This window comes from Streptococcus sp. LYSM12, assembly GCF_004569635.1.
GTDB lineage: Bacteria > Bacillota > Bacilli > Lactobacillales > Streptococcaceae > Streptococcus.
Window position 1 is genome coordinate 1 of the sequence record NZ_SPOZ01000007.1, and the last position, 84,510, is coordinate 84,510.

Here is an 84,510-nt window from a genome sequence, read left to right on the forward strand (position 1 = left end):
CGTCGCTTTCATATCGCTTCATCCAGTGTCTGATAGTATAATCAGACACTTGGTAGGTTTTCGTTAATTGACTGAGGGACTGCTTATGGCTCAGATACAACTGAAGGATTTCACATTTTTCTTCTACTGATTTTGGACTTCTTTTAGACATACGAAAACTCCCCTTATAGTGTCTAGTGAATTTTTGTTTTTTCACTGTCTACTATAAGGGGAGTATATCAATATGCCCAGCCTTTTTCAATCAACTAGAACCCATTCTCTAATTCCTTTCACACCACGATATCATATTAGATGTATGGCATATCCTCTGTACTATCGTCATTTCGTTTATCGTTTATTCCCTCGTTCACTCGCTTTGCCCGTCCTCTAGTACAGCCTGCAGCTCGTTGCCTAGTGCTAAAAGACTACATAAAAAAGACCGAAACCATTCGATCTTTTCCGTATCTAGTACCAGCCATTTGCCAACCAGAATTGCTGTGCAGCCAACCATGAACCATAACGATTAGCAACATACGCATCCGCCACCCGTTCTTGGTTTTCTGCTGAATAATCACCGTTCAAATAACTATTTGTTAATTGATAACGACCATAATAGATGCCATTTTGAGCAGTGTAACTACCACCCGATTCTTTTTGAGCAATCCATTCCTTAGCTGCAGCTTCATCACCGGCGATTGTAGAAGTATCGGCAACTGGAGCCTCATTGGTTGCTGCTACCTGTATTTGAACTGGTACCTCTTGAGCTACTACCTTAGAAGATTCTGATAACGATACATTCGCCATTCCCTCTGGTAGTTTATGGAGTTCTAGTACTTGATTCACATAAATCAAATTTGGATTTTTAATCTGATTCAATGCAACCAAGTTTTCAACAGTCGTTTGGTTAGTAAGAGCAATTTGAGATAAGGTGTCCCCAGATTTTACCTTGTAAGTATCTGCACTTACGACACCGGCAACCAATAGCAAACTCATTGTGATAAGCCCTGCCATCGTTAATTTTAGTTTGTTACTTGCAAACATCATACGATATACATACTCCTTTCTTTCAATTATCTTTACATCATACAATCAAAATGTTACTCTTGTTTTGTAAAAAGATTACGAATGTTACAAATGGATTTAGTTTCAACAATAAAAGCGCTATTTCAGCGCTTTTATTGCCGTTTCGTTTATTTTTAGTACTAGGCAAGGAGTCGCAGGTAGTTGAAATAGTTGATAACTATTTCAAGTGACAGATAAGAAAAGTGTAACTTTTCTCAATGGTACAGCAAGACGAGTGAACGAAGTAATAAAAATATAAACGAAATGACTATACTGTTTTTTCACTAATTTTTCAGATAGTAAAGAAGAAGCCCTAAAATCAACATGACCCCCAAAACCAAGCTATCTGCTAGCTTCCACTCTAATATACGATACTTGGTCCGTCCGTTACCACCTTGATAACCACGTGCTTCCATGGCTGTCGCCAAGGCATCTGCCCGTTTAAAACTCGACGCAAAGAGCGGTATTAAAATAGGAATAACCGATTTTACTTTTTGAATGAGACTACCCTCTCCAAAATCAACTCCACGCGCCCGCTGCGCATTCATAATCCGTATCGTGTCATCCATCAAGGTTGGCACAAAGCGCAAGCTCATCGATAGCATCAAGCCAATTTCATGCACTGGCACCTTCAAGTAAGTCAGGGGAGCAAGTCCCGCTTCAATACCATCTGCCAAGCTGAGTGGCATGGTGGTCAAGGTCAAAAGCGTTGATAAGAAAATAATCAAGACAAAGCGAACAAAAATGATTCCTGCCTGCTGAAGCCCTTCCTCCGTCACTTTCAAAATCCAGAATTGCCATAAAATCTCACGACCACCTGTAAAAAAGACTTGGAAAAAGGTTGTAAACAAAATAATACCAATCATCGGCTTAACACCATTGATGAAAAAACTTAATTTTATCTTGGACAAATAGATAACGATTAAAACAAAGGTAAATACTAGAAGATTGGTCACCAAATTATTAGCCCAAAAGATAATCAATAAAAAAATCATCATTGCAAGGAGTTTGCTGCGTGGATCCAAGCGATGAATCACCGAATCCCCTGGAATATAACGGCCTAAAATCAACTTATCCATGCACTACTACCTCAACAAATTCGTCTATGGTAATCGGCAAGCGCTCAAAGACAAATCCTCGCCGTTCCAAATTCGCTGCAAATTTTGTGATTTTCGGGACTCCTAGCTGGATACTTTCCATAAAGTCAACTTCTTGAAATACATCTCTAGGACACCCTGAACTGACCATTTTGCCATTGGACATAATAAATACATGGTCTGCAAAATTCGCCACATCATCCATTAAATGAGTTACTAGAACAATCGTCATGCCTGATTGATGGAGTTGTTTAAAAATAGACATCAACTCTTTACGACCTGCCGGATCAAGTCCTGCTGTCGGTTCATCAAGAACTAAAACTGTCGGTTCCATAGCTAAAATACCTGCAATGGCAACCCGTCGCATTTGCCCACCAGACAATTCAAAGGGACTGCGTTCAAACAAGTCTTCTGAGATACCAACCAAGGCTAGTTTTTCACGAGCAATCGCCTCAGCCTCTTCCTTTGACACACCAAAATTCTGCGGTCCAAAAGCAACATCTTTCAAAACCGTTTCTTCAAAGACCTGACTTTCTGGAAACTGGAAAACGAGCCCAACTTTTTTACGTATCTGCTTAATATCTTTATTGATAGAGGTCGGAGTAATGCAAAAATCATCAATCAAAACTGTCCCTGATGTTGGGATATTAAGACCATTTAACAACTGTAAAATCGTTGATTTTCCTGACCCAGTATGACCAATAAGAGCCGTATACGAGCCGTCTAGAATCTCCAAATCAACACCAAAAAGCGCTCGCCCTTCAAAAGGTGTGTTCGCTTGATATGTATAGTCTACTTGTTGGAGAGTAATGCCCATAGTGTTTCTTCCAATTCCCCTTCTGTAAAATAACGTACCGGCACATCAAGCCCCTTTTCACGCAATTGCTGAACCAAGCCTACTGTAAATGGTTGATCTAACCCTAAAGTCTGCAAATCTTCACGCATAAACAATTCTGCTGGACTACTAATTGATTCAATTCGCCCTTTTTTCATGACCATCACTCGGTCACTCAAGGCTACCTCAGCCAAATCATGCGTAATGGAGATAACCGTAATCTGATACTTTTCCTTGATGTCTTTGACAATCCGAATCAACTCCAAACGCCCTGCAGGATCTAGCATGCTTGTCGCTTCATCAAGGATAATAATCTTTGGTCGCAGGGCAACCACTCCTGCAATCGCAACACGCTGTTTCTGGCCACCAGACAATCTCGCTGGTTCACGCTTTTTAAAATCCGTCATCCCGACTAATTCCAAGGCTTCTTGCACACGTTTCTCCATTTCTTCTAGGAGAATACCTTGGTTTTCTAAGCCGAAAGCAACATCATCTTCGACCGTTGCTCCAACAAACTGATTATCTGGATTTTGAAAAACCATACCAATCTGACGGCGCTTTTCCCATACATTTGCTGGTGTTAAGGCATCGCCTGTTATGATAATCTCTCCAGATTCTGCCTCCAAAAGACCATCAATCAGACGAACCGTAGTTGATTTCCCTGAACCATTATGACCGATAATGGAGAGCCATTCTCCTTGTTTCACGTGAAACGATACATCCTTTAAGGTATAGTGCTCATCTTCTTGGTCATATTTATAGCTTACATGTTTTAGTTCAATGATATTTGTCATTACGTAAAGGTATCCTTAAATAAATAAGAGGCACCCTTAAAATAATCATAACCTGAATAAAGGGTGAAAAACAGAGCAACATAGAGGGTAATTGTTCCTAACAACTGCAAGTGGAGTAAGAGAAAGATAATGGCAAACATCTGAGAAAATGTTTTGATTTTACCAGGCAAGGCCGCCGCAAGTACTGTTCCACCGTTTTCAACCAAGAGCAGACGCAGGCCAGTTACAGCCAACTCTCGGCAAATAATAATCGCCACAATCCAAGCTGGAGCAAACCCCATCTCTACTAGCATGATAAAAGCTGTCATCACCAAAATCTTATCTGCCATTGGATCGGCAAATTTTCCGAAATTGGTCACCACCCGCCATTTACGCGCCAAGTAGCCATCGAGATAATCTGTCAAGCTAGCTAAGGCAAACAGTAATGCCGCTAATATATGACTGGCTAGACTATCCCACACACTCAAAACAAGTATGAAGATAGGGATCACCAAAATACGACCGAGCGTTAAGGCGTTGGGAATATGTTCTTTTTTCATTGTAATCCTCATTGTTCAATTGTCAGAATGACGTTTCCTGACTGATTTGTCAAAGCAGTTGTATCCAACTTTTGGCCTGCAATCGTAATATCAACCCCACGAACAACACCTAGTACCAGAGTTGCTGTAGTTGTTCCTGGAGGAAGCGTTGCTGACACTGTGGGTGATTCTGGAGATAAAGTGAAACCACCTGCAATTTCTGTACCAGTTAGGCTCACCCAACTTGTTACACTTGATACGGAAAGAGCAACTGTTACGGGTTCCTTAGCCCCTTTGACTGTTACTGCTAAATCGTTCCCACCACCAGATGTTAAAAGACTTGTATCAGATACTTGACTGCTGGACGATGGGAGCGAAGAAGACGATGAGCTAGAGCTACTAGAAGATTGACTTTCTGCTTCACTCGTTGTAGTAGATTGAGAAATGACACTATACGAAGTACTTGTTTCACTAGTTCGTGCCTGATTTTGCACACGACTGTAGATGATATATGTCACAAAACATAAAATAAAAGTTGACGCAAGTAATAAATAAATGAGTGGCAAATAAGACGGGGCTTTCTTTTTCACCTTGTAACTTCTTCGCAGTTCAGACTGTAGCTCCGCCTCTTCTCCTACCTCGTAGTACATCACTAAACTATTTCGATCATAAGCATCGAGCAATACAGGGGCATCCAACTCCAACACCTCAGCATAGCGCTGCAAAAACGAACGAGTATAGGTTTTATCTGGAATATAGTCAAAATCATTGTATTCTAAAGCCTGTAAATATTTTGCCTGAATCTTCGTCATTCTCTGTAAATCAGCAAAATTCCAACCACGACTTTCCCTGGCTGCTCGCAATACCTCTCCTATACTTTTTTGTCTCATAAGTTCCTCTCTCTATCCATTAGTTTTCAATACCATATTGTACCAAAAATTTAGGGAAATTTCGATGCTAATTCACTTTTATTTTGGAAAAATGATAAAATCTGCCACATCGCATTGGCTCATAAACTGCCGTCCAATGTCTAACACTTCCTCCAGTTTCAGGCTAATCAAAAGCTCAGGAATGTCAAAAATCGATTCAGTTTCTGAAAAATGGTTCACAAAATAGCCAACTGTAAACTCTGAAGAATTGAGACCATTGATAAATTCGCCATACATCTCATTTTTGAGGATTTGGAAATGCTCCTGCGTCACATCCTCATCTCCATCAAAATTCAAAAAGGCCTTGCGTAACTGACTGGAAACAGTGATTGGCTCTGCCGTATCCCCCGTCACCACTACAAAATGGTAGCCCTGCTGAACCTCAATGTGAACGCTCAAGGAATGGTCAATTTTATTCGTTTCATAAAGGGTCTGATAGCGTTTAGAGGTTCTGCCAATTAACATGGACAGTAAAAAGGATAGACAGATCTGATAATACTGCTCTTTTCCTTTCGGAATAACATCATTTCCCCGCAAACCGATGGCCAGTTTGGGGAGACCCACCTCCCAATACTCCTTTCCATGCTCACTAACTGCCCCTTTCACGACCTGAGTAGCAATTTGCCTTTCTTCTTGTATCCCCTGATTTTCCGCTTGATCGTCACAAATCCAGCCAAAAACCTCATGAATGTCTATATCTCCCGTAACAACTAATGTCATGGCATTTGGTCGATAAAACTGCTGGAAGTTCTCCCGTAAAGTCGTAGCCGAAATCTCCTGAATGGAGTCCCTTGTCCCTGCGATGTCCTCAGCCAAAGAGGTATTGGGATAGAGGCCCTTTAAAATCCCAAGATAGAGGCGATGATCAGAATCATCTGCGTACATTTCAATTTCTTGGACAATAATTTCTTTTTCCCTCTCTACACTCTCCTCAGTAAAATGCACTTCTCTTACCATTTTCTGGAGTAATTCGAGCGGTCGACGAAGCTCCCCAGTTGTTGAAAAAAGGTAGCTTGTCTGATTAAAACTAGTATAAGCATTGGCGTTTGCACCATATACTGCAAATTCATGCAGCATGTCACCACTATCTGCTGTTTCAAATAATTTATGTTCTAAAAAATGTGCAACTCCTACTGGATAAATCCTCTTACGGTTGTCACTAGTTGTCAACTCATTGTCAACCGATCCGAACTCAACTGTCATAATAGCATACGTTTCATGGAAGTCTTTTTTAGGAATCAAAACAATTCTCAACCCATTTTCTAACCTACCTTGATAAATAGGAGTATTCAAGTAAGGATAGGTCTTTTCAATCAATTTCATCTTTACTATAGAACTCCTTCCATAAAATAAATCGCTTGTAATCGGACTAACTTTGCAGCACGACTAACATCCTCCCTTGATACTTTATTGACAGCATCTATCCATTCTGGTAAATCAAGTTGATCGTCACCAAAGATAATTTTATTGTAGGTTTGCTCAATCAGTTGACCTTGCTTATCCTGGGAAAGGATTGCAGAATGAATCAGCATCTTTTTTGTTTGCTCTAATCTTTCATCTGTAAAGTAGCCCCTTTTCATATCTAACAATTGTTTACTAATCAAGCGCATGGTCTTTTTCCGATTCTCTTTATCAATACCCGCATAAACTTTCAAAAGACCTGTAAAGATGTTTAACTGACTACCAATCGTATAAGCAAGTCCTTCCTTTTCACGAACATCTGTAAACAATTTAGAATGCGCAAATGCCCCAAAAAGACCATTAAAGACAATCAAAGGAATATGATTGACATCATTGTAAGAAATCTGTAAATGATAGGCTAACTCTAGGATTGACTGAACTGCTTCCTTGCGTTCCATTTTTTCTCTGACAATATTTGAATAAGGCGGCTGATAGGTAAATTCTAGCTTTGGGTTGCGGTAAGAAAACCGAAATTCTTTCAGACGCTTGATGACCATTTTTTTGTCAACTTCTCCTGAAATGAAGAAATCAATCCGATCCAAATGAATCATACTCTGTAAAGCCTTGTAAACTGTCTGAGCCGTTTCTTTTTCTACTAGGTCACGCTTCCCAATGCGGGGAATTTTCAAGTGCTCATCTTCAAAAAATAAGGCTGCCAATTCTACATCTGCATGATAAAAATGATCCTCAATTTCAGCATCCAAATCATTCAATAAATTGGTCTTTTCTACCTCAAACAATTTCGGATCAAATCCGTTTTTGGTTCTCAAGGGTTGAAAGATACTCGCATAAAGAAAATCAAGTAGAGGTAGGGTCAAATCTAGCCCGTCTGGCAAATAGTTGGACTTGACATAAGAGATTTTTAAATCAATAGAGTGTACTTTTCCTCTTCTTGACACACTGGTTGAAAACTGCGCTCCGTATAAGTCCGCCAAGCGTTGATGAAATAAATGAGAAGTTGGGTAGACTTGATTAGCTGTATCTAGGATATTAGAAACTAGCACCCGTCCAGCAACTGTTTTTGCATCCATTGGTGCAGTAAAACGAACCAATATCTGATTGGTCGTAAACTTCTCTGCAGGAATAAAATGAAGCTGAACACCTTCTTGTAATTTCATGTATAACCTCTCTAAAACATTCTAGCTTCAATTATACCATTTTATGATATAATTAACTGAAACGAGGTAATTTATGGACTACAAACTATATGAAGAACACATTATTTTACAAGCATTATTAAAAGAAGTGGGACTTATCCAAAGTGGAGGAGCCATTAAGAAGTTTTTGCAAGAATGTCCCGTCTTTTTTAATGGAGAGAAAGAAGAGCGTAGGCGCAAAAAGATTCGTATTGGAGATGTCATCAGCATTCCAAGCCACAATGTGACTATCACAATGATTGCACCGACTGAAGCTGAACGAAAAGAATATGAGGAAGATAAGGCTGAAAAAGAGCGCGTCACCCAGATCGTCAAACGGCTAAATGCTCAACATAAAAACAGCAAAAAGACTCCCTCTACTGCTGCCAACAAGAACAGACCAAAAAAAGTCCCTGTTCGCTTCCCTGGTACCTAAGTATGTGGCTAGAATCATTACGTTTACAACATTTCCGTAATTACCAAGAATTGGACATCAGCTTTCAGAATGGTCTAAATGTCTTTCTGGGACAAAATGCACAAGGAAAGACCAACATCCTTGAAAGTATTTATTTCCTAGCCCTAACACGCAGTCACCGGACACGTGTTGACAGGGATTTGATGCAGTTCCAACAGAAAAATCTTTCAATTAGCGGTTTACTACATCGTCAAATCGGTAAAGTTCCACTTGACATTGAGTTGACAGAAAAAGGACGAATTACCAAGGTCAATCATCTGAAACAATCTAAATTATCAGATTATATCGGTCATATGAATGTCGTTCTTTTTGCTCCCGAAGATTTACAACTGATTAAAGGTGCACCTGCTCTTAGAAGAAAATTTATCGATGTCGAATTGGGACAAATCAAGCCGATTTATTTATCGGATTTGTCCAACTACAATCATATCCTCAAACAGCGCAATACCTATCTAAAATCTGTAGATAAAATTGATGAAACCTTTCTCTCTGTCCTAGACCAACAACTGGCCGAATACGGTAGCAAGGTCATTTTACAGCGCTTAGATTTTCTCAAAAAGTTAGAATTTTTTGGGAATGCAAAAGTCAGAGAACTTTCAGAAGAGCGTGAAGAATTGACCATCCAATACCAATCTTCTATTAAGTTGACAGAAACGGACAATCTAGTTGACACTTTCTTGACGGAGTTGTCAAAATGTCGTAAACGTGATCTATTTAAAAAAAATACAGGTATCGGACCTCATCGCGATGATATTGTCTTTTTCTTAAACAGTATCAATGCTCACTACGGAAGTCAGGGACAACATCGCAGCCTTGTCCTAGCACTCAAACTAGCTGAGATTGAATTGATGAAAGAAGTTACACGTGAATCCCCTATTTTACTGCTTGACGATGTCATGAGTGAGCTTGACAACAACCGTCAAGTTAAATTACTTGAAACGATTTCACTCAATATTCAAACCTTTATTACCACAACCAGTCTTGAACACTTAGCAAAACTACCAGAAAAAGTCAAAATCTTTACTGTCAGACAAGGGAAAATTGAAGAACAATAAAAAGCTGGCTTGACCAGCTTTTTATTGTTTCATTACAAACATTTAGTGAAGACCCAAAATAGCTACCCGCTAATGATTTAGAAAGAGGCTATTGGATGTTGACTCTATTTTAAGAAAAAACTACCCACTACTACACGATTGAGGAGATTTTACAGGAAAAAATCGTAATAATGAGTACAGGCTTGCTATTTCTGATGCCGGTTGCATATTAGTAAGATTTTACAACACCCAATAAGACGGCTCCAATCACAAAACAGGCAATCCCAATGGTTAACCAGCGTATCTCCTTATGCGTCTTAGTTTCACCTAAAAAGAGAATTCCCCCAATGATAGAGATGATAACACCAAGTTGTGAGAAACTAAAGGCAATGGCAAGCCCTGCCTTAGCAGCTGCCAAGAGCATGAAGATATTTCCAATTCCCCACATAAGACCGACTAGAGCATTTCTGATGACTACAGCTTCAAACTGAATTTGGAATTTCATGAAAATAATCGCCCCTAAGACCATACCAACAGCCATAGGAAGAATGACCGCTAATGCATCAAAATGCATGATATTATTGAATAAAATCGCATAGGATAGGTAACCTGCGGTCGAGTAAGCAAGGGCGCGAAAACCTTTTCCAAACTCATGGTTCTTATTGATATGAGCCTTCTCAGTATCCTGCCTACTAGTAAAGTAAAATCCTACTACAAGGAGTAACAAGGCCAAAATTCCGAGTAAAAATTGAGCTGGTTTCGTCCATTCTCCAAAGATGATTGCACCAATCAAACTCCCAAGCACTAATTGAGCACCGCTTGATAAAGGATTGGCAACTGATACTCCCATGTATTGCATTGACCGGAACTGACCATATTGCCCCATAGACCAAAGCATGCCACCAATGATTCCAAAGACCCATAAAATGAGTGACATCTCTGGTCTAACAATCATCCAAATAATCAGCGCAAACAGGAGCGCTCCCAGTGTCATTCCAAATGTTTGTTGGTTGGGCTTACCACCAATTTTATTGCTGACAAAACCAATACTACCCCAAGCTACCATGGGGACGAGTGCATATATAATACCTTGCATCTCTTCTCCTTTACAAATATATTTACAACTTGTAAAGTAAGTTTACAAGTTGTAAAGTGTTTTACTTACTAAAATCAATGTCTAACTAGAACCGAAACCATAAATGGTTAAAACAAATCGATAACTGGTTCAAACTATAAAATCTAAAGAGGAACACATCAACCACAAATCCCTCACTAGGAGGATATACCTAATGAGGGATTGCTACTAGCTTTCATTATTTTGTGGATGAGAACACAGCCTCACAGTAGTTGGTTCCAAACTTGTTTATCATTTATTATTGAACAGAGTAGTTTGGTGCTTCATTGGTAATCTGAACATCATGTGGATGACTTTCTTTCAGACCTGCACCACTCATTTCGATGAATTGAGCATTATCATGCAATTCTTGGATAGTAGCTGCACCAACATATCCCATACCTGAACGGATACCTCCAAGCATTTGAAATACAATATCAGCTGCTGCACCTTTATAAGCCACACGACCCTCAATTCCTTCTGGAACCAACTTATTGGCTTCATTGACAGAACCTTGGAAATAGCGATCGCTTGAGCCTTTTTTCATCGCTGCAATCGAACCCATTCCACGGTAGGTTTTGAATTTACGCCCTTGGAAAATTTCCGTTTCTCCTGGGGCCTCATCTGTTCCTGCAAACATAGACCCAAGCATCACTGCATGTCCACCTGCTGCAAGTGCCTTGATAATGTCACCAGAGTACTTAATCCCACCATCTGCAATAATCGTTTTACCGTACTCACGTGCAACTTGTGCTGCATCATAAATAGCTGTTATTTGCGGTACCCCAACACCGGCGATGACACGAGTTGTACAAATCGAACCTGGTCCAATTCCAACTTTGACTACGTCAACTCCTGCATCATAGAGCGCACGAGCACCTGCTGCTGTCGCAATATTTCCTGCAATCAAGGTGCGATCTGGAAAATGAGCCCGAATTTCTGCAATCTTGCGAAGAACACCCGCCGAATGTCCGTGAGCTGTATCAATGACAATCGCATCTGCTCCTGCTTTAAAGAGGGCTTCTGCACGTTCAAAAGTATCAGAAGTCACTCCCACTGCACCAGCTACAAGGAGACGTCCAAATTCGTCCTTGGCAGCATTTGGAAATTCAATAACTTTTTCAATGTCTTTAATCGTAATTAAACCAGACAAACGACCACTTTCATCCACAAGTGGAAGCTTTTCAATACGGTGTTCTTGTAAGATACTTTCAGCTGTTTCTAAGTCAGTCCCAACAGGAGCTGTCACAAGATTTTCGCTGGTCATATTCGTTGAAATGGGTTGATTATAGTCCGAGATAAAACGCATATCACGATTTGTGATAATACCTACTAATTTGCGATTTTCCATGGTTTCAACGATTGGCACACCACTGATGCGGTAACGCCCCATTAACTCATCTGCCTCTTTAATGGTATGGTTTGGCGTAAGGAAAAATGGATCAATGATAACACCATTTTCAGAGCGTTTTACCTTGCGCACTTCATCAGCCTGTTGTTCAATTGACATGTTCTTGTGGATGACACCGAGACCACCTGCACGCGCAATCGCAATGGCCATTTTGCTTTCTGTTACAGTATCCATGGCCGCCGTAATGATTGGGATATTAAGAGTTAAATTCTTAGCCAATTTTGTTTGAAGATTGGCATCGTTTGGCAAAACATGACTTTCTGCTGGAATAAGCAATACATCATCAAAGGTAAAACCTTTTTTCAAAAATTTCGTGTCCCAATTAGACATCCACAAATTCCTCATTTCTTTTAGGTTTATGTTTCTAGCTAAACTAGCTGATTTACATTTTAAATATCATACCATTTTGAAATCATTTGTCAAATATTATTCGCCTTAAATTATAATTTTTCTTCTAAATAGGATATTAGAGGAATGGTATTCTTTTAAAAACGAACCTTTTATATTTTATATGATTGTTTTGTTCAGAAAAAGAATAAAAATCTTCTTCTTGATTTAAAGAACATCTGGGTTAATTAAAATAATTCAACCCCATGGCTGCTTTGACTTCTGACAGAGTTAGAGCAGCTACTTGACGAGCTTTTTCACTGCCTTTTTGCAACATGTTATAGACTTCGCCCATATCCTTAGCAAACTCCAAACGACGTTCCCGAATTGGACCCAATTCCCGTTCTAGAATGTCTAATAAATAGCGTTTTGTCTTGACATCTCCCAGACCACCACGCTGATAATGCTCTTTCATAGCTTCAATTTCAGCCCTATCTTCCTTGCGACCAAAAACATCTAAGTAATGGAAGACCATATTGCCCTCAATCTTACCTGGATCTTCGACCTTGATATGGTCCGGGTCTGTATACATACTCATGACTTTCTTCTTGAGTGTATCCATGTCATCTGCCAGATAAATTCCGTTATTGAGCGATTTAGACATCTTGGCATTACCATCTAGCCCAGGAAGCCGTCCAGCCCCCTCATGTGTAGGATAAATACCGTCTGGCTCTACTAGAACATCTGTTTGATAGGCATGATTAAAACTACGGACAATTTCACGTGTCTGCTCAATCATCGGTTTTTGATCAACCCCAACCGGTACATAGTTTGCCTTAAAGGCTGTAATATCCGCCGCTTGTGCAATAGGATAGACTAAAAAACCAGTCGGAATACTTTCTCCAAAACCTTTTTGAGCAATCTCAGTCTTAACGGTCGGGTTACGTTCTAAACGTCCCAATGATACCAAATTCATATAGTACATGGACAACTCAGCCAATTCTGGAATTTGACTCTGAATGAAAATGGTGGATTTTTCAGGATCTAATCCTGTAGCCAGATAATCTAATGCCACATGACCGATTGATTCTACAATCTTTTGTGGCTCTTTGGCATGGTCTGTCAAGGCCTGTTGATCGGCTAAAAAGACAAACATATCGTACGTACCTTCGTTTTGCAAACGAACACGGTTCTGCAAGCTCCCGACATAATGCCCAATATGTAATTTTCCAGTCGGACGATCTCCTGTTAAAATAACTGGTTTTATCATCATATTCTCCTTTTTCATAAATAAAGCCCACACATAGCAAAAAGCCATGCGAGGGCGTCAAAGACACGGTGCCACCTCACTTATGAGTCATCTCATCTCATTTGCATATAAGCCTAAAGCCGAATCTTTATGATTTCAGATTCCTAATCCATCAGCCCATTCATCAACCGCTATTACCTGCTTTCACCCATCACAAGCTCTCTACAAATAGCCAATTCACTACTCTTCTGATTCTTTACAATTATATACCCTAAAAAATAGAAAGTCAAGCTATTCAATAACTTGGTATGTGGTAGAATTTTTTAGAATGGGCAATTCTGTATGAAAAGGAGAACTTGTCCCCGAGTTGTAATCAAAAAACTGAACAATTTCTTGCTCAGCCCTTGACATAGATACGTTTATCCTGTATCATGAATTAAAGACTGAGTAAGAAGAGCGGTTTCTTACTCGGTAAGGCGAAAGGTGTTGACGCACCCTTCGTCTTTTTTATTCGATTAAGTTAATAAAATTATAACACACACCTACACACGGCGCAAGTATTTTCTGTCAAAAAGACAGCACAAAAAGACCTTTTTCAAAAAGGTTATTGTTGTATAACTTTATATATATCTTTTTATCTATAAATTGCGATGTTTGCCATATTTCAATCGACCAACGGATGGAATATCGTAGCTCTTATCAATCCTGTTCTGATTTTTTTTGATTTTTGTAGCACTAAGGGACTCTAAATCAAGGTACTGTTGGTAATCCTCACGCCAAGAACCAAAGAAGAGCTCTCTTAACTGTCCTTCGTAAGCCAAGACAATCATTTGACTCATTGTCTCAGCCCCCCATATTGTCCAATACATACCCCGCTTCTTCATCCGATAGGTAATTTTTCTGTGCTGGCTTTCCATCACACCAATCCCTGCATGATGGAGGCCTCTCAATTCAGCTGGTTTAGTATATTGAAAATTATTAAACAACTTTCTTTTAAAGGTTTCAAAGACTTCGAATTCCTCTTCCGTTAAAACCAATGCTTCTGTCGTATCTAAAACAGTTCGTAGCTTTCCTTTATCATGTTGCTTAATGGCTTGAAAAGCACTATCCAGAAGCTCTTCTGAATAAAGTTTGAAAAAGGACTTTAACTTTTGATTGACATGATATTTGTCCCAAAAATGCTCGTGCCGCTTCACTTTGAGCGCCTTAGCAATCTCTTTAAAAACATAAGGGGTATAGCCATGACCTCCATCTGAATTTGTAATAAGTAGAGTATACTCATCAATCTCAAAGTGATTGTAAAGATAGTCCAATACTTTTTCACGAATCAAGCGATTGTCAAGCGACACAAATTCTTTTTTATCCTGTAACTCAAAACGATTGCTCCCTACTTTCTGACTACCTGTATGTACTACAAAATGAGATAAATCGACATTTTGATTATCTAGTTCTTCTCCTCGAGCTTTGACCATCACCCCATCTCCTTCAATATAAATAACATCAACGTGCTTTTTATCAACAGGAATCTCTTCCTCAAAAAATCGATACTCTTCCCGGTCCTTGAGTAAATGATGACAAAGTTTAACCGCTTTAACGACGGTCGGTTTTGTAATCACAATATGATAAACCATCTGAATAGTCTTGACAACTTTATCATAAGGCATCATTGTAGAAAGACAGGCAATTTGATACATAAATTCCCAGGAGAACCGAACATTCTTTTTCAACCCTAATTTTTCGTCGACAGGTACAACCCACTGATTTCCCTTTTTCCATCGACGACGGCGAAAAGTAAATTCTCCAAAGGTAAAAGCAACTGTGCGCTCCATAGAATGGATACAAGTGTAACCTCTAGCCTTCATAACTGAAACCATCTGATCATCATATTTAGAGACAAACTCATAGAAATTTGTCGCATTTTGTGCAATTAGTTGTTCTTTTAAGTCTCGTTCATCAAAGATTGTCATCACATATCTCCTCTAAATTAGCTTAACGAGAACTATTTTAAAGATTTATTGACAGCTTTTCAAAATTTTTTTGATTTTGCACCAAAAAAGACCTTATCCTAAGGATAACGCCTCTAATGCTATTTGCTTTCCTGCCTCTTTCGCTCAATGGAAGTACGGACACTCTCCACAAAACCAAAACAAATAGGTAATGAAACAAGACACCCAAATCCCCAGACAATACTGTCTGCAATGAAAGAAAAGCCACCTGAGAAATGGACACCTATAGCAACCAGCAAAATAGGTAAGAATAATGCAGGGAAAAACTTTAACGCTAATAATCCAAGAACAAGCAAGAAAAACATGCTTAATCCAATAGATTGGTAAAGAATATATAGTATTATTGCTGCAATCAACCACCAAAACGTCTGAACCAATTTTTTAATGGAAACAAAAATAATCATCGTATCTCCTTTACTTTTCCCTCATAGTCTATCTTTATTTAGATTTTAATTTTCGCTGCATCTTCTCCCATTCTTGAAGAATCAATCTCTCCAGATAATCTGATGCAGACTTTGCTCTATGATAGGCCACTAATTCTTCTAGTTTCTCATAGCGGACATCATAATGTAACGAAAAGGGATAACGGCCCTTTTTATCGTAGCTATCAGGTGACTTTTGAGCCGCCTCTTTTCGTGGCTTTCTTGGACGTTGTTTAGGTGACTCCTTGTCAAAGGTTTCTTTTAGTTGGGCAAAGCGATTCTCTGTCATTAGGCTGCCCCTCCTTCCAGTACTGTTAAGATATTTTGATAGACGTACTCTATATTATCATAAAACTTCTGATGATCTTGTTTTTGTTTGTCTGTCATATAGTCACGTTGCTCAAAAACACTTTGGTTAATCACCAAACTCTTAGCCACCAGTTCTTTCTTCTGAATAGAACCTAGGTAAGCATCATCTTCCTGAACAACATCCAAAAACTGCTTACAGGTTTCTGTCACGTTGTTACCGTAATACTCAATCTTATTGCCAATAAGATAAGCTTCAGCTTTCACATAACTTTTCTTTGTGATGACCTCAACCGCTTCACTCTTAATATAGTCCACAAACTTTTTAAGAGCTAACCAGGCACGAAAGCCATTCGTTGAGGCGTCTGTAACGCCCAGCACAATATCTGAAACGGCAATAAAGTTAGCCGTTACTAAACTCTCGTCATTGTGCGTATCAATCAAGATAATGTCGAACTGTTCGGCTAACTCTTCATAATGCTCACTGAACCACATAAAAAGCTGAAGATACTTATTATTTCGACTGGATAAATCGAGTTGCTCATCAGTTAATCGCTCATCACCACGAATTAAACCAAGGTTATCGTTGATACGGCAGATTTCATACTCACCTGTTGTAAAAATATCATAGATAGTTTTATCACTCGTCACATCAAAAGAATGCGTTAAATTACATTCTCTAGCCCCATCAATCAACAAGACACGTTTCCCCATAACTCTGGACAACCAGTCTGCTTCATTGTAGGTTTGGCTACTTTTTCCGCCACCACCCTTATCCAAATTTGTTGTTTGAATCTTCATAGGCTCCTCCCTCAACCATCATTTATTAGATAAATAGTTATATAACTTTTTATATCTCTATTCTATCTTAAATAATAATGATTGTCAATAAAAAATACATAAATAGTTATATAACTTTTTGTGTATCTGTTTCTTATTAACTATCCAAAAGTGCCACCGATATTACTTCCAACATAGCTTTTCAGCTGAATTTGATTAACCGTCGTATTGAAGTTTCCGATAAAATAACAATTATCCTCTCCGTCCTTCGTTAAAACAATCAGAAATTGGACAACATCATCATTATCTGACGTCGTCACCTCTAGTTTAGAAGATTGATAATGATACTGATTCACTAGAATGACCATTGCTAATGTTTGAATCATCCCGTCTTGACTCATGGATAAGTGATTATCTAACGTCCCTTTGACCTCTGTCAGATGGTTAGCATGATGAATGGCCTTGATGGCCTCCTCAAAGGCTTTGACCACTTGTTGTTTCTGCTCCTCACTGCTTTCTGTATAAGGATGTTCCAACTTCAATTTGGCCGTTCGATAGTTCTTCTCGTCAGCCGTCTCAGGCTCAGCTACTGAAGAAGATTTAGACTCTGAAGGTCTTGTGTGTTCTGTCTGAGCATTTTCAGAGTTGTTACTGGTGAAATTTCTGTAAACAGCTATTCCTGAAAAAAGAAGTAATAAGCCAACCACTATCACAAAGATCATATTTTCTTTCATCCATTCTTTCATTGATGTATTCCTTTTTATTTTCCGAGTTTAGGCTCTTTACCGTCTGGATAAGCAAAGGTCGTGATTTCTGCTTTTTGTTGTTCTGGTGTCCAAATACGGTAATTCCATGTATAAGATTTTTTGAAATAATCTGCACCTGATAACGGCGTATTTTGTTCCACAATGAGGATAGAGCCATTTTCAAAGACATGACAGACAATTCCTGTATGGCCATAGCCACCGCCGCCATTCTGAGTCGAGAAGATAGCGCCTTTCTTAGGTGTCGTTTTAACACCATTCCCAAAGATATTAGCCCATGCAGCCGCTTGGTCTTTCCCATTTCCACTAACAGATCCTGAATGCCCCCAGAGGTGATTTCCGAGACTAATGGTTAGGTTCACACATTGACCAGCTAGATAATCATTCCCTGGATGATACCATCCAGAGGAACTGGCATAAGCCATACCAAGCGTTTTGGGATCAATAATGTATTGTTTCAAACTCTCTGGAAGATTATCTGGTCCGTAGCCCCAGGCAGTCGCATCAGATGGCACTTGACCTGTTCCATCAGTAGCACCATTTGAAGATGAATCACTACATTCTTTACTCTGATGACTGGTAAAGGTATCAGATGGACCACTATCTCCAGGTGAAGCTGTTTCGGCCTGATAGGGCTTTTCTCCATGAACACTAATCGCTTCTTTATCCAGCCACTCATATTTCTTCCCAAGTGTCTGATACATCGCCGTCAACTTCGCTTTATAATCACCAGCAGTTGCCCAGCCGCCATCCGCAATGGCTGAGAGGGTGGCTACGCCATCAGTATTATTGATAGCTTTAGTATAAAGGGTTTGGTGAGCCATAAACTCAGCCTTCCCCACAATCCCTGCATCATAGCTTGAGAACCAGGTATAGGCGCCACCTGTCCCATCGCCAACATTGGCTCCTGGTTTGGTTCCTGATAAGTCAACACTTTCTTCCCCATAGGTCGCAATCGTGACAGGAAAGTTACTCTTGCTGGAGGTTTTAACCCCTCCCATATTATGGGCTTGCCAAAACGAGGTGCCATTAGGATTGGAGAAATTAAAACCATTTTCAATCATGGTCTGTGTTATGGAGACAGACGGTAAGAAGCCGCCTGCTTTCCAAGAGAGAATATAGGCTTCTTTGTGTTCCTTGACAAAGGAATCAATGGATCCATCATCTGAAGAAATAGAGGGATTTGTTGAAGTTGAGCTGGAGACCTCTGTCATACAATTCGTTTGTGAACTACGAACAGCTCCTAGAATACCCGCTAGAATGGTAACACCCACACTCATCAGAAAGACAACAGAGACGAGTGGCAGTATTATTTTCAAAAAAACAACTTTTTTCACTTCAGCCCTCTTTCTACCATAAACCTAAAATCGTTCGGATAAGGGCATAGAAGATTAAGAAAATAATAAAGCCAACCCCTACCTTCCTCAGACTTTCTAAAAACTCTTGATCACGTGCCTTTTGAGCAGCTAAACGCTTTGAATCAGATTCCCCTTCCGAAGCAAAATAATCCCGTTCTGCTTTCATCTTAGCCTTCGTGACCAACACATACTCATCAAACGCCTGTTTTTTACGGCCAAAATAACCGAGTTGCTTGTTCTTTTGTGACATAAAACGTTCCTTTCTTTCTACTGGATACCACCATAGCGTTGTACTTCTGGAGTTAATAATTGCTGGTTAAAGACGAGATTTCCAACTCCTGCAATGTTCATAAACAACTGCCCCTTAATTAAACGTGGTAAAGTCTCTAGTTCAGATTGATTCATGGAACCTGCTAGAGCATTGGCAAGTAAGGGAATACTTGTCTCGTCTGTCTGCGCAAACACACGGTACTGCATGAGTCCAAAGATACGCTGCACCGCTGTGACGTAAGGGTCCTTATGATTTCCTGCTCCTGACTCGAATAGAATCCCTCTCAGTGAGTTAACAGATAACACAACCCCCGCAAAGTTTTCCCCCATGGAATCAATCATATCTGCTAGTAACGCCACACTGCTTTCATACTTTGGATTAATAAGAGTCTGCGCTTCACTGATATTCACAATATAATGTTCCATGTCCATCTCCGTTAGATTTGGATTCGCTTTGAGGAGTTGTTTGCAGCGCTTGCCGTTGTTGACAATATCTGCTGAGACCAAGGAGAGGACGGAAAAGATTTGGGCATTTAGCAGGTGAGGTGTCCCTTTTAGACCTGAAAAGTCAAAGGTTACCACCTGCTCCGACGAAATATCCTGAAACTCAGTCGTCCCCTCAAACATTTCGGCATTTGTGGTTAATAGTTCATTGAAAGTTTTATAAATACGATTGACCGATTTAATTTCAAGATCATCAGGATTACTCTGCGACATCAGACTACGCTTATAGTCATCCGCAAACAGAATAAAATCTGACAAAATTGGATACTCCTCATTCACCAAATCTGTCGCTTTTAACTTTTCTGGGTTCAATTTAGGGTTGCGTGCCCATAGACCTTCTTCAATATAAAACTCATTCAGCATATCCCCGAAGGTCGTTAAATCATCCCCTGTTACTTCATGATTGAGTAATTTGAAAATACTCTTGAGTTTCTGGATATGCAGGTTATACGATTTCTTCTTGTCTATTTCGCTTCCTTCTTCATTGGTTACCGTTGGGAAGACCTGGAAAATGTTGATCCGATTAGCTTCTCCTGATAAGTCTAAAATGAGCCCATATTGTTGCCTAGTTTGATCAAGGAATGTCCCGTTGGCATCAAAGTTACGAATATAGTTCCCCTTGGCATAGAGTCCGTCAGTGTGTTTTAAAAGAAAAGAGCGTTGCCCCATTTTGGGATTGCCCGAAAGAATCATAAAGGAACGCGTCCTACGATCATCCCGTTCTAGAAAGTTAAAATTAACTGCACCTTTAGTTGGGGTCCAGCCCATATAGACTCCTCGCTGGTCTTCTAGCTTGGTATGATTAAAGAAGTAGCCACCTGCTAGGTCATGCGCTCGAATGGGAATCCCACGTCTACGATTAGGCAAATCAATTTGATACTGAGCTGGTATGAATGGTGCATGGTATTCAAAATCCAACTCTCCTGAGAGAATCGTTGACTTGAAGTTAGACGTCTTATCTTTAATATCCTCTACCTTCTTAAAAAGGGCTTCTTTTGTCGAGGCTGACGAATAGTTGCGCACATACATTCCTAACATGGCGATGTTCTTCTTGGTGATCTCTCGATCCAGCTGAGTCAGATCCTTGATTTCATCTAATTCTTGTTGGTTATCAACGATTTTACTATTGCCTGTAATCCGTGTTGATTTTTCCTCAATCGCATCCTTAATTTCCTGCTTCAGCTCTTTATTATTGGCACGATACAAGGATAAGAACGAACGGGTTCCTGGAATCAACATCAGATCCGACAGCCAAAAGCAATCTAAATCTTCTGAAGGGTATTCGTAAAAATGAAGAACCGTATGATGACCATCACCACTCATCCAGGAGCGGTCGTCTTTCTTGAAATCAATATTCCCTTGTGGTTGAATATGACTGAGAAAAGCCAAATCATAACCTTGTGCTTTTAGCTGTCTCTGTCTGCGTTTTGATAATTCTGGCATGACGCTCCTCCTTACACTTTTTCATTCATATTGTTAAATTGCTTCAGGATTTGTTCCTTCTTGATTCGGGTAATGTCTTGAGGGACAAAATCATTATTGCCATAAGACTTGGCTTTACGAACCAGATCGTCTAACTCGCTTGTCGTTGGCGCAAAGAGCCATAGAATAAACTCAGTATTATAGATTTCTTGTTGGATGCTCTCTTCCACCTGAAGCTCCTGTCTGAGAATCCTCTCACGATCCAGCAATTGCAAGTAGCGACGTGAGTCAGGCAATAGCTTTGCTTTTTCTTGACGAACCAGACTCAAATGGTGACGGAGATCCATTATCTGAGTATCCGTATTGGTTGGTAGGGTCGTTGTTTCAATCTGAATATCGGTATTAAAGTCCGTTAACCATTTTTCAAAGTTATCAATAGTCCGTCTGATTTCATTGTAAGAGAGTGACCCTAAATCCTTTCCTGGAATCTCCATCAGCTGAAGATAACCATAATCGACTAATTGAATATAGGCTTGGCGATTATCAATGATGGATTTGACATCCAGTAATTCTACGCAAGAATGGAGGTCAAAATAGGCCTGATTGTCTTTCTTACTCTCTTGTTTTCGTCCTAATGATCGTCTTTCACTTGGCTTAGTTTGTGTTTGTTTAATGGCCATTAACCCTTCTCCCTTCTCTGGTAATTCAAGCTGACATAACGTTTGCGTCGTCTTCTAAAAAAGAGAAACATGCTCTGCCAATTCTTCTTCCCACCATTGGTTGGTAAAACTAAGTACAGACACACTAACGGTGTGAGCACCACAAAAGCCAGTAATTGCGGCCACTGACTGGTTGGAAAAATCCTCGTTCCAACGGATACAGCGGCTACAGCTGACCCGCCTACAAATACAATATCAGCCATTACTAATCCTATGATTTTGACTTTAGCGTAGATGTCCCGTGGGACACCGTATTTTTCATCCATTCTAATCAACTCCTTTTCATTGATACTTCCATCATAAGAGATAATGACATTGTCTGCAGTAAGCGGACAAATCAATTCCAGCTGATGGTTAAAAATCTCATTTTATATAAAAAGTTATCTATCTTTATGTACAAAAAAGCCTCAAGATTAGCCTGAGACTTGTTTCTATTAACATAGTATATACCATGTTAATACTTTGCCTTTCTTTGAAAAAACGTAAATATCAATACTGCCTATCACACTTGAGAGCTTTTTACCATATTAAAAAATGCTTCTTCTGACAAAATCATGATTGGCTGACCTGTTGATATTCGGGATAGAGTTGCTTCATACTTCTTAGAACGTTTATCTGGTTCAAAGAGATCTAATTGCTTATGACCTGCCAATAAAATATCCGTTTGGCTAGAAACATAGCCTTGAACAACAGCTCCCTGATTTTCTAAGAAGACAATCACTTCTTGCCTTGTCATCGGACGTAAACTTCCTGTAATCACAATAACCTTACCTGCCAAATCTATCATAGGGCTTACTCATCGCTTTCATCCACTTCAGCCCCTCTGATATGGGATTGGCCTTGCATCCGCTGAGCTGACTGCTGCATTTGTTGGTTCATATAGTTCATTTGGTGCATGGAGTGTTGGAGGTTTCGTTTCGCTGAAGAATCTGTTTTCGGTTTTTTAGGAGCATCCTGACTTACATTGGAAAGAGGCGTTTCTCCTGAAAGCTCTGTCGGATTACTAACACCAGAGAACGCTTCTCCTGAAGGCTCTGTAGAAGATACCGTAGGGTCTGTAATCCCGCCACCAGAGGAACCAGTTTCATCTGAGATTGTTCCAGAATTATCAAATCCTGCCGAAGCATCTGGATCATAAGGCGAAACAGGTTGAGGATAATCCTTAAAACTATGATCTTTCAATCCGCGATACACCGCATCATGGCCAGCTTGTTCTTTCTGATCAATATGATTAGCGATGCCTCCTGCAAAATCTTTGACTTTCCCAATAGCTTCTTTCCCCATCAGGTCGGCAGCACTGTACATGTTACTGAGGCCACCTTTAGCAGTATTGGCTAATCCTTGATCTCTCGTTGCATTCCAAGCCCCTCGGATACCGCCTCCAGTTACAGCTAAGCTATTGCCGAGTACCTTACTTCCTCCTGCGACCATTCCTGGCGCTTTCTTAGCCATATTCATACCAAATTGTCCTGCCCCTATGGCCAGATTTCCAGCAGCTCCAGCTCCAGTCGCAAAAGCTTGACCAGCCATCATGGCACCAATTAACTGTTGGGCCGTATCACTGTGACCTGTTGATACACCAAGCCAACGCTCAATCATCGAAACGCCTTGCATGGCCGCAAAGAAAAGACCAATATAAACGAGACAAGCCGCCAAACACTGTTCCCACATGCTTAAGCCATCAAAGAAACCACCTGAGAGCTTGGTTACTGCCGATACCGATAGGGTTGGCAAATCTCGACAAATTTCAAGAGTCACTCGCATAATCACCACTTCAAAGAAAATACCTGCCAAAGCGCCACCCATGGTTCGTAATAGCTCTTTATACTTCTTAGAGTTGGATAAGGAAGAATAGCCTTGTAGCGGTGAAATCATCGCTTGAATCACAATATCAAAGACGGATTTCACCAGTTTAATTGACATAGAAATCAACAAGACAATCAAGATGATATACTGCATAAACATCCCAATCCAATTGACCTTGTAACGCATATAAACAGGTTCAAAAGCGTTTAATTCGCCAACAACTCGATGCTCCTTAATTGTTTCAACCCCAGTCTGATTGGCGTTCAATCGATGAAGAAATAAACCTTTTAATCCTGTTTGTTGATTATCTTCTAGTTCTTGCAATAAGTCTGTATTGGATGCACCATAGGTTGCTCCAAAATCAATCCGTGTCGCAAAATCAGTAGTATCCCGCTTATCGGCACTATCCGTAATCTTATTAACAGGTGTTGAGCCTTCTTTGGGTGGTTTGATATAGCCAAAGTTATCCAGTGGAAAGAGTTCCGTTGAAAAGTCATTGTCAATCAAGACTTTAAGATCCACAATGTTGTTCTTCATCGGCTGGATGGCTAAAGAGGAATAGTGCTTACTGCCTTCTGGCGCTTCACTAGAGACCGTTTGAATGTTCATGGCATCCTGAGCAACGACAGAAGAAATGGTTGTTAGGGCCAATGGTAAGGCGGCGGTTACCATGGTGACCAGCAAGAAGTTGGTAATCACGCCTTTATACTTGACCGGTTTCGTGAAAACACCCGTGATAGCACTGACCACCAAAATCAAGGTAAATAGAGTCGTCCCAATCACCTGAAACCAGTAAAAGAATTGACCAATGACGGTGTTACTATCCCCTAAGTAGCCAAAAAGTCCAAAAAGTTTGAACATGTTATTAAAAACATGTTCCAGACTAACGGTGATGGAGTATAAGGCTTTAGCAATACTGCCTGGAATATAAGCCAAGAAAGAGAGAAAGGCTGGGGTCGAATCCAGGTAGTTGCTCCAATATTTGTAAAAAGAAGCCATCTTCTCCGCATTCTCTCCTGTAATATTCCCGTTGGTCTTGCCATTAATATCTAGAAATCCTTTTTCTAGGGCATTGACCAAATCTGAATAAGTGTCGTATGTCAACTGAAGGTACCTACTTTCTGTTTATGATACCTTCATCATAAGGGATAATGACATTCTCTGCAGTAAGCGGACAAGTCACAGGAAAACATCAAAAAAGCCTCACATATGAGACTTTTTCATTTATTTAGCTTCACCTGAGAAATCATAGAATCCACCTTCAGCAAAATGATTGCGACGTAATTCAATTATTCTAATTTTTTTACCGCCATCCGAAAGAGAAATTTGAAAATAAGCATCCGAAGTATCTAATTTTTCTTTCTTACTGCTAATTGCTATTGTAAAGTTCTCTGAGTTCTTAACTTCATCTTCCAAAGAGGTCAAAGCTCCCGAGGCAGATGATGGTAAATCTGCTTTAGAAACCATTTTAAAATATACTTTTTCACCATTCGAATTAGTAATACTACTATCTTTTTTATCAAAAGAAAGTGTATCTCCGCCACTATTAAAAAAACTTTCGTAAGCCCTTAGTTCTGCACTTCCTGTATAAGAGTTTTGAAGATCATTTTTTACAATATCTTCCGTTGACTTTTGCCCACAAGCCACAAGCATAATAAGGGCTAGTCCGAGGGTTAGGAAACCAAACCACTTTTTCATGTTCATCATCCATTCTCCTTGAGTTTTCTTGTTTTCATTATATCAGAAAACTGATTTTCAGGCAATCGTTTATACATGTTATTATATAACTTTTTGGTCATCTCGTTAGATAACATCGTCCACGAAGAAACCATCGTCATCGTCTTCCTCGTCAAAGACTGCTGCTATCGCAGCATGAGTTAAATCAGCTGAAGAAGTAAACTGAGATTGAGCGAGAGGCTTCGATTGTTGCTTTCTCGTCGCCAATTGAGGCGTTTCTCCATTTGTCCTCATACGGTCAGTCAGGGCTTGTCGCCAGTCAATAATCTTTGTAAAGGTACTTTGTGCCCCTACAGCTATATCCTGAAGATCAAGTTCTCTATGGTCGCTCTCTACTGGAATATCCGCTAAAGTCATAGAGTGATCGAACTCGTCTTGAAGGAACATGTAGCGATAAGGGAAAGCTGTCTTTTCATGTAAAAAGATTGGATCTGTCGTCACCTTGCGACCTGCATTGTCTCGATCTTTCACCCCACGTAGAATAACCGCTTCTCCTCCTTGCAATTTGGCCAACTGTGTCGGTGCCAGTAGTTCCTGCCTAGGATTTTCAATGGATACATTTGGATTGGCTTCATCTAATATATTACTTGAACGTCGCCGACGTGTAATGGTTCGTGAACCTAAATCCTTGCTAAAGCGACTATTGGTCTTATCAGAAGTAGATTTCACGTAGATTTTAAGCGAACAGTTGTCTTGAATAGTTGCAGCAGTGTTCTCACCATACTTATCAACCAGTTGTTCCAAGTTTTGAATCCAAAGGTAGTAAAGAATATTTTGGCCAAGACCAATTGAAATCTTGGTATCCATATGTGGAACGGCAGGAATATTGGTAAACTCATCAAGGATATGAAGAATCCTATTAACACACTTGCGACCATTTGAAAGAGCTAGCTCAAAATTAGCATTAAATAACTGATCCAGGAACAGCGAAACGATACTGTTATATTCTGTCCGATTGGGTGGTGTCACCAAGTAAATGATTTTGGGATTGTCTGAATAAACTAAATCAATATCTTCTTCTTGAAGAAGGTTATCCTCTTGTTTATTTAAAACCGTAACCTTGATATGATCCAGTACAGGTTTTCTCGTATACTCATCAAGTTTAATCACCTTACCACGTTTCTGATAGATTTTTTCAGCTGAGAATTGGAAAACCTTGTGACGAATACTTGAATCACCATTGTTTTTATGATCAAAATCAATAGTTACGAAGAATTGATCAGGAAGTTTTGGTGCAATCACATAATTCAGATAGCCGTCCCCATCGATAAGAACTGTCGCTGCATCCACGTGAGTAACTTGTCTTGTCATTTTACCCCAAGCTGTCTGGCTAGTGATACTGATTTTAGCCGTCTTATAAGCAAACTCATTGCGCATGGCAACGCTGGAACTTGAACGGAACTTAATTGACAGGCGACGTGGGAAACCAACCGATTCCAAATCAATAGAATTTTTAGATGTGAGTTTGGCGATATTGTCTTGCAAAAAGAGGTTAATCCCACTCATCATGCTAGAGAAGACGTTTCCTTTAGTTTCTTCTGAAGCAAAGTCAGATGACCTGAAGTTGAGGTCAGCCATATCTCTAAATTTAGAAAACTTCTCCTGATTAATCTTCCGAAGATTATCAAAGTAAACCGTGATTTTCGATTTTTTCTTAACTTGCTGATCACGGTCTGGATTCTCAACGATTTCACCAAAGTCATTAACAAAGACTTCTTCAGATCCTAAATCTGTTAGGAATTTAGCAATATTACGAACCGTTACTGTGTCCCAGGCATCCGTTTCACCATTCTTGAATGTTTCATTAGATCGGTCAATCAAAGCCATAGCAATTGCATTAAAGAGAGAAATGGAGGTATCTTCCCAGTATTTAGCATTTCCGTTACCGACACCAGGTTTCGTTTTACGATAAATAGCTTCAGCTACCGCATTAACCCTTGTCTGGGTCATCTCATAATAGCCTTTTTTAGCTGCCGCAATCGCAAGAGCTAGGGGATTGTAAGACATGGACCAGTCCATGTTTTGGAAGGAAAGGACATTGACGTCATAACCACGTCGACGCATGGTTTTATAAGATGACTGATAATGCTCACCCTTCGGATCAGCTAGAACCATAGAGGGCTGAATTTCAGCACGGCTATTGATGTCTATTGTCGTTGTGATATGTCCTTCACCTTTACCAGAGCGGATCATCCCGATACCAAGCACATTGGTAGTACTGTCATCAATGTAGTAGTCTCCTGAAGCGCTAGCATAGATACCTAATATTTTTTCTGCATTGGTCATATAGCGACTAAAGGTTCGATTTTGCCAAAGCATCTGGGATCCAAGAGTCAATCCTGCTAGATTATTTCTAGTCTCGTGCAGAACGGGTACTCCTCCCTCTCCTGGATAAATCTCTGTCTTATTTGGAATCTTCTTATACTGCCGATGAATTTCCTTAACGGTCGCAAAACGATCATCCCCTTCCTCGTTGTGATTATAATCACGATATTGTTCAAAGTTTACCCAGGCTGATCTCCAAGCAATCACTAGACCAAACAGAAAGATTGGTATTGCTAGAATGGGGGCTATTACAAACACCCTAGCATTTAATAAATTCTGAATTAACAAGCTATCTACATTGAAGGTAGCAATCTGACTACTATCCCTCAAGCTCACTACTGAAAAATAAAGGAAACGAATAGCTGCCCTCAAAACTGTTACTAAATAATTTGTTAGAATAAAGGCAATGAAATTGAATCCTATTCCCATAAAAATAAAGCTACGATAGTTTTTAAAGTAAAGCAAGGGTCTCATCTCTTTATCAAACCGTTTCCTATCTCGCTTTACAAAGGGAATCTTATAGATGAGACGAAAGATAAGATTCCCAAATAAAAGGAATACGAATGCCGGAGAAATAATCATAAGGTGCTTGATAAGATTCCATACTTGCTTACCTTTTTCTTTAATGCTTGCTTTCCAGTCAAAGTTATGACGATATTTCCAAAAATAAACTAGCTCCTCTCTCTTATCCTTGATATATTCCTTCATCACTTTTCTACCCTCGATAAGACCTTTTATCGTCTGAAAAAGATGAGACAGAGGTTTCCTAATCAATCTTATTCCCTGATAACAAAGATAGCTCAAGAAGGCAAGCAATAGAAAAGCATTGAGACGGTTAACTTTCGCTAGTTGAATCAGTGTGTAATAAATGATTTCTAACCAACTAAACATACTGTTCACCTCGCATTTCTTCTAAAAAATGGTTAATCTTCTTTCCATAGAAACTAGAAAAAAGAAAGATCTTAAATTGTAGCTGAGGGGAAGCAAGTTGATAGCGTTCCAAATAAGAACAAACGCCCTGCTCTATTCCTAGGTGAGTCGTCCATCGATGACAGCTTCGACCTTGTTTCAAATAGTTTTCAACCTGAAGTGAGTCAGCCATCAAATCATCAGACTGGTCATCTATTTGTTTTCTTGTCATAAATAATGTTCCTTTCCAATTTTGTTATGAATATACTACTAGTGTAAGAGATAATTGATTTTTCTGCGTTAAGGGGACAAGTCAAAATTAAAGATTCCCAATTCATACAATTACTGCAGATAAAAGACAGAACCTAATTTACAGATTCTGTCTTTCTTATCTTCAGTAAAATACCTCATTATCCTCTGTCTTCAGTAGCATTTTTAAAAAAACAATATTTCCTAATAGAATCAACTGGATATTTCCAATAGGAAACTAATAAAGATATAGGAACCGCTAATAGTAAGTATACGATCTTCCCCATAGGGCTTGATTGGAATAAGGCGTAAAATCCTAGATATTTACCACATAAAATATATACTGTTGAATGCCAAAAATAGACATTAATGGAATATCGTCCTATCCTTGTCAGAACTATTTTTCTTGTTGGAACAATCAATAATATCGCTAACCCTAAAATAGACGATATAAGGTACGTCAATATCCTTAAATATAGACCAGATAATGCCATAGTATCTAAAAAGGGATTTCTTCCTGTGAACAGCGGTCGTAAAAAATAAATAGCATCTAACCAAACATAACAAGATAGCAACCATCCTATGAATACCAGCCAACCGCCTGCCACGAATAATCTATTTTTCTTTAACTCCAAAAAATTCTGCCCATTAAACAATGCACCAGCTATATAGAATGGAGAAAACACAATAGCTCGAGAAAGGTATAGAAAATCACCAATATTCTTATCATAACCTGTAAAGCAAGCCAAAACAATCGTTGCAACCAGTAAATATCTCTTATTTTGATTACGCAAAATATAAAATATACCTGTGTAAATTGCTAATACAAACATGAACCACGGTAGATCTGCATCTCCCAAAATATCAAACGTTGGTTGTGAATTACCAAGGAAAACGCTAAGGAATAAGTTCAAAATTTTGAGTAAAAATCCAATACTACAATAAAACACGATCTTTTGAATTGGATTTTTGTTACTCTGAAATAGACCGGAGATAAAAATAAATAAAGGCATATGCCACGAATAAACAAATATAAACAACGTTTTTGCAACATCTGAAAAGTCTACAGCCCCTTGAATCATATGCCCTGCAACAACTGAGATAATCAAAAACATTTTTACATTATCCCAAAAAACAACCCGCTCTGTTTTCAAAATCATACCTCGTTTTTCAATAAATATTAAAAATTATTAAGCTACTATATTATATCATAAAAATACTGTCATCTATCAACATTTTTTAATATAATCTAACCTAATAAATGCCATATTACACAACAAAACCAGCAAATGATACAAAATCAAATACTGGTTTTATTTGTTTTAAGTGATTACTCTCATTCTAAAAGGGTTCATCCGCATCTATTGGTTCTGGATACTTTGAAGCTGATGAAGAAAATGCTGGCTGAAAAGGAAGCTCTTGTGCTTGTTTCCGTTTAGTAGCAGCCTCCTTGCTTTCAAGGAAAGTAATCCCATTGAACTGGTCTGGTGCAATATACTGAAACGTTCGACGTTGACCTTCTTTATTCATATACACTCGTTGAATAATTTCTCCTTTTATTAGGATAGGTGATCCTTTTGACAGACTTTGACTCATAACATCAGCTTGTTTTCCATACACTTGCACATGGAAAAAACTAGGAACTGGTTTTTTATCCTGATCAAGTTGACTTGAGTCACAAACAAAATCAAATTTGAAACTTGTATAACCATTTGTTGTTTTTCCAAGGGCATCTGCTGGAATATCCGAAACTCGCCCATAAGCAATAAATTCTTGCATAACAATGTCCTTCCAATAATCATGTACTTAGTTCGCTTTACGTTTACAAATACCCGCAAGCCCCAGTCCAGAAATCAACATTCCCCCAATGATACCAAGAATACTTCCTACATCGCCTGTCTCTGGGAGAACAGCCGATGATTGAACTGGGATATTAGAAATTGGACTTGGGCTCTCAGGAGCTTTTGGAGCTTCTGGTACCTCTGGTTCTTCTAGCGTATGAGTGATGACTTCATTTGATAAAACTGGTACTTCTGTCACATTGCCCTCTGTATCCTCAAAGGCTAAGTAATTATTAAAAGTATTAGTTACATCGCCTGTTTTGATACGTTCAAACAAAATGTCGACAGCCGCTTGAAAATCACTATCTTTTGAAACTCTTGCTAAAAAGTCTGAATTAAGGGAGACGTAGAAACGACCTGTCGCTTTATCGTAGGTTTGTTTAGCAAAGTCTTTCAAATCAGCCATACTTTCAAGAATTGTGCCGTCCGTGAGTGTGATAAGTGTGAAAGCGTAGATTTTGTAATCAAGATACTTGTCATGCTCAATATCTAAATTGTCCTCAAAATCATACTTGACAAGTTTGTCCTTGCCATTCGCAAAGACTTTTGCCCCCTGAAGAGTATAGATTGCTTTCTCCCCAATTTTCAAATCTCCACCATTGATAGAGACCCCACTAAGATTGACTACATCTTTTGAGACGGTTAAGGGACGAACATAAGTATTCAAATGGTAGTTAGTCGCTAGATTTTCTTTCAGAATAGCTTTAGGAGGGTTAGTCACTGTCTTTAAAACCAACTGTGGATTATCTAAATACTTAAACTCCTCGACTTCTACAAACGAACTTGTTCCAAATAAAGCAAATTCAACATAGGCTCCAACTTTCCCATCAACTAAGGCATACGAATCTGTCGTGTGGACATAATCAACCGTAGAAGAAGAACCTGCCATTAGGAATGTCCCTAGAGGTGCATGTTGATAGCCCTCGACAACTAAAGAACTGTCTGAACTTAAACTCTTATCAGCATTCGGCGTTAATCCTGAGCCTTCTGGATTAATATAGTGTAAGCTATTCCCTTTAAAAGAGATAGAAGCAGTTTGTCCATAGTCGACATCACCAATAACAGAAGCTAGCACTAATTTTAATGGTTCATTATCGTCTCCGAAATAGTCAAACGATAACCCTAAGCGATCGTAATTCCAATAATTGACTGCTACCCCTCCGTCAATAGTCTTCCCAATTTTAAAATGAGACTTGGAAGTATCTGTCAAGGCACTTGCACGAGTTAAAGTCACTTTAGCATTGATATTCTTTCCATCTACCGTTTTACCAACATTGCGTAAGATAAAGGAATCTCCAACTGTTGTATCTTCCACTTTGTAATAAAGTTTTACAAGACCCCGATTTTCTTCGCCTAACTTTGTCACAGTCAAACCAATAGGAGACTCCAATGCAGTGTTATCCTGCCAACCTAAAGACTGAACTGCGTGTGATTCTTTATCAAGGCTAGTTACCTTAATATTTTTATAGTAATCTAGCCCTTTGGCATTTGTGTCAAATTCACCCGTCACATATAACTTACTTCCTTCATCAGAAGCAAGATTCTTTTGTTTAAGTTCCTCTTCCTTTGCTTTTGTTTCTGCATTCTTCCTATCTACTTCTGCCTTCTCTGCCAAATAAGTAGCTACTGCCTGCTTATTTTCTGCACTAGTTGCCTCTGCTTCTGCTTTACCTGCTTGATAAGCAGCTACACTTGTACCATTCCCAAAATCAACCTGCTTCTCTTCCACTTTAGCATTTGGATAAGTTTTTGTCAGCTCTTCTACTTCTTTATTGACAGTTGAGACTGTTTTATCTGCTTCATCATGCGCTGTCTGTAAATCCTTATTCTCTGCATTGATTGCTTCTTGTTTCGCTGTCACAGCTTCAATCTCTTTTGCTTGTGTAGCATAGTCAGCATGCGCCTCTTCAGCACTTGCGACTGATTGTGGTGCTTCTTCTGTGACCGTCACTCCTGCTGTTTTAGCTGTATCAATAGCAGATGTCAACTCTTTGCTTGCAGGTTCAAGAACCGTTTGACTAGCTACCTGCCCAGTGTTAGGAGTAATTGATTCTGTAGTAACTTCGTCAGCCAATGCTAAGCTCGAGGAAAAGATTGCCATTCCTGCAATCGCAATACCCGATACAAGACCTTTTGCCCATTTTTTCTTACGGAAAAATCCGTGTCCGTTTACAGTTTGTTTTGATTGTTTAAACATAGTTCAATATCCTTTTCTTTTTATGATTTTAGTTTAACGACATTACGGTCTAAATAACTAATGAGTTTCCTTTAGAAGATTTTCTTTTTCTTTAGGAATCCTAAACCTATCAGCATGATAGTTCCAAGTAAATTTAGGAGACCACCTGCTTCTTCTCCTGTTTCAGGTAAGGTCTTCATTTCACCTGAGGCTGAAGTTAGGGTAACTGTCCCATCTGCATTTGTTGTGCCACTTATAGATTCGGCTGAGACTAGTTGAGTTGTGCCATCAGCTTGTTGTACGACTACCTGACTATTTTGAGTACCGACAACGGTTTGACCACCGTTCGTTTCAAACGGATCAAAGGTCTGATTGGGTTCTGGCATGGGAGCTGGATTCTTCGGCTCTTCGCTTGGTGATGTAGGGGTAGTCCCTCCATTTCCATTAGTTGACGGATTGGTTGCTCCAGGCGTTGTTGGATGACTATTGTTTCCGTTGTTATCAGATGGTTCTGTAGAAGTTCCTGAAGTAGAGGGATTGGTTGGCACTACTGGATCTGTTGGAGCACTGGGATTCGGTGTACTCGGGTCTGTGGGAGTGCTAGGTTCTGTCGGTGTGCTTGGTGTAGATGGATCTACTGGAACTGTCGGTTGTGTTGTCCCAGCATCAGAAGAACCAGTATCTGTAGCTGGAGGGGTCATATCCGTTGGGGGTGTGACCACTTCCGTAGATGGTGCGCTTGGATCCACCGAAGACACTTCATCAGCTGAGACTAAGCCAGCCTGAGCTAAAGCAAGTGTTGACAATGTCAGTGCAGATAAGAGTTGTTTCTTTTTCATGTTCATGTTTCCTTTTCTATTCTTTAGTTTTGAGATAGTCAGATTCTTTAGGTTCTGTCGTGATAACATAGCCATATTTAGAAGACTTAGACGTCTTAACTGAAAAACGTAATCGAATACTGGAAGCCTTGTCTCCTTCTTTTACGGATAGGACATAGGTCACTGTGTATTCTTTTGTTTTTGAGTCATAGGTCAGTTTCTCAAGAATCACTGACTGCAAGGTACCTTCTTTTGGAACAGTGTATTTGGCATCGCCATCTGACAGAAAATCCTTCAAATTTTCCTTCTTACCAGAATAATAATTCGGTAAAAAGTAGCGGCTGAAGACATCTATTTGATGTTCCTTATCCACTAAGTTTTGGGTATCTTTTAGTTCCTGATAAAGATAGGTCACTTGTTCCTTCTGTTTGGACAGTTGCGCATGTGAGATCACAGATGAAATCATCCCCCCAAGAACTAATGTTGCAAGAAGCCCCATGAGGATATAAACCTTTTTCAGAGACGGTTCTTTAGGTGCTTTCTGTTCTACTGATGGTGCAGCTATAGAATGGCTTGGGACTAACTTCTGTTGTGGCAAAACACTTGAGACTGGCTCACCTTCTTCTGGGAAAAGAGGTAGTGCTGATTCTTGAATCCTCAGGCTTTTTTTGTAAACTGGGTAAATTTGATTGACAAAATACTCTCGTTTTTCTTGATAGGTATAGGATTGAAAATCTGGCTCTGTCATGATAGATTGAATCAATGGTAAGAGTAAATTTTCATGCCTTTGGTCAATGATAAATGAGCTGGCAAAGACTTCCCCTTCTGACACGGCTTCTTTGCCTTCTAAGTGACAAATCGCAACTCTTTTCAACTGGAATTTGCCATAAGCCTCCTGTAAAGCTTGAAAAAGCAATTCTGCTTGAAGAAAGGTCATATAAGGAAGTGATTCTTCAATCGCATACTGGAAAGTATCTAAATACTGTTGATCTAGTCCTTCAATAATCCCCAAAAGCTCGCTATCATCATCTGGAGATTTCCCATCTTCCCATGTGACTTCTAGAAATAAATCATCTGTTACCACGCATTTAGGACTCTTCCTAAAAGGGATAAATGCCATTGCAGCCACCTTAACCTTTCACAAAGTTAAAGCCCCACTCAACAATGCTTGGACCAGCAGAAACCGCAATAATAGACACCGCAATAGCTACCCAGTGTTTTTTGATCGCAGCTTTTACTTCACGACCGCCAAAGCCATAGATGAGACCCGTGATCACAACAGCAGCCCCTAAGGTGACAATACCAATCCCTTGGACTTTTGTAATACCCTGTTGAGCCAAATTTTGCGTTTTGGCAAAAGGGTCATCCGCATAGGCAGTATTGGTCAGGAGTCCTGACAGAAAGAGTGAGAGACTAAGCAAATAGCCCTTGCCTTTAGATCTCACTTCATTTAACATTTTTGTCAATTCGTGTTTCATAGAAATCCTCCTTTATTTTATTGACATTATTAGTGTAAGGGATAATGACATTCTCTGCAGTAAGCGGACAAGTCACAGGAAAAAGTTTTTTCAGCTGAAAAGAGAATCCACTTCTCCTCCAATTTCCAATTGAATTTGCCGCAAATCTTTTCGATGTTGACCATCTGGTGCATCTCCCTCAACCCATAAATGAACGTTGTAGGTCTGTTTGCTTTTATCTAATGAGAGGCTTCTGGCTGAGATAGGCGCTAATACTTTTCGTTTAATTAACCGCTCTAAAGGACGAGCCCCATTTTTCACATCCGTTCCCACATCAGATAGGTATTGAATTAAACTAGGCTCATAGGAAAGTGTTAAATTCTGGCATTTCATTCGGTCTGCTATCTCAGATAGATTTTTTGCTGCGATTTTCTCAATCACATCACGTTCCAAAAGGTTGAAGATGATTTTATTTTCGATCCGATTCAAAAATTCTGGCCTAAACTCATTTTGAAGTTCGCTGTCCATCGACTTCTCAAATTGTTGTCGATCACGATCTGTCAGTTCTTTAAAGTTACCCTTCAACTCCCACTTATTGATAATCTTCATAGCGCCAATGTTCGTCGTGAGAATGACAATCACATTCTTAAAACTAATCAAACGGCCAGAACTATCCGTTAAGCGACCATCATCCAACACTTGTAAGAAGAGGTCCATCACCTCATTGTGTGCCTTTTCAATTTCATCTAGCAACAAGACGCAGTAAGGTTTCTGTTTTACGCCTTCTGTCAATTGCCCTTTTGTTCTTGTTGTACGGTTACCGATAAGCTTCGTTACATCTTCTTTCTGTTTGAACTCAGACATATCAAAACGAATCATAGCATCTTCATCATCAAAAAGTGCTTCGGCAATCGCCTTGGCTAATTCTGTCTTTCCAACACCCGTTGGCCCAAGAAAAAGAAAGGAAGAAATGGGTTTATTTTCATCTTGTAGTCCGGCCTGTGCGATGGTTACTGCATCCACAATAGCCTCGATGGCATCTTCTTGTCCCTTGACACGTGCCATTAGCTTTTCCTTAAAACCTTCCAACCGTTCCTGATTGCCTTTTAGAATCGTTGTGACAGGAATCCCTGTTTTATTCTTCAAAACTTGGGCAATATCTTCTTCAGTTACAATACTTTTTCCTTCAGATGAAGCAATCGTGGAGGCCTCATCAATTAAATCAAAGGCCTTGTCTGGTAAAAATCGATCTGTCAAATAACGAACAGATAAACGGACAGCTTGTTGAACAGCTTCAGACGAAATTTCAACTCCATGAAAGGATTCATAGATGCCTTTAGCCTGATCAATAATGGTGATGGCTTGTGGAATAGTTGGTTCGTCTACCATAATTGGCTGCATCCGACGCTCTAGAGCTCGATCCGTTTCAATATAATCATGGAACTCATCTAAGGTGGTTGCACCGATTATCTGAATATTCCCACGGGCCAAAACGGGCTTAATCACATTTCCTGCATCAAGTGCTTGGCCATCTTGACTACCTGCTCCGATAATGGTATGAAACTCATCCACAAAGAGAAGGTTATGGCCACGTGTCGCCACCATCTCCTCAATGATCTTTTTGAACTTGGTAATAAAACCGCCATTTTCTTCACTCATCAAGCTAGAAAGCTCCAGGGAACGAATGGTTAAGCCTTTCAAGGCATCTGGAACCTGGTCACGCAATATCGCAAACGTTAGTCCTTCGACAATAGCTGTTTTTCCAACGCCTGCTTCTCCTACTAGGATAGGATTGTTCTTGGTTCGTCTGAGAAGGGAGATAATGACGGCTTGAACCTCTTTATCTCGACCATAAACTTGGTAGTCATTAGATTTTTGAGCAATCTTGGCTGAGAGATTATCCGTATACTGATCTAAATAAGGAGTCTTCAGTTCATCTTCCAACTCAATCACTCCTTTCCTTAGCAGCCACAATTTGATCTGTTAGCTTCTCTTTGATAGCATCCACAAATTCACGTGGGTTAATCTCACCTTCTCCAATTTGAGAGAGAAATAATTCCCAGCCGCCTGTTGTTTCAGGGCTAGCAAATTCATTATCATAAAGGTAATGAATCAAAAGATAGGCCTTATTAGTTGGGAATAACTGCCCTGTTTTCTTATCCTTCGTCACATAGCCTCGATCCTGAATGGTTTTCAGCATAGCTCCTCTCGTTGCCTGCGTGCCTAAACCATACTTCGGTAATATCTCACTGATGAGTTGACTCTCGGTCATTCTCTTAGGTGGCTTTGTCACACCTTCAAGAATAGTAGTCTTTGTTTCTAGCTGATCTCCGACACGATAATCTGGTAACTCAACATCTCCTTTTAGTTTCTGTTGGCTGAAAGATGCCCAGCCTGAATCAAGCATTTGTCTACCTCTTGTCTTAAAGACGAGTCCTTGATTCTCTAATTCAACTGTTGTCGTTTGATAACGACAGTCTGCCGCAAACATCAAGAGAGTTCTGCGAACGACTGTTTCATAGATTAACCGTTCATCTGGTTTTAAAGTCACTAAATTAGGAATATTTTCGGTTGGAATAAGAGCATAGTGACTTGTTTTAGCCACTTTTTCTGGATTAACATAATTTTCCCTTGGCTCTAAATGAACTGGCTCAAAATGGCAGCTGATAGTGGCTTGATAGCTCTTGATGTAAGTCTTTAGATAATCAAACTCCTCCTCAGTAATAAAGCGAGTATCTGTTCGAGGATAAGACAAGTATTTTTTCAAATAGAGGCTTTCCACTATCTGTTCTGTTTTCGTCGCCGAAAATCCCCACTGCCTAGCTGCCAATCCCTGAACATCTGATAAATTAAATAGAGCTGGCGCTGCTCTTTGTTGCTCTTCTGCTTCAACTGAAAGAACGGTAGATACTGGACTTAGTTGTCGTGATGTTGCTAGGATAAGCTCACTATCTGCGTACTTTTCTTTATTTGAAAAACTAATCTCCGTTTCCTTATCTTGTAACTGTAACTTCCAATAAGTCTCTGGTCTAAAGTTTTGAATCGCTAAATCATTTTCACAGATGAGACGTACTCCAGGCGTCTGAACACGACCAACCGATAAGCTATTCCCTTTTCCTCTTGGTAGCCGTCCCTTGTTTTGAAGTTCCAAGGTTACCAGAGGAGATAAGTTCATACCGACCAACCAATCTGATTGTGCACGTGCTTCGGCTTCCAGATAATAGTTATAGGTTTCTATCGGATCTCTCAGATGTTGAAAAGCTTTCTGGAGAGCACGTGTCGTCATGGAATTGACCCACAGACGTTTGGTGACTTTGTTTTTGCCTTCAGGAATATGGGATAAAATTGAGTAAGCAATCCGTTCCCCTTCTCGATCAGAGTCCGTACCGATAATGACTTGATCCGCTGCTGTTACTTCCTGATAAATCTGCTTGAAGGTTTCTTTAGAAACTTTGTCCTGCTTTAAGGCCTGCTTAAAAGAAACATCAACCAAGGGTAACTTTTCCAAATCCCAATTATCTTTTGGCAGTCCATATTCAAACAAATGCCCTTCCGCCGCAATAATATGCACTTCATCTGAAAAATAGGGTGTTTGCTTCACAATATGCACTTTTCCTTTTTGACTAGCCGTTCCTAAACTCTCTGCGTATGCAGCAGCTTGGCTTTCTTTTTCAGCTAGAATAACTGTTACCATATCTTCTCTCCTTTTCATTGATACTTCCATCATAAGAGATAATGACATTCTCTGCATTAAGCGGACAAGTCATAGAACTTAAATCCCTTTCCAAAAATAACTGCACACTTTGTTATATAACTTTTTGTATTCTTTCATGTACATTAAAAGGCACTCTCACTTGAGAGCACCTTTTAACTTATCTACTAGGTCCTTTGGTTGGGGGCTTAGGAAAATTTGGTGCTTGTTCTCGATTTTTTCCTAATGAATAGGGTTTGGTATGGTTTTCAATATGCTTCATCATATTAGAAACAGTTTTATGAACTCGTTTCAAAGAATCAGTCAGTTGCTTATCATCTAATGCTTTTAGATTATCTGTCCAACTCGCCATGTAATCAATCGCTTTTTCAGAAGTATCTAGTCCAAAGTATTTGGACAACAAATGACTGGTCATCTCAGCTTCAAATTCCTTTTGTCCTTTCGGTAGCTCTTGATACTGATTGGCCAGCTTAGGGTTATGAAGTGTTGCATGCGCTAACTCATGAATGGTTGTCGCAATTTTTTCTCCAGGTGTATTATCTGGATTAATGAGAATGAGTTGTTCTCCTGGGTAAAAGGCCCCTTTCGCATTCCCTAAAACGTGGGCTTCATCTTTCATCATGGTAATACCAATGCCTTCCGCATAATCACATAAGCCTTCAAGTACTTCTTTCGTCTTAACTTTATCCACGTTAAAGTTGTAATGACGGTTTGGCATGGCTTTCGGATAACTTTCTGGTTTCAGCGTCGTCTGGGATAACTCAAACACCTTGTAGGTGGTAAAGCGTGGATAGCCTGTTTTAGAATCTCTCTCCTGAAATTGACGGACAGGAAGTTTACCATCTTTCACTAAAGCTTTTTCTTGTGATGTTGCTTCAGACAACTTCTTATATTTTGGATTGCCTTTATCATTTTTCACTTGATGACCGTTTTCATCTAGGACTGGAATCATCCGAACCATCAATGGCCTAAACAATGTGATTTTGGCTTTCTCCCCTGTTTTAACAGACAGCCCCTGATGAATGACTTCCTTCGTTTCGCCTGTACGCTTATTGGTATAGGTTGCCTTAGTCTGAATCACATCCTCTGGTTTTATGCCTAAAGCTTCTCCCATCGATTTCCACTGGTCGTAAGTTGCAACTGCGTTTGCGCCACGCCACTGTTCATGAATGAGAGCAACATTGCGAGGAGAAAGTTTAGGGAACTTACTCATGAAATCCATATACTCTAGTAAGTCTTTAGGAGATTGGGTATACTCTCGGATTTTTTGGAAAGCATGTTCGCTGATGTCATAGGCGGATGCACTAGTATAATCAAAAGGTTCAGCTGAAATAGTAGGAGTCTGTTGTCCCTTACTCCTTTCTTTTCCTTGGTTACTAGCAAGAAAGGTGCCTACTTCTTCCTGTTGATAAAGCCCCTCTGGTGCTTTTCCAACTCCAATTTGTTCAGCAACTCTCTCTAATTCCTCGTGAATTTGGAAATCATTGCCCCAATCACTGCCATAGGCTAAATAACCTAGCTTTTCTTCTCCCCTCATCAGAGCCAACGTCCATGGAGCTTGTACATCTTCTAAAAAATCAATTGCTTTTGGACTATGAACCGCTAACTCTAGTTGATAATCTTGACCAAATTCTTCTCTGTTCGTATAAAGCATTTGATCATTTGATTGAGGTGTCCCAACTAAGTTCCCCTCAACGGATAGATTTTCTTGAATCTGAGGAACCGAAGCAACCAGTATCTTGGTTTTATCTTCTGCCATAATTTCTTCTACTCGTTGAGCTAAATTCGTTTTTATTTTCTGATTAGGAGAATAAAAACTTCCCCTTGAATAATCCTCCTCTGGAAGCAACTCGTTTGAATTCAAACTCTGTTCATTCGCTTCAGTAGCAATTTCCTGATTCACCTCTTGGTTTTCCAGCTTAGAAAGGATTTTCTCATCGATAGCAGCTAATTCAGGTTGTCCCTCTAAGCGACGGTAGCCTAATCCTAGCAAACGTGAGATAGGTTCGGTTTCATCACCAATATCATAGCGAACATTATCTTTAATAAGTGTTCCTCCAGGTGCATACACATCAAATTTAACTTTAGTGTAGGGGATATAGGCATCCTGGTTTCCTGTTGCATCAACTGTAGCTACACTTTCTTGATGATGTTCGTAGAAGGCTCTATTCTGCTTGTAAAGCTCTTCAGCAAATGTTTGGTAATCTACAAGCTCTGTTTCCTTAAACGGAATCTGAAAACCATCTGGCCACGTTTCTGCCCACTGGAGACGTACATGATAGGTTTCACTAAAAATACGATCCTGATTCCATTCTTGATAGAAATTAGAATTTTTATCAACTAGCCCCAGCTGATCGACAGCATCGACCACAGCGCTAAAGTTTCCTTCATGATTATCAGAGAGTTCATAGTATCGCTCCCAAGCTACTTTAGACTCTTCCGGTACTTGTGTTCCAAGTTTTCTAGGATCCCCTACATTATATGCGGCATCTAATACTTGAGTGAAAAGTTCAGCTGAAAAAACATCCGTTGGAACTATTTCTTGGGATACATCAATAGCTTCTTCATACTGTTTATTCTCCAAAATTGATAGCATCTCCTGACCACCATCTTTAACATATTCCTCATTGATTGAGATTTGTTCAAGTTGTCCATCTCTTTCGCGATAAACTCCTAACACTGTTCCACTATCTATATCAGACATTTTTTCTTTCAACTCACCTTTTATTTTCATCAACGAAGCAGGAACTTGGTGAATTCCCTCATCTCTAAATAGCAAAAGTAAATCGCTATCTTCGGGATTAAGTGCCTGTGAAAGATCGAGATTATTTAACTTTTTAACAGACGATAGATCGTTAAATACGAAGGTATCTGATTCAATAATTTCAGGAAGTAAGTTAAGAACTTTTAATTTATCAGGGGTCCCTAGTGCAAACTTTAAATTCTTAAAATGACCCTTACTATTAGCAATATCATCAATAAATTGTTCAGAAAGTGAATCTACCCAATTTTCATATACTGGTGTTACTCCTGTTAAGTGCATCCAATTTTTCTTACCAAAATGAACACTAAGGACTTGTAATCCATCTTCTTGAGAAGTTTTATAAATATATCTCATTGTAGTATCCGCCACTTCTGATAAGTACCATTGTGCCGAATCTCTCATCGTATTAGCATATAAATTCAAAGTTCGCAAGTTTTTCCTAAATGCTTTATTTGACATAATTCCATCATCAGTGGTAAAATGTAAATGAACATTGGTAGGAAAAATAGGTTGGGCTTCTGGCTCAACGGGCTGCGGTGCTGTCCCTGGAGAATCTTCTCCTAAAAAACTGGAATTGCGATTCAATAGTTCGCCGCCAGTGTTAGTCTCTTGATTCATTTCAAGGGACTTTTCTTTTTCTTCTGAAATAGAAACTTCCTCTTGGATGGCTTCTACTATCTGATAAGACTGTGATTCAATACGAGACATCAACATTTCTACGTCAGATCGACTGAGAACAACTTCACCTTCTTGTTCCATCAGGTAATGATAAAAAGCATTGGGAGTTGTCACAAAACCATAAGTATAATCCTTGATACCTGCTTCATTCAAGGGGTATTCTAGCATTCGCTCTATAGACTGCGACAGATTATCGAATGTTCTAGTGCCATAATAAGAACCGAACCGTTCAGCTGAGAGACTTTCAAGTTGTTTATTTGTTGAGTATGCCGCTATAGCAAGTTCTCCAATAAATCGGGTTGAAATATCTACTCCCAATGTGCGTTGGTGAGGTTTTAAAGCTTGATATAGGGAATCTTGTTCCTCCGTACCTTTGTTTTTATACAGGTCAACGGTCTTATCATCGATAGAAGCTAATATTGGCTGAAGTGGAGCTAAAACTTCCAATCGTTTAGCGTTGATATATTTGAGGGGATGGCTATTTCCTAGATTTCCAAAGACATTGTAAAAGTACACATCTGTATCAAAGGAAATAGATATTTCTCCTGCTTTTATCCGAGCTTCTAATTGCTTCACTAATTCTTCATTTTCTTTTTTAACAAAATCATAGGTCGCAGTTTTCTGTTCACTCGCTAAGGATTCTGTATCTTGATTTTGGATCAGAGGAGAATCAGAGGATTTTAGTTCGTATTTATCAACAATTACTTTAAATGTGTCTTCATAGTGACTGAGAACCTTATCCCAAATTTCAGGAAGATTAGCTTGTAGTTTTGTTAGAAATTCCACTTTTTCCATATCCGAAAACTCTTGATCAGAAAGATAATCAAGAATACCGTCTCTATCGAGTACATGCCCGTCAAGTGAGAGATAACCTGTTGCACCATCATTGCTTGAGTCTTCAACATAGAGTTCTGCTCCAGCCATTGGATATTTTCTATCTTCAAGCATGCCATGGAATTCCTCTAAAATAGTATCCTCAGCTCCCAAGTTATGAAGTTCTTCATCATGCCACAGATAATAAGCTGTATCATCCTGTGTAATATCTGCAATGATTTCATCTACTATTGTCTGATGGTCTTCAACTGTTTCTGTCTGATCTATTTTAGAAATTAGATCAGACAGTGAGCTTTTTAGAGCATCGTTCCAATCCATCTTTTCCTGTCCATGTCGCAAATCTGGTAATGCTTCAGTAACCACCGCTCCTTTATCACGTAAAGAGCTAACAAAGTTTTGGCCAGCTTCATCATTATCCACTGCCAAGGTAATCCAATCTGCATGTTTCCCTTCCGCAAAAAATTTATTATCAATCGCCGTCTGCAAACCTTCCGCCAGCTGATCATGACTCCAACGTAGTGGCCGACCTGAGATGTCAGACTGGAGCTGTGCCAAGTGTCGACCAATAACACCTTCTTTCAGACCATCCATTGAGACCAAGCGCACATCCTGAAGATTATCTTTGTGCAATTCGTAATAGGACATCAAATCAATAGCACTTTCCGCAAAGATAAGACGGTTAGGCTGACCAATATCCACATGCAGACCTGTAATACCGTCAGAATTTCGGACAATATTCTTAGCATAACCACATTCAGGCCATTTCTCCCTGTTTTCTTCTATGCCTTGTAGCGTAGCCCCCACAATTTCACCAGAGAAATCAAAGGACTTAAAGACAACAACTGGTTCAATACTACCATTTATCTTGGCATTAGCTTGGGCTAGCACTCCTTTTTCAAGGAAGAAATCAATCGTTTCATTAGAAAGGCCCCGTTGGTCTTTTAAATAGGTTCTAGCTGCCTCAAATGGCTGTTCATAAGGCTCAAGATAATACGAAAACGGATCCTGCACTCGCTCCACAGCTGTAAATTCCTTAAAGCTACCATCATTTAAAAAGTCAATCGCCTGGTTAAAGTTCACTTCTTTCATCGTTTCCACTAATGAAATAACATCACCACCTTGATGACGTGAAAACCAGTTCCACATATTCTTATCAGGGGAAATGACCATAGAATCATGTTCTTTCCAGCGATAATCTCGTCCCGAACGAACCAATTCCATATGAAGTTCGTTCGCTACGTCTAAAATTGCTCGAGAACGAGCATGTTCTACCCTCTCTCGACGGCTTTTTCCACGTGAAGATGGGCGTTGTGTGTATTCTTCTGCCATAAAAATCCCTTTCTTTCGCTAAAAGCACTCATATTTTGGTTGATAAGGTGTTGTCTCGTGTACAACAAACAGTTCTCTTGGTAGTTGAACCAGTTCTCCTACTGAAAGACTGTCAAATTGCTCTGGATTATCCTGATAGTTTAGTTCCAACTCCAAATCACCGTTTTTTCCTTGTCCTACAAAAAGAATTTTCTTCTGACTGTCGTCCATAGCCTTAACCAACCAGTCCGCTTCAAAGTCAAACGTTTCTTTTGAGATACTTGGAAAATATAACATGGTCTTCACCTCCTTTTCTACAGTTACTTCTAGTGTAAGAGATAATGGCATTCTCTGCGTTAAGGGGACAAACCATAGGAATTTTTCAACAAAAAAAGCCATTGATAGTTGATCAATGACTCATTAACGTTGGGCTTGTCTGCGTTCTTCTTGTTCTTCACGTTCATCACTACGTGCACGTTCCATCAGTGCCTTTTTATTGGCTTGTTGTGACCGCTTGAGAGAAGCTGTCAATTGTCGCATGAAGTCTGTATTTATTCTGCTACTTCCTTGTGACTGTTGCAGTTGAGCTTTTTTAATAACTTTTCGCTCCTGTAACTGCTTAGAAACTGTTTGAGCAATTTGATTTTGATTGTCTTCAGTCGGTTGTAATTTAACATACAAGTGTTTCAACTCTGTAACCCCCTGGGCGTTGGCTATTTTCATTTCCTTAACCGCTGCTTCATCTGATAAATGTTCCATCTGATGATTCCTGTTGTTAATCTGATATTTCAGCTGAAAAATGGAGACATGCGTTTGAAGTTCCTCAATATAGGCTTGTTTGGTGATTGTAGAACCCTTCAGCAAGGTGAGAATACTATCGTCTTGAATTTGACTAACAAGCCCTATTTCTGTCCGAAATTGTCTGATAGGAAGCTGGATAGCTCCAGCAGTTGCCTTTGAAATGGGAAGAGCAACACTATCCTCAAACTGACTCTTTAAGCGTTGCTTCAGCAATTGCTCATCTTCTGAGAGCCTATAGTTCGGAGTCAATTGTAATTCTACGGCTTTTAATTCCTGAGCTATTGACTGCTTTTTGAAGTCGATAAACGGTTGATCAGAAGCTAGTGGTTGAATCTGTTCTAACAGTTTTTGACGAACCTGTAACTCTTTCTGACTAGCTTCTAACATACTAAGTTTCAGAGCATAACGGAAAGTCCCTAATTCACGACGCTCTTTTTCCGTTAGACTAGGTTTTGACTTAGCAGCATCTACCAACTCTTTTAACTCACTTGATGATAATAAGGATAGGTCTTTTAGAGTCAAGGTTTTTAGCTGAATATTTTCTGTTAGCTGACTGACATCATAAACATAATCTGACACAAATTCTGGCTTACCAATCCCCTTTCCATGCTTATCATAGGCCTCAAAGACCGGTTTTATAATTTCAAGAGGTTGTTCCCCATCACTCACAAAATAGCCCATTTTTTGCCAGGCTTCCAAACTTTTAACAACACTTGCTTCAGGAAGTTGTTCTAAGATTTTCTTCTGATTCAAACTCGAAAAGTTTTCCAAATTTTTTTCCAGCTGAACGTCTTGAATTTGAGGAGCAGCCTCTCTAAACGATCGTAAGATATTATTGGCCAAACGCTCTCTTAAATCCATCACACGACGGGCCAAGTGATGCTCTAAATCATATCCCTTTGATTCAGCTAATGCCCGAGTGGTTTTTCCATCGACTTTGCGGATTTTCTCATAGACTTGATTTTTTTCAGTGGAATAGACACCTTCATACGTTTTCAGAAATTCCCTAGTTTCTTGTAGAAATTCTTGATAAGCAGCACTACCTTCATTTTGTAAATAAGAATCAAGGTAGCGATCAAGAAAGAACTTACTGACCGCAAAATCCCTAGCATTTGATCCATAACGCCATTTTTTATTAAGAGGTAAGTGATTGTAAGCTTGTTCCAAAAAATTTTTTTCAGCCGAAGAGATAATTTTGTCTTCTTGATAAACAGAGGTCATTAAATTAGCTTTAAGATTAGCCAGCACTTGTTCTTTTCTGATAAGATTTGATCGTGTCTCCTCTTTTAAGAGTCCGTGATAAACACCACTTTTAAATCGATTGATGGTCTTCTGAGAGAAGTTGCCCTTGTACTCCATGCGACCACGTGGCCGATAAAATATTTTCTCACGATTAGATTCTACTTCAGATAAACCAAAATGGATATGAATATTGTCTGTGTTGAGGTGGATATTTCCCCACCAAAAAGCAGTGTCAGAAAGGCCTTCCTTCTGAATGAGTGTAGGCATCATATCACGCATAGCCGCTTTAATCGCCTTTTGATCAACTTGGCCAGTTGCAACATCATACAATCCCTGTTTCGCAAGAAAAGCATTATCAAACGAAATAACACCTTGCCAAAGAAGTGAGCCGTTTTGATAAGCTAATTCTAACTTATTTTTTAGGTTGGTTAATCGACGTTTCTGGAGATAGTCTGCTTCCTGAGTGAAGACTGCCGTCAGTTCCTCAGACTGTTTCTCTGTGGCATAAGAACGATTCATATAATCAATATACTCACGAAAATTCAACTGTGTTTCAGGAACTGCATCCTGAATACGAGTCATCTCATCTTCAGTCAATCCTTCAATCATTTGCCTATTCATTTCCAAGGACAATTCGTCATCAATTTTGACAGCTTCATCACGATTTGTATAATCCACATACTGAGGATTAGCCTCTGTATATTGAAGCATGAATGTAATATTAGGACTAGACGATACATTCATCACTTATGCTCCTTTCTCAATCAAAATAAACCATCTTTCCTTAATTGAACATAATCTTTGAGCAGGGGTTGAAGTTCTTCAGGTTCTACCTTAAAATCTTGAAACCACGGTCCAGATTGAGAGACATGCAACTCTTTTTTAACTTCAATAAATTGCATAGGAACTAATAAAATATTTGGCTGATTCAATTCTGAACCACTTTCACGTTCTAGGAAAGCTACGATAAAATCTTGACTACCATTTGTTCTAAATTGCCAATGTTGAGAGTTCCCATTTTTCTTTTTATGTAAGGAACTATACTTAACATCAATCGTCAAACCATCAAACCAAAAATCATAGACAGGATTATTTTTCTTAAAATATTTATTAGCATCTGTTGCTTCTGGAACATATTTTTGAAAGAGTTCTTCTGCCATTCCTCCCAGTTTTGCTGTTCTAGAACCGTACTGAATTTTATCTTGAATTTTCAAGCAGCCGCTCTTTATTAATTTCAAGTGTGCAATATGAATCGTTAATCCAGATTGCTTTACTGCCTCATGAAAATCTCCTGTTTCTAAATATATATCAACTATATCAGCCATTTTAATTATCCTTAATGTGAGTTCTTAATTGTTTGGCCACGTGCCACATCTTCTTTAATGAGGTCATCAATTCTAGCCATCAATTCATGTTGAGCTGGATCAAAACGAGAATGAACAGACTCTAAATCTTGAATATCAAAATCATCGCCTTTTGTGATGGCATGGAAATTAGTCAATTCTAAATAAAGTAGCTGATCCAATTGACGACGGATAGATTTTAAAGAACGCCTCTCATCTGAGTTGGTCAAATTTTTTTCCAGCCGAGACAATCTCTCTGAAAAATTTTGTTTATCTTCAGTTTCCAAAAAAAGTTTATAGAAAACATCAATCAACTTAACAACAGTCGCTGACTGTTTCTGACCTGGACATTCTAAACTTTCCCCTACATCTGCTAATAAGTAGGCTTTGATTTCAGAAAACTTTTGTAGTGTTTCTTCGTTAAAATAGATATTAATTCTAGTTGCCATTATTTCCCCTTTACTGTAATTTTTTGGAAGTTCCTGTTAAATAATGAATCTCATATTCTGGTTGAACGTTAAAAATATAAACATCAAAAGATACAGTATCATCTTCAACACTTTGTGCTTCTAAACGAATACCACGAGCAACTAATTCTACGTTTTTAAAAATAGGCGTTACTCTATAGCGGACACGATGTTCTGTCTCTTTTATATAATTGGCGACTAAATTTTCATAGTAAACCATTGACGATTTTTCATTTTCAAAATTGGCATTAAGCGCACGTGTACCTGTAAAAAGATTTTTCACATTTGCATTCTCACCACTCAATTGAAATCCTATTAGATGAGACCGATTATATAGATAATCTTGCTTTCCGTTGAAGTTGATTTTTTTATTTTTCCAGCCAGTTGGTTCCACAGATGAAATATCTTCACGTTCACTTGTTGGCATTAAGTCTTTACCCAACATTGCTTCAGCAACCCCCACACGATTCAAAAAATCAAGGTCACTATATTGTTCCCATGAACCATTTTTCAAGCTCAATTCTTCTGTCGTAAATTGCGCCTTATCATTAACCACTATGACTTGATGTTGACCATCAAACACTTTTGATTTTAATTCTTCATTTTGTGTTTGATGTGCATTTCCTAAGTCACTATTTTTTTCTTCAGGTGAATCCGAGATATTCAGCTGACTGGCCAAATCATTTTGCGTCAATGCACTTTTTAGAGTTTGAAAATTTTGGGGTTGCACGATAAAAATAACGATAAACAAAATACTGGTTAATAGAAATTTATTCTTCTTCATCAACGTCCTCCCGCTTCTCTTTCAGCAGCCAAAGCATTCACATCATCCATAAATCGTAACCAATCAATGGTTAATTCTTCAACAATATCTTGTTTGGCACTAGAGGCTAGTAACTTGATTTCATTTTTCAGTAGTAGTTCCAAGATGTTAGCTTGTTGTTCTTTAATATCTGCCAAAATTTCCGCAAACTTATTATCATATAAATCAAGACCATCATTTTCGACAATGCGATACAACTGAGACAGTAAAAAATCAGCAAGATTAGGATACTGGAATTTTTCAGACATCATCTCTAAGTGAACAAATAATTCATCAGGAACTTTACGTAATCTAATTTCCTTAGTCACTACTTTCTACCTCCCCTTCATATTCTAACCAGCGGGAAATATAGTCGGCATAGCGAGCCAATTGAGTTTCAAATTCTGCCAAAATGTCTGTCTGTTTTTGGGTCAAAAACAAGACATGATCTGATGTCAATTTCATATTTTCTAAATGCGCCAAGTAGTTTGCTTCGACCAAATTAAATTGATCCTTTTCAATCTTTTCACGCAAGACACGAACTAAAAAATCATTAAATGATTTTGATTTCATTCTCTTTGACTGAGCCTTTAAATAGTCAATTTCTTTGTCAGTTAATCCACGTATTTTTAACTCTGTTCTTCTCGTTACCATATAAAAATAACCATCTCCTTTCAAAAAAGAAGCAAAAAAGAAAACCTCAACCTCGCAACGTCACGAAAATAAATTTTCTACTTTTGCGGTTTTTCAAGAGCTAACCCACCTAATGTGTTCTAGCCCATGAAAAGAGCATAAGGGAAACTGTCCCACCGTACTGCTGGGAGTTGATAGTATCAACGTTTCCCGTGTCCCCAATTTTCTCGGCTACGCCTACATAAAACACACACACTTTGTGCGGTGGTAATCATCGTATACCACACGAAAACACACGCTACAGGTGTTTAAAAACATCGTTTAACACACCTTGACACACTAGCATAACACACTAAAGCACACACCTTTTTCAGGGGTTATTCAACTGAAAAATAGAGCATTTTAGCTTGATTGATTCGCTTCTTCTCGTTCTTTTTGGGCTACCTCACGTCTTGCTTTTTCCTCTTCCTTGAAGATCGCTAACTCTGTTTTGAGATCATCTAGAATGGTTTCATAAGTCTGATTGTTGTCTTTTTTTAACTGAATCTGAACGTAGACTTTACCAATTTGCTTTTGAAGATTTTCTTCAGCGACCTTTCGTTCATTTTCCAAAGAAGCAACTTTTTTCTTCGCCTCTTCCAGTTCTAAATCAATTTTATTGAGATTTTTCTTAGCCATGTTATAGCCTCCTTTATTTGATATATTTAGTATAAGGGATAATCAAATTTCCTGTGTTAAGGGGACAAATCACAGGAAAAATAAAAAGCTCCCCAATCTAAATTAGGGAGCAACCACTCTATAACTATTCTTTCAAAATCCTTTCTCTTCTTTTAGAAAAGTAGCTCTCCGACTGAGTTTGAATTTAATCTAGGTTTTATTGAGCACATTTTTGAAGAGATAGACCTTAAATAATCTCGGCTGAATAAAGATGATAAGATTTGCCAAAACAAGACTACTAATCCAAAGCGTAAAGAGACGATTGACCAAAAATTCTGTCAAAGCATGTTGCTTAATATAAGCGTTGCCAACTAGAAAGAATAAGTACATCACTCCAAGTAAAAGAGATTTTTTTATTCGTCTAACTTTTGACAACACTGCTTGGATAGCATCTACTATCACTTTTAGCAAAACTATTAACGCTAAAATATTCACCGTAAACACTTGAAACTCTCTTGACATATAATAGGTCAGCAAGCCTAACAAGGCTGATGTGAAGAGATAAAATTGATTTTTAGCTACAAATCCAATGAGCCAATTTAAGCCACAAATAAGAGATAATTTAAGACCGTTTTTGTTTAATGATTTCCATTTTTGAATATAGTTTTTCATAATATTTTCCTTTTATTATTTCATCTCTACTGTTTCAATTGGATTTGAAAACGCAAAGGTGCCATCTTTGACAGCTACTTCTTTTTTCTCTAGACTAATAATCTTAGCTTGGACTTTTTCAATATTTCGAGTTGCCGTTTCAATGGATCTATTTTTAGTTTCAATATTACTTTCGACAGTTGCAATATCCTTTTGGTTTGACTCTAAATCATCACCCGAGAGATATTCTGCTTCTTTGAGAAGTCCAGATTTCCGAGACTCGTCATCCTCAATAGAGATCTTCAATTGCTCAATAGAGTGATTCAACTTTTCAATCTGACCTTCCTGGAAAGTCTTCTCTTCTGTGATTTCTAATAAGGCAAATTCTTCACGAGAAACGCTTTTTATCTTTTCTTTTTTAAGCCTACTATTTTGAGTCGTCACATAGAATTGAACAACATTATTATTATCATTTTCTATTATCTTAGAAGGTTCCTCCTGGTCATCAGAGGAACTAGACACATCAATATCAATTGAATTAGTAACAACTGTCATATTCGTAATATCGATTGCATAGGCTCCAAAATTATCCGGTACATTTCGGATAATCACAGAAATCTTATTGTCCACAATTGGGACGATTTCCATTCTTGTATCTGTTGTTTTTTTCTGAGCATACAGGTCCCATTTGAGGCGTTTGGTATCAATACCACGATCAACTGGAGAGGTGGAATCCTTCGTTTCAAACTGAAGAACAATAATGCCTGTTTCAGGAGAATAGGTTTGGCTAGATAGTCTAATTTCCCCTGTTCCATTGACAAATGTTCGCTTTGTTTTGAGCTGTTCGTCAGTATAGGTTTGTCTTTGTGGAGAATAAATAGCTCCCAATAATAAGCTTATCCAAGCTGTAAATAATACTGAAAAAATAACTAGCTTTCGCTTAATCACGTTGTCTTGAAACCATCTATTAGTTGCGGTAAATGGTTTAGCAATTGAACTGGATTTTATAATTTCAATCCATTTTTTTAGTCTTTCTATCACATTTTTCTCCTTTCCATATTCCTTGAATCCATGCTTTACCTTCGGTATAAAGAAAGTCTGAACCACAAGATAGCCAAATAGCAAATAAAACAGCCATCCATCGAAAGGAAAAAAATGGACGACAAAGATAATAAAAGAAAGCTATTCTTGCTAAAAAGAAACTGATCCAAATGATTAGTTTTAATAAGGTTCCCAGTGCTTGCTTAAACTGCTGCTTGATAGTTGTTCTCTTTATATCTTTAAATGTCACTTCTGCTTGTTGGATTTGAGTATCTAGTTCGTTTATCTCCTTAATCAAAGTATCACGATGGTGCTTTAATTCTTCTAGTGTTTGCATTCTACTTCCTCACATTAGCCTTAAATATAATCCATTTTCTCTGGCGCTAGCTCCAGCGTCAGCCACAAAGCTTCACTTTCTGAGATATGAGTTAAGCGACCACCTTCATCATTGAAACGGAGCAAGGTAAAAATGCCATCAGGGTGTTTCCCTAAGACAACCATACCTTCAGTTGTTTGTGATCGCCATAGTTCAGTATCAATTTGAAAGGCTGTTTCTGCCCACTTACTAAGCTTAGTTTTTCGTGTCATTTAAAGCCTCCTTAATACTCTTCTCATCAGCCTCAATCTCACCTGTTTTGTCCTTAGCAGCATACAAATAAAGCTTCAATTCACCCTCTCTTATCGTAATCAATGTCGCTACTTTTTCAACCTGGTATTTCTTCACAAGATTTTGGCCATCTTCTGTTTCCACATCGATATAAAACGTCGGATAAGGACTCTTTTCTGCCGCCTCAATAACAGCTTTCTTTCCTTTCTCGCAGTAAGGACAGCCTGTCTTATGAAAGACTAAATTGGCGTTCTGATTGACCACCACATCAACATAAACTTGTTCCGTAAGGTATTTATCGTAGTCTTTGGTCACATGCTCAGTCCAAAAGGTCTGCACACCAAAAACTGCAAAGAATAACATTCCAACAACTACTAATGTACCTAAAACCAGTTTTGGTATCTTAAATCTATCATCCATTATCCTTCACCTCCCTGTATAAACTCGAACAAGTCTCCTTGAACGTAGTTCACTTTAGCCAAACGTTTAATTTCTGCTTTTAAACCTTCAAAGACCGTCATCACACCATTGAATCGTAATGGGTCAAAATGTTCATATACTCCAACTAATGGTAGCATTGGAAAATGATCCTTCTTCTCACTTTTAAGAAATTCAAGCACCTGCTTCTCCACCTCAATGACACCATCTACTCTTATCAATGCAGGTATACTGGTAATGGCCTCTCCATTCTGATAAAAAGTCAAAGCGGCATCTCCAGATTTTATCGTCCTAAACTCTGGAAAATCCTCTGTTATCTTAAAATAATAAGCCAGTGGTTCCTGTCCTAAACCTGTCAAATAGTATCCACGTACAATCTTAATATTAACCATTCCATCCCTCCTAACAAATCTTCTGAACTCTAAAAGGAGCCTGATAGTACTTCGGGTAATGAATAATCCTTTTCGTTCTCTGAACGGGTAACGGGTTATGGTAATGTACCTGCATATATTGACAAGCTAATCCCCTACTCTCAAAAATCAATAAACGCCCCTGATTATCACAAATATAGTCTCCATCTTGAAAACTAAAAATAACGTATTTCATCTATACCCCTCTCTTTCTCATTTGTTCTACAAATTCTTTGTAGTCTCTTTCTAGCTCTATATCATAACCATTGATATATCTCATTCTATGGCTACAACTAAGACATCCTAAGACAAATAATACTAATCCTAGAACAGCTAAAGCTACACTAGATACTATAATCACGTTCCACATTTATTTTCACCTCATCTTTTTTAGTTATTACTGTTGATTGGCATTACTATTTTTCCTCTCTGATTTGCTTGCCAGTATCAGAGATATAAATGTAATGGCAGTTTGCGGGTTTAGAATTTTTTCGGATAATCAACCAATATCTGCTTCAAATAAGGACACTTGTTTTGTTTGTTTAAGGCCATTTCTAACCCTTTCTATCACCGATTTAGTGAACCCTAGGTTTTCTTCAAAGAAAGCAGCAATATTGCCAAAATAAGCCTCCTGGCGCTCTTTTTTCACCTGGATAAGTGAAAGGACAATCGCTTTTACAGAAGCCAGTCTAATACCTCCACCACGGCCAGACTTAACCACAAAGAAAATCTTGTTGTCAGCTTTAAGAGATTTGAGGACCTTATCTAGTGATCGCTCAGGAATATTTAACGCTTCCCTGATCGTTTTTTTAGTCGTCTGAATAAAAGGGTCTTCAGACTGATAGAAGCCTTCTAAATAAGCCATCACATCAGCCTTCCACTCATGTAAGTGACTATGTTTACGTTCAGCACGTTTCTTTTTGAACTTATACCATCTTTGCTTGACAAATAAATCAGAGGCTTTCAAATTCTCGTTAACCCAGGCTTTACACAGAAGAATGACAAAATCTCGACTTGCAGCCTCATATTTTCCTGAGTAAGCTGAAGTAATCACTTTGAAGAACTCGTCCTGAGTGAGCGGTTCGGCCAAGTGTTCATTAAAATCATCCAAAACATTCTCACAATCGGCCTGAGAGACACCGCTAGAGAAGTTGGCTAAGGCTAGTGTGAAGAGAACGTTGTTTCGTCCCATCAAGGCTTTCGCTCCCTTAATGTTTGACTCATTCATAAGTATTTGATACCAAGGCTCATCAATCTGTTTCACACCTTCAGATCCTGAAATAACTGTTAGGTTAGGTTTCTTACTAGGAAACGGTAAATCAGACTGTTTCATAGACCAATCTAACCACTCCTGAAACGAGTACGTGTAATCTGTATGATAAAACTCGATATTGTCTGTTCGTGGCATCCGTGCAATACCAAAGTGATTACAGGTCATATCAACTGGCAAAGTTTGAGCAAAATAGTTCCTCAAGTTTTGTGAGATAGCTTTAGCCACTTTGATCACTCGAAACTGTGAATGAGCCGTCACGTAAGCTGGTGTCTCCAGCACAAAATAAGCCTGGTAGCCTTTATCTGATTTTAGAATCAGTGTTGGCATAAAACCTAAATCGATAGCAGCTGTTAAGATGTCTCCAGAAGTCATTTCTTCAGCTGAAGACGTAATATCAAAATCAATATAAAACGTGTTAATTTGTCTCAGATTATCCTCAGAGTGACCACGTGTCACTCGACGTTTATCATCACTATAAGCGCCAAAACGATAAACATTGGGTGTCCAGTGAGTAAAGCTATCCTGATTCTCTAAAATAGCTTCCATCGATGTCAGAACAAGCCCGCATGCCTTCACCATATTTTCTTTAGAACGGTAGGCAAAGACCGCTCCACGCTTTCCTTCTTCAGCTGAAGAGACTAATTTTAGGTGACTATTCTTAAATTTAGTTTTTCTTAATCCATCTTTGAGGATTAGGTTATAGATTTCCTCTATCTGTTTTACCATCTAGGTCTTCCTTATTTCTTTATGTGTCGGAAATAGACTATCTGCTCGTTTTAAAATCTCAAACTTAGTAGGAAAGTCGATTGTCTCTCTTTCCCAAAAGTAAGGCTTTCTCTTACTTGATTCATAAGCATATAACTTATCGAAAATCCATGGAGCTACCTTAGCAATTTCATATATTTCAATATATACATCACGATATGGACAGGTGATGCTTCTACAAAGATAATTGGATAATCTCATAAGCAACAGCTGTTGTCCTTGCATGATTATCATCTGAGAGACTAATTGATGGATTTCTTCCACAATATCGCTAAGATAAATGGTTTGTTGCCTCTTTTTTTGTTTATAATAGTGATAATATCCTAATACCAAAACTGAAATAGAAATTGTTATAAGAATGGTATTCATAGTAAATCCCTCCAATATCAAATCATCCTTTCTTAAAAATTGCCACTGAACCCTTTAGATTATTCAAAAAATCTTCAAAATCTGTTGTCCTCTCTTTCGTCTGCTTCAGCAAAGCATATTGGATATTTGACAATTTAGCAAGTGAGGGACTATAGTTTTCTAATTCAGCGATACAGTCTTCTATTTGTTGGTTTATTTGGTTCATTCTAGTAGTTCCTTTGGCATTAGTCTTGTTTCTTTTGCATGTTCGAGCCCTGTAATATACGCCTCAGAATCAATTTCAATTTCAATGTTAATAGTCCTACTTTTTAAATCTCCCATACGGAGCCTCTGTTCTTCTAGAACCTCAGCAGGAATCTGTACCATCAAAGCAAATTCTTCTGATGATTGAACCTGTATTTTGAAGCGTTGATCCAGTCCATCTAAGAAACCAAGCAAGTAAGACTTCTTATAATCTTTCCATCTTGCTTTTGTAATTGTAGGAAAGAGTCGTTTTAATCTATACTTCAGATATAAAATCGCTCCTTCATACACTTTGGTACACAATTCAGCATCCGAATGATACCCAAAGAAAATAATCTGAGTGATGCCATCATCAGGAAGTCTTCTCCTAATTGTCTGACACCTAAAATTTTCACCGAGAATAGCTGCAAGTTTTTCTTGCCACCAAGGCAAACGATATTCCCTCGTACCTACTGTTTCACCAATATTGTTTTTGGTCTTAGCAGTCGTCACGTCACTCATAGATAGATTATGTTTAACCATCAATTTTTGAGCCATCAGAAGAGCTGTTTGCCCTTCTTCATCATTTGGAGCATCATAAGCCAATTCAAGTAGATTTTGTACTTTAGATATAATCTTGTTATCCATCTCAATCCTCCAGTCGATACTTTCGTGGTAAATGCTAGGCATAATGTTCTGGATCATCTACCATTGCATTATAAAAAATCATATTCTTAGCGATAATTTCTTGCCATTTAGAAATTTCTTCACGATATATACAATCTAGGCCATAGAATTTTTTTGCAATAAACCGAACAGCACCAATATGATCGCCCAAGGTAATGACACACAGGACATCGTGTTCCATATCATAAACCCAGTGAGCTTTAGGATTTGTCAGGATTTTTTCAGCAAATCCTTTATCCCTTTCAAGCCAATAACGACCAGGGCGATAGTACACTTTCATTTGAGAAAGCTCATCATTAAATTCATAGAAACAGTGACTACATAAAGTCCTATTCTTATCGAGCCACCAACAGGCACCATACTCATCATCAATAAAAGGTGTTATCCAATTACAGCTACATCTTCTACAAATTCCTGTCTCTATTTCCTCATGTCTCATAACATCTCCTTTAATTAACTTTCATACTAGTAGGAAGAGAAGATTTTGGCATACAGTAACCATCCTGTAAGTCTCTTTTCAAATAAAATTCAGGACTTGTAGTTGTTACATAATCACTTCTCTTCCAGTTTCGTCGAAGACGTGTATTAAACAAAGAAACCTTTGCTTCAATCTCTTTGAACTTGAATCCTAGCTTCAAATATGTTGTAACAATTTCATGAACATGTTCCTTAGACTCCTTATTTCTAACTCTATTATGGATAGCTTGTTCTTGGTCTTCCAATATCAAGCTTTTCTGATATTGGATATACAGCACTCTCATTTTTTCGATTTTATCCTGCCAATTCAGATTATAAGGTTTACCAGAGTACTTATTTACTAAGTTCCTAACAGGCTCTTTAAACTTCAGCTGAATAGAATCGAACTCACCTAAATCAGTTAGAGGATCAACAAACCCCATTGTCTCGCTATTGATTAACTGATTATAAAATTTATTTCTAATCATTCTAGCCTCCTAGTTATACCTCATTGTAATCACCTTTTAAGACGTATTTACCAAGTTCATCTCTTCAAATAAATTCATCTGATAGAACATAACTTGTGATACCTGTTGACTTGAAATAGAATCAGCATTTTCTTCAGTTACATCTAAACTCACTTCCTGATCGTGGTCAATAACTTCATAGATTTCTAAAGTGTCAATATCCATCACAATTTCCAATCCCTTCATGGTAAAACTCCTTTCTTTATGAGATTTTAAGCGAACAAAAAGGAGAACAGATTTCTCCGTTCTCCTCATAAATACAGGATTATTTCTTATTCTAAAAACTCTTACCACTTACAATAACTTGACGACAAGCTTAGAATTATGGATAATAGAAGCTGGACATTGACAGATAGGATACTTACGATGAAACAAAAATTAAAAGATTTTGCATTTGTAACAGTTGGATCTCTTATTTCTGCTGTTGCCTTTAACAGTATGTTTGTTGACAATCACATTGCTTCTGGAGGAGTTGGGGGTCTAGCTATCAGTATGAATGCCTTATTTGGTTGGAATACCGCTAATTTTGTACTCTATGCCAATATCCCTCTCTTACTCCTTTGTTTTTTCTGTTTGGGAAAAGAAGTCTTTATTAAAACCGTCTATGGTGCCTGGATTTATCCAATTTTCATCAAGTTGACAGCAGGTTTACCAACCTTGACACACAATACACTTCTGGCAGCAATTTTTGGAGGTGCTATTCTAGGATTTGGTCTTGGATTGGTCTTCATCGGACATTCATCAACTGGTGGTACAGGCATCATTATTCAACTATTTGAAAAGTATACACCGATTCCACTTGGAACCAGCATGGCATTTGTAGATGGGATTGTCGTAGGACTTGGATTTGTCGCCTTTGATACGGATACCGTAATGTACTCAATCCTTTCTTTACTCTCCATTACATACATTGTCAATCTTGTCATGGCAGGAGCTGATTCCTCAAGGAATATCCTGATTATTTCCAAAAAACATACTAAAATCAAGGAATACATCACAAAGGTTGCTGATCGTGGTGTAACAGAACTTCCTATCATCGGTGGCTTTACCGGTCAGGAAAATCGTATGCTCATGACAACTGTTGCACGGCTCGAATATCAAAAATTAGAAACGAACATCCTTGCTATCGATGAAACAGCCTTTATTGTCGTCATGCCTGCTACCCAAGTGAGGGGAAGAGGTTTTAGTTTACAAAAGACGCATCAGAATTTGGAGAATGATATTCTCATTCCAATGTAGTTTCAATTGAAAAATTGGTTCGTTTAGAGTAGAATAAGACTAACCATAGAAAATAGGAGAATTGTATTGCTTACAGTATCAGATGTATCGCTTCGTTTTAGCGATCGAAAATTATTTGACGATGTCAACATTAAGTTTACAGCAGGAAATACCTACGGCTTGATTGGGGCCAATGGTGCCGGAAAATCAACTTTCCTTAAAATTTTAGCAGGAGATATTGAGCCTACGACTGGTCATATTTCCCTCGGACCGGATGAGCGTCTCTCTGTTCTACGCCAAAATCACTTTGACTATGAAGAGGAGCGAGTGATTGATGTCGTGATTATGGGGAATGCTCAACTTTATAGCATCATGAAAGAAAAAGATGCCATTTATATGAAAGAAGACTTTTCAGATGAAGATGGTGTCCGCGCTGCTGAACTAGAGGGGGAATTCGCTGAATTAGGTGGCTGGGAAGCAGAAAGTGAAGCCTCTCAACTCTTGCAAAATTTGAACATTGCAGAAAATCTTCATTACCAAAATATGAGCGAATTGACCAACGGAGAAAAGGTAAAAGTTCTCTTAGCCAAGGCTCTCTTTGGTAAACCAGATGTCTTGCTACTAGATGAGCCAACCAACGGTCTTGATATCCAATCCATTAACTGGCTCGAGGAATTTTTGATTGACTTTGAAAATACAGTCATTGTCGTGTCTCACGATCGTCATTTCTTGAATAAAGTATGTACACACATGGCTGACCTAGACTTTGGCAAAATCAAAATCTTCGTTGGAAACTATGATTTCTGGAAACAATCAAGCGAATTGGCTGCTAAATTGCAAGCGGATCGCAATGCCAAGGCAGAAGAGAAAATCAAGGAATTACAAGAATTCGTTGCTCGCTTTTCTGCTAATGCTTCCAAATCGAAACAAGCCACTTCACGTAAGAAAATGCTGGATAAGATTGAACTAGAAGAAATCATCCCATCCAGCCGTAAATACCCATTTATCAACTTTAAGGCCGAACGAGAAATTGGAAATGACTTAGTAACCGTTGAAAACTTGAAAATTACGATTGACGATGAGGTGATTTTAGACAATATCAGCTTTATCCTTCGTCCAGGTGATAAGACGGCCCTGATCGGTCAAAATGATATTCAAACAACAGCACTTATCCGCGCCCTCATGGGAGACATCGAGTATGAAGGGACAATCAAGTGGGGAGTGACTACCAGTCAGTCTTATCTACCAAAAGATAATAGTCGTGATTTCGCAAGCGATGAATCTATTCTTGATTGGCTCCGTCAATTTGCAAGTAAGGAAGAAGATGACAATACTTTCTTGCGTGGCTTCTTGGGACGTATGCTCTTTTCTGGTGATGAGGTTAATAAGCCTGTTAATGTTCTCTCAGGGGGAGAAAAAGTGCGCGTGATGCTCTCAAAACTCATGCTACTCAAATCAAATGTCCTTGTCCTTGACGATCCAACCAATCACCTAGATTTGGAATCAATTTCTAGTTTGAACGATGGACTAAAAGCTTTCAAAGAATCTATCATCTTTGCCAGCCATGATCATGAGTTCGTTCAAACCTTAGCCAATCATATTATCATCATTTCCAAAAATGGGGTTATTGATCGCATTGATGAAACCTATGATGAATTCTTAGAAAATCAAGAAGTACAAGCAAAAGTAAAAGAACTTTGGAAAGATTAAACGAAAAGGCGAAGTGATTCGCCTTTTCTTGCAAATAGAAGATTATAGTTATGTTCAAAAAATACTCAAAATATCTATTTTTAGGTGTCTCTTTCGCCTTACCTGTCCTTATTATCACTATTATATTAGCGCTTAAAGGAATTTGGTGGGGAAGTAAGACAACGATTTTAGCAAGCGATGCCTTTCACCAGTATGTCATTTTTAACCAAGTATTACGAAATACATTACACGGTGACGGCTCTTTATTTTATACCTTTACTAGTGGATTGGGCTTGAATTTTTATGCCCTATCTTCTTATTATTTAGGTTCTATTTTATCTCCTTTGGTCTATTTTTTCGATTTAAAAAGTATGCCTGATGCCCTCTATCTCTTTACACTTCTGAAATTTGGATTGACAGGATTGTCAACTTACTTTAGCCTCTCGACCATCTATAAAAAATTGCAACCTACTTTGGCGATATTATTATCCACTTCTTTTTCATTGATGAGTTTTTCGACGAGTCAGCTTGAAATCAATATTTGGTTGGACACCTTTATTCTTGTTCCCCTTATTCTCCTTGGACTACATCGTATCATGGAAAGGAAAGGGAGAATTCTATACTTCGTCAGTCTTGTATTATTATTTATCCAAAATTATTATTTTGGCTACATGATGGCCTTATTTTTATCTATTTGGTTTCTTGTTCAGTTATCTTGGAATTTCAAGAAAAGAATAGGTTCTCTTATTGACTTTACAGTTGTATCATTATTAGCAGGTCTATCTAGTATGGTCATATTACTCCCCAGCTATTTAGATTTAAAAACACATGGTGAACAGTTGACACAGATTGTCAACTTGCAGACAGAAAATTCTTGGTATTTAGATCTATTTGCTAAAAATTTAGTCGGAAGTTATGATACAACGAAATTTGGTGCTATTCCTATGATTTATGTAGGAATTTTTCCCCTACTGCTTGCGCTTCTTTTCTTCACTGTAAAATCGATTAAATGGCAAGTTAAAATGAGCTATGGTCTATTACTTATCATCATCATTGCTAGTTTTTATCTACAACCACTTGACCTATTTTGGCAAGGTATGCACGCGCCCAATATGTTTCTACACCGCTATGCCTGGATTTTTTCACTGGTCATCATTTACATGGCCGCAGATACATTGACACGATTGTCAAGCATTCACTTCCGTGAATATCTCATTCCTCTTCTCCTGCTATCTATTGGATTTGGAGCAACATTCTTCTTCCTCAATCGGTACGAATTTCTCACCCCTATTCATCTTTTATTATCCCTTGAATTTTTAATTGCTTATGGAATTCTGCTCTTTGCAGTCAGTAAGAACCATATCAAATGGAAGGTATTTTCAGGTATCAGCCTGGTGTTTGTTCTATTTGAAGTTAGTCTGAATACCAACTATCAGGTTGACGGTCTAGCTACTGAATGGCATTTTCCAAGCCGTGATAGTTACGAACAAAATTTGATAGACATTGACAATCTTGTAAAGTATACAAAATCTACAAATTCTGAATTTTATCGTACAGAACGGCTCTTTCCACAAACTGGAAATGACAGTATGAAGTACAACTACAATGGTATCTCTCAATTTTCTTCCATTCGTAACCGTACTTCCAGCTCAACACTAGATAAATTAGGATTCCGTTCTGATGGTACAAATCTTAACCTGCGTTACCAAAACAATACCATTATAGCAGACAGTCTCTTTGCGATCCGCTATAATATAGCAGAGGGGAAGCTAACTAAATTCGGATTTTCTCCAGTCCATTCAAGTGGTAGCTACTCTCTCTATGAAAATACCCACTCTCTTCCCTTAGCCATCTTAACCACTAATCTTTACAAAGATGTAAACTTCTCCAATCTAACCTTAGATAATCAAACAAATTTTTTAAATCAGCTAGCAGGACTTGATTTACAGTATTACTACAGCTTAGAACCTTCTAGTCACGATACTGAATCTGAGCTAAATAATCGTATAATCCTTTCTAAACCAGAAGAAGATGAGCCACCTCGTACCCAATATACAGTATTGGTTCCTGCTAACACACAATTATATGTCAATATCCCAAATATCAGCTTTGCAAGTGATAGCAATAAGAATGTGCAATTCACAATCAATAATGTCACTAAAAACTTTACCCTTGATAACACTTTCTCATTTTTTGATGCCGGGTATTTTGAACATGAACAACTTGTAACCTTGACAATAAGCTTCCCTAATAATTCCCAAGTTTCATTTGATAAGCCTCAGTTTTACCAACTTGATACCTCTGCATACCAAGTAGCTATGGATAAACTAAAGAAACAAGACGTTCAGGTAAAAACAAAGGGAAATAAGATTTACATTGATTATACATCTGACACTGATGCTTCATTACTGGTAACACTTCCCTATGATAAGGGATGGTCTGCAAGACAAGATACAAAGACTCTACCGATAAAAAAAGCTCAGAATGGCTTTATGAAAATAGGTGTCACAAAAGGCAACGGAATGATTATCCTCTCCTTTATTCCCCAAGGATTTGTGATTGGAGCTTGTTGTTTTGTAGCAGGAACCCTACTATTTATCCTCTACAACAGGATTCGCAACAATAAACATGGTACTAGAAAAAACTAGTGTCATCCTCAACGATAATCCTGCTCTTAGCAAAGGAAGTGAGAAAGAACTCAAAACACATAAGAAAGAGTTCGATTTTTACCTTATTTCCTGCATTCTAGCTTAGGGCTGAAACAGTCTATTCCCAGACCGTTTCACTCCCACCCCCGCATAGCTCCAACAGTCAGAGTAATGACTGTTGGAGGTTGGAAATAAAACCAACGAGTTCGCAGCAGTCGTAGAGGTCAGATGTGGAGTGTGAAACACGGACAAATATGAGTATAATCGTTTCGTTTATCTTTTATAACTTCGTTCACTCACTTTGCCGTGCTCTAGTACAGCCTGCAGCTCCTTGCCTAGTACTAAAAGACTATAATAGACAGGGTTGAACTATACATTTCATAATGACACTAAATTTAACAAACATAAAAAGACTTAGCCCCTGGTCAATGCTGGGAGCAAGTCCAGCGGATCATCATTTTTTCTATCCCAACTTTTGGGGCTGTGAAAACAGTCCACTTTTACCCACAAAAAAATCCCCTATAACAATAGGGGATTTTGCTTTACTCCGCCAGTAGGACTCGAACCTACGACATCATGATTAACAGTCATGCGCTACTACCAACTGAGCTATGGCGGATAAAATAGTCCGTACGGGATTCGAACCCGTGTTACCGCCGTGAAAAGGCGGTGTCTTAACCCCTTGACCAACGGACCATTCAAGCACTATCTAGTATAATATAGACTTATCCCTTTGTCAAGCTATTATTTTGCTTTTTCACTATAAAGATATGAAGAAAGGTTTATTTTCGGAAAGTGATATTTCATAAGTGAGTTGGTTTTTAATGATATAGTCATTTAGTTTATATTTTTATTACTTCGTTCACTCGTCTTGCTGTACTCCAGTACTACCTGCGACTCCTTGCCTAGTACTAAAAATAAACGAAACGACTATAATAGCGTTGGAAACAAGAATTAGCCACATTGAAATGCGAGTTTCGTGAAAATTCCAACTAGAAAATGGTTACATGCAGTTGCTTCATACGTACGGCGTATTTACTTTTTTCTATATCTTGACATTCTATCTTGTTTACGTTAAAATGAAATGGTTACTGAGCGGTTCCATAGCTCAGCTGGATAGAGCATTCGCCTTCTAAGCGAACGGTCGCAGGTTCGAATCCTGCTGGAATCATGTAAAGCCTAGCTTCTATGCTAGGCTTTTTTCTCTCCATAATTCATAATTGACATACAAGGCTGGAATCAAGACATACGCAAGCGCATATTCGAAAAATCGTGAGGAAAGGAGCGTTGAAAGGATGACTCCAAGGCTAAAACTTCCCAAAATTAGAATCGTTTCTTGTCCTCTTTTGCGAAGAATCCTATCATGCTCCACCCATCCTTTAAACCATAAATAGGCTGCATTTTTTAGATTTCCTGTCATCATCACATTAGCATAGGGAGCCCCTCGTAATTTCTGGAAAGTTCCAATTTGGATAGATGCTACAAAAGCTAGCGTAGCCATGGTAAAAAAGGGACCTACAAAAGGCGAAATCACAACTGCAAGGATAATCAGACCAGTCATCAACAAACTACTGCAAAAGTGCCATAACCACTTATCCTTTTTCAAGCCTTGCTTGATAAGATAGACAACAAATTGCCCCAACACAAAGAAAAAAATAGGATTAAAAAAACTGACCACTTGTGATATATCGCCTTTTGCCAGATAATAGGATAACATAATAACATTTCCTGATTGAATACCTGCAAATCGACCGCCCTGGGTAATATAGGTAAACGCATTCAAATATCCACTGATAAAGGTTAATGCTGTTGCAATTCGCAATCCTTCAAATACTTGATATTCCTTATTTATTGACATATAACTCCTACGTTTCACGTGAAACTATTTATGATAAGGACTTCCTTGCTGAATCATAAAAGCTCGATAGATTTGCTCAATCAAGACTAGGCGCATTAGTTGGTGAGGGAGGGTGAGAAGTCCAAAACTCATCAATACATTAGCCCGTTTTTTGACTGTTTCGTGCAAGCCCAAACTACCACCGATAATAAAGGTAATATCGGAATATCCCTTGACCATGGTAGTAGCTAGTAACTGACTAAAATCTTCCGATGTAAATTGTCGACCTTCAATAGCTAAGGCAATCACATATTCACGTTCATTTATTTTTGCTAAAATCCGTTCTGCTTCTTTTTTCAAAATAGCATCATTTTCAGCAGGACTGGCCTTATCTGGGGTCTTTTCATCTGCTAACTCAACTTTGTCGATTTTTGCAAACCGATTCAAACGCTTCATGTATTCAGCAATGCCGTCTTTTAGGTATTTTTCTTTTAATTTTCCAACTGTGATGATTTTTATTTTCATATCTTTATTGTATCATATTCAGTCCAAATGCAATCGGAAATGGTTCTTAACATAATAGATTTCAATGGAATGTCACTAAGTTATCCCCAGCCTGTGGATTGCTTTTTTTTATTTTTAAGTTATAATTAAGAAAATAGGGTTATGATAACCCTAAAATTCGAAAGGATTATCTGTATGAAAAAATTCTTAAAAGTATTACTCTTATTATTCATTGGGTTTATAGGAGGATTAGCAGGAACACTTGCCACACCTTTGCTCCAGACGAATAAGCAAGTCACTCAAATTGTTGAAACCAAAAAAGAAAATGAAGAGACAACTGTTAGTAAGGTACAGTACAATAATGAAAATTCAACAACATCAGCTGTTGAGAAAGTACAAAATGCAGTAGTATCCGTCATTAATTATCAACAACCGCGTGATAATGGCTATCGTTCTATTTTAGAAGAGAGTGGCAATTCAGATGATCTGGCTGTAGCAGGAGAAGGTTCTGGAGTTATTTATAAAAAAACAGACCAATTTGCCTATCTCGTCACCAATACCCACGTGATTGCAGGAGCTGAAAAAATTGATATTCAACTAGCTTCGGGTGAAAAAGTGGAAGGGGAGTTGATTGGTTCAGATACTTATGCAGATATTGCCGTGATTAAAATTACAGCTGATAAGGTTAAAAATGTTGCTGAATTTGCAGATTCTGACAAGATTAAGGTCGGAGAAACAGCGATTGCCATTGGTAGCCCACTCGGTAGTATCTACGCAAACACAGTAACACAAGGAATCGTTTCTAGTCTCAGCCGTACAGTCACTTCAAAAGCAGAAGATGGTCAAACTATTTCCACCAATGCCATTCAAACCGATACAGCGATTAACCCTGGAAATTCAGGCGGCCCACTAATCAATATTCAAGGACAAGTCATCGGAATTACCTCTAGTAAAATCACTTCTAGCTCCAATTCAGCAGCTGGAGTTGCTGTAGAAGGAATGGGATTTGCTATTCCAGCAAATGATGCAGTGAATATCATCAATCAACTAGAGAAAAATGGAAAAGTCATCCGTCCAGCACTGGGGATTAAAATGGCGAATTTAAGCAATCTTTCTACCACACAACGACAAAAAGCAGGTATTGAAGATGATAGCTTGAAATCAGGTATTGTGGTTCTTTCTACTCAAAAAGGCTTACCAGCAGACGGTCAATTAGAACAATATGATGTTATCACCAAAATTGATGGCGAAACAGTCGAAACAATTAGTGATTTACAAAGCGCCCTCTATAAACATACTGTTGGTGATACGATGTCCATTACCTACTCTCGCCGTGGAAAAGAAAAAACAGTTGACATCAAATTAACCAATTCAACAGAGGATCTCACAAACTAATCATCACTCACTTTACATCATTGTAAAGTGAGCCTTTTTTTGCTAAGATGGACATATGGAAGAACTACGTTATATTGCAATCACTGACATCAGCCCAAACCCTTATCAGCCACGAATTTATTTTGACCAAGAAAGGTTAGAAGAACTGGCTCAGTCTATCAGAGAAAACGGTCTAATTCAGCCTTTAATTGTCCGAAAATCAGCCATTATCGGTTACGAATTACTGGCAGGTGAAAGGAGACTGCGGGCCAGCCAATTAGCTGGTCTGACTAAGGTTCCTGTGGTTATCAAAGACCTATCTGATGATGAATTACTTTCCCAAGCCATTATTGAAAACCTACAACGCTCTGATCTGAACCCGATTGAGGAAGCGACATCCTATCAACGACTAATTGAAAAAGGCTTAACGCACGATGAAATTGCACAAATCATGGGCAAATCGCGGCCTTATATCACCAATATTCTACGCTTATTACAACTATCTGACACCTTGATTCAAGCAGTAAAAGAGGGAAAACTATCACAAGGGCACGCTAGATTATTGCTTTCTTTTAATGCAAGAGAGCAGGAGCAATGGCTTCATACCATTTTGGAAAAAGAGATGAGCGTCCGTGCCTTAGAAACTGCCTTATCAACCAAGAAAACCAAAAAGAGTCAACCTAGCAAAAATCTTTTTGTTAAAGAAGCAGAAGAAACTATCTGTCAACTCTTAGGAACAGCTGTCCAAATTCAACAGAAAAAAAATGGTAGTGGTAATCTAACTATTTCATTTAAAAACGCAGAAGAATTTGAACGAATTATCCACACCATTATAAACTAGTGTGGAAGTAGCTTTCCTATAAACAGGGTTATTCACATTCATAGATTGTCCAACTCATTAGAAAAACAAACAATTTCTAGCTTTATACACAACTTGTGGAAAACTGATATAAACAATGTGGAAAAACAATAACTTGTGGAAAACTTTATTCTTTTATGATACACTAATAGAACCAAACAATATAGAAAGAGGGGAGAAAGAGTGGAAAAAAAGCAAACATTCTGGAGACGCGTTCTTCAGTTAGCCAAAGCCAAGCTTAACCAAGGAGCCTATGATTTTTACGTCGAAAACGCTCAATTACTAGACATCTCCTCAAACCGAGCGCAAATATTTTTAGATAGTCCTTATAAACAACTCTTTTGGGATCAAAATTTAAAAGACATTATTATCACTGCAGGGTTTGAAATTTTCGACAGCCAGATTTCCATTGACTATCAGTTTACCAATGACTCTCCTCCTGAAAGAAATACCATTCATGAACCAGTAGCACAGGTGCAGGAACCCCGTCAGCAAGAGGAACAACAATCACCTCATCCAGATATCAAACCCCAATATACCTTTGCAAATTTTGTCCAAGGAATCAATAATCAAATGGCAAAGGCTGGAGCTTTAGGTGTTGCTGATAATCCAGGAATTTTCTATAATCCTCTATTTATCTACGGAGGACCTGGTTTAGGAAAAACTCACCTCTTAAATGCGATCGGAAATAAGGCTTTAGAAAATAATCCAAATGCTCGTATCAAGTATGTTTCAACCGAAACCTTTATCAACGACTTTCTCGAACATCTTCGACTAAATAAGATGGAACAATTCAAAGAAATCTATCGAAATTTAGATTTTCTACTAATCGATGACATTCAATTCTTACGAAATAAGGCATCTACTCAGGAAGAATTTTTCCATACCTTTAATGCACTTCATGATAAAAATAAACAGATTGTCTTGACCAGTGACCGTAATCCTGACTATTTAGACAATCTGGAAGAACGAATTGTCACACGCTTCAAATGGGGACTAACAACTGATATCACACCGCCAGATTTGGAAACGCGGATTGCTATTTTGCGCAATAAATGTGAAGAATACCCTTATGACTTTACAGACGATACTCTCTCCTATCTCGCTGGTCAATTTGATTCCAATGTTCGTGATTTAGAAGGTGCCTTAAAAGATATTCATCTATTAGCTAGTGTTAAAAATCTAACTGAAATCACTGTTGATGTTGCAGCAGAAGCTATTCGGGCTCGGAAACAGACAAGTCCTGTCAATACTGTTATTGCCATCGAAACCATTCAGCATGAAGTAGGAGCATTTTACGGGGTCAGCCTCAAGGAAATAAAAGGTGCAAAACGTGTACAAAATATCGTCCATGCTAGACAGGTGGCCATGTATCTTGCACGTGAAATGACCGATAACTCACTACCCAAAATCGGAAAAGAATTTGGCAATCGCGATCATACAACCGTCATGCACGCACATAATAAAATTAAAAATATGCTAGTAGATGATGAAAATCTCGAAATTGAACTCACTACTATTAAAAACAACATTCGCCACTGAGGATAACTTGGTCAAAAAATCCACAATTTTCCACAAGCTATTCACAGGGGATATTTCTAGAAAACACAGGTAATTAGCTTGTTTTCCACAGAACACACAGAACCTACTATTACTACTAATCTTATAATATATAAATAAAGGAGAATCCATGATCCAATTTTCTATAAATAAAACTGTATTTTTACAAGCTCTTACCATTACTAAACGAGCTATCAGTAGCAAAAATGCAATTCCTATTTTATCAACTTTAAAAATGGAAGTATCTACTGAGGGGATTACCTTAACAGGATCAAACGGTCAAATTTCGATTGAAAACTTTATTTCTATTCAAGATGAAAATGCTGGCTTATTGATTTCTTCACCAGGGTCAATCTTGTTGGAAGCTTCTTTCTTCATTAACGTTGTTTCAAGCCTACCAGACATTGTCTTAGATATTCATGAAATTGAGCAGCAACAAATCGTTCTAACCAGTGGTAAATCAGAGATTACCCTGAAAGGGAAAGAAGCAGAACAATATCCTAGACTTCAAGAAGTTTCAACTGCTGAGCCACTTATTCTAAAAACAAGTGTCTTAAAAGAAACTATTAACGAAACAGCCTTTGCGGCTTCAACCCAAGAAAGTCGTCCAATACTAACAGGTGTTCACTTTGTCTTAACAGAAAATAAATATTTGAAAACTGTTGCGACAGATTCCCATCGTATGAGTCAACGGAAATTAACGCTAGATAAATCTGGGGATAACTTTAATGTGGTAATTCCTAGTCGCTCATTGCGTGAATTTGTCACTGTTTTTACTGATGATATTGAAACAGTAGAAGTATTCTTTTCTAACAACCAAATGCTCTTTAGAAGTGAACATATTAGCTTCTATACTCGGTTGCTTGAAGGGACCTACCCAGACACGGATCGTTTGATTCCGACTGAATTTAATACAATAGCTATTTTTGATACAGCAAAATTACGTCAAGCCATGGAACGGGCTCGCTTACTGTCAAATGCAACCCAAAATGGCACAGTAAAGCTAGAAATTACAGGCGGGCAAGTGTCGGCCCATGTTTATTCACCAGAGGTTGGTCGGGTCAATGAAGAATTGGACACGCTTGAAGTATCAGGAGAAGATTTGGTCATTAGCTTTAATCCAACCTATCTCATCGATGCCTTGAAAGCAGCTAACAGCGAACAAATCAAAATCAGCTTTATTTCCCCTGTTCGTCCATTTACTCTTGTGCCAAATACAGAAGAGATTGATTTTATCCAACTGATTACACCGGTTCGTACCAATTAGTTTTTAGAAATGAGAAAGAAGAAGTTGAGTACTGCTCAGCTTCTTTTTTAATCAAATCAGTTGCCCTCTATCAATCGTTAAAAAGGACGATTGATACCTGATTCCCTTAAAGTAAAAAATCGGAATTGTGTAGGGGTGGAGAAAAGGGTAGTATAGTCTTTTAGTTTACTTTTAGTACTAGGCAAGAAGTGCAGGCTGTACTAGAGTTAACGAAGTAATAAAAGATAAACGAAATGACTATAAAACTTTCTTTATCTAAACCGAAAGTAGAGCTGAAGTTCAGCAAGGCGAGCGACGGAAGAGGGGGATGTTTGACGAGTACAAAGGAGTGAGGTCATTTTTTGGATATTCTGTTCCCTTTTATGTTATACTAGGGGAAAAATGAAAACGATTAGAGAGATGATTGTATATATTTTAGCGAATCCTCAAGCAGGAAATGGGCAGGCTTTTGCAATTATTAAAGATATTCGGAAGACTTATCCACAAGTGCGGATAGAGAGTTATATGACAAGAAAGAAAAACGATGAATATACGCAAATAGAAGCGATATTGTCCGTCTTTCGGAAAAATTGTGACAGGTTTCTGATTTTAGGGGGTGATGGTACCTTATCCAAGGTACTATCTGCTTGGCCAAAGGACATTGCCTTTGCCTATTATCCAACTGGTTCAGGAAATGATTTTGCGCGTGCCATAGGCATCTCATCTTGGCAACAGGTCATGAACAATTTGTTAGAAACCCAATTTGTACCTGTTTGTCTGTTAACAATTTCTAGTGGAGTTGTGGTGAATAGTCTTGACATTGGCTATCCAGCGCGTATTATCGCACATTCAGAAAATTCTGCTATCAAAAGGTGGTTCAACCAACTAAAAATTGGCAAGCTAATTTATATCTTCTTTGGTGTTCTTGGTTTATTAAATTCCTCTCAGTTATCGGCTCTTGTTGAAGCAAATGATCAGGTAATGGAGTTGGAGCATCTCTTTTTTCTTTCTATTGCCAACAACACTTATTTTGGTGGTGGAATTATGATTTGGCCGGAAGCCCGTATCACCCAGTTTCAAATGGACCTGGTGTATGTGTCAGCGACCTCTATTAGCCAGCGTATAAGAGCGCTATTAGACTTGATATTAAAACGTCACAAGAGTTCTTCAGTTTTGCATCATATGACAGCAGAAAGAGTACATCTGCGCTTACCACACAAGACTGTCGCTCAAGTAGACGGAGAATTGCAGGTAATTGATGAACTAACTATTACCTGCCAAACACGCTATTACTATCTTGGAGAGGAATAATCATGTATGAATTAAGAAGCATCGTTGAGATGAAAAAGCCCCATGCTTGCATTATCAAATCAACTGGTAAAAAAGCAAATGCCTGGGAGGTAATACGCTTAGGAGCAGATATTAAAATTCGCTGTACGAATTGCGATCATTTGGTCATGATGAGTCGGCATGATTTTGAATATAAAATGAAAAAAATTCTCGCGCAACCCGAAAATACTTGATTTATCGATGATTTAGGAAACTTTGCAACTGCCAATTGCGCTTAAAAGTGCTAGTGATTGCTGTTCAAAGAGATTATAATCTAAGAAAAAGAGAAGTAGGTGGAATCATGTCACAATTTTCAACACAACTTAAAACCATGCGTCTAGCCAAAAATCTCTCTCAAGATGCTTTAGCAGAGCAGCTCTTTATCTCTCGCCAGTCTATCTCAAAATGGGAAAATGGAGATGCTACACCGGATTTGGAAAATTTGGTGAAATTAGCAGAGGTTTTGGAAGTTAGTCTAGATAAGTTGCTGCTGGGGAAAGAGCCTGAAAAAGTAGTCTTCGTAAAGGCTGATAGAACGGATTGGCAGCTCTTAGTGGACTACTGGTGGTTACTTTTTCCTCTCGGAGGATTTTTATTATGGTTCCTCGAAAATCTTGTTACTATTTTTAATTAGGCTTGTTATGAACAAGCTTTTTTTTCACTTTTCTGCTATAATAGGTGTGATTGAAATTTTTGAATGGAGAATAATAAATGGCTTTAACAGCAGGTATCGTTGGCTTGCCAAATGTTGGAAAATCTACCCTATTTAATGCAATTACAAAAGCAGGAGCAGAAGCAGCAAATTATCCCTTTGCGACTATTGATCCGAATGTCGGAATGGTGGAGGTGCCAGATGAGCGCTTGCAAAAATTAACGGAGTTAATTACTCCTAAAAAGACTGTTCCAACTACCTTTGAATTTACAGACATTGCAGGAATTGTAAAAGGAGCTTCTAAAGGAGAAGGTCTTGGAAATAAATTCTTAGCCAATATCCGTGAAGTAGATGCCATTGTTCACGTTGTTCGTGCCTTTGATGATGAAAATGTTATGCGGGAACAAGGACGTGAGTCAGCTTTTGTTGACCCAATGGCTGATATTGAAACGATTAACTTAGAATTGATTTTGGCTGACTTGGAGAGTGTTAACAAACGTTATGCCCGTGTTGAAAAAATGGCTCGCACTCAAAAAGATAAGGATTCAGTTGCAGAATTTACTGTCTTGCAGAAAATCAAACCTGTCTTAGAAGATGGAAAATCTGCTCGTACGATTGACTTTACAGAAGAAGAACAAAAAGTTGTAAAAGGCCTCTTTCTCCTTACAACAAAACCAGTTCTTTACGTGGCGAATGTTGGTGAAGATGAAGTAGCAGATCCAGATAGTAGTGATTATGTAAAGCAAATTCGTGAATTTGCCATGACAGAAAATGCGGAGGTTGTCGTTATTTCAGCGCGTGCAGAAGAAGAAATTTCTGAACTAGATGAAGCAGATAAGGCTGAATTTTTAGAGGCAATGGGCTTAACAGAGTCAGGTGTTGATAAGCTAACACGAGCTGCCTATCACTTACTAGGCTTAGGAACCTACTTTACAGCTGGAGAAAAAGAAGTGCGAGCTTGGACCTTTAAACGTGGTATTAAAGCACCACAAGCAGCTGGAATCATTCACTCAGACTTTGAAAAAGGCTTTATCCGTGCTGTGACCATGTCATATGACGATTTGATGACCTATGGTAGCGAAAAAGCTGTCAAAGAAGCAGGACGCTTGCGCGAGGAAGGAAAAGAATATATCGTCCAAGATGGTGATATTATGGAGTTCCGCTTTAATGTATAAAGCGTGTCAGGAATAATGAAAAGGTTGGAAAATAGTTTCCAACCGTTTTAGTGTTTTTAAAAGGAGCTATTATGACAAAATTGATTGTAGGTTTAGGGAATCCTGGGACTCGTTATGAGGACACAAAGCACAATGTTGGCTTTATGTTCATCAATCGAATAGCAAAAAGAGAAAAACTTTCTTTTAGCCATGATAAGATTTTTCAGGCAGATATTGCCTCAATCTTTATCAACAGTGAAAAAGTCTACCTGGTTAAACCAACAACTTTTATGAATGAATCTGGAAAGGCTGTTCACGCCTTATTAACCTACTATGGCCTTACTAAGGAGGATTTAGTGGTTATTTATGATGATTTGGATATGGCAGTTGGGAAAGTGCGTTTTCGTCAGAAAGGGTCAGCAGGTGGTCACAATGGCATTAAGAGTATTATAAAACATCTCGGCAGTCAGGAATTTGATCGCATAAAAATTGGAATTGGTCGACCAAAGGATGGAATGACAGTCGTTCAGCATGTCTTGTCTCACTTTGATTGCAATGATCGCATTCAAATTGAGCTGACTTTGGACAGACTTGACGACTTTGTAAACATTTATTTACAGGAGAATGACGCTGAAAAGATAATGCGAAGGTACAATAACTAAGATGAATATTCTTGAATTAATCAATCAAAATAAGCAGCTTGACAAATGGCAGGCTGGTCTCAATAAATCCACTCGTCAACTGATAATGGGATTATCCGGTACTATGAAAGCCCTTGTCATGGCATCTGTCCTTGATGTGTTGAATGAAAAGTGCCTGATTGTTACCCCAACTCAGAATGAAGCTGAGAAATTAAGCCAAGAGCTCACCAATATTTTAGGGAGTGATGATGTTTACAATTTCTTTACAGATGATAACCCTGTAGCAGAATTTGTCTTTGCTTCAAATGATCGTATCCAGTCTCGTTTGGAAAGTCTCAACTTTCTTATAGATAAAAAGAAACCAGGGATTTTAGTAGCTAGTATGGCAGCTTGTAGAGTATTGCTACCAAGTCCGGCCTCCTATCAAAAAGCGATAAAAACGCTGACAGTTGGAGACGAACTTGAAATGGACAAGCTTGTAAAGAGCTTGCAAGAGATTGGCTACAAAAAGGTTTCTCGTGTCTTACATGCAGGTGAATTTAGTCAGCGTGGAGATATTCTGGATATTTTTGAAATTGCGACTGAATATCCCTATCGCCTGGAATTTTTTGGTGACGAGATTGACGGTATTCGCCAGTTTGATAGTGAGAGCCAACGATCTATTGAGAATGTAGATGATATCTTGATAAGACCTGCTTCTGATATGATTTTCTATTCAGACGACTTTTTACGTGCTGAAAAAAGGTTGACAGATAGTTTACAGAAATTACAGCAGCAGGAACAGATTTCTTATATTGAAGAAGTGCTTTCAGATGTAAGACAGTCCTATCGTCATCCAGATAGTCGGAAGTTTCTTTCATATTTTTATGAAAAAGAATGGACCTTGCTAGATTATCTTCCGAGTCATACACCTATATTTTTTGATGATTTTCATAAGATAGCAGATGCTCATGCACGTTTTGATAAAGAAGTTGCTGAGTTGTTGACACAAGATTTACAAAATGCTAAATCATTGTCAAACGTACATTACTTTGCATCAGTATATCAATCTTTTAGAAACTACAAACCTGCCACGTATTTTTCAATCTTTCAAAAGGGATTAGGAAATCTGAAATTTGATACTGTATGTCAATTTAATCAGCATTCGATGCAAGAGTTTTTTAATCATATTCCCTTATTGCAAGATGAATTGCGGCACTATGCGAAGTCTCATTATACAGTCATTATTCAAACAGAATCTGAATCTTCTTTACAGCATTTACAGAATATTTTACAGGAATATGGGATAGATTTGCCTTTTGTTCAACCCAATCAGCTACAAATGGGGCAGCAGCAGCTAACACTAGGTCAATTATCTACGGGTTTTCATTTTTTAGATGAAAAGATTGCACTTATCACCGAGCATGAGATTTTCCATAAAAAGATTAGACGAAAGGTTCGTCGGAAAAATCTTTCAAATGCTGAGCGCTTAAAAGATTATAATGAGCTATCTGTAGGAGATTATGTAGTTCACCACGTTCACGGTGTCGGTCAGTATTTGGGAATTGAAACGATTGAGGTATCGGGTATTCATCGTGATTATTTGAGTATTCAATACCAACATAATGACCGAATTTCCCTACCTGTGGAGCAAATTGATGTGTTATCCAAGTACCTAGCTTCAGACGGTAAAACGCCAAAACTCAACAAATTAAATGATGGTCGTTTCCAACGAACCAAGCAAAAGGTAGTCAAGCAGGTTGAAGATATTGCAGATGATTTGATTCGGCTCTATGCTGAACGCAGTCAATTAGTAGGTTTTGCTTTTTCGCCTGATGATAAAAATCAAGTCGAGTTTGACCAGCATTTTGCGTATGTTGAAACAGAAGACCAGCTCCGCTCCATTCAAGAGATTAAAAAAGATATGGAAAAAGCTTCTCCAATGGATCGTTTGCTAGTAGGGGATGTTGGCTTTGGTAAGACAGAGGTCGCTATGCGTGCAGCATTTAAGGCGGTTAATGACGGCAAGCAAGTAGCAATTTTAGTTCCGACGACCGTCTTGGCTCAACAACATTTTTCAACTTTTAAAAGTCGTTTCGCTGAATTTCCTATCAATATTGATGTTATGAGTCGTTTTAAGACTAAGATTGAGCAAGAAATGACGGTTGAAAAGCTTAAAAAAGGTCAAGTGGATATCATTATCGGAACGCATCGTCTGCTTTCAAAAGATGTTGAATTTTTTGATTTAGGTCTGTTAGTTATTGATGAGGAGCAGCGGTTTGGTGTTAAGCATAAGGAACGTTTGAAAGAATTGAAGACAAAAATAGATGTGCTAACCTTGACAGCAACGCCTATTCCACGAACCCTGCAAATGTCCATGTTAGGGATTCGTGATTTATCGGTCATTGAAACTCCACCTACCAATCGTTATCCTGTTCAGACCTACGTTTTGGAAACCAGTCCATCTATTATTCGCGATGCAATCTTACGAGAGATAGACAGGGATGGACAGGTTTACTACCTTTACAACAAAGTTGACACCATTGAAAAAAAAGTTTCTGAATTACGCGATTTAGTACCCGAAGCTGAAATTGGATATGTCCATGGTCAAATGTCAGAAATTCAATTAGAAAATACGCTTCTAGCTTTTATTGAAGGTGAATATGATGTATTAGTTACGACAACCATTATTGAAACAGGAGTTGATATTCCAAATGCAAATACTCTTTTTATCGAAAATGCAGACCATATGGGACTGTCAACCCTTTATCAATTAAGAGGTCGTGTCGGTCGTTCCAATCGAATTGCTTATGCCTATCTGATGTATCGACCAGACAAGAATTTGACAGAAGTTGCTGAAAAGCGTCTTGAAGCGATTAAAGGCTTTACAGAATTAGGTTCTGGCTTTAAAATTGCTATGCAGGATTTATCGATTCGAGGTGCAGGAAATATTTTAGGAGCAGCTCAGAGTGGTTTTATTGATTCTGTTGGCTATGAATTGTACTCTCAATTATTGGAAAATGCTATTCTTGAAAAACAAGGCAAACAGACTAAGCGTGAAAAAAGTAATGCAGAAATAAATCTATTTATTGATGCGTATCTACCGAGTGAGTACATTGATGATCAGCGTCAAAAAATTGAGATTTATAAGCGAATTAAGCAACTCAACAGTCGTATAGATTATGAAGAACTGCAAAATGAGTTAATGGATCGATTTGGGGAGTACCCAGATGTGGTTGCCTATCTTCTTGAAATTGGTCTTTTAAAATCCTACTTTGATCAAGTATTTGCTCAAAGAGTGGAACGAAAGCAACACCAAGTTGTGATAAGTTTTGAAGAAATATCTGGTCAAATTTTTCTAATGCAGGACTACTTTGAAGCTTTATCTGCGACGAATCTGAAAGCTCGTATTTCGGAAAATAAGGGCTGTGTGGAATTGATATTTATCATTGATCAGAAAAAAGACTATGAAATCATCGAAGAACTCTTACATTTCGCTGAAAAAATGGTCGAAATCAAGAATAGGAAGGCTCTGTAGAGTTTTAAAACCGATTAAAAAGTGATACAATAGAAAAACGAGGTGAAGACATGAGATTAGATAAATATTTAAAAGTGTCCCGTATTATCAAGCGTCGTACAGTTGCAAAAGAAGTAGCGGATAAGGGAAGAATTAAGGTAAATGGTATTTTAGCTAAATCTTCAACAGATTTAAAAGAAAATGACCAGATTGACATTCGTTTTGGAAATAAGTTGCTAGTTGTTAAGGTGCTTGAAATGAAAGATAGTACAAAAAAAGAAGATGCGCTCAAAATGTATGAAATCATCAGTGAAACAAGGATTGAAGCAGATGAAAAAATCTAACATTCTCCAAATCAACAATCAATACATTCAAAAAGAATTACAAAAAAGTCAAGCTTACCTTCAGGAAAAAAAGCAGAAAAATCGATTTATGGGTTCCATTTTGATTTTAGTTATCTTTCTTTTTGTCTTGCCAACCTACAATTTGGTTAATAGTTACCAAAATCTGCAAAAACGAGAGCAGCAGTTGAGTGATTTACAAGTCCGATACAAAGAGTTGGAAAAGCAACAGAAAATCGAATCTTCCTTAGTCAAAAAACTAGAGGATGAAGAATATGTAACGAAGTATATTCGAGCGAAACTTCAATATTCAAAGGATGGGGAATTTATTTATAATATTCCAGGATTATTACCACGATGACAGAAACTATTGTAGAAATTGTTGAAAAATTCTTAGCCTATTCTGATGAAAAACTGGAAGAACTGGCTGAGAAAAATCAAGCCTTAAAATTAAACATAGAAAACAAGGAGACCAAATACTAGGAAAGAGGAAAGATGAAAAAGCAGTTAATATGGCTTATTAGTCCAATCTTATTTGCAGCGGCACCAGTTGGAAGTACTGAAATTCCATTTGAATTGTCCAATCAGATGAATTATCAACTGAACTATAAGGAGTATAGCACAGATTTTCAAACAATTCCCTCCAATCCGAATGTCTACGAAGAGGTTGACACTTATCTTGACAAAGAGTTGACAATTCCTTTCAGGAAAATAAAGCCCAATTCCCCTTTTTCAATCATTGGTGTTGATGTCAATAGTCAGAACCAGTTGGTGTTTCAATTACAGGATAAGAGATATGTAGTGGCTGACCAGACACGTATCTATGATGATATTATAGTAGCGCATCGGGTCGTTTCAGAAAAGGCTTGGCTCAAGAAAAATGTTACTCTGTATTCCAGTCCTATCGCTAATCAAGCTAAAAAGCTAAGCCTTGATAGTAAACCTTACCAAGAGGTAACCGTGTCAGAAATTGTAGAAACTCATCTAGGATTTTTTGCCAAAATTAACTCCAAGGCCTGGGTTCATCTCAACGATTTATCTAGGTCAGATAACCGCATAGAGGCTGTTCAAGATTTATTAACAACAAAATATTCATCTAAGAATATAGCTGTCTATGTCAAAAAGTTGTCAACTGGAGAAACAGCAGGTGTCAATCAAGAGAAGATGATGTATGCAGCTAGTGTAGCCAAACTTCCCACACTATATTACGTTCAAGAAAATATCAATCGTAAGAAAATTAACTTGACAGATAGTGTAAAGTACGTCAAAGAAACAGAAGATTTTGACGGAGCCTATGAACCTGAAGGAAGTGGTTCTATCGATAAGATACCGGATAATCAGAAGTACAGAATTGATGATTTGATAGATCGTACAGCGAAAGAATCAGACAATGTGGCCAGCAATCTCCTTGGCTACTATGCCGCGGATAAGTTCGATAAGCGTTTCTATCAGGAAACAACTAGAATTGCGGGTCAAAAATGGGACATGGTGTCGCGCATGGCTTCTGCTGAGATGGCAGGCTTGATGATGGAGGCGATTTATCGTCAGAATGGCTATGTACTAGAAAGTCTTTCTGCTACGAATTTTGATGACCAGCGGATTGCAAGAGATATTGATGTCAAGGTTGCTCACAAAATTGGAGATGCTTATGATTTCAAGCATGATGTGGCTATTGTCTATGCTAAAGAACCATTTGTTCTGTCTATATTTACAGATCAGATGACTTATGATGATATTTCACAGATTGCAAATGATGTATATGGAATTTTAAAATAATGGAAGAAAAATTTTTAAAAGTGACACAAAAAGGTCGCTTTTTTGATAAACATAAGGCAGTCCTTATTGCAGTTTCAGGTGGAAAAGATTCGATGAATCTACTCCATCTTCTCTATAAATACCAAGCCATTTTTGATATACGAATTGGGATTGCTCACGTCAATCATCAGCAGCGACAAGAAGCGCTTGAGGAAGAACATTATATCAAGGAATGGGCTCAAAGACGGGAGATTCCTTTTTATGTTTCTTATTTTGAAGGAAAATTTTCCGAAGAAGCAGCCCGCACGATGCGCTATGACTTTTTTGCAGAGGTGATGAAAAAACATCAGTATACAGCATTGGTCACGGCTCATCATGCTGACGACCAGGCGGAGACGATTTTGATGCGTTTGATTCGAGGAAGTCGTTTGGTACATCTAGCAGGAATGAAGATTGTTCAACCTTTTGCAGGAGGAGAAGTGATCCGTCCTTTATTATCTTTTCGTAAGAGTGAATTGATGGATCTAGTTCATTTCGAAGATGAAAGTAATGACTCTCCGATTTACTTTAGAAATCGTGTTCGCAACAACTATCTTCCTTTATTGATGAATGAAAACCCTCAGTTTTCATCTGCTCTATTGCATGTAGGAAAAGAGGCAGACTATCTTCATCAAGCACTTAGGGAATTAACCAGTCATATTGACATCAGGAATCTGTCAGAGTTTCAAGCACAAACAGAAGCTGTTCGTTATTTTTTGTTACAGCAATATCTAGAACAGTTTCCAGAACTTCATCTAACACGGGAGCAATTTCAGCAAGTATTAGGTATCCTTGCAACCAAGGCAAATTACCAACACCATTTAAAAGGGAACTATTACCTTATAAAAGACTATCAGACTTTCATTATTACAAAAATCCAACCTAAGACGGATAGGCAAGAAGAACAATACGTGATAGAATCAGAGGGTGTTTTTCAGTATGGACGATTTATTTTTTCATTAAATGAGCCACTGGACCAACCAGACCAGATTCTTTATCTTCAAGCTAATCATCCGATTGTTTTGCGGGGGAGAACTGCTGGTGATACTATCTTACTTCATTCAATCAACAAGAAAGTACGCCGTTATTTTATTGACCAAAAAATCCCTCAAAAATTACGAAATGAGGCTGTTGTGATTGAGCAAGCTGGAAAAATTTATGGAATTGCGAATATGGTTGCCAGTGATTTGAGTAAATCAGCAAAAAGTGATATAATCAAAGCTGCATTATATATAAAAATGAAAGAGTGAATGAAATATGTTGGAAAAAGATATCAAAAAGATTCTTATTTCAGAAGAAGAAATTGTTGCAAAAAGCAAGGAATTAGGGAAGATTTTAACAGAAGATTATGCTGGAAAAACTCCCTTGTTGGTTGGTATTTTAAAAGGTTCTATTCCTTTTATGGCAGAACTTATAAAACATATCGACACTCATATTGAAATGGACTTTATGGTCGTATCTAGCTATCACGGTGGTACTGAAAGTAGTGGTACTGTCAAGATTATTAAGGACCTGGATACAGATGTTGCAGGTCGTGATGTCCTCTTTATTGAAGATATTATTGATACAGGACGCACATTGAAAGAATTGCAAGAATTGTTTGCTTTGCGACAAGCAGCTTCTATTAAAATTGCAACTCTTCTTGATAAACCAGAAGGTCGTGTGGTGGAGATTGATCCAGACTATACCTGTTTTACAATTCCAAATGAATTTGTTGTAGGATTCGGTCTAGATTATGATGAGAATTACCGCAATATTCCTTATATAGGAGTATTAAAAGAGGAAGTTTATTCAAATTAGAAAAAGGTTACTATAGTATTTATGAACAATCAAAACAACAAAGGATTTATCCGAAATCCTTTTCTTCTTATTTTAATTATTGCAACTGTCGTTACAGCCTATCAATTTTTTAAAGCAGGTAGTCAAGTTTCAACTCATGAGATTAGCTATTCACAAGTTGTAACAGAGTTAAAAGATGGTAACGTGACAGATGTTACTTATCAACCAAATGGTAGTGTTGTTGAAATTTCAGGAACTTATAAAAAGCCAAAGGTTGCAGAAAGCAAGGCTGCCGAATCGATTAAATTATTCCAAGTTTCTGCTAAGGCGAGCTATCAAAAATTTACGTCTACCATGTTACCAGCTGACTCGGCAGTAGATGATTTACAAACACTGGCAAAAGAACATGATGTAAAAGTAACTGTAAAGCCTGAAAGTTCTAATAGTTTGTGGTTAACTATCTTTATTAATATTTTTCCCTTGATTATTTTTGGTATCTTCTTTGTCATGATGATGAATCAAGGTGGCGGTGGTGCACGAGGTGCTATGAACTTTGGCCGTAACAAGGCTAAGGCGTTAGAAAAAAGTAATGTGAAAGTTCGTTTTTCTGATGTAGCTGGGGCAGAAGAAGAAAAACAGGAATTAGTAGAAGTTGTTGAATTCTTAAAAGACCCGAAGCGTTTTACTAAATTGGGAGCACGAATTCCTGCAGGTGTTCTCCTTGAAGGACCTCCAGGGACAGGTAAAACACTCCTAGCAAAAGCTGTTGCTGGAGAAGCGGGTGTTCCATTCTTTAGTATATCTGGTTCTGACTTTGTAGAGATGTTTGTCGGTGTTGGTGCTAGTCGTGTCCGTTCGCTCTTTGAAGATGCTAAGAAAGCTGCACCAGCTATCATCTTTATCGACGAAATTGATGCCGTTGGACGTCAGCGTGGCATCGGTATGGGGGGCGGAAATGATGAACGTGAGCAAACCCTCAATCAATTACTGATTGAAATGGATGGCTTTGCTGGGAACGAGGGAATCATCGTGATTGCGGCAACCAACCGTAGTGATGTATTGGATCCAGCCCTTCTTCGTCCTGGCCGGTTTGACCGTAAAGTCTTAGTTGGACGACCAGATGTAAAAGGTCGAGAGGCTATTTTGAAAGTTCATGCCAAAAACAAACCGTTGGCAGATGATGTTGATTTGAAATTAGTTGCCCAACAAACACCAGGATTTGTTGGTGCAGATTTAGAAAATGTATTGAATGAAGCAGCTCTTGTCGCTGCTCGTCAGAATAAAGTAGCGATTGATGCTTCAGATATTGATGAAGCAGAAGATCGTGTCATTGCAGGACCGTCTAAGAAAGATCGTCAGGTTTCAAAACGTGAGCGAGAAATGGTAGCCTATCATGAGGCAGGTCACACCATTGTTGGGCTTGTTCTTTCAAATGCACGTGAAGTTCATAAAGTAACTATTGTTCCTCGTGGTCGTGCAGGTGGGTATATGATAGCCTTGCCAAAAGAAGACCAAATGCTTCTATCTAAAGAAGATATGAAAGAACAATTAGCAGGTCTTATGGGTGGTCGTGTGGCAGAAGAAATTATTTTCAATGCTCAAACAACGGGAGCTGCCAATGACTTTGAGCAAGCAACTCAAATGGCACGGGCTATGGTTGCAGAATATGGAATGAGTGATAAGATGGGACCGATGCAGTATGAAGGAAATCATGCGATGTTTGGTGGCTATACGACACAAAAACATATCTCAGAGCAGACCGCTTATGAATTGGATAATGAAGTTCGCAACTTATTAAACGAAGCGCGTGAGAAAGCAGCTGAAATCATTCAAGCTAACCGTGAAACTCATAAATTGATTGCAGAGGCCTTATTGAAATATGAAACATTGGATAGTGTTCAAATCAAATCACTCTATGAAACTGGCCAAATGCCAGCAGATACTGAGCATCTTGATGAAGAAGATATCCGTCCACTTTCATACGATGAAATAAAAGAAAAAATGCAAGATGATAAATAACAACATCTTAACATTAGTAGTGAGGAAATCTCCGACGGGGAAGTCCTCACTACTTTTCATTTGTATAAAATCAGTCTCATTGTTAACTGTAGTGGATTGCAGACAAGTTATGTTCGCTCAAAAATCATTCCTATCGTTCTTGACTCATCTTGCTGAACCGTATCTACTTTTACTTTGTTTTCCAAGTTTTTTAGAACGTTTCAAACTCAGAGAACCCCCATACGTTTCAAGATTTAAGCAAAAACGAAAAAAAGTAGAAAAAAAAGAAAAAAGTTATTGACAAAGCGAAAATGAGGTGATATACTGATATAGTTGTCGCTTGAGAGAGCAGACAGGAAAGACCTTTGAAAATTAAAGAAGACGAACCAAACGTGCAGGGGTAGTTTGTAGTTG

Annotated in this window: 80 protein-coding genes, 3 tRNA genes, 1 pseudogene and 1 other annotated feature; of the genes and pseudogenes, 23 read left to right on the forward strand and 61 right to left on the reverse strand. The window is 38.4% G+C overall.

Going from position 1 to position 84,510, the window contains the following annotated elements; translation table 11 throughout:
* Window positions 1–444: 444 nt before the first annotated feature.
* The 8 genes from E4T79_RS03205 to E4T79_RS03240 form a co-directional block, all read right to left on the reverse strand.
* On the reverse strand, window positions 445–1,023 hold the full coding sequence (locus E4T79_RS03205; protein ID WP_135027651.1) for a LysM peptidoglycan-binding domain-containing protein: 579 nt from the start codon (window positions 1,021–1,023) through the stop codon (window positions 445–447).
* 302 nt (window positions 1,024–1,325) lie between these two features.
* Window positions 1,326–2,120, reverse strand: coding sequence for an energy-coupling factor transporter transmembrane protein EcfT (locus E4T79_RS03210; protein ID WP_135027654.1), 795 nt, complete (start codon window positions 2,118–2,120; stop codon window positions 1,326–1,328).
* Entirely contained in the window at window positions 2,113–2,955 is an 843-nt protein-coding gene (locus E4T79_RS03215; protein ID WP_135027657.1) for an energy-coupling factor ABC transporter ATP-binding protein, read from the reverse strand. Before E4T79_RS03215 ends, E4T79_RS03210 begins: the two co-directional genes overlap by 8 nt.
* On the reverse strand, window positions 2,931–3,767 hold the full coding sequence (locus tag E4T79_RS03220; protein ID WP_135027659.1) for an energy-coupling factor ABC transporter ATP-binding protein: 837 nt from the start codon (window positions 3,765–3,767) through the stop codon (window positions 2,931–2,933). Before E4T79_RS03220 ends, E4T79_RS03215 begins: the two co-directional genes overlap by 25 nt.
* Complete coding sequence (gene pgsA, locus E4T79_RS03225; protein ID WP_135027662.1) at window positions 3,767–4,306, reverse strand: CDP-diacylglycerol--glycerol-3-phosphate 3-phosphatidyltransferase; 540 nt, start codon at window positions 4,304–4,306, stop codon at window positions 3,767–3,769. The genes E4T79_RS03220 and pgsA overlap by 1 nt, the downstream gene beginning before the upstream one ends.
* A gap of 8 nt (window positions 4,307–4,314) precedes the next feature.
* Window positions 4,315–5,175 carry a cytoskeleton protein RodZ gene (gene rodZ / locus E4T79_RS03230; protein WP_135027665.1) on the reverse strand — a complete coding sequence of 287 codons (861 nt, stop codon included), beginning with the start codon at window positions 5,173–5,175 and terminating at the stop codon, window positions 4,315–4,317.
* A 78-nt stretch (window positions 5,176–5,253) separates the two neighbouring features.
* Window positions 5,254–6,537, reverse strand: coding sequence for a pitrilysin family protein (locus E4T79_RS03235; RefSeq protein WP_135027668.1), 1,284 nt, complete (start codon window positions 6,535–6,537; stop codon window positions 5,254–5,256).
* A gap of 5 nt (window positions 6,538–6,542) precedes the next feature.
* A complete protein-coding gene (locus tag E4T79_RS03240) occupies window positions 6,543–7,793 on the reverse strand; it encodes a pitrilysin family protein (protein ID WP_135027671.1) in 1,251 nt (416 codons plus the stop codon).
* Window positions 7,794–7,866: 73 nt separating this feature from the next.
* Between E4T79_RS03240 and E4T79_RS03245 the strand changes: the two genes are divergently transcribed.
* Both E4T79_RS03245 and recF read left to right on the forward strand, forming a co-directional pair.
* Window positions 7,867–8,247 (forward strand): RNA-binding S4 domain-containing protein, encoded by a 381-nt coding sequence (locus E4T79_RS03245; RefSeq protein WP_135027674.1) that lies wholly within the window; start codon window positions 7,867–7,869, stop codon window positions 8,245–8,247.
* 2 nt (window positions 8,248–8,249) lie between these two features.
* Complete coding sequence (gene recF / locus E4T79_RS03250) at window positions 8,250–9,341, forward strand: DNA replication/repair protein RecF (protein ID WP_135027677.1); 1,092 nt, start codon at window positions 8,250–8,252, stop codon at window positions 9,339–9,341.
* Between the two features lie 208 nt (window positions 9,342–9,549).
* On the opposite strand, the gene E4T79_RS03255 is transcribed toward recF, so the two are convergent.
* The 49 genes and pseudogenes from E4T79_RS03255 to E4T79_RS03495 form a co-directional block, all read right to left on the reverse strand.
* The gene (locus tag E4T79_RS03255; protein ID WP_135027680.1) at window positions 9,550–10,416 is read right to left on the reverse strand and encodes a GRP family sugar transporter; all 867 of its coding nucleotides are present in this window, start codon (window positions 10,414–10,416) and stop codon (window positions 9,550–9,552) included.
* Between the two features lie 277 nt (window positions 10,417–10,693).
* Complete coding sequence (gene guaB, locus E4T79_RS03260) at window positions 10,694–12,175, reverse strand: IMP dehydrogenase (protein WP_135027683.1); 1,482 nt, start codon at window positions 12,173–12,175, stop codon at window positions 10,694–10,696.
* Between the two features lie 241 nt (window positions 12,176–12,416).
* Complete coding sequence (gene trpS / locus E4T79_RS03265; protein WP_135027883.1) at window positions 12,417–13,442, reverse strand: tryptophan--tRNA ligase; 1,026 nt, start codon at window positions 13,440–13,442, stop codon at window positions 12,417–12,419.
* Window positions 13,443–13,489: 47 nt separating this feature from the next.
* Window positions 13,490–13,687 (reverse strand) — a binding site (T-box leader).
* Window positions 13,688–14,059: 372 nt separating this feature from the next.
* Window positions 14,060–15,388 carry an ISLre2 family transposase gene (locus E4T79_RS03270; RefSeq protein ID WP_135027686.1) on the reverse strand — a complete coding sequence of 443 codons (1,329 nt, stop codon included), beginning with the start codon at window positions 15,386–15,388 and terminating at the stop codon, window positions 14,060–14,062.
* 119 nt (window positions 15,389–15,507) lie between these two features.
* Window positions 15,508–15,831, reverse strand: a complete 324-nt coding sequence (locus tag E4T79_RS03275; protein WP_135027689.1) for a hypothetical protein — start codon at window positions 15,829–15,831, stop codon at window positions 15,508–15,510.
* A gap of 34 nt (window positions 15,832–15,865) precedes the next feature.
* Complete coding sequence (locus tag E4T79_RS03280; protein WP_135027691.1) at window positions 15,866–16,138, reverse strand: hypothetical protein; 273 nt, start codon at window positions 16,136–16,138, stop codon at window positions 15,866–15,868.
* The gene (locus tag E4T79_RS03285) at window positions 16,138–16,956 is read right to left on the reverse strand and encodes an AAA family ATPase (protein WP_135027694.1); all 819 of its coding nucleotides are present in this window, start codon (window positions 16,954–16,956) and stop codon (window positions 16,138–16,140) included. The genes E4T79_RS03280 and E4T79_RS03285 overlap by 1 nt, the downstream gene beginning before the upstream one ends.
* 140 nt (window positions 16,957–17,096) lie before the next feature.
* Window positions 17,097–17,681 (reverse strand): hypothetical protein, encoded by a 585-nt coding sequence (locus E4T79_RS03290; protein WP_135027697.1) that lies wholly within the window; start codon window positions 17,679–17,681, stop codon window positions 17,097–17,099.
* 14 nt (window positions 17,682–17,695) lie between these two features.
* Entirely contained in the window at window positions 17,696–19,036 is a 1,341-nt protein-coding gene (locus E4T79_RS03295; RefSeq protein WP_135027700.1) for a CHAP domain-containing protein, read from the reverse strand.
* 13 nt (window positions 19,037–19,049) lie between these two features.
* Window positions 19,050–19,307 carry a hypothetical protein gene (locus E4T79_RS03300; protein ID WP_135027702.1) on the reverse strand — a complete coding sequence of 86 codons (258 nt, stop codon included), beginning with the start codon at window positions 19,305–19,307 and terminating at the stop codon, window positions 19,050–19,052.
* A 17-nt stretch (window positions 19,308–19,324) separates the two neighbouring features.
* Window positions 19,325–21,274: a virulence factor gene (locus tag E4T79_RS03305; RefSeq protein WP_135027705.1), complete on the reverse strand. Its 1,950-nt coding sequence runs from the start codon at window positions 21,272–21,274 to the stop codon at window positions 19,325–19,327.
* Between the two features lie 11 nt (window positions 21,275–21,285).
* Window positions 21,286–21,933: a hypothetical protein gene (locus E4T79_RS03310; protein ID WP_135027708.1), complete on the reverse strand. Its 648-nt coding sequence runs from the start codon at window positions 21,931–21,933 to the stop codon at window positions 21,286–21,288.
* Window positions 21,933–22,238, reverse strand: a complete 306-nt coding sequence (locus E4T79_RS03315) for a DUF5592 family protein (RefSeq protein ID WP_135027886.1) — start codon at window positions 22,236–22,238, stop codon at window positions 21,933–21,935. Before E4T79_RS03315 ends, E4T79_RS03310 begins: the two co-directional genes overlap by 1 nt.
* Before the next feature lie 236 nt (window positions 22,239–22,474).
* Window positions 22,475–22,759, reverse strand: coding sequence for a BRCT domain-containing protein (locus E4T79_RS03320; RefSeq protein ID WP_135027711.1), 285 nt, complete (start codon window positions 22,757–22,759; stop codon window positions 22,475–22,477).
* Between the two features lie 5 nt (window positions 22,760–22,764).
* Window positions 22,765–24,882 (reverse strand): pLS20_p028 family conjugation system transmembrane protein, encoded by a 2,118-nt coding sequence (locus E4T79_RS03325; RefSeq protein WP_135027714.1) that lies wholly within the window; start codon window positions 24,880–24,882, stop codon window positions 22,765–22,767.
* Between the two features lie 120 nt (window positions 24,883–25,002).
* Window positions 25,003–25,482, reverse strand: coding sequence for a hypothetical protein (locus E4T79_RS03330; protein ID WP_135027889.1), 480 nt, complete (start codon window positions 25,480–25,482; stop codon window positions 25,003–25,005).
* 99 nt (window positions 25,483–25,581) lie between these two features.
* Window positions 25,582–28,731, reverse strand: a complete 3,150-nt coding sequence (locus E4T79_RS03335; RefSeq protein WP_135027717.1) for a VirD4-like conjugal transfer protein, CD1115 family — start codon at window positions 28,729–28,731, stop codon at window positions 25,582–25,584.
* On the reverse strand, window positions 28,724–28,981 hold the full coding sequence (locus E4T79_RS03340; protein ID WP_135027720.1) for a hypothetical protein: 258 nt from the start codon (window positions 28,979–28,981) through the stop codon (window positions 28,724–28,726). Before E4T79_RS03340 ends, E4T79_RS03335 begins: the two co-directional genes overlap by 8 nt.
* A gap of 178 nt (window positions 28,982–29,159) precedes the next feature.
* A complete protein-coding gene (locus E4T79_RS03345) occupies window positions 29,160–30,158 on the reverse strand; it encodes an acyltransferase family protein (protein WP_135027723.1) in 999 nt (332 codons plus the stop codon).
* A gap of 181 nt (window positions 30,159–30,339) precedes the next feature.
* Window positions 30,340–30,777 (reverse strand): single-stranded DNA-binding protein, encoded by a 438-nt coding sequence (locus tag E4T79_RS03350; protein ID WP_135027726.1) that lies wholly within the window; start codon window positions 30,775–30,777, stop codon window positions 30,340–30,342.
* Between the two features lie 27 nt (window positions 30,778–30,804).
* On the reverse strand, window positions 30,805–33,036 hold the full coding sequence (locus tag E4T79_RS03355) for an LPXTG cell wall anchor domain-containing protein (RefSeq protein WP_135027729.1): 2,232 nt from the start codon (window positions 33,034–33,036) through the stop codon (window positions 30,805–30,807).
* 71 nt (window positions 33,037–33,107) lie between these two features.
* Window positions 33,108–33,854 carry an LPXTG cell wall anchor domain-containing protein gene (locus E4T79_RS03360; RefSeq protein ID WP_135027732.1) on the reverse strand — a complete coding sequence of 249 codons (747 nt, stop codon included), beginning with the start codon at window positions 33,852–33,854 and terminating at the stop codon, window positions 33,108–33,110.
* Between the two features lie 16 nt (window positions 33,855–33,870).
* Window positions 33,871–34,953 (reverse strand): hypothetical protein, encoded by a 1,083-nt coding sequence (locus tag E4T79_RS03365; RefSeq protein ID WP_135027735.1) that lies wholly within the window; start codon window positions 34,951–34,953, stop codon window positions 33,871–33,873.
* A 10-nt stretch (window positions 34,954–34,963) separates the two neighbouring features.
* Window positions 34,964–35,311: a TrbC/VirB2 family protein gene (locus tag E4T79_RS03370; RefSeq protein WP_135027738.1), complete on the reverse strand. Its 348-nt coding sequence runs from the start codon at window positions 35,309–35,311 to the stop codon at window positions 34,964–34,966.
* Between the two features lie 90 nt (window positions 35,312–35,401).
* Complete coding sequence (locus E4T79_RS03375) at window positions 35,402–37,234, reverse strand: ATP-dependent Clp protease ATP-binding subunit (protein ID WP_135027742.1); 1,833 nt, start codon at window positions 37,232–37,234, stop codon at window positions 35,402–35,404.
* A gap of 1 nt (window position 37,235) precedes the next feature.
* Complete coding sequence (locus E4T79_RS03380; RefSeq protein ID WP_135027745.1) at window positions 37,236–38,984, reverse strand: DNA topoisomerase; 1,749 nt, start codon at window positions 38,982–38,984, stop codon at window positions 37,236–37,238.
* Between the two features lie 178 nt (window positions 38,985–39,162).
* Window positions 39,163–44,607: a PBECR4 domain-containing protein gene (locus tag E4T79_RS03385; RefSeq protein WP_135027747.1), complete on the reverse strand. Its 5,445-nt coding sequence runs from the start codon at window positions 44,605–44,607 to the stop codon at window positions 39,163–39,165.
* 18 nt (window positions 44,608–44,625) lie between these two features.
* Entirely contained in the window at window positions 44,626–44,883 is a 258-nt protein-coding gene (locus E4T79_RS03390) for a hypothetical protein (RefSeq protein ID WP_135027749.1), read from the reverse strand.
* A gap of 123 nt (window positions 44,884–45,006) precedes the next feature.
* Window positions 45,007–47,373 (reverse strand): MobP2 family relaxase, encoded by a 2,367-nt coding sequence (gene mobP2, locus E4T79_RS03395; protein ID WP_135027752.1) that lies wholly within the window; start codon window positions 47,371–47,373, stop codon window positions 45,007–45,009.
* Window positions 47,374–47,393: 20 nt separating this feature from the next.
* The gene (locus tag E4T79_RS03400) at window positions 47,394–47,954 is read right to left on the reverse strand and encodes a hypothetical protein (protein ID WP_135027765.1); all 561 of its coding nucleotides are present in this window, start codon (window positions 47,952–47,954) and stop codon (window positions 47,394–47,396) included.
* Window positions 47,955–47,965: 11 nt separating this feature from the next.
* Window positions 47,966–48,421 (reverse strand): hypothetical protein, encoded by a 456-nt coding sequence (locus E4T79_RS03405; protein ID WP_135027768.1) that lies wholly within the window; start codon window positions 48,419–48,421, stop codon window positions 47,966–47,968.
* A gap of 10 nt (window positions 48,422–48,431) precedes the next feature.
* Window positions 48,432–49,223, reverse strand: coding sequence for a DNA/RNA non-specific endonuclease (locus E4T79_RS03410; protein ID WP_135027771.1), 792 nt, complete (start codon window positions 49,221–49,223; stop codon window positions 48,432–48,434).
* A complete protein-coding gene (locus E4T79_RS03415) occupies window positions 49,223–49,570 on the reverse strand; it encodes a hypothetical protein (protein ID WP_135027774.1) in 348 nt (115 codons plus the stop codon). Before E4T79_RS03415 ends, E4T79_RS03410 begins: the two co-directional genes overlap by 1 nt.
* Window positions 49,563–49,895, reverse strand: a complete 333-nt coding sequence (locus E4T79_RS03420) for a hypothetical protein (RefSeq protein WP_135027776.1) — start codon at window positions 49,893–49,895, stop codon at window positions 49,563–49,565. The genes E4T79_RS03415 and E4T79_RS03420 overlap by 8 nt, the downstream gene beginning before the upstream one ends.
* Before the next feature lie 381 nt (window positions 49,896–50,276).
* A complete protein-coding gene (locus E4T79_RS03425) occupies window positions 50,277–50,552 on the reverse strand; it encodes a hypothetical protein (protein ID WP_135027779.1) in 276 nt (91 codons plus the stop codon).
* Window positions 50,553–50,747: 195 nt separating this feature from the next.
* Window positions 50,748–51,203: pseudogene (locus E4T79_RS03430) on the reverse strand (hypothetical protein); the annotation flags it as partial.
* Between the two features lie 15 nt (window positions 51,204–51,218).
* On the reverse strand, window positions 51,219–52,223 hold the full coding sequence (locus E4T79_RS03435) for a hypothetical protein (RefSeq protein ID WP_135027782.1): 1,005 nt from the start codon (window positions 52,221–52,223) through the stop codon (window positions 51,219–51,221).
* On the reverse strand, window positions 52,195–52,560 hold the full coding sequence (locus E4T79_RS03440; RefSeq protein WP_135027784.1) for a hypothetical protein: 366 nt from the start codon (window positions 52,558–52,560) through the stop codon (window positions 52,195–52,197). Before E4T79_RS03440 ends, E4T79_RS03435 begins: the two co-directional genes overlap by 29 nt.
* Before the next feature lie 20 nt (window positions 52,561–52,580).
* Window positions 52,581–52,811 (reverse strand): hypothetical protein, encoded by a 231-nt coding sequence (locus E4T79_RS03445; protein WP_135027787.1) that lies wholly within the window; start codon window positions 52,809–52,811, stop codon window positions 52,581–52,583.
* Complete coding sequence (locus tag E4T79_RS03450; protein WP_135027790.1) at window positions 52,795–53,250, reverse strand: thioredoxin family protein; 456 nt, start codon at window positions 53,248–53,250, stop codon at window positions 52,795–52,797. Before E4T79_RS03450 ends, E4T79_RS03445 begins: the two co-directional genes overlap by 17 nt.
* Entirely contained in the window at window positions 53,250–53,660 is a 411-nt protein-coding gene (locus tag E4T79_RS03455) for a hypothetical protein (protein WP_135027793.1), read from the reverse strand. The genes E4T79_RS03450 and E4T79_RS03455 overlap by 1 nt, the downstream gene beginning before the upstream one ends.
* A gap of 10 nt (window positions 53,661–53,670) precedes the next feature.
* Window positions 53,671–53,874 (reverse strand): hypothetical protein, encoded by a 204-nt coding sequence (locus tag E4T79_RS11290; protein ID WP_135027796.1) that lies wholly within the window; start codon window positions 53,872–53,874, stop codon window positions 53,671–53,673.
* A gap of 303 nt (window positions 53,875–54,177) precedes the next feature.
* On the reverse strand, window positions 54,178–55,677 hold the full coding sequence (locus E4T79_RS03465; RefSeq protein ID WP_135027799.1) for a primase C-terminal domain-containing protein: 1,500 nt from the start codon (window positions 55,675–55,677) through the stop codon (window positions 54,178–54,180).
* Window positions 55,678–56,085 carry a hypothetical protein gene (locus E4T79_RS03470; protein ID WP_135027802.1) on the reverse strand — a complete coding sequence of 136 codons (408 nt, stop codon included), beginning with the start codon at window positions 56,083–56,085 and terminating at the stop codon, window positions 55,678–55,680. It abuts the gene before it with no gap.
* Window positions 56,086–56,107: 22 nt separating this feature from the next.
* Entirely contained in the window at window positions 56,108–56,290 is a 183-nt protein-coding gene (locus tag E4T79_RS03475; RefSeq protein ID WP_135027805.1) for a hypothetical protein, read from the reverse strand.
* Window positions 56,287–56,955 (reverse strand): DUF2786 domain-containing protein, encoded by a 669-nt coding sequence (locus tag E4T79_RS03480; protein WP_135027808.1) that lies wholly within the window; start codon window positions 56,953–56,955, stop codon window positions 56,287–56,289. The genes E4T79_RS03475 and E4T79_RS03480 overlap by 4 nt, the downstream gene beginning before the upstream one ends.
* 34 nt (window positions 56,956–56,989) lie before the next feature.
* A complete protein-coding gene (locus tag E4T79_RS11295; protein ID WP_228063781.1) occupies window positions 56,990–57,433 on the reverse strand; it encodes a hypothetical protein in 444 nt (147 codons plus the stop codon).
* A 10-nt stretch (window positions 57,434–57,443) separates the two neighbouring features.
* Window positions 57,444–57,938: a modification methylase Sau96I gene (locus E4T79_RS03490; RefSeq protein ID WP_135027811.1), complete on the reverse strand. Its 495-nt coding sequence runs from the start codon at window positions 57,936–57,938 to the stop codon at window positions 57,444–57,446.
* Window positions 57,939–57,974: 36 nt separating this feature from the next.
* Window positions 57,975–58,163 (reverse strand): hypothetical protein, encoded by a 189-nt coding sequence (locus E4T79_RS03495; protein WP_135027813.1) that lies wholly within the window; start codon window positions 58,161–58,163, stop codon window positions 57,975–57,977.
* Window positions 58,164–58,343: 180 nt separating this feature from the next.
* On the opposite strand from E4T79_RS03495, the gene E4T79_RS03500 reads away from it, so the two are divergent.
* The 3 genes from E4T79_RS03500 to E4T79_RS03510 all read left to right on the forward strand — a co-directional run bounded on the left by E4T79_RS03500 (window position 58,344) and on the right by E4T79_RS03510 (window position 63,532).
* Window positions 58,344–59,216 carry a YitT family protein gene (locus E4T79_RS03500; RefSeq protein WP_135027816.1) on the forward strand — a complete coding sequence of 291 codons (873 nt, stop codon included), beginning with the start codon at window positions 58,344–58,346 and terminating at the stop codon, window positions 59,214–59,216.
* A gap of 66 nt (window positions 59,217–59,282) precedes the next feature.
* The gene (locus E4T79_RS03505; protein WP_135027819.1) at window positions 59,283–60,905 is read left to right on the forward strand and encodes an ATP-binding cassette domain-containing protein; all 1,623 of its coding nucleotides are present in this window, start codon (window positions 59,283–59,285) and stop codon (window positions 60,903–60,905) included.
* A 50-nt stretch (window positions 60,906–60,955) separates the two neighbouring features.
* Window positions 60,956–63,532 (forward strand): YfhO family protein, encoded by a 2,577-nt coding sequence (locus E4T79_RS03510; protein ID WP_135027822.1) that lies wholly within the window; start codon window positions 60,956–60,958, stop codon window positions 63,530–63,532.
* Window positions 63,533–64,077: 545 nt separating this feature from the next.
* On the opposite strand, the gene E4T79_RS03515 is transcribed toward E4T79_RS03510, so the two are convergent.
* Window positions 64,078–64,151: transfer RNA gene (locus E4T79_RS03515), tRNA-Asn, on the reverse strand.
* A 5-nt stretch (window positions 64,152–64,156) separates the two neighbouring features.
* Window positions 64,157–64,228 (reverse strand) — tRNA-Glu (locus tag E4T79_RS03520).
* Between the two features lie 401 nt (window positions 64,229–64,629).
* Here E4T79_RS03520 and E4T79_RS03525 point away from each other — a divergent pair.
* A tRNA-Arg gene (locus E4T79_RS03525) sits at window positions 64,630–64,703 on the forward strand.
* Window positions 64,704–64,718: 15 nt separating this feature from the next.
* On the opposite strand, the gene E4T79_RS03530 is transcribed toward E4T79_RS03525, so the two are convergent.
* The gene (locus tag E4T79_RS03530; protein ID WP_135027825.1) at window positions 64,719–65,390 is read right to left on the reverse strand and encodes a YoaK family protein; all 672 of its coding nucleotides are present in this window, start codon (window positions 65,388–65,390) and stop codon (window positions 64,719–64,721) included.
* A 24-nt stretch (window positions 65,391–65,414) separates the two neighbouring features.
* Window positions 65,415–65,894, reverse strand: coding sequence for a 23S rRNA (pseudouridine(1915)-N(3))-methyltransferase RlmH (gene rlmH, locus E4T79_RS03535; RefSeq protein WP_135027828.1), 480 nt, complete (start codon window positions 65,892–65,894; stop codon window positions 65,415–65,417).
* A 174-nt stretch (window positions 65,895–66,068) separates the two neighbouring features.
* On the opposite strand from rlmH, the gene E4T79_RS03540 reads away from it, so the two are divergent.
* From E4T79_RS03540 to ftsH, 17 genes are all read left to right on the forward strand, one after another.
* Window positions 66,069–67,268: a trypsin-like peptidase domain-containing protein gene (locus tag E4T79_RS03540; RefSeq protein ID WP_135027832.1), complete on the forward strand. Its 1,200-nt coding sequence runs from the start codon at window positions 66,069–66,071 to the stop codon at window positions 67,266–67,268.
* A 55-nt stretch (window positions 67,269–67,323) separates the two neighbouring features.
* Window positions 67,324–68,088, forward strand: coding sequence for a ParB/RepB/Spo0J family partition protein (locus E4T79_RS03545; RefSeq protein WP_135027834.1), 765 nt, complete (start codon window positions 67,324–67,326; stop codon window positions 68,086–68,088).
* A 201-nt stretch (window positions 68,089–68,289) separates the two neighbouring features.
* Window positions 68,290–69,648 carry a chromosomal replication initiator protein DnaA gene (gene dnaA / locus E4T79_RS03550; RefSeq protein ID WP_135027837.1) on the forward strand — a complete coding sequence of 453 codons (1,359 nt, stop codon included), beginning with the start codon at window positions 68,290–68,292 and terminating at the stop codon, window positions 69,646–69,648.
* Window positions 69,649–69,796: 148 nt separating this feature from the next.
* Window positions 69,797–70,933, forward strand: coding sequence for a DNA polymerase III subunit beta (gene dnaN / locus E4T79_RS03555; RefSeq protein ID WP_135027841.1), 1,137 nt, complete (start codon window positions 69,797–69,799; stop codon window positions 70,931–70,933).
* A gap of 381 nt (window positions 70,934–71,314) precedes the next feature.
* The gene (locus tag E4T79_RS03560; protein ID WP_135027844.1) at window positions 71,315–72,223 is read left to right on the forward strand and encodes a diacylglycerol kinase family protein; all 909 of its coding nucleotides are present in this window, start codon (window positions 71,315–71,317) and stop codon (window positions 72,221–72,223) included.
* A gap of 2 nt (window positions 72,224–72,225) precedes the next feature.
* Window positions 72,226–72,435: a DUF951 domain-containing protein gene (locus E4T79_RS03565; protein ID WP_135027847.1), complete on the forward strand. Its 210-nt coding sequence runs from the start codon at window positions 72,226–72,228 to the stop codon at window positions 72,433–72,435.
* Window positions 72,436–72,542: 107 nt separating this feature from the next.
* Window positions 72,543–72,875 (forward strand): helix-turn-helix transcriptional regulator, encoded by a 333-nt coding sequence (locus tag E4T79_RS03570; RefSeq protein WP_135027850.1) that lies wholly within the window; start codon window positions 72,543–72,545, stop codon window positions 72,873–72,875.
* 77 nt (window positions 72,876–72,952) lie between these two features.
* Window positions 72,953–74,068 (forward strand): redox-regulated ATPase YchF, encoded by a 1,116-nt coding sequence (gene ychF, locus E4T79_RS03575; protein ID WP_135027853.1) that lies wholly within the window; start codon window positions 72,953–72,955, stop codon window positions 74,066–74,068.
* Between the two features lie 71 nt (window positions 74,069–74,139).
* Window positions 74,140–74,709, forward strand: a complete 570-nt coding sequence (pth, locus tag E4T79_RS03580; protein WP_135027856.1) for an aminoacyl-tRNA hydrolase — start codon at window positions 74,140–74,142, stop codon at window positions 74,707–74,709.
* A gap of 1 nt (window position 74,710) precedes the next feature.
* Complete coding sequence (mfd, locus tag E4T79_RS03585) at window positions 74,711–78,205, forward strand: transcription-repair coupling factor (protein WP_135027859.1); 3,495 nt, start codon at window positions 74,711–74,713, stop codon at window positions 78,203–78,205.
* Window positions 78,206–78,255: 50 nt separating this feature from the next.
* A complete protein-coding gene (locus tag E4T79_RS03590) occupies window positions 78,256–78,528 on the forward strand; it encodes an RNA-binding S4 domain-containing protein (RefSeq protein WP_135027862.1) in 273 nt (90 codons plus the stop codon).
* On the forward strand, window positions 78,515–78,886 hold the full coding sequence (locus E4T79_RS03595) for a septum formation initiator family protein (protein WP_135027865.1): 372 nt from the start codon (window positions 78,515–78,517) through the stop codon (window positions 78,884–78,886). Before E4T79_RS03590 ends, E4T79_RS03595 begins: the two co-directional genes overlap by 14 nt.
* A complete protein-coding gene (locus tag E4T79_RS11430; RefSeq protein ID WP_135027868.1) occupies window positions 78,883–79,008 on the forward strand; it encodes an SP_0009 family protein in 126 nt (41 codons plus the stop codon). The genes E4T79_RS03595 and E4T79_RS11430 overlap by 4 nt, the downstream gene beginning before the upstream one ends.
* A gap of 12 nt (window positions 79,009–79,020) precedes the next feature.
* A complete protein-coding gene (locus tag E4T79_RS03605; RefSeq protein WP_135027871.1) occupies window positions 79,021–80,301 on the forward strand; it encodes a serine hydrolase in 1,281 nt (426 codons plus the stop codon).
* Window positions 80,301–81,569 (forward strand): tRNA lysidine(34) synthetase TilS, encoded by a 1,269-nt coding sequence (tilS, locus tag E4T79_RS03610; protein WP_135027874.1) that lies wholly within the window; start codon window positions 80,301–80,303, stop codon window positions 81,567–81,569. The genes E4T79_RS03605 and tilS overlap by 1 nt, the downstream gene beginning before the upstream one ends.
* A gap of 7 nt (window positions 81,570–81,576) precedes the next feature.
* Complete coding sequence (hpt, locus tag E4T79_RS03615; RefSeq protein ID WP_135027877.1) at window positions 81,577–82,119, forward strand: hypoxanthine phosphoribosyltransferase; 543 nt, start codon at window positions 81,577–81,579, stop codon at window positions 82,117–82,119.
* A gap of 21 nt (window positions 82,120–82,140) precedes the next feature.
* Window positions 82,141–84,117 carry an ATP-dependent zinc metalloprotease FtsH gene (ftsH, locus tag E4T79_RS03620; RefSeq protein WP_135027880.1) on the forward strand — a complete coding sequence of 659 codons (1,977 nt, stop codon included), beginning with the start codon at window positions 82,141–82,143 and terminating at the stop codon, window positions 84,115–84,117.
* The last annotated feature ends 393 nt before the right edge of the window (window positions 84,118–84,510 follow it).

What these genes read in the sequence shown, in the direction of transcription:
- E4T79_RS03205 (WP_135027651.1), bottom strand. Translation starts at nt 1,023, where the DNA reads ATGATGTTTGCAAGTAACAAACTAAAATTAACGATGGCAGGGCTTATC.
- E4T79_RS03210 (WP_135027654.1), bottom strand. Translation starts at nt 2,120, where the DNA reads ATGGATAAGTTGATTTTAGGCCGTTATATTCCAGGGGATTCGGTGATT.
- E4T79_RS03215 (WP_135027657.1), bottom strand. Translation starts at nt 2,955, where the DNA reads ATGGGCATTACTCTCCAACAAGTAGACTATACATATCAAGCGAACACA.
- E4T79_RS03220 (WP_135027659.1), bottom strand. Translation starts at nt 3,767, where the DNA reads ATGACAAATATCATTGAACTAAAACATGTAAGCTATAAATATGACCAA.
- pgsA (WP_135027662.1), bottom strand. Translation starts at nt 4,306, where the DNA reads ATGAAAAAAGAACATATTCCCAACGCCTTAACGCTCGGTCGTATTTTG.
- rodZ (WP_135027665.1), bottom strand. Translation starts at nt 5,175, where the DNA reads ATGAGACAAAAAAGTATAGGAGAGGTATTGCGAGCAGCCAGGGAAAGT.
- E4T79_RS03235 (WP_135027668.1), bottom strand. Translation starts at nt 6,537, where the DNA reads ATGAAATTGATTGAAAAGACCTATCCTTACTTGAATACTCCTATTTAT.
- E4T79_RS03240 (WP_135027671.1), bottom strand. Translation starts at nt 7,793, where the DNA reads ATGAAATTACAAGAAGGTGTTCAGCTTCATTTTATTCCTGCAGAGAAG.
- E4T79_RS03245 (WP_135027674.1), top strand. Translation starts at nt 7,867, where the DNA reads ATGGACTACAAACTATATGAAGAACACATTATTTTACAAGCATTATTA.
- recF (WP_135027677.1), top strand. Translation starts at nt 8,250, where the DNA reads ATGTGGCTAGAATCATTACGTTTACAACATTTCCGTAATTACCAAGAA.
- E4T79_RS03255 (WP_135027680.1), bottom strand. Translation starts at nt 10,416, where the DNA reads ATGCAAGGTATTATATATGCACTCGTCCCCATGGTAGCTTGGGGTAGT.
- guaB (WP_135027683.1), bottom strand. Translation starts at nt 12,175, where the DNA reads ATGTCTAATTGGGACACGAAATTTTTGAAAAAAGGTTTTACCTTTGAT.
- trpS (WP_135027883.1), bottom strand. Translation starts at nt 13,442, where the DNA reads ATGATAAAACCAGTTATTTTAACAGGAGATCGTCCGACTGGAAAATTA.
- E4T79_RS03270 (WP_135027686.1), bottom strand. Translation starts at nt 15,388, where the DNA reads ATGACAATCTTTGATGAACGAGACTTAAAAGAACAACTAATTGCACAA.
- E4T79_RS03275 (WP_135027689.1), bottom strand. Translation starts at nt 15,831, where the DNA reads ATGATTATTTTTGTTTCCATTAAAAAATTGGTTCAGACGTTTTGGTGG.
- E4T79_RS03280 (WP_135027691.1), bottom strand. Translation starts at nt 16,138, where the DNA reads ATGACAGAGAATCGCTTTGCCCAACTAAAAGAAACCTTTGACAAGGAG.
- E4T79_RS03285 (WP_135027694.1), bottom strand. Translation starts at nt 16,956, where the DNA reads ATGAAGATTCAAACAACAAATTTGGATAAGGGTGGTGGCGGAAAAAGT.
- E4T79_RS03290 (WP_135027697.1), bottom strand. Translation starts at nt 17,681, where the DNA reads ATGAAAGAATGGATGAAAGAAAATATGATCTTTGTGATAGTGGTTGGC.
- E4T79_RS03300 (WP_135027702.1), bottom strand. Translation starts at nt 19,307, where the DNA reads ATGTCACAAAAGAACAAGCAACTCGGTTATTTTGGCCGTAAAAAACAG.
- E4T79_RS03305 (WP_135027705.1), bottom strand. Translation starts at nt 21,274, where the DNA reads ATGCCAGAATTATCAAAACGCAGACAGAGACAGCTAAAAGCACAAGGT.
- E4T79_RS03310 (WP_135027708.1), bottom strand. Translation starts at nt 21,933, where the DNA reads ATGGCCATTAAACAAACACAAACTAAGCCAAGTGAAAGACGATCATTA.
- E4T79_RS03315 (WP_135027886.1), bottom strand. Translation starts at nt 22,238, where the DNA reads ATGGATGAAAAATACGGTGTCCCACGGGACATCTACGCTAAAGTCAAA.
- E4T79_RS03320 (WP_135027711.1), bottom strand. Translation starts at nt 22,759, where the DNA reads ATGATAGATTTGGCAGGTAAGGTTATTGTGATTACAGGAAGTTTACGT.
- E4T79_RS03330 (WP_135027889.1), bottom strand. Translation starts at nt 25,482, where the DNA reads ATGAACATGAAAAAGTGGTTTGGTTTCCTAACCCTCGGACTAGCCCTT.
- E4T79_RS03335 (WP_135027717.1), bottom strand. Translation starts at nt 28,731, where the DNA reads ATGTTTAGTTGGTTAGAAATCATTTATTACACACTGATTCAACTAGCG.
- E4T79_RS03340 (WP_135027720.1), bottom strand. Translation starts at nt 28,981, where the DNA reads ATGACAAGAAAACAAATAGATGACCAGTCTGATGATTTGATGGCTGAC.
- E4T79_RS03345 (WP_135027723.1), bottom strand. Translation starts at nt 30,158, where the DNA reads ATGATTTTGAAAACAGAGCGGGTTGTTTTTTGGGATAATGTAAAAATG.
- E4T79_RS03350 (WP_135027726.1), bottom strand. Translation starts at nt 30,777, where the DNA reads ATGCAAGAATTTATTGCTTATGGGCGAGTTTCGGATATTCCAGCAGAT.
- E4T79_RS03355 (WP_135027729.1), bottom strand. Translation starts at nt 33,036, where the DNA reads ATGTTTAAACAATCAAAACAAACTGTAAACGGACACGGATTTTTCCGT.
- E4T79_RS03360 (WP_135027732.1), bottom strand. Translation starts at nt 33,854, where the DNA reads ATGAAAAAGAAACAACTCTTATCTGCACTGACATTGTCAACACTTGCT.
- E4T79_RS03365 (WP_135027735.1), bottom strand. Translation starts at nt 34,953, where the DNA reads ATGGCATTTATCCCTTTTAGGAAGAGTCCTAAATGCGTGGTAACAGAT.
- E4T79_RS03370 (WP_135027738.1), bottom strand. Translation starts at nt 35,311, where the DNA reads ATGAAACACGAATTGACAAAAATGTTAAATGAAGTGAGATCTAAAGGC.
- E4T79_RS03380 (WP_135027745.1), bottom strand. Translation starts at nt 38,984, where the DNA reads ATGGTAACAGTTATTCTAGCTGAAAAAGAAAGCCAAGCTGCTGCATAC.
- E4T79_RS03385 (WP_135027747.1), bottom strand. Translation starts at nt 44,607, where the DNA reads ATGGCAGAAGAATACACACAACGCCCATCTTCACGTGGAAAAAGCCGT.
- E4T79_RS03390 (WP_135027749.1), bottom strand. Translation starts at nt 44,883, where the DNA reads ATGTTATATTTTCCAAGTATCTCAAAAGAAACGTTTGACTTTGAAGCG.
- mobP2 (WP_135027752.1), bottom strand. Translation starts at nt 47,373, where the DNA reads ATGAATGTATCGTCTAGTCCTAATATTACATTCATGCTTCAATATACA.
- E4T79_RS03400 (WP_135027765.1), bottom strand. Translation starts at nt 47,954, where the DNA reads ATGGCTGATATAGTTGATATATATTTAGAAACAGGAGATTTTCATGAG.
- E4T79_RS03405 (WP_135027768.1), bottom strand. Translation starts at nt 48,421, where the DNA reads ATGGCAACTAGAATTAATATCTATTTTAACGAAGAAACACTACAAAAG.
- E4T79_RS03410 (WP_135027771.1), bottom strand. Translation starts at nt 49,223, where the DNA reads ATGAAGAAGAATAAATTTCTATTAACCAGTATTTTGTTTATCGTTATT.
- E4T79_RS03420 (WP_135027776.1), bottom strand. Translation starts at nt 49,895, where the DNA reads ATGGTAACGAGAAGAACAGAGTTAAAAATACGTGGATTAACTGACAAA.
- E4T79_RS03425 (WP_135027779.1), bottom strand. Translation starts at nt 50,552, where the DNA reads ATGGCTAAGAAAAATCTCAATAAAATTGATTTAGAACTGGAAGAGGCG.
- E4T79_RS03440 (WP_135027784.1), bottom strand. Translation starts at nt 52,560, where the DNA reads ATGCAAACACTAGAAGAATTAAAGCACCATCGTGATACTTTGATTAAG.
- E4T79_RS03445 (WP_135027787.1), bottom strand. Translation starts at nt 52,811, where the DNA reads ATGACACGAAAAACTAAGCTTAGTAAGTGGGCAGAAACAGCCTTTCAA.
- E4T79_RS03450 (WP_135027790.1), bottom strand. Translation starts at nt 53,250, where the DNA reads ATGGATGATAGATTTAAGATACCAAAACTGGTTTTAGGTACATTAGTA.
- E4T79_RS03455 (WP_135027793.1), bottom strand. Translation starts at nt 53,660, where the DNA reads ATGGTTAATATTAAGATTGTACGTGGATACTATTTGACAGGTTTAGGA.
- E4T79_RS11290 (WP_135027796.1), bottom strand. Translation starts at nt 53,874, where the DNA reads ATGAAATACGTTATTTTTAGTTTTCAAGATGGAGACTATATTTGTGAT.
- E4T79_RS03465 (WP_135027799.1), bottom strand. Translation starts at nt 55,677, where the DNA reads ATGGTAAAACAGATAGAGGAAATCTATAACCTAATCCTCAAAGATGGA.
- E4T79_RS03470 (WP_135027802.1), bottom strand. Translation starts at nt 56,085, where the DNA reads ATGAATACCATTCTTATAACAATTTCTATTTCAGTTTTGGTATTAGGA.
- E4T79_RS03475 (WP_135027805.1), bottom strand. Translation starts at nt 56,290, where the DNA reads ATGAACCAAATAAACCAACAAATAGAAGACTGTATCGCTGAATTAGAA.
- E4T79_RS03480 (WP_135027808.1), bottom strand. Translation starts at nt 56,955, where the DNA reads ATGGATAACAAGATTATATCTAAAGTACAAAATCTACTTGAATTGGCT.
- E4T79_RS11295 (WP_228063781.1), bottom strand. Translation starts at nt 57,433, where the DNA reads ATGAGACATGAGGAAATAGAGACAGGAATTTGTAGAAGATGTAGCTGT.
- E4T79_RS03490 (WP_135027811.1), bottom strand. Translation starts at nt 57,938, where the DNA reads ATGATTAGAAATAAATTTTATAATCAGTTAATCAATAGCGAGACAATG.
- E4T79_RS03495 (WP_135027813.1), bottom strand. Translation starts at nt 58,163, where the DNA reads ATGAAGGGATTGGAAATTGTGATGGATATTGACACTTTAGAAATCTAT.
- E4T79_RS03500 (WP_135027816.1), top strand. Translation starts at nt 58,344, where the DNA reads ATGAAACAAAAATTAAAAGATTTTGCATTTGTAACAGTTGGATCTCTT.
- E4T79_RS03510 (WP_135027822.1), top strand. Translation starts at nt 60,956, where the DNA reads ATGTTCAAAAAATACTCAAAATATCTATTTTTAGGTGTCTCTTTCGCC.
- E4T79_RS03530 (WP_135027825.1), bottom strand. Translation starts at nt 65,390, where the DNA reads ATGTCAATAAATAAGGAATATCAAGTATTTGAAGGATTGCGAATTGCA.
- rlmH (WP_135027828.1), bottom strand. Translation starts at nt 65,894, where the DNA reads ATGAAAATAAAAATCATCACAGTTGGAAAATTAAAAGAAAAATACCTA.
- E4T79_RS03540 (WP_135027832.1), top strand. Translation starts at nt 66,069, where the DNA reads ATGAAAAAATTCTTAAAAGTATTACTCTTATTATTCATTGGGTTTATA.
- E4T79_RS03545 (WP_135027834.1), top strand. Translation starts at nt 67,324, where the DNA reads ATGGAAGAACTACGTTATATTGCAATCACTGACATCAGCCCAAACCCT.
- dnaN (WP_135027841.1), top strand. Translation starts at nt 69,797, where the DNA reads ATGATCCAATTTTCTATAAATAAAACTGTATTTTTACAAGCTCTTACC.
- E4T79_RS03560 (WP_135027844.1), top strand. Translation starts at nt 71,315, where the DNA reads ATGAAAACGATTAGAGAGATGATTGTATATATTTTAGCGAATCCTCAA.
- E4T79_RS03565 (WP_135027847.1), top strand. Translation starts at nt 72,226, where the DNA reads ATGTATGAATTAAGAAGCATCGTTGAGATGAAAAAGCCCCATGCTTGC.
- E4T79_RS03570 (WP_135027850.1), top strand. Translation starts at nt 72,543, where the DNA reads ATGTCACAATTTTCAACACAACTTAAAACCATGCGTCTAGCCAAAAAT.
- ychF (WP_135027853.1), top strand. Translation starts at nt 72,953, where the DNA reads ATGGCTTTAACAGCAGGTATCGTTGGCTTGCCAAATGTTGGAAAATCT.
- pth (WP_135027856.1), top strand. Translation starts at nt 74,140, where the DNA reads ATGACAAAATTGATTGTAGGTTTAGGGAATCCTGGGACTCGTTATGAG.
- mfd (WP_135027859.1), top strand. Translation starts at nt 74,711, where the DNA reads ATGAATATTCTTGAATTAATCAATCAAAATAAGCAGCTTGACAAATGG.
- E4T79_RS03590 (WP_135027862.1), top strand. Translation starts at nt 78,256, where the DNA reads ATGAGATTAGATAAATATTTAAAAGTGTCCCGTATTATCAAGCGTCGT.
- E4T79_RS03595 (WP_135027865.1), top strand. Translation starts at nt 78,515, where the DNA reads ATGAAAAAATCTAACATTCTCCAAATCAACAATCAATACATTCAAAAA.
- E4T79_RS11430 (WP_135027868.1), top strand. Translation starts at nt 78,883, where the DNA reads ATGACAGAAACTATTGTAGAAATTGTTGAAAAATTCTTAGCCTATTCT.
- E4T79_RS03605 (WP_135027871.1), top strand. Translation starts at nt 79,021, where the DNA reads ATGAAAAAGCAGTTAATATGGCTTATTAGTCCAATCTTATTTGCAGCG.
- tilS (WP_135027874.1), top strand. Translation starts at nt 80,301, where the DNA reads ATGGAAGAAAAATTTTTAAAAGTGACACAAAAAGGTCGCTTTTTTGAT.
- hpt (WP_135027877.1), top strand. Translation starts at nt 81,577, where the DNA reads ATGTTGGAAAAAGATATCAAAAAGATTCTTATTTCAGAAGAAGAAATT.
- ftsH (WP_135027880.1), top strand. Translation starts at nt 82,141, where the DNA reads ATGAACAATCAAAACAACAAAGGATTTATCCGAAATCCTTTTCTTCTT.